This window comes from Aequorivita marisscotiae (assembly GCF_029814825.1).
Classification (GTDB): Bacteria; Bacteroidota; Bacteroidia; order Flavobacteriales; family Flavobacteriaceae; genus Aequorivita; species Aequorivita marisscotiae.
Window position 1 is genome coordinate 2652889 of the sequence record NZ_CP122379.1, and the last position, 115343, is coordinate 2768231.

Annotated in this window: 86 protein-coding genes, 3 tRNA genes and 1 pseudogene (2 of these 90 only partly in view); 52 read left to right on the top strand and 38 right to left on the bottom strand. The window is 37.2% G+C overall.

The window, feature by feature from the left end:
• Together QCQ61_RS11970 and tamL are read left to right on the top strand one after the other, a co-directional pair.
• A protein-coding gene (locus tag QCQ61_RS11970) for a translocation/assembly module TamB domain-containing protein (RefSeq protein ID WP_279447882.1) crosses the window boundary here: on the top strand, positions 1–1237 show its 3' portion. It extends 3854 nt beyond the left edge of the window; only the last 1237 of its 5091 coding nucleotides appear in the window; the start codon falls outside the window, past its left edge; it ends in the stop codon at positions 1235–1237.
• A gap of 32 nt (positions 1238–1269) precedes the next feature.
• Positions 1270–3543 carry a translocation and assembly module lipoprotein TamL gene (gene tamL, locus QCQ61_RS11975; RefSeq protein WP_279447883.1) on the top strand — a complete coding sequence of 758 codons (2274 nt, stop codon included), beginning with the start codon at positions 1270–1272 and terminating at the stop codon, positions 3541–3543.
• 6 nt (positions 3544–3549) lie between these two features.
• On the opposite strand, the gene QCQ61_RS11980 is transcribed toward tamL, so the two are convergent.
• Positions 3550–4161, bottom strand: a complete 612-nt coding sequence (locus tag QCQ61_RS11980) for a hypothetical protein (RefSeq protein WP_279447884.1) — start codon at positions 4159–4161, stop codon at positions 3550–3552.
• Positions 4162–4301: 140 nt separating this feature from the next.
• Between QCQ61_RS11980 and msrA the strand changes: the two genes are divergently transcribed.
• Positions 4302–4847 carry a peptide-methionine (S)-S-oxide reductase MsrA gene (msrA, locus tag QCQ61_RS11985; protein ID WP_279450264.1) on the top strand — a complete coding sequence of 182 codons (546 nt, stop codon included), beginning with the start codon at positions 4302–4304 and terminating at the stop codon, positions 4845–4847.
• Positions 4848–5106: 259 nt separating this feature from the next.
• Positions 5107–5553, top strand: coding sequence for a cold-shock protein (locus tag QCQ61_RS11990; protein ID WP_279447885.1), 447 nt, complete (start codon positions 5107–5109; stop codon positions 5551–5553).
• A 67-nt stretch (positions 5554–5620) separates the two neighbouring features.
• On the opposite strand, the gene QCQ61_RS11995 is transcribed toward QCQ61_RS11990, so the two are convergent.
• Entirely contained in the window at positions 5621–5854 is a 234-nt protein-coding gene (locus QCQ61_RS11995; protein ID WP_279447886.1) for a YtxH domain-containing protein, read from the bottom strand.
• A 490-nt stretch (positions 5855–6344) separates the two neighbouring features.
• Between QCQ61_RS11995 and QCQ61_RS12000 the strand changes: the two genes are divergently transcribed.
• The 5 genes and pseudogenes from QCQ61_RS12000 to QCQ61_RS12020 all read left to right on the top strand — a co-directional run bounded on the left by QCQ61_RS12000 (position 6345) and on the right by QCQ61_RS12020 (position 13317).
• Positions 6345–8447, top strand: coding sequence for an elongation factor G (locus QCQ61_RS12000; RefSeq protein ID WP_279447887.1), 2103 nt, complete (start codon positions 6345–6347; stop codon positions 8445–8447).
• 30 nt (positions 8448–8477) lie between these two features.
• Positions 8478–8707: pseudogene (locus QCQ61_RS12005) on the top strand (VF530 family protein).
• An 84-nt stretch (positions 8708–8791) separates the two neighbouring features.
• Positions 8792–10345 (top strand): DEAD/DEAH box helicase, encoded by a 1554-nt coding sequence (locus QCQ61_RS12010; protein WP_279447888.1) that lies wholly within the window; start codon positions 8792–8794, stop codon positions 10343–10345.
• A gap of 226 nt (positions 10346–10571) precedes the next feature.
• A complete protein-coding gene (locus QCQ61_RS12015; RefSeq protein WP_279447889.1) occupies positions 10572–11813 on the top strand; it encodes a peptidoglycan-binding domain-containing protein in 1242 nt (413 codons plus the stop codon).
• A gap of 157 nt (positions 11814–11970) precedes the next feature.
• A complete protein-coding gene (locus QCQ61_RS12020) occupies positions 11971–13317 on the top strand; it encodes a DEAD/DEAH box helicase (RefSeq protein ID WP_279447890.1) in 1347 nt (448 codons plus the stop codon).
• Between the two features lie 8 nt (positions 13318–13325).
• On the opposite strand, the gene QCQ61_RS12025 is transcribed toward QCQ61_RS12020, so the two are convergent.
• Together QCQ61_RS12025 and QCQ61_RS12030 are read right to left on the bottom strand one after the other, a co-directional pair.
• The gene (locus QCQ61_RS12025) at positions 13326–15581 is read right to left on the bottom strand and encodes an nSTAND1 domain-containing NTPase (protein ID WP_279447891.1); all 2256 of its coding nucleotides are present in this window, start codon (positions 15579–15581) and stop codon (positions 13326–13328) included.
• A complete protein-coding gene (locus QCQ61_RS12030) occupies positions 15578–17089 on the bottom strand; it encodes a toll/interleukin-1 receptor domain-containing protein (protein ID WP_279447892.1) in 1512 nt (503 codons plus the stop codon). Before QCQ61_RS12030 ends, QCQ61_RS12025 begins: the two co-directional genes overlap by 4 nt.
• Before the next feature lie 274 nt (positions 17090–17363).
• Here QCQ61_RS12030 and QCQ61_RS12035 point away from each other — a divergent pair, with 274 nt between their 5' ends.
• The 4 genes from QCQ61_RS12035 to QCQ61_RS12050 all read left to right on the top strand — a co-directional run bounded on the left by QCQ61_RS12035 (position 17364) and on the right by QCQ61_RS12050 (position 22788).
• Positions 17364–18308 carry an EamA family transporter gene (locus QCQ61_RS12035; RefSeq protein ID WP_279447893.1) on the top strand — a complete coding sequence of 315 codons (945 nt, stop codon included), beginning with the start codon at positions 17364–17366 and terminating at the stop codon, positions 18306–18308.
• Between the two features lie 251 nt (positions 18309–18559).
• Positions 18560–19609, top strand: a complete 1050-nt coding sequence (locus QCQ61_RS12040; RefSeq protein ID WP_279447894.1) for an NAD(P)-dependent alcohol dehydrogenase — start codon at positions 18560–18562, stop codon at positions 19607–19609.
• A gap of 250 nt (positions 19610–19859) precedes the next feature.
• Complete coding sequence (locus tag QCQ61_RS12045) at positions 19860–22079, top strand: ATP-binding protein (RefSeq protein ID WP_279447895.1); 2220 nt, start codon at positions 19860–19862, stop codon at positions 22077–22079.
• Between the two features lie 46 nt (positions 22080–22125).
• Positions 22126–22788 (top strand): response regulator, encoded by a 663-nt coding sequence (locus QCQ61_RS12050; RefSeq protein ID WP_279447896.1) that lies wholly within the window; start codon positions 22126–22128, stop codon positions 22786–22788.
• Between the two features lie 3 nt (positions 22789–22791).
• Here QCQ61_RS12050 and QCQ61_RS12055 read toward each other — a convergent pair whose 3' ends face one another.
• The 3 genes from QCQ61_RS12055 to QCQ61_RS12065 all read right to left on the bottom strand — a co-directional run bounded on the left by QCQ61_RS12055 (position 22792) and on the right by QCQ61_RS12065 (position 35286).
• Positions 22792–24027, bottom strand: coding sequence for a T9SS type B sorting domain-containing protein (locus tag QCQ61_RS12055; protein WP_279447897.1), 1236 nt, complete (start codon positions 24025–24027; stop codon positions 22792–22794).
• 1 nt (position 24028) lies between these two features.
• A complete protein-coding gene (locus QCQ61_RS12060; RefSeq protein ID WP_279447898.1) occupies positions 24029–27094 on the bottom strand; it encodes an Ig-like domain-containing protein in 3066 nt (1021 codons plus the stop codon).
• 215 nt (positions 27095–27309) lie between these two features.
• Positions 27310–35286, bottom strand: a complete 7977-nt coding sequence (locus QCQ61_RS12065; RefSeq protein WP_279447899.1) for a beta strand repeat-containing protein — start codon at positions 35284–35286, stop codon at positions 27310–27312.
• Positions 35287–35861: 575 nt separating this feature from the next.
• On the opposite strand from QCQ61_RS12065, the gene QCQ61_RS12070 reads away from it, so the two are divergent.
• The 3 genes from QCQ61_RS12070 to QCQ61_RS12080 all read left to right on the top strand — a co-directional run bounded on the left by QCQ61_RS12070 (position 35862) and on the right by QCQ61_RS12080 (position 39638).
• On the top strand, positions 35862–37736 hold the full coding sequence (locus QCQ61_RS12070) for a PLP-dependent aminotransferase family protein (RefSeq protein WP_279447901.1): 1875 nt from the start codon (positions 35862–35864) through the stop codon (positions 37734–37736).
• Between the two features lie 76 nt (positions 37737–37812).
• Positions 37813–38808 carry a UDP-3-O-(3-hydroxymyristoyl)glucosamine N-acyltransferase gene (gene lpxD, locus QCQ61_RS12075; RefSeq protein WP_279447902.1) on the top strand — a complete coding sequence of 332 codons (996 nt, stop codon included), beginning with the start codon at positions 37813–37815 and terminating at the stop codon, positions 38806–38808.
• Between the two features lie 65 nt (positions 38809–38873).
• Positions 38874–39638, top strand: a complete 765-nt coding sequence (locus tag QCQ61_RS12080) for an SOS response-associated peptidase (protein WP_279447903.1) — start codon at positions 38874–38876, stop codon at positions 39636–39638.
• Between the two features lie 99 nt (positions 39639–39737).
• Here QCQ61_RS12080 and QCQ61_RS12085 read toward each other — a convergent pair whose 3' ends face one another.
• Positions 39738–40172 (bottom strand): hypothetical protein, encoded by a 435-nt coding sequence (locus tag QCQ61_RS12085; RefSeq protein ID WP_279447904.1) that lies wholly within the window; start codon positions 40170–40172, stop codon positions 39738–39740.
• Between the two features lie 127 nt (positions 40173–40299).
• Here QCQ61_RS12085 and QCQ61_RS12090 point away from each other — a divergent pair, with 127 nt between their 5' ends.
• Positions 40300–40980 (top strand): DUF2461 domain-containing protein, encoded by a 681-nt coding sequence (locus QCQ61_RS12090; RefSeq protein ID WP_279447905.1) that lies wholly within the window; start codon positions 40300–40302, stop codon positions 40978–40980.
• Between the two features lie 77 nt (positions 40981–41057).
• On the opposite strand, the gene QCQ61_RS12095 is transcribed toward QCQ61_RS12090, so the two are convergent.
• On the bottom strand, positions 41058–42311 hold the full coding sequence (locus QCQ61_RS12095) for an OmpA family protein (protein WP_279447906.1): 1254 nt from the start codon (positions 42309–42311) through the stop codon (positions 41058–41060).
• 115 nt (positions 42312–42426) lie between these two features.
• Positions 42427–42846 carry a glyoxalase gene (locus QCQ61_RS12100; RefSeq protein ID WP_279447907.1) on the bottom strand — a complete coding sequence of 140 codons (420 nt, stop codon included), beginning with the start codon at positions 42844–42846 and terminating at the stop codon, positions 42427–42429.
• A gap of 169 nt (positions 42847–43015) precedes the next feature.
• Between QCQ61_RS12100 and QCQ61_RS12105 the strand changes: the two genes are divergently transcribed.
• Positions 43016–44551 carry an NAD(P)H-hydrate dehydratase gene (locus tag QCQ61_RS12105; protein WP_279447908.1) on the top strand — a complete coding sequence of 512 codons (1536 nt, stop codon included), beginning with the start codon at positions 43016–43018 and terminating at the stop codon, positions 44549–44551.
• Positions 44552–44631: 80 nt separating this feature from the next.
• On the opposite strand, the gene QCQ61_RS12110 is transcribed toward QCQ61_RS12105, so the two are convergent.
• Positions 44632–45996, bottom strand: a complete 1365-nt coding sequence (locus QCQ61_RS12110) for a TlpA family protein disulfide reductase (protein ID WP_279447909.1) — start codon at positions 45994–45996, stop codon at positions 44632–44634.
• 183 nt (positions 45997–46179) lie between these two features.
• Here QCQ61_RS12110 and hutH point away from each other — a divergent pair, with 183 nt between their 5' ends.
• Together hutH and QCQ61_RS12120 are read left to right on the top strand one after the other, a co-directional pair.
• A complete protein-coding gene (gene hutH / locus QCQ61_RS12115; RefSeq protein WP_279447910.1) occupies positions 46180–47688 on the top strand; it encodes a histidine ammonia-lyase in 1509 nt (502 codons plus the stop codon).
• Positions 47689–47705: 17 nt separating this feature from the next.
• Positions 47706–48611 carry a T9SS type A sorting domain-containing protein gene (locus QCQ61_RS12120; RefSeq protein WP_279447911.1) on the top strand — a complete coding sequence of 302 codons (906 nt, stop codon included), beginning with the start codon at positions 47706–47708 and terminating at the stop codon, positions 48609–48611.
• A gap of 6 nt (positions 48612–48617) precedes the next feature.
• Here the strand turns inward: QCQ61_RS12120 and QCQ61_RS12125 are convergent, their stop codons facing one another.
• Both QCQ61_RS12125 and QCQ61_RS12130 read right to left on the bottom strand, forming a co-directional pair.
• A complete protein-coding gene (locus tag QCQ61_RS12125; RefSeq protein WP_279447912.1) occupies positions 48618–48998 on the bottom strand; it encodes a hypothetical protein in 381 nt (126 codons plus the stop codon).
• Positions 48999–49136: 138 nt separating this feature from the next.
• A complete protein-coding gene (locus QCQ61_RS12130) occupies positions 49137–51689 on the bottom strand; it encodes an ATP-dependent Clp protease ATP-binding subunit (RefSeq protein ID WP_279447913.1) in 2553 nt (850 codons plus the stop codon).
• A gap of 255 nt (positions 51690–51944) precedes the next feature.
• Between QCQ61_RS12130 and gyrA the strand changes: the two genes are divergently transcribed.
• The gene (gene gyrA, locus QCQ61_RS12135) at positions 51945–54470 is read left to right on the top strand and encodes a DNA gyrase subunit A (RefSeq protein ID WP_279447914.1); all 2526 of its coding nucleotides are present in this window, start codon (positions 51945–51947) and stop codon (positions 54468–54470) included.
• A 10-nt stretch (positions 54471–54480) separates the two neighbouring features.
• The gene (locus QCQ61_RS12140; RefSeq protein WP_279447915.1) at positions 54481–55743 is read left to right on the top strand and encodes a tetratricopeptide repeat protein; all 1263 of its coding nucleotides are present in this window, start codon (positions 54481–54483) and stop codon (positions 55741–55743) included.
• A 58-nt stretch (positions 55744–55801) separates the two neighbouring features.
• Here the strand turns inward: QCQ61_RS12140 and QCQ61_RS12145 are convergent, their stop codons facing one another.
• Both QCQ61_RS12145 and QCQ61_RS12150 read right to left on the bottom strand, forming a co-directional pair.
• Positions 55802–56551: a C40 family peptidase gene (locus QCQ61_RS12145; RefSeq protein ID WP_279447916.1), complete on the bottom strand. Its 750-nt coding sequence runs from the start codon at positions 56549–56551 to the stop codon at positions 55802–55804.
• A 32-nt stretch (positions 56552–56583) separates the two neighbouring features.
• The gene (locus QCQ61_RS12150) at positions 56584–57762 is read right to left on the bottom strand and encodes an acetyl-CoA C-acyltransferase (protein ID WP_279447917.1); all 1179 of its coding nucleotides are present in this window, start codon (positions 57760–57762) and stop codon (positions 56584–56586) included.
• Positions 57763–57891: 129 nt separating this feature from the next.
• Between QCQ61_RS12150 and QCQ61_RS12155 the strand changes: the two genes are divergently transcribed.
• On the top strand, positions 57892–59937 hold the full coding sequence (locus tag QCQ61_RS12155; RefSeq protein WP_279447918.1) for an HD family phosphohydrolase: 2046 nt from the start codon (positions 57892–57894) through the stop codon (positions 59935–59937).
• A 135-nt stretch (positions 59938–60072) separates the two neighbouring features.
• On the opposite strand, the gene QCQ61_RS12160 is transcribed toward QCQ61_RS12155, so the two are convergent.
• The 8 genes from QCQ61_RS12160 to tsaD form a co-directional block, all read right to left on the bottom strand.
• A tRNA-Arg gene (locus QCQ61_RS12160) sits at positions 60073–60146 on the bottom strand.
• 46 nt (positions 60147–60192) lie between these two features.
• Positions 60193–60267: transfer RNA gene (locus tag QCQ61_RS12165), tRNA-Pro, on the bottom strand.
• Positions 60268–60321: 54 nt separating this feature from the next.
• Positions 60322–60405: transfer RNA gene (locus tag QCQ61_RS12170), tRNA-Ser, on the bottom strand.
• A 152-nt stretch (positions 60406–60557) separates the two neighbouring features.
• Complete coding sequence (locus QCQ61_RS12175) at positions 60558–61727, bottom strand: THUMP-like domain-containing protein (protein ID WP_279447919.1); 1170 nt, start codon at positions 61725–61727, stop codon at positions 60558–60560.
• Between the two features lie 2 nt (positions 61728–61729).
• On the bottom strand, positions 61730–62824 hold the full coding sequence (locus QCQ61_RS12180) for an AI-2E family transporter (protein ID WP_279447920.1): 1095 nt from the start codon (positions 62822–62824) through the stop codon (positions 61730–61732).
• A gap of 182 nt (positions 62825–63006) precedes the next feature.
• Positions 63007–63651 carry a DUF4159 domain-containing protein gene (locus QCQ61_RS12185; RefSeq protein WP_279447921.1) on the bottom strand — a complete coding sequence of 215 codons (645 nt, stop codon included), beginning with the start codon at positions 63649–63651 and terminating at the stop codon, positions 63007–63009.
• A 61-nt stretch (positions 63652–63712) separates the two neighbouring features.
• Entirely contained in the window at positions 63713–64441 is a 729-nt protein-coding gene (locus QCQ61_RS12190; RefSeq protein WP_279447922.1) for a 16S rRNA (uracil(1498)-N(3))-methyltransferase, read from the bottom strand.
• Between the two features lie 16 nt (positions 64442–64457).
• Positions 64458–65480, bottom strand: a complete 1023-nt coding sequence (tsaD, locus tag QCQ61_RS12195) for a tRNA (adenosine(37)-N6)-threonylcarbamoyltransferase complex transferase subunit TsaD (protein ID WP_279447923.1) — start codon at positions 65478–65480, stop codon at positions 64458–64460.
• A 106-nt stretch (positions 65481–65586) separates the two neighbouring features.
• Between tsaD and QCQ61_RS12200 the strand changes: the two genes are divergently transcribed.
• A complete protein-coding gene (locus QCQ61_RS12200) occupies positions 65587–69966 on the top strand; it encodes a translocation/assembly module TamB domain-containing protein (RefSeq protein ID WP_279447924.1) in 4380 nt (1459 codons plus the stop codon).
• A 47-nt stretch (positions 69967–70013) separates the two neighbouring features.
• Here the strand turns inward: QCQ61_RS12200 and QCQ61_RS12205 are convergent, their stop codons facing one another.
• From QCQ61_RS12205 to QCQ61_RS12220, 4 genes are all read right to left on the bottom strand, one after another.
• Positions 70014–70898, bottom strand: a complete 885-nt coding sequence (locus tag QCQ61_RS12205) for an endonuclease I family protein (protein ID WP_279447925.1) — start codon at positions 70896–70898, stop codon at positions 70014–70016.
• 9 nt (positions 70899–70907) lie between these two features.
• Positions 70908–73379, bottom strand: coding sequence for a phospholipase D-like domain-containing protein (locus QCQ61_RS12210; protein ID WP_279447926.1), 2472 nt, complete (start codon positions 73377–73379; stop codon positions 70908–70910).
• Between the two features lie 401 nt (positions 73380–73780).
• On the bottom strand, positions 73781–74161 hold the full coding sequence (locus QCQ61_RS12215; RefSeq protein ID WP_279447927.1) for a Rid family detoxifying hydrolase: 381 nt from the start codon (positions 74159–74161) through the stop codon (positions 73781–73783).
• 125 nt (positions 74162–74286) lie between these two features.
• Positions 74287–77055, bottom strand: a complete 2769-nt coding sequence (locus QCQ61_RS12220; protein ID WP_279447928.1) for a putative LPS assembly protein LptD — start codon at positions 77053–77055, stop codon at positions 74287–74289.
• Positions 77056–77287: 232 nt separating this feature from the next.
• Here QCQ61_RS12220 and QCQ61_RS12225 point away from each other — a divergent pair, with 232 nt between their 5' ends.
• From QCQ61_RS12225 to QCQ61_RS12265, 9 genes are all read left to right on the top strand, one after another.
• Positions 77288–78409 carry an N-acetylmuramoyl-L-alanine amidase family protein gene (locus tag QCQ61_RS12225; RefSeq protein WP_279447929.1) on the top strand — a complete coding sequence of 374 codons (1122 nt, stop codon included), beginning with the start codon at positions 77288–77290 and terminating at the stop codon, positions 78407–78409.
• Positions 78410–78463: 54 nt separating this feature from the next.
• Entirely contained in the window at positions 78464–79411 is a 948-nt protein-coding gene (locus QCQ61_RS12230; RefSeq protein WP_279447930.1) for an MlaD family protein, read from the top strand.
• Positions 79412–79417: 6 nt separating this feature from the next.
• Positions 79418–80722: a 4Fe-4S dicluster domain-containing protein gene (locus QCQ61_RS12235; RefSeq protein ID WP_279447931.1), complete on the top strand. Its 1305-nt coding sequence runs from the start codon at positions 79418–79420 to the stop codon at positions 80720–80722.
• A gap of 60 nt (positions 80723–80782) precedes the next feature.
• A complete protein-coding gene (locus tag QCQ61_RS12240; protein ID WP_279447932.1) occupies positions 80783–81217 on the top strand; it encodes an LNS2 domain-containing protein in 435 nt (144 codons plus the stop codon).
• 62 nt (positions 81218–81279) lie between these two features.
• Positions 81280–82071 carry a (Fe-S)-binding protein gene (locus QCQ61_RS12245; RefSeq protein WP_279447933.1) on the top strand — a complete coding sequence of 264 codons (792 nt, stop codon included), beginning with the start codon at positions 81280–81282 and terminating at the stop codon, positions 82069–82071.
• Between the two features lie 3 nt (positions 82072–82074).
• Positions 82075–82560 (top strand): ABC transporter ATPase, encoded by a 486-nt coding sequence (locus tag QCQ61_RS12250; protein WP_279447934.1) that lies wholly within the window; start codon positions 82075–82077, stop codon positions 82558–82560.
• Between the two features lie 13 nt (positions 82561–82573).
• Positions 82574–85492: a serine hydrolase domain-containing protein gene (locus tag QCQ61_RS12255; protein WP_279447935.1), complete on the top strand. Its 2919-nt coding sequence runs from the start codon at positions 82574–82576 to the stop codon at positions 85490–85492.
• 25 nt (positions 85493–85517) lie between these two features.
• Entirely contained in the window at positions 85518–86648 is a 1131-nt protein-coding gene (bshA, locus tag QCQ61_RS12260; protein WP_279447936.1) for an N-acetyl-alpha-D-glucosaminyl L-malate synthase BshA, read from the top strand.
• A gap of 16 nt (positions 86649–86664) precedes the next feature.
• The gene (locus QCQ61_RS12265; RefSeq protein ID WP_279447938.1) at positions 86665–87105 is read left to right on the top strand and encodes a protease complex subunit PrcB family protein; all 441 of its coding nucleotides are present in this window, start codon (positions 86665–86667) and stop codon (positions 87103–87105) included.
• A gap of 12 nt (positions 87106–87117) precedes the next feature.
• On the opposite strand, the gene QCQ61_RS12270 is transcribed toward QCQ61_RS12265, so the two are convergent.
• On the bottom strand, positions 87118–88572 hold the full coding sequence (locus QCQ61_RS12270; protein ID WP_279447939.1) for a membrane dipeptidase: 1455 nt from the start codon (positions 88570–88572) through the stop codon (positions 87118–87120).
• Positions 88573–88717: 145 nt separating this feature from the next.
• Positions 88718–89209 (bottom strand): hypothetical protein, encoded by a 492-nt coding sequence (locus QCQ61_RS12275; protein WP_279447940.1) that lies wholly within the window; start codon positions 89207–89209, stop codon positions 88718–88720.
• 132 nt (positions 89210–89341) lie between these two features.
• On the opposite strand from QCQ61_RS12275, the gene QCQ61_RS12280 reads away from it, so the two are divergent.
• From QCQ61_RS12280 to QCQ61_RS12295, 4 genes are all read left to right on the top strand, one after another.
• Positions 89342–92272, top strand: a complete 2931-nt coding sequence (locus QCQ61_RS12280; RefSeq protein WP_279447941.1) for an FAD-binding and (Fe-S)-binding domain-containing protein — start codon at positions 89342–89344, stop codon at positions 92270–92272.
• A 259-nt stretch (positions 92273–92531) separates the two neighbouring features.
• On the top strand, positions 92532–93596 hold the full coding sequence (aroC, locus tag QCQ61_RS12285; RefSeq protein ID WP_279447942.1) for a chorismate synthase: 1065 nt from the start codon (positions 92532–92534) through the stop codon (positions 93594–93596).
• A 22-nt stretch (positions 93597–93618) separates the two neighbouring features.
• Entirely contained in the window at positions 93619–95064 is a 1446-nt protein-coding gene (locus QCQ61_RS12290) for a dicarboxylate/amino acid:cation symporter (RefSeq protein ID WP_279447943.1), read from the top strand.
• A 178-nt stretch (positions 95065–95242) separates the two neighbouring features.
• Complete coding sequence (locus QCQ61_RS12295; RefSeq protein ID WP_279447944.1) at positions 95243–96037, top strand: hypothetical protein; 795 nt, start codon at positions 95243–95245, stop codon at positions 96035–96037.
• Here QCQ61_RS12295 and QCQ61_RS12300 read toward each other — a convergent pair whose 3' ends face one another.
• Positions 96038–96439 (bottom strand): thiol-disulfide oxidoreductase DCC family protein, encoded by a 402-nt coding sequence (locus tag QCQ61_RS12300; protein WP_279450265.1) that lies wholly within the window; start codon positions 96437–96439, stop codon positions 96038–96040.
• A gap of 152 nt (positions 96440–96591) precedes the next feature.
• On the bottom strand, positions 96592–98766 hold the full coding sequence (locus tag QCQ61_RS12305; protein ID WP_279447945.1) for an endonuclease MutS2: 2175 nt from the start codon (positions 98764–98766) through the stop codon (positions 96592–96594).
• 40 nt (positions 98767–98806) lie between these two features.
• Here QCQ61_RS12305 and ung point away from each other — a divergent pair, with 40 nt between their 5' ends.
• Positions 98807–99472: a uracil-DNA glycosylase gene (gene ung / locus QCQ61_RS12310; protein ID WP_279447946.1), complete on the top strand. Its 666-nt coding sequence runs from the start codon at positions 98807–98809 to the stop codon at positions 99470–99472.
• 209 nt (positions 99473–99681) lie between these two features.
• Here the strand turns inward: ung and QCQ61_RS12315 are convergent, their stop codons facing one another.
• From QCQ61_RS12315 to QCQ61_RS12330, 4 genes are all read right to left on the bottom strand, one after another.
• On the bottom strand, positions 99682–100536 hold the full coding sequence (locus QCQ61_RS12315) for a substrate-binding domain-containing protein (RefSeq protein ID WP_279447947.1): 855 nt from the start codon (positions 100534–100536) through the stop codon (positions 99682–99684).
• The gene (locus QCQ61_RS12320) at positions 100533–101432 is read right to left on the bottom strand and encodes a nucleoside phosphorylase (protein ID WP_279447948.1); all 900 of its coding nucleotides are present in this window, start codon (positions 101430–101432) and stop codon (positions 100533–100535) included. The genes QCQ61_RS12315 and QCQ61_RS12320 overlap by 4 nt, the downstream gene beginning before the upstream one ends.
• A 48-nt stretch (positions 101433–101480) precedes the next feature.
• A complete protein-coding gene (locus tag QCQ61_RS12325) occupies positions 101481–101810 on the bottom strand; it encodes a translation initiation factor (RefSeq protein WP_279447949.1) in 330 nt (109 codons plus the stop codon).
• A gap of 69 nt (positions 101811–101879) precedes the next feature.
• A complete protein-coding gene (locus QCQ61_RS12330) occupies positions 101880–102830 on the bottom strand; it encodes an isopenicillin N synthase family dioxygenase (protein ID WP_279447950.1) in 951 nt (316 codons plus the stop codon).
• Positions 102831–102948: 118 nt separating this feature from the next.
• Between QCQ61_RS12330 and QCQ61_RS12335 the strand changes: the two genes are divergently transcribed.
• The 12 genes from QCQ61_RS12335 (at position 102949) to QCQ61_RS12390 (ending at position 112687) form a co-directional block, all read left to right on the top strand.
• Positions 102949–104958 (top strand): alpha-ketoacid dehydrogenase subunit alpha/beta, encoded by a 2010-nt coding sequence (locus QCQ61_RS12335; protein WP_279447951.1) that lies wholly within the window; start codon positions 102949–102951, stop codon positions 104956–104958.
• A 97-nt stretch (positions 104959–105055) separates the two neighbouring features.
• Positions 105056–105217, top strand: a complete 162-nt coding sequence (locus tag QCQ61_RS12340) for a DUF1328 domain-containing protein (protein WP_237602869.1) — start codon at positions 105056–105058, stop codon at positions 105215–105217.
• Between the two features lie 35 nt (positions 105218–105252).
• A complete protein-coding gene (locus QCQ61_RS12345) occupies positions 105253–105732 on the top strand; it encodes a lipocalin family protein (protein ID WP_279447954.1) in 480 nt (159 codons plus the stop codon).
• A gap of 5 nt (positions 105733–105737) precedes the next feature.
• Positions 105738–106442 (top strand): YiaD family glycine zipper/OmpA-like lipoprotein, encoded by a 705-nt coding sequence (locus QCQ61_RS12350; RefSeq protein WP_279447955.1) that lies wholly within the window; start codon positions 105738–105740, stop codon positions 106440–106442.
• Positions 106443–106511: 69 nt separating this feature from the next.
• Complete coding sequence (locus tag QCQ61_RS12355) at positions 106512–107639, top strand: NAD(P)/FAD-dependent oxidoreductase (protein WP_279447956.1); 1128 nt, start codon at positions 106512–106514, stop codon at positions 107637–107639.
• Positions 107636–108355 (top strand): methyltransferase domain-containing protein, encoded by a 720-nt coding sequence (locus tag QCQ61_RS12360; protein ID WP_279447957.1) that lies wholly within the window; start codon positions 107636–107638, stop codon positions 108353–108355. Before QCQ61_RS12355 ends, QCQ61_RS12360 begins: the two co-directional genes overlap by 4 nt.
• Entirely contained in the window at positions 108352–109404 is a 1053-nt protein-coding gene (locus QCQ61_RS12365) for a type III polyketide synthase (protein ID WP_279447958.1), read from the top strand. The genes QCQ61_RS12360 and QCQ61_RS12365 overlap by 4 nt, the downstream gene beginning before the upstream one ends.
• 2 nt (positions 109405–109406) lie before the next feature.
• Positions 109407–110180 (top strand): SDR family oxidoreductase, encoded by a 774-nt coding sequence (locus QCQ61_RS12370; RefSeq protein WP_279447959.1) that lies wholly within the window; start codon positions 109407–109409, stop codon positions 110178–110180.
• 34 nt (positions 110181–110214) lie between these two features.
• Positions 110215–110664: a 3-hydroxyacyl-ACP dehydratase FabZ family protein gene (locus tag QCQ61_RS12375; protein ID WP_279447960.1), complete on the top strand. Its 450-nt coding sequence runs from the start codon at positions 110215–110217 to the stop codon at positions 110662–110664.
• On the top strand, positions 110661–111932 hold the full coding sequence (locus QCQ61_RS12380) for a beta-ketoacyl-[acyl-carrier-protein] synthase family protein (protein WP_279447961.1): 1272 nt from the start codon (positions 110661–110663) through the stop codon (positions 111930–111932). Before QCQ61_RS12375 ends, QCQ61_RS12380 begins: the two co-directional genes overlap by 4 nt.
• Positions 111933–111939: 7 nt before the next feature.
• Positions 111940–112191: an acyl carrier protein gene (locus tag QCQ61_RS12385; protein ID WP_279447962.1), complete on the top strand. Its 252-nt coding sequence runs from the start codon at positions 111940–111942 to the stop codon at positions 112189–112191.
• A 130-nt stretch (positions 112192–112321) separates the two neighbouring features.
• Positions 112322–112687: a hypothetical protein gene (locus QCQ61_RS12390; protein WP_279447963.1), complete on the top strand. Its 366-nt coding sequence runs from the start codon at positions 112322–112324 to the stop codon at positions 112685–112687.
• On the opposite strand, the gene QCQ61_RS12395 is transcribed toward QCQ61_RS12390, so the two are convergent.
• From QCQ61_RS12395 to QCQ61_RS12405, 3 genes are all read right to left on the bottom strand, one after another.
• A complete protein-coding gene (locus QCQ61_RS12395) occupies positions 112688–113161 on the bottom strand; it encodes an arsenate reductase family protein (RefSeq protein ID WP_279447964.1) in 474 nt (157 codons plus the stop codon). It lies immediately after the preceding gene.
• A 4-nt stretch (positions 113162–113165) separates the two neighbouring features.
• Positions 113166–113468, bottom strand: coding sequence for a ribosome hibernation-promoting factor, HPF/YfiA family (gene hpf / locus QCQ61_RS12400; protein WP_279447965.1), 303 nt, complete (start codon positions 113466–113468; stop codon positions 113166–113168).
• Between the two features lie 80 nt (positions 113469–113548).
• Positions 113549–114508 (bottom strand): TerC family protein, encoded by a 960-nt coding sequence (locus QCQ61_RS12405; RefSeq protein WP_279447966.1) that lies wholly within the window; start codon positions 114506–114508, stop codon positions 113549–113551.
• A 138-nt stretch (positions 114509–114646) separates the two neighbouring features.
• Here QCQ61_RS12405 and QCQ61_RS12410 point away from each other — a divergent pair, with 138 nt between their 5' ends.
• Together QCQ61_RS12410 and QCQ61_RS12415 are read left to right on the top strand one after the other, a co-directional pair.
• The gene (locus QCQ61_RS12410) at positions 114647–115258 is read left to right on the top strand and encodes a nitroreductase family protein (protein WP_279447967.1); all 612 of its coding nucleotides are present in this window, start codon (positions 114647–114649) and stop codon (positions 115256–115258) included.
• Positions 115259–115260: 2 nt separating this feature from the next.
• Positions 115261–115343, top strand: partial view of a hypothetical protein gene (locus tag QCQ61_RS12415; RefSeq protein WP_279447968.1) — the start only. It continues 118 nt past the right edge of the window; 83 of the gene's 201 nt are visible here — the first part of the coding sequence; the start codon lies at positions 115261–115263; the stop codon falls past the right edge of the window.

A 115343-nucleotide genomic window follows, 5' to 3' on the forward strand; every position in this document is an offset into this window, starting at 1 on the left:
CGATGGCGTAGTATTATTTGTGAATCGCGAAAATCCTGATGCTATTTTAACCAAAAATGTTGAAAAGACCGCCACATTTACCGGCTTAGATATAAATGCTTTTTTAAACATCGGTAAATCCGCAAAGGTTACCATAATTATAGATCAGGAAACTGGCGATAATTTTGAAGTCTTTGGCGACGGGGAATTTAACTTTAATATGAATCCAAATGGTAGAATGACCTTGAGTGGCGTATATGAAATTGCCGGAGGCCATTATGAAATGAATTTGTACAATCTTGTAAACAGACGGTTTGAACTTTCTCCCAAAAGTAGAGTTACTTGGTCTGGAGATCCCTTTGATGCCAAATTAGACGTAAAAGCAATCTATACTGTAAAGGCATCGGCTTCTCCTTTAATGGCGCCTATAACATCGGGCTCAGACCCTTCAGTAAAAAATAAATACAAGCAGGTTTTACCCTTTAATGTGTATTTAAATATAGACGGGCAGTTAACCCAACCCGAAATAGGTTTCGATTTAGATATGCCCGAGGAAGAGCAGGGTGCTATTGGCGGCCAAGTTTATGGCAGATTGCAACAGGTAAATACCCAACAAGACGAACTAAACCGGCAAGTGTTTTCACTGTTGGTATTAGGTCGTTTTTATCCTGAGCCGGGCAGCGATGGTAGCCGCGGCGGATTTGCAACAGTAGCCCGCGATAACCTGAACGATGCCATCTCAGATCAATTAAATGTGTTTTCTAATAAACTACTCGGAAATACAGGCGTTGAACTGGATTTTGGATTAGACAGTTACACAGATTACCAAGGCGAAACCGCACAAGAACGCACTCAATTGGACATCGCAGCACAAAAAAAGCTATTTAACGATAGGCTTATTGTGCGTGTTGGCAGCGAAGTAGATATTCAGGGAAGCAGCGCTACCAACGAACCCGTACCGATAATTGGTGATGTAAGTTTAGAGTATCTCCTTACGGAAAATGGTAGATATAGATTAAAAGGTTTCAGAAAAAATCAGTTTGAAAACATAGTGGATGGGCAGACCATTGTTAGCGGTATAGCACTTATTTTTACTCAAGAGTTTAATAAGTTTGATGAATTGTGGCAGGCCTTGCTCCGCGGAGAAACAAAAGAAGAAAAAGCAGAAAAGAAGGCTGCCGCACAACAACCCAAAAAAGAGCAGGAGCAAGCCGAAAAAAACAAAACAGACAAGATTGAAAATACAAATAACGAATAGCACACTGCATATAGGTTGAAACAAAATATTACATGCTGAATAAAAAAAATATAATATCCATTTGTTTTTCTGCGATTTTTCTCGTGTTACAATCCTGCGCCGTAAAGAAATTTATTCCGGAAGGAGAACGACTTTACACAGGTGCCAAAGTAGAAATTGAAGCAGATTCAGTAATTGCAAACAAACAAAGTTTAGCAGCGGTATTGGAACAAGCATTGCGACCCAAACCGAATAAAAAGTTTTTGGGAATGCGACCGGGGCTTCATTTTTATTACAAAATGCAACAAGAAAAGCCAGGATTTATAAATCGGTTTTTTTATAAAAAAATAGGAGAGGAGCCGGTTTACCAAAGCGATGTAGAACCTTATGAAGTTGAAGATATATTGCGCAACCGAATGGAGAATAGAGGTTTTTTCTACAGTGAGGTAAGTTCAGAATTTAAGGAACAGGAAAAAGAGGCTGCTGCAATTTATACGGTAAAAGCACCGACCCCATACACCATTGCAAGTTATCAATTAGATTCGTTACCACAACCCATAAATTCACAAATAGAGCAAAGTGTTTCCGAAACAAAACTTACAAAAGGAATGCGTTTTGACCTTTCTAATATGAAACTTGAACGGGAGCGTATAGATCGAGATTTAAAGCAAAATGGCTATTTCAATTTTAACCCTGGCTTTTTAATTTTTGAGGCAGACACCAATCAGTACGATAGAAAACGTTTCGATTTATTTCTACGACTAAAGAAGAATGTACCACAAAAAGCAATTGTTCCCTATAAAATTTCAAAGATAAACGTTTACGCAAATTACGATGTGCAGGACAGTACCGTAACAGATATCACGGAGTTTAACGGTCGTTATTATGTTAACAGCGCAGCGCATTTTAAGCCAAAATATCTGGATCCGTTTATTACTTTGGAAGCGGGAAAGTTATACAGTCCCGAGGATTCAAGAAATACTGCCCGACGGCTTTCAACGATTGGGGCATACAAATTTGTTAACATTCAATATAAAGAAAAAGACTCACTACTTACTGATAGTTTGGGAGTTTTGGAAGCCAATATATTTCTATCTCCACTAAATAAACGCGCGTTGCGGGCGCAATTACAAGCCGTTACAAAATCTAATAATTTTGCTGGTCCTGGATTGGCACTAACCTATAGCAACAGAAATATTTTTAAAGGAGGGGAAACTTTAAATACCACTGCCAGCGTTGGATACGAGGTGCAAGTAGGCAGCGGCAGCAATAGTGGAAATACTAGTGTTGATTTGGGTTTAAAACAAGAATTAATTTTTCCCCGTGTAATATTTCCCATAAAAATTAATACCGACTTTTTTAAATATTCAATCCCTAAAACCAAAGCAAGTTTAAGCGTAGATTATTTAAGTAGAACAAAACTATACGCCCTGCTTTCAGGAACCGCTCAATTTGGATATCTCTGGCAGGCCAATAAGTTTGTAAGTCATGAGATAATTCCTATTTCAGTAAATTATACAAAGCCTTCCAATACCACCCCCGAATTTGAAGCAATTTTAGACGAAAATCCGTTTTTAAAACGAAGTTTTGACCAACAATTTATTTCGGGCCTAAATTATTCATTCACTTATAATGAAATGATTGATGCTTCAAAAACCAATCAAATATTTGTAAATACTACCCTGGATGTGGCGGGAAATAGCGTTAGCCTTTTCGGAAAAGATAATGATACGGGCACAAAGGAGTTTTTAGGACTTGAATATGCCCAATATGCAAAGATAGATTTAGATTTTCGGTATCATTTTAAATTTGGAAAGGATCAGCTAATTGCCGCAAGATTATTTGGAGGTTATGGATATGCCTATGGAAATTCTGAAATTGTGCCCTACGTAAAACAATATTATTCTGGTGGCCCCTACAGTGTTCGTGCGTTTCGGATTCGTTCTTTGGGACCGGGAACGTATAACAACGAAGCCAATCCAAATTCCAATTATTTCGACCAGACTGGTAACATACGCTTGGAGGCCAATATTGAATATCGGTTTCCGTTATTTTCATTCTTTAAGGGCGCCATTTTTGCAGATGCCGGAAATATCTGGAATTCAATAGCGAATCCCACCTACGGCGGAAAAGACAAATTTACTTCCAATTTCATAAACGAATTGGGAATGGGCGCGGGCGTTGGGCTGCGTGTAGATGTGCAGGGTTTTGTACTTCGGTTTGATTTTGCAGCTCCCTTTCACGATCCATCGCTAATGGAGGGTAAACGCTTCAATTTTAATGTAAAGGAAACAGTATTTAATTTTGGAATTGGATATCCATTTTAAAAAATACTATTTGTTTAATTCCTCTAACAACTGATCATAATCTTCAATTTTAACATGCAACGTGCCGTCTAAACTTATAATGGGTGTAGTAACCGAATCTATTTTTACTGTTGAATTGGCAAAGGCGGGCGCTAACTGCTCTTTTAATTCAGGTTTTTCAGAAAAACGATGCACCGTGTACAAATAATGACTTTTGTTGAGACTTGATACAAGCGTATCGCAACTGGTACAGCTTTCGGTAATATAAATAATTACTTTTTTCTTCGGTTCTATTTTTATAGGTTCAAAACTTCTGCGCATTGCTCGTCGCGACAAACTATCATTTACATCCAAGGTGTAGGTGTAATGCGCTATTTTGCCTCTTTCCACAATTAAATTTGCGAGCAACACTTTTGATGCCGCTGGAATACGAACAGGTCTGGGCGCGCTTTTACTTTGTCTAAAATTGCTTCCTTTAACTGTGATTGTAACGTCAAGATCTTTTTCAGTTTTATTTAAACCATATAGAAAAAGGCGGCTTGGTTTTTCTTCTTCAACAATCTCAATTTGTTTGTTCTGTGAAAAGAATGATGGCATGCTCAAGAAATAAAGGAGCGTAAATAGTATTGCTTTATTCATACAAAAGGCTTTAAAATTTATTAAAGATATGATTTTCAGCATTGTTTCTTAATAGAAACTGGTATAAAATATACTATGTGCTTTAACAATACTTTGTAAAATTTAGAAAAGTGCTATAAGTATCTTTGAGAAAAAAGAAAATGGAGGAAAATAATTTACAGACAATGACTGTTGGCGGTGGCTGTTTTTGGTGCACTGAAGCAGTTTTCGATCAAATAAAAGGCGTGGTAAAAGTAGTTTCTGGATATTCTGGGGGTACTGTTCCGGGAACCCCTACCTATCGGGAGGTTTGCAGCGGGCTTACAGGTCATGCCGAAGTAATTCAGGTTACTTTTAATGCCGCAATTGTATCTTTTGAAGATTTGCTAGTTATCTTTATGACGAGCCATGACCCCACAACGCTAAATAGACAGGGAGCCGATAGAGGCACACAATATCGTTCCGTGATTTTTTATCACAACGAAAGCCAAAAGGAAATCGCTCAAGCAGTTTTAAACGAAATGAGACCGTATTATAAAGATGAAATCGTTACGGAAGTGAGTGCATTAAAAACTTTTTATCCAGCCGAATTGGAGCATCAAGACTATTATAAAAATAATAAAACCCAAGGCTATTGCACAGCGGTAATTTCACCTAAACTTGCACGATTGCGGCAAATGCACGCAGATAAACTAAAATTGAATTAAAAGCGCTAAGTAGTGTTTATGCAATAAAAACATCAAATTTTTTGAAAAACTTGTGAGGTAAATGTAATTCGCATTTTATACTTTAACCCTTTTTGTGATTATAATTGCTTAAAAAACTGTATCTTCGCAGTCCTCGGATGAATAGTATTTAAAACCCAGCTAGGTAAAACCAATAAAATTACAAATTACATATAACTAATTAAAAAGTCATCTGCAGCTTGTGGATGGCTTTTTTTATTTTAAAAATTTAAACTCTAAAATGGCAAAATCGCAACAGACGTATAGTAAAAAAGAAAAAGAAAAAGCAAAGCAAAAAAAGCGCGAAGAAAAACAAAAAAAGAAAGAAGCTCGCAAAGCAGAGAAAACTCCGGGTATTGATTTTGTATATGTTGATTACAATGGAAACCTTGTAGATACTCCGCCAGATCCATCTATGAAAGTGGAAATTGAAGCTGAGGATATAGTTCTTGGTATTCCACCAAAAGAAGAGGGCGAGCGCGAGGCATTTGATCCGGTAAGAAAGGGTAAAGTATCATTCTACGACTCTTCCAAGGGCTTCGGATTTATTATCGATAATGAAAATAACGAAAAGTATTTTACGCATGTAAGTGGCATTATAGACGAAATTACCGAAAATGATAATGTGTCCTTCGAGCTGGAAAAAGGCCAGCGCGGAATGAATGCTGTCAAGGTTAAAAAAGTATAAGCTTTTTATTTAAAGTAAAAAAAAATCCCGCTGTTTGCGGGATTTTTCGTTTTCAATAATTACATTTTTAATTTGTAATGTTGTCTACTTCCTTTTTAGCAGAATTCTTAAGTTGGTCATACTTTTCAGAAATGGTGTCCTGAACTTCTCCAGCTCTTTCCTTAATTCTACTTCCAGTTTCAGTGGCTTTATCTTTAAGTCTTTGTTTTTCTTCGGGCGTCATTGTTTTGTATTTCCAAAATGCAAATGCGCCAGCTGCTACTCCTAGCAAAGCTAATATTCCTTTTCCTTTATTGTTCATGTTGTTTATTTTTTTGTTTGTGTGAAGATACTGCTTTGAAGGGTTAGACAATAATTTTAAAATGACTTTAGTAAAAGTTTAATACTAATGCTGCCAATTGCAAAAAATATTCACAATTTTTTCAATTGAAGTTACGATCAATTAAAGTTTTTAAAGGGCTATCTGTTTTTTAATCAATTTGTTGTAACTTTAAAAGCACTTCTTTAGTTTTTCTAATATGAAAAGTATTTACATTAAAAATATAACTACTTTCTTATACTATTTGTACCATTATATTAGCACAACTACCACACTATTTACAGAAGTAATTATGAGGCAAAACTTTCCAAGGAACTATCGCAAAATTCGAGATGGTGGGTGTATTATAATTTTTTGGACTTTGGGAATCTTTTCATTTACGTCTATAATTTCAAACTATTTTCTAACGTATATACAAGTTAACCTGAACTAAATATTCTTAAGCAGATACCTAACCAAAAAATACAGCCAGATGAAAATATACGACGAAAAGCACATAAAAAACGTAGTATTTGTGGGTGCTCACAATAGCGGAAAAACCACCCTCGCAGAAACCATGCTTTTTGAAGCGGGACTGTTAAACAGACGCGGTACAGTTGAAACCAAAAATACCGTTTCGGACTACCACGACATTGAACACGAAAGAGGCAACTCTATTTACGCCACCCCGTTACACACCGAATGGCGCAATTTTAAAATCAATATAATAGACACTCCAGGTTTGGATGATTTTATTGGAGAAATAATTTCCTCCATCCGTGTTTCAGATACAATTGTGACTGTTCTGAATGCTCAATATGGTGTAGAAGTGGGCACGGAAATTATTTGGAATTACATTGATAAATACCATAAATCTACAATTTTTGTAATAAATCAAATAGACCACATTAATGCTGCCTTTGAGGAGAGTTTTAACAGTATAAAAAACTTAGTTGGCAATAATGCGGTGAAAATTCAATACCCCTTAGTTGTAGAGGGAGCACAATGTATTGTAGATGTTTTAAAAATGAAGATGTATAAATTTTCTGCGGAAGGAGGGAAGCCCGAAAAGCTCGAAATTCCAAAAGACCAAAAACTATTGGCTAAACAACTTAACAACGAACTAATAGAAAAAGCTGCAGAAAATGATGAAACATTAATGGAGCTTTTTTTTGAAAAAGGAACTTTGAACGAAGACGAAATGCGGATAGGGATCAAAGCGGGTATGCTAAATCAGGAACTTTTCCCCGTTTTTTGTGTTTCGGCTTTAAACGATATGGGAACGGGAAGGTTAATGGGATTTATAGATAATGTAGCCCCAGCGGCCGCCGATTTAAAGCCCGAGCAAAGCACGGAAGGAAAAGAGATAGTAGCCAATAAAGAAGGCCCTACCGCATTGTTCGTTTTTAAAACAGTGTATCAACCCAATTTAGGACAAATTACCTTCTTTAAAGTCATGCGTGGCGAAGTACGGTTAAATGACAAACTTACAAATTCGAGAAATGATGAAACCGAAGTGATAAACCAACTCTTTATAATGGATGGAAAGGAGCGGCAACCCGTGACCAAATTAACCGTTGGCGATCTTGGTGCAACGCTAAAGTTGAAATATACAGAAACAAACGATACACTTTCTTCGCAAAATGACACCATTGAAATTAAGCCTATTAAATTTCCGCAGCCGCGATTAAAAAAAGCTATTTCGGCAGTGAGTACAAAAGATGAAGAAAAACTCAGCGAAACGTTGAAGAAAATTCACAGTCAGGATCCCACCGTTGTAATTACATATTCCTCTGAAGCAAAGCAGCTATTTATTTCTTGTCAAGGTGATCTTCATTTGGCTACGATAGATTGGACATTAAAAAATATTTACGGCGTGGAAGCGCAGTTTAATAAACCCAAAATTGCTTTTCGCGAAACCATCCAACGATCCTCAACTTCAAATTACCGTCATAAAAAGCAATCTGGAGGTTCCGGACAATTTGCAGAGGTTCATTTAAAAGTTGAACCGTGGTTTGAGGGTATAGACGAACCACAAGGTTTTAATTTAAGAGGAAAAGAGGAAATAGATCTTCCGTGGGGCGGAAAGTTGGTTTTTTACAATTGTATTGTGGGCGGGGTAATAGATCAGCGATATTTGCCTTCAATTATGAAAGGTGTCCTGGAAGTGATGGAATCTGGTCCGTTGGTAAATTCTTACATTCGCGATGTGCGCGTACTCGTTTTTGACGGTAAGATGCACGCTGTAGATTCTAATGATATTTCGTTTAAAATTGCCGGGGCGCATGCTTTTAAAGAAGCGTTTTTAAACGCCAATCCAAAGTTATTGGAACCAGTGCTGGAACTTACGGTAAAAGTTCCGGAAGAAATGGTAGGTAATGTAATGACCGATTTGCAAGCGCGCCGGTCTATGATTCAAGGAATTGAAAGCAACAACAACTATCAAATTTTGAAGTGCTTAACTCCAGAAGCGGAATTATATGGATTTTCAACAGACTTGCGCTCTTTAACACAAGGAAGAGCTACTTTTAAATCTACCTTTGCATCATATCAGCCCGTTCCATCAAATGTTCAAAAGGAAATGGTTAATCGCTAAAAAAGCAGGGTGTAAATTAAATAAACAATTATGAGTAACGAACAACCCAACAATCCATTGCACGGTATAAAACTGGCTGACATAGTAACATTTTTAGTTGAATATTACGGTTGGGAAGCGTTGGGCGAAAAGATTAAAATTAATTCATTTAACAGCAATCCATCCATAAAGTCTAGTTTAAAATTTCTTCGAAAACACCTTGGGCGCGAGAAAAAGTAGAGCAACTTTACTTAAAGACAAAGTTGAAAAAGACGCCCTAATGGGCTTTCAAAATAAAATTCTTGAATATCCTTTTAAAACCTACAAAAGGGTGTATTTTTGCAATCCCGCAAAACTAAAATTCTATGACCGATATTCAAGACGCTGTTCAAGAAAAAAAGACTGATAAAGAACTGTATAGCTACCAAAAAGGAGCAATAGACCAGATTTTTGAGAAGTTTGAAACTGCGCCAGACGATTACCATTTGCTATATCAGCTACCAACGGGTGGCGGAAAAACGGTTATTTTTTCTGAAATAGTACGTCAGTATTTAAAGCATCACAACAAAAAGGTACTGGTTATGACCCACCGGGTTGAACTTTGCAAGCAAACTTCGGAAATGCTAACAAGCTTTGGGGTGGTTAACAAGGTGGTAAATAGCACGGCAAATCTTTCTGATCAGGCTAAGTACAGTTGTTTTGTGGCAATGGTAGAAACCTTGAACAATCGTTTAAACGACGATAAGTTGGATATTTCGGACATTGGATTGGTAATTATTGATGAAGCACATTACAATTCGTTTACCAAACTTTTCAAATTTTTTGAAAAATCCTTTATTTTAGGAGTTACCGCAACGCCTTTAAGCTCTAATAGAAGTCTTCCTATGAAAGACAATTATCAGGAATTGATCGTAGGCGAAAGTATAGAATCGTTAATTGAAAATGAGTTTTTGGCCGAAGTTGAAGTATTTCAATATAACATGGGGCTCACTTCATTAGAAATTGGATCCAATGGCGATTATACCGTTAAATCATCAGACGATTTATATTCGGGCGTGGGAATGTTGGACCAATTGTTACAAGCCTATTTAACGCACTCTAAAGGTAAGAAAACCTTGATTTTTAATAATGGTATTAATACCTCTATACAAGTGTATTACCACTTAAGAGCCGAAGGTTTGCCAGTAATGCATTTAGATAATACAGCTTCAAAAAAGGAACGTAAACAAATTTTGCGTTGGTTTAAAGAAACCCCGGACGCCATTTTAACATCAGTTAGTATTCTAACTACTGGATTTGATGAACCTACGATTGATACTATAATTTTAAACAGAGCAACCCGTTCGTTAACTTTATATTTTCAGATGATTGGTCGCGGTTCGCGAATTTTAAACAATAAGTCGAAGTTTTCTGTTATCGATTTAGGAAACAACTATCAGCGTTTTGGCCCTTGGGAAGCGCCATTGGATTGGCAGGCTATTTTCCGTTCGCCAGATTATTATATGGATAGGCTAATGAGTGATGACGAACTGGAAAGTCATTTTAGATATGAAATGCCAGACGAACTCAGAGCCGAATTCGCAAAAAGTAAAGAAGTTTATTTCGATATTAAAAAAACATATACCGAAGCAACCTTTAAAGGCGAATCGTCTAAAGTAGTGCTAGAACGTTCTATTGCGCAGCACGCGCATATTTGTATAGAAAACAGCGAAGATGTTTATGATGCTTTGGGCCTTGCAAAAATGTTAAACGACGATATTGACCATCGTATTGAAAAATACTCACAGTGCATTAGTAAAAGCACCCATAATTTTATTAGCTGGCTTAAAGACGACTACCGACTAAAACTGCGTAGTTACATTCGCGAAAATTTTGACGCCGTTTTTGAAGAAATTAACGGATTTCCACCTGAAGACTAATAATTTTTTTCCTGAAAAATTCTTTTAAATTGAAAACAATAGGTAGGTATTAGGTCTACTTGTCTTCACAATATTACTTATCTTTAGTGTCGAAGCACAATTGCTTTGATTGATTGTTGATTTTACACCTCACTATTTACTTCGCATAGATAAAAGGCTCAATAGTTTTTAGTATCCGAATTTGTTCGAATTCGGTTTTGATTAATCGTTAATTAAAACAACTATTATGAGCGTATTTTCACTTGGCAGCTGCGATATTGGTAAGATTCCTGCAAACCGTAAACAATTTCTAAAACCATATCATAAAGACGGACTTACTGCTCGGGCGGTTTCCTTTCGCGACGATGATAGAACCACTTGGCGCTCATTTAGAGAAGGACAAGCTAACGATGTGGCTGAGCTTCAAGAATTTTTATTTAAGGCAGGCTTTATGCCCAGAGGGGTTATTGATGGTATATTTGACTATGTAACTCAAGCGGCTGCGCGTTTGTTTCAGGAATATATTCGCACTATAGATCCAGACGGTGACCCAAGTATGGTACCCGATGGTATAGTTGGTACTATAACTATGAAACATGTGGAACGATGGAAGAGTCAAGGTATAGTAGCAGACTGGGATACTTCCAAAGCTCAAAATCCTTCAAAGGAATACGGTGATTGGATAAAACTTTTGAATAAATCAAAGGAGCATTATAAAGCTAATCCGGGCCCAATTATGAAAGCAGTAAATGCTTTCGGAAATACGCATTCAACAATTAAAGCTCCCGATTGGAATTTTGCCACAGACGAAATTCACTTAATTGGAATTCGCCGTAAACAAGACAAATCTGAAGCAAATAGACGTGCAAACGACGATTTGTTCGTGCTATTATTAAATGGATTGGTTTTTAAGTTTTGGGGTTCAACAGACCCGAGTAAAAATATGGTAGGCACTAGGAGAAATGCTCCCTTTCTAGTGGAAGGTCAACATAAATACCGTTTTGGATGGCATAAAATTTCAGTAGAGAAAAAGATTTACCGAGCCTTAAAACCCTACGATCCAGCTGGGGTAATAATTCTTCGTGATTTAAACAGAGATCACGCATTAACACCGCACGACCTTACAGTAGCGGGAAGTAATAGCTTAGAGTTAAACAACAGTATAAATATCCATTGGTCTGGTATGGGGCAATCTAATTGGTCTGCAGGCTGCCAAGTAATTGTTGGTAAAAATTACATAAACAATAAAAATGAGTTGGTGGACTGTTCAAAATTTGCTTCAACAGCTTATAGCCAACTTAATAGCGCCTCTAAAAAAACGAAAGGGGCATATAACGTATTGGCAGATTTAATTGTTTGCTATTCAAAACCTGGGGTAGATTACGTTTTATATACTTTGGGTAGAGAAGAGTCATTAGATTTGGATGCCAATTTTGGATCCAATTACGCTATCAGCGCTTTAAGAAAGATGAATCCCAGTGCTATTTAAATTTATTTTAGTTTTCTAATTTTATAGTTATAAGCCATAAATGCGTTTATGTGTATAGCTTTAATTATAAAAAATGAAGGTTTCAATTTGCTTATAAAGATATAAAAGTGAATTATTCGTGCTCGAAACGCTACTTTTGCAGAAAATAGAATAAAACATGGAGTCATTTAACGAGCTTAATATTTCCAAACAACTGCAATATGCAATTGCCGATTTGGGCTTTGAGAAGCCAACACCTATACAGGCTGAGTCTTTTTCAGTTATTATGTCGGGTACAGATATGGTTGGGATTGCCCAAACTGGAACTGGGAAGACGTTTGCGTATATGCTCCCGATTCTGCAAGATTTAAAATTTTCAAAACAGTTACAGCCAAGGGTTTTAGTTTTAGTACCCACGCGCGAACTGGTGCTCCAGGTAGTAGAAGAAATTGAAAAGTTTGGCAAATATTCATCTGTTCGGGTTTTGGGAATTTATGGCGGTACCAATATCAATAAACAAAAACAAGCCGCCGCAGAAGGTGCCGATATTGTCGTGGCTACTCCAGGGCGTTTATACGATTTAATTATTAGCAGGGCCATACCCTTAAAAATGGTTAAGAAAGTAGTAATTGATGAAGTAGATGTAATGTTGGATTTGGGATTTCGTTTTCAGCTTACGAATATTTTGGAGCTTCTGCCAAACAAAAGGCAGAATATTATGTTTTCTGCAACCATGACCGATGATGTAAATGTTTTTATCCACGATTTTTTTATTTCACCAACAACCGTTTCCGTGGCGGTGAGTGGTACGCCTTTGGAGAATATTTCGCAGTATGCGTATAAGGTCAAAAACTTTTATACCAAAGCAAATTTGTTGAAGCATTTACTTTTAAATGATAGCGATTTCAAAAAAGTGCTCGTTTTTGTGCCGAATAAAAAGAGCGCCGATTTACTTTTCGATTTTTTAGATGAGTACTTTGGAAGTGAAGTTGCTGTAATCCATTCAAATAAAACTCAGAATTACAGAATTCGTTCTATTGAAAATTTCAATTCTGAAAAAACGCGAATTCTGGTAACTACCGATGTAATGGCACGTGGATTGGATTTAGACCAAATTAGCCATGTAATAAATTTTGATACGCCAAATTTTCCTGAAAATTATATGCACCGTATAGGCCGTACTGGTAGGTCAGAGCAGGAGGGAACGGCTATTTTGTTTTATACCGAAAAGGAAGAAGCAGCCAAAGTTGCCATTGAAAAATTAATGGATCTTAAAATTAAGGAGTTGGAATTTCCTAAAGAAGTTGAAATTTCTGAAAAACTTACATACGAAGAGCAGCCTCAAGTTGTAGAAATAAACAACCCCATTAATGTTGAAGAAGTTGGTCCGGCTTTTCATGAAAAAAAGGAGAAAAACAAGAAAGAAAACCAAGGTGGATCGTATAAGCGTACTATAAAACAAAAATATAAAAAACCAAAAACCCGTGGCGATAAAAACTACAACAAGCGTAAAAAGGGACGTTAACTTGGGGGTTAATATATAATTTCTACAAAAACCGCATTTCCTTGCAGGAAAACGCTTTTTACAAAATAGATACTGTCTTGCCGCACTAAATTGCCCGATTCGTTACGAACCGCGGGGTCGTTGTAAATTCTTCTATTTTGTAAGGTGCGCACAATGTCGTTTACACGCAGCATACTATCATCCTTAAACTCACCGCCATTCCTATAAATTAAATCGAATACCGGTTCGTAGATTTGTTCATTGTTTGCTTTACCGGCGTATAAAAAACCGGTTTTTCCAACTTCTTGTAATTTCACCATTGCAATCATATCGTACTCGCCAATCACTTTTTCGTTTTTAATATAGTTTAAATAGGAGCTTACACGGTTTTTAGATTGGGCTATTTTCCAAGCATTGTCATCAAGTAAAGTTGTTGATTCTGAATTTCTAAGCGAATCGATTTTTTTTTGCGCAATGGGCACGTATTTCGCCAATTTGGAAAAGCCGGTAATTTTACCATCGGCGTCGCGAGTAGTGGCTGCGAAATTTAAATAATTCTCGTAACCTTTTACGGCATTCAACGTGGTAGCTTCCAACCAAAAAGCTCTTAAATCCTTTTTAAATTTTAAGGAGGCAATAGAGTCATGAGCAACCGTGGCATATTCCCCTTTTCCATACGAATCTATATAGGTTTCATAACTTCCAACCGTGTTTTCGGAAACCGCCAAATCCCAAGCTTTTTGATCTGTTATGGGACGGGTGAAATAATAGAATGTTCCAAGACTAAGCAATGTTATAACGGTGTAAAGAATACCTTTTTTAAAACGCTTAACTCTTCGTGCGTTTAGCTTTTTTTTGTTATAAACTTTTGCGCTGTTGGACAGATAATTAATGCTTTCATCAAAACGATCTTTGTATTTTTCATCAAAATTGGTGTTAAAACGTTCGGCCCAAATTTTTGAAGGTTCAAAACTTTTGAACCATTCTTGGGTAATTTCAAATTCTTTTCCGCTCAATAAATCTTTTCGGTTTTCGGAATAGGCCAGCTGGGCATCACAAAGACCTAAATATTGAACTGCGGCATTATTTTCCTCTTCAACCCAATGATTGAGAATTTTCCAGTGCCTAATTAAACTCTCGTGCGAAATATCAATCAACTTGTCGCCTGTATCGCCAATGTTGCCAACAACTAAAAAAGAACGATTTTCTTTAATGAAATTATTGATTACCGTTTGCAGTTTATCTTCGCTGGCACCGGTTAATTTCTTTAAATAGCTCAATTGGGCGGGTCGTCTAATTTTCCTGCCATTTTCGTCTATGGTCGTCAGGGTTTGAAACAACGATTTGGCCAGTGAAACTTCCTTTGGCTTTAATTCTTTTAAGGCCTCATCGGCATGAACGGAGAGGGCATTTTCAATGCCGCCAATTTGTTTGTAATCTTCCAGGTCGAGTTCGCCGCTTTTATCAACTCTTACTTCGTAATCCCACATTCGCATTAACGCGTGTTGCACCAAGGGAAGCTCGTCTTTTACCTTTCCTAGGTCGTTTATAAGGCGAGAGGTGAGGGCTGTATTAAACTTACCACCGTATAATTTGGCAGGACCTTCTATTACTTTTTTAAGCTCCAGTCTATTGAGTCTTGGCACCAAGTACTGGCTCTTGTTTAATGCCTCTGGCAATCCGAAAAACTGGGCACAGTCGCCAATAAAATCAGAACGCATAGTAAGTACTACATAAAAAGGAATGTGCTTTTGTTCTGATAATTTTAGAATAATATTTACAAAATCTATTGCCTCGGTTTTATGGGAAGCATCAGTTTGTTTCATAGAAAACCGAAAAAGCTCTTCAAATTGATCTACCAACAAAAAGAAATTTGCGTTTTTATTTATTCGAAGTGGTTGGATAGTATTTAAAAGTGCGGAAACACCTTCTTTTTTAATTCGTTTTACAAGTGCTTGTATTCCTGGGGCTTCAATATTATAATTAATTTGGCGCAAAATGGTTTCTGCCAAATTATACATGGGATTTTGGCCTGGTTTCATAACAGCTACTAACCATTGGCTACTGTTTTCAACTAAAAAACCACCTTTTAAAGCGGGTATTAATCCCGCTCTAATTAATGAAGATTTGCCACTTCCCGAACTGCCAACCACAGCAACAAATCTATTGGAATGTAGCCGTTGCAATAACTCTAAAGTTTGCTCGTCGCGACCAAAAAATAGCAGGTTTTCTTCTTCTGTAAAGGGCCGAAGCCCTACGTATGGATTAAAAGATTTGTCGCTCATAAATTATCAGCTTTTAAATCGTTTAAGAATGCTTCCAATACGGCATCATTTTCCGACATTTCCTGGCTGTGGTCAACCAATTTTACCATAGGATTTTGTGCTACCTTTATAGATCCCGTATCCTTTTCGGGCGGAGTAACATATATAAAAATATCTTGCCCATAGCGGTCGTAATCCATCAGTTTTTTTAAGGTGTTTTTTACACGAATGTCTACCCAATCCTTATGTGTTTCATTGCCGTATAAGAAAATGAATTTTTTAGCTTCGTTTATATTTGCGTATAGCGACTTAATATTTTCCTGTGGATCGCCATCTTCGGGGTTAAAGATTAAATCTACGTTATATTTATTCAGTATTTTTTTAAGGTTAAAGGCTTGTTTAAAATCATCGGTATGCGTGTCTAGCAATACTTTTAACGGGGCTCCTTTTTCGTTACTTTGCGTTGCAGCTTTTTGCGCTTGAACCTCTTGCAATTGCTCGGCAAAATTATTTATTAACAGGGCCAATTCGCCTTCGTTGCCTCGAACATATTCATATTTTTTGGAGGTGTGCGTTGCATCTTCCAAACTTTGAAGAAATTGCTTGTATTCAGTGTTTTCTATTTTTTCAAAATCGGTATCTCTTGAAACCCAAATTAATTGGGGAATTTTTGATTCTAAAGCAATTTCGGTCTGTCTTTGAATATAACGTGCATCGGTTTCATTCGAAATTTTGCGTCCTGGAAAATTTCCTAATATATGAACCGCAAAATCTGAATTGGCGATGGCTTCTTTTGTAAGATCATCGTGGCTTTCAAGAGTAGTTGCAGAATCGTTGCCCGTAATAACATTGTATCCTTTTTCTTTTAAATCGGCAATAATGCCGTCTCTTCGATCTAAAAGAGAATCATTTACTTCAGACAGAAAAATAGTAAAGGGCTTATCTTCCTTGGCTTCCTGCGAACTGGGTTGGATGGCAGCAGTAGTTTCTTTCGATAGATCGTCAAAAATACGAACAAGGGCGTTTCGCAATTGTATCATTGCCGAACCAAATTCGGGGCTGGTGTTTTTTAATGGATCGCCATATTCGTTATTGTCGTGAAAGGGAAATCCGCTAGTACCGCGAAGTTTGTCGTGCCATTCGGTATGGGGAATATTGGACATAAAAACGGGAATTATCCGCGAGCGATTGCCTACTGTAAGTCCAACTTTTTCTTTAGCTACCTTTTTGTAAAAATGTTCTAATTCTTTTATGCAGTATTCCGATTGTGGGTATAACCTGGAGTACAAGCAAATCATAATAGCCGATTTGTCTATTGCTTCTTCAATAGAATTGTCAAAAACCTCGCTGCGATCCAAGTTTCTGCTATCCCACCAAATTTTAATATTTTTGGAGTGTTTGTTTAGTTTTGTATCAAGATATTTATAGAACTGATCTATCCAGCCTTCTTCTTCCAAAGTTTCCGATTCGTTATCGGCATGCACGTAGCTAATAAAAATATCGTAGTCGTATCCTGGAATTAATGCCATAGTTTACCAATTTTTAAAAATATTAATAAATAGGTAGGGGCGAAATATCCTGAGGAGTGTGATATTTGTACTAATTTACAAATTGTAAAGTGTAAAACGTCATTTTTTAATTAAAAAACGTCATTATTACCATTATAACTATAGTTTGACGATTTTCTATGATGTAAGAATTGCTGCTTTTGTGAAATTTCACGTAAGAATTTTTATACGAAAGCGAAATCGCCACAGCCTAAATTCATACCTTCATACCCTTAAAAAAACAAAGCTTCGCTAAATGAAAGTTGTAAAAAATACAAGTTTAATAATCCTCGCTTTTTTCTCCATTTACGTTATTTGGGGATCTACTTATATGCTGAATAAAGTGGCGGTGGCAGAATTACCACCATTTTTTTTAGCTTCAATTCGGTTTACAAGTGCGGGGCTGCTTATTTTTATTATTTCAAAAGCAATGGGTAAAAGTCTTGCCATAACGCGTAAACAGTTTATAAATTCATTCATTGTGGGAGTGTTATTTCTTTCCTTTGGAAATGGTATAATTGTTTGGGCGCTTAAATATGTTGATAGTGGTTTTGCAGCTTTAGAAATTTCTGCTCAGCCGTTGGTGGTGTTATTACTCATGCGTTTGTTGCAAGGTAAACCTATAAAAGTTATGTCGTTAGTGGGAGTAGCTTTAGGGATTGTCGGTATAATTTTACTAGTAGGTCAGCAGCAAATTATTGCTAAAGAAGGAACAGTTTTAGGAATGGTAATGATTTTTGCGTGTATGCTTAGTTGGGCATATGGCAGTTTATTTGTAGGCAAGGCGGATTTGCCAAAGAACTTTTTTGTAAATACAGGTTATCAAATGTTTACTGCGGGTATTACACTTGCGTTGGCTAGTTTAGCTTTTGGGGAACAATGGACTGCTCCGAGCGAATGGAGTGATTCTGTACAGTGGAGTATGGTGTTATTAATAATCTTTGGAAGTATAGTTGCATTTACTTCATTTAATTATTTACTTAAAACTGTTTCGCCAGATAAGGTTGCTACTTCTACTTATGTAAATCCGATAATAGCTTTGTTTTTAGGTTGGTATATTTTAGACGAAGTAATTACCACACAGTCTATAGTTGCCGCCGCTGTATTGTTAACGGGGGTATATTTTATAACTACGTCGCGAACTACTATTGCAATTCCTCGATTTTCGGGTAAGATAAAGCGTGAAAAGCTCGAAAAATAGGTTTTAGCAATGGGTCATATTATTTGTAGGAATAAGTTGTTGTTTTCCTACGTTTTAATACACTATCTATGCTTTATCCTAGGCTTTGCTATACAGCAGCTATGTATTTTATGAGCGTGTTATTTCAATTAACATTGCCTTAACCCGATTTGCAATTGCGTATAAATATCTTTACATAATTCAGGCAAATTGAGTAATGGTATTCTTTTTATTTTGCTTGATTCAATCATTTTAAAACAAACAAATAAATAATGGCTACAAGCACAAAAGCATACGGTGTACAAAGTGAAAAGGACAACTTAAAACCAATGAATATACACCGAAGAGATGTTGGTGATAACGATGTTAAATTAGATATTACCTATTGTGGTGTTTGCCATAGCGATATTCATACTGCCAGAAATGAGTGGGGTGGATCAAAATATCCTGTGGTTCCGGGACACGAAATTATCGGGCACGTTAGTGAGGTGGGTAAAAATGTAAAAAATATAAAGCAAGGAGACGTAGTAGGCGTAGGATGTATGGTAGATTCCTGCCAAGAATGTAACTCCTGCAAAAATAATTTGGAACAATTTTGCGAAAAAGGCGCAACCTTTACATACAACAGTAAGGACAAGTATTTAAGTGGACAACAAACTTATGGTGGTTATTCTAAAAGTGTGGTTGTTGATAAAGAATTTATTTTAAAAATCCCTACTAACTTAGACGAAGCAGGAGCCGCGCCGTTGTTATGTGCTGGCATTACTACTTGGTCGCCTTTACGCCATTGGAATGTAAAAAGTGGCGATAAGGTTGGAGTAATAGGTTTAGGCGGATTGGGCCACATGGGGGTTAAATTTGCACATGCTTTGGGCGCTCATGTAGTAATGATAACTACTTCACCTTCTAAAGCAGAGGATGCGAAAAAACTAGGTGCTCACGAGGTACTCATCAGCAAAGACGAAGCTGAAATGGCAAAGCATAAAAACAGTTTCGACTTTATTCTAAACACCATACCCGTAGGCCATAAAATGGATCCGTACATAAGTCTCTTAAAAATTGATGCAACTATGGTACTCGTAGGGGCCGTAGAGCCATTAGAGCCATTTCATGGTGGCGGTATAATAGGAGGTCGTAAACGTATTGCAGGCTCACTAATTGGCGGTATTCAAGAAACCCAAGAAATGCTGGACTTCTGTGGTAAAAATAATATTGTTTCAGACATAGAACTTATTGATATTGAAAATATAAACCAAGCGTATGATCGTGTTGTTAATGCAGATGTAAAATATAGGTTTGTAATTGATATGAGCTCATTATAATAGTATAATACTTATTACTTCATATAAAAAATGCGATCTACAAAAGATCGCATTTTTTATATGATCCTGAATTTGAATGCAATAGCTTTCCTTTAAAAACATACTCAAAAAGTAAATATAATTCAGGTGTTGGCAATTGATTAATTTTTCTATCTTTATTGTGCTAATACATTAAGATTTATAGCTGTTTTATGATAAAATAATACGAAATCTATTTAAAATAAGTCAAATTAACATCTCCTCACTTTTAATGTTAGATATTTCAACGTGGATAAAGTCGCTACTATTTTTAATTACTGTATTATTTGGATTAAGTGGCATTGGGCAGTCTAAACTAGACAGTCTTTCACAAGAAATTAATAGTGAAATCAATACTTCAAAAAAAGCTAAACTCTTATTAGAAAGAGCACTCCTTTACGATAAAAGTGAAAGCAATAAGGCTTTTAAAGATATAGAAGAAGCATTAGAATTTTATAGAAACACCGGCAATAAAGAAGGAGAAGTTGATAGCTATATTGCCTATGGAAATTTACATTTCTGGAATAGAAACCCACCGAAGGCCGCGCATTTTGACTCGTTAGCGACCGCTTTAGCCGAAAAAATTTCATACAAAAAAGGACGTGCAACCGCTGTGGGAAACTTGGCGCGTGAATTTATAACTACAGGAAATTTTAAAATAGCAGACAGCCTCCTAATAATTGCCATCAATATTGAAGAGAACCTTTCACCCTTAGATCGCGATCGTTTGGCAGAGCTTTATAATCGTACAAGCATATTAAAATCTAAACGTGGCGATAATCTTGAAAGTTTATTGGCCATAGAAAAGGCTGCAGATTTCGCAGAAGGAAGTACAGACAATATTCTACTTTCTAATGTGTATATAAATTACGCCAACACACTCTCCCGTTTAACCCGGTTTGATGAGGCTGTAAAAATGCATTTTAAAGTTATTCGTCTAAACGAAAAGTTGAATAACGAAAACGGCTTAATGAGAGCCTATAACAATTTAGGTATAGCTTTTAAAAATGCGGGAGAATATGAAAAGGCCCTCATGTATTACAACAAAAGTCTTGCCATTGGTAAAAGATTAAACGAATATAAATCTATGGGGTTAACCTTGGTTAATATGGCCACGGTATATAGCGCTTTAGAAGAATTCAGTGGTATTGACACCCTTTACATTCAAGGAATAAAATATTTTGAGGAAATTTCAGATTTAGGCGGTATTGCCTTTGCAAACCACAATTACGGCAATTCATTAGTTGTAAGAAAAAATTACATTAAGGCAGATACGTTTTTGCTCAAGGCGTATAAACTTCGAAAACAAATAGGAGCTGAACTGGCGGCGGCCTCATCGCAATCTATCTTGGGAAAATCGGCATTTGAACAAAATAAACTTAAAGAGGCCGAAACCCATTTATTGGCTGCAGAAACTGCTTTTTATGGTAAAAATCGTGAAGATAGAAACTTAAAGGAATTGTATGGACTATTAAAAGAGTTATATACCAAAAAGGGAAACTTTGAAAAAGCTTTGTATTATCAAACCAATGAATTGGATTTAGAGCGCACGCTTTTCACTGAAAACGAAAAAGTAAACACGCTTAAAACCGAAACCACATACCTGCTTGAAAAACGTGATATGGAAATGGCACTCCAAAACAAAAAGCAACAATTGGTACGAGACAGAATGATTTTTGGCGGAGGTAGTGTGGTGCTAATTTTACTTTTAATTTCTTTATCGTTGTGGCAGCGCAGAAAACAATTAAAGGAACGACACCAATCTCAAATTATAACTTTAGATCAGCAGCATCGCTTAACCTTAACGCGTTCCTTAAAAAATGCCGAACAAGAGGAACGAAAAAAAATAGCCCATAAATTACACGACGAAACAGGCGCAATGCTTTCTATTGCTTTGTTGAATTTAAAACAATTTAAAAATGATTTGGGTGTAATACAAAGTAAGGTTGAAGATAAACTTACAACCACCCAAAAACTACTGGGAGAAATAAGTGAAAACGTTCGTAGCATTAGCCATACCCTTATGCCTGTCGCCCTCGAAAAATATGGACTAAAACCTGCAATTCACGATTTGGTAAGCGCCGTAAACACTTCAGAAAAACTTAAGGTAGAAGAAATTTTTGAAGGACTTGAAAATACAAACGATTGGAGTGAAGAGTTCTGTTTAACCGTTTATAGAATTGTACAGGAAGTGATGAACAATATCATAAAGCACGCACAAGCAAGCCATGTATTGTTACAAATAGTAGAATTGGAAGATTCCGTAACAATTTATATTGAAGACAACGGGACCGGGATAAAGCAAGACATAGAGCAGGAGGGAACCGGTTTAAGAATGCTGAAAAGTAATGTGGCCTACCTTAACGGAACTTTAGAAATTAACGGCAATCAAAACAGTGGAACCTTTATTTTGGCAGAGCTTCCTATAGAAAAAAAAGAAATTACAAATTAATCTGTATTAACAATAAGTAAATTAATTTTCACCAAAAACCTATATTTTGACGCAAAACGGCACCGAATCTACAATACGCGTAATAATTGCAGACGATCATCCGCTTATTATTAAGGGAATTACAGAATTGCTGGAAAAGAACCATCGTTTCGTTATTACAAAAACATTTACAAATGGGAATGCTCTATTGCAATCTACGGCTGTGCCAGATGCCGACGTATTATTATTAGATCTTAATATGCCCGGGAAGGATGGGCTTCAAGTCTTGGAGGAAATTAAATCGATGAAGCTCAAAGCAAAAATACTTGTACTTACATCTTATTTTTCAAAGGAACTTGCAGAACAGTGCCAAGCTGCGGGCGCCAATGGCTATATTTTAAAGTCGGACAATCTGGATAGGCTCGCTGACAATATTTTGGAAGTAATGGAAGGTAAAGGCGTGTTTCCAGATTTTTCAATGAAGACCGAAGAAGACCCAAATGAATTCACTTATATGGATGAATTTTTAAAGAAATACAATCTCACCAAGCGCGAGACCGAAGTAATACAGATGGTCTGTAAAGGATATAACTCTAAAGAAATAGCCGACCAACTTTATCTTTCAAGTTTTACCGTACAAACGCACAGACGCAATATTTTTAGAAAGTTAAATATTGAAGGTAATACCATTGCCCTGTACAAATTTGCTTCTGCTCACGGGCTTCTTTAATTTTTAGTTTAAATATAGAAATCCGGTTTGTTTGTGTCTATTGCCTAATGCAGGATCGCCGTATTCGTAATTTAATATGTAAAAGTATGTTCCTGTGGGTAAACGATCTTTAGATTTTATGGTAACCCTACCCGTTGAAGTGCCGTCAAACACATCGCCGTCGGGACCGTAATTATCTGTTTCAAATACTTTTACCCCCCAACGGTTAAATATTAACACGTGCATATCGCGTGCGCAATTGTCGGTTGCTTCAATTCGGAAATAATCATTCATACCATCGTCATTCGGACTCACGGCATTATAGATGGCAAGGCTACTACAGCCTAAAACTTCACCTTCAACCAACCTGCCAAAGGTAAAAACCCCATAGCCTGTAGCCGCAGCCGTAACAGTTTGATTACCCATATTTATGACGCCACCTTCATTTACCCACATATTGGTAGGTTCGTCCCAACGTACTATTGTTAAGGTTTCTCGTTCGGCGGCCGAAATCATTGTTGCTGGCGTTGTTACGTCGCGCCACGATAAAGTTATTAAGAGATCTTCGCTAGCCGAAGATTCTTTTTCTATAGTCCAATATTCTTGGTTGTCTATTTCTAAAATTATTCCAGCTTTTAAATCATGTGGATATTGATCATTTGAATTTTCAAAATAAAATTTACCATCAAAAACTGCGGAATTACTTGCGGGAGCAGAAATTCCACCGAAACGATAATATCCTCCATCACCAATGGGGTAGGTAAACTCAGTGTTTCCAAATTTATTAACCAAACCATCTACGTGACTGTAGTCTGAGGTATTTATGTGGTTCGCATTGGTGTTAAAAGTAATGGCTCCTCCAAAATTATCATTATCTACAATTCCTTCAAAAAAATCGGCCTCACCAGAAATGTGAATACTTCCCGATAGTAGAAATGGCACGGAATTGCTAGTATTATTAAACAATGTGTTAAAAAGATAACTTACTTTTGAGCCGCTAATCATTTGGTCTGACCTTCCTATAAATCGTGTAATACCCGTATTCTGGTAAAAATCTATAACGCCTTCATTATTAAAGTGACTATAAATAAATGTATTTCCGTCATTATAGAACGAACCTGTATTTAGGTTGTTAAATCGTTCAACTGTTGAAAACTTGGTATCTTCACTTACGTAGAGTATGCCTTCGTTAGAAGTTTGGGCCTTTATACACAAGGTAAAAGACATAAAAAGAGCGATGGAAAATAGAAACTTCTTCATATTAATTATCTTTTACTTTTTGATAAATATGTGGATTCGATATCAATAAATTACGCTTTCCTACCGTAACTGTAACTGTAGCAGTTTTACAATTTGTAGGGAATGCGGTCTGGCAAATAGTATAATCTATAGTATAAATTCCGGGCAATGTTCCCACCGCCACAATAACATCTCCTGTAGCTGAATCTATGGTTAGAGGTCCTGTGGGAGTAGATGAAATATTTACGGTTGAAGGGTTAATTGGTGACGTTCCATTTAGTACGTCATTATCCAATATTCCACTAAATGTGATACCATTAAGACCTTGTAGGTAAGTAGTAGTATAACTGTCGTTTACGGCTATTAGTGGATTTTTATACCCATCTTTTCCTGCGTTCACATTTCCACCTCCTATTACGGTAACGTTTGTAGGTTCCGTTCCTTCAGACAATATAAAACCTGCGGGCACAGTTGAAGTGTTAACAACAATATTTACCGAGCCTGCGGGAACATTCGTGATAGTGTATGTTCCATTAGCAGCGGTTGTTGCACTTGGTTCACCTGCATCGAGGGTGCCATTGTTATTTAAATCGGCAAAAACAGTCACTGGCGAAGTAAATCCGGTTTCCGATCCATTTTGAGTACCGTCACCGTTTTCATCATTATATACAGTTCCGGTTACAACCCCAACCGTTGAATATCCGTCTTTTCCTGCACTTACAGTTCCGCTTGGTGTTACAGTAACATTTGTTGGTTCGGTTCCTTCTGTTAAGGTAGCACCTGAGGGCAGGGTAGAAGTAGCTACTACAATATCTATATTTCCGGCTGGAACATTAGTAATGGTATACGTTCCATTAGCGGCAGTTGTAGCCGAAGGTTCACCTGCATCTAAAGTTCCATTGCTGTTAAGATCTGCAAATACAGTTACTGGCGATGTAAAGCCAGTTTCGGAACCGTTCTGAGTTCCGTCGCCGTTGATATCATGATATACTAATCCGGTTACTGTTCCATTACAAGCGTTAATTCTTCTATTTTTGGCACTAATGTCTGCTTGTCCTCCGTTTACTAAAAGAGGAACTCCGTTTACATCTACGTTCCCAGTAATACTTCCATTTGCATTTAGTTGATTAACTATAATACCGCCATCGCCTTCTAATGAATCATAACACCCATCAGCATCACTATCTAAATCTAGATGATTTGGGGTGCCATCTTCATCTGTATCAAGATTTGCATAAAGGTTTGGTTTATTAACCCAAAATGTTTTCGGCAGGCATGGAGACATAGATATTGAATGGTTAGCACTACTGGATGCTGTGGATCCGAACCTAAAACTTACTGTATTAGTTAGTGAATAAACAGCCGATACTTGAAATTTAGGATCTGTGGTAATTCCATTCGCTGTAAGTCCGTTACTTACATATCCTTGGGAAAATCCATTTAGAATTGCAGGCCCGTAGAATGGTTGGTTATTAGAGGGTGAGTCAATAATTACGCCCGTAGAATGTCCATCTTTAAACGAAACAAATTCGTTTCCATCGTTGTCCATTGCCGTTACTACATAACTATTTAATTCGGCAGGAACATTTGATCCTCCTTTTACAAAATCAATTTTAAATTCAGTGTAACTTTCGGGAGACGCGTGATTTATAAGCGGTTGAAAAGCATCGTCGTCTCCATCCGTAGATCCCGGAACATCTAGCGCAACAATTTTTGTATCTGTAGAAGATACAATTGTTACAAGAGCATGTATGCCGCCCGGACTAACATTATTGTACTTAAAAACATCACCGACTTGAGGATTATTTACATTGGCGCCTGACGAAAAGGGAAGTGGGCCTTGACTGGTGCCAAACTTAGGATTTACAACAGTTGTGCAATTTAGCAGTTCTTGTTCATCAGTGTCTAAAATACCATCGTTATCGTCATCTAAATCGTCTTCGTCATGATAGCCATCACCATCAGTATCTGGTATAACTCGTATAATTACCCTTGCAGTGTCACAAGTTGAAGTATTAGGACTCGGCAAACACAATCTATACTCAAAACTATCAACACCTGTAAAACCATTATTGGGAATGTAGGTAAAGGTTCCATTAGCGTTAAAATTCAAAGTGCCATGATTTGGTCCTGAACCATTAATCAGACTGTACGTAGAACCAGTTGGAGTAGGATCGTTAATTGCAACATTTCCGCTATACGGACTGTTCCATTTAGTTTTATAGTTGTCATTTTTTGCATACGACTGTAATATGAAAAATTTTCCATCACCGTGATCTACAGTAGCAGCGGTTATTTGCACTCTTTTTATTAGCGAACCCTCTTCAGCTATATCGTTTAAATGAAACAAGGCAATACCAATAGTATTATTTCCTTCTAAAACACGGTCAGATAACCAATAATCTGATCCAGGATTTGGTGGATTCATTGCGCCCGGTGTTCCAATATTTCCGGAAGAACCTGTACCTCCAAACCCCCATTGTGTTGCATCTTGATTAACAAAAGTTTGCCCCAAAGATCTGTCGGAACCTCCATTCGCTGGAGTGCCAAATACCTCTATATGAAAACAGTTATTAGCATTTCTTTCAGTTATGGCAACTATTCCACCACTATTAGATGGTATTGCTGGATTGTAAAATAAGGTTTGTTGTTGTGCGGTCGTATTATTGGCCAATTCAGTAAAATTGTCGCATAAATTAGCACCATTTGGATTGGATTCAAAGTAGTGGTTTAAGTTTTTATCTCGAAATGCCGCAAGTGCAGACGATCCCCAATTCGGACTTGTACTATTGTTTACAACTACGGTTCCATTTCGTCTAATATTATTAGAACTCGGACTGGGTCCTTGTCTTGTTAATTGATAACTTGTAGGTACCACAAAAAGTTTATAAACATTTCCGTTTACCGTTATACTTCTAATTGTAGCTGGGTCTGAACCTACTGTTTGGGTATCACTCCATTGAAATCTGACGCCTGACTGAATACTTGGTGCATTGCTTTGGGCAGAAACAGATAGAGCAGAAAATACAATAAACACTAAAGTTATGTATAGCGATTTTATATAAGAGAATCTTTTAATGATTTTCATTTTCTTGTGTAGGTTAATATTTCATACTGTTTAACTATACAAATCCGTGTATGTAATAGTTCAAATTTAAATTTCTAAATACTTATTCTATAAAAATCATATTTAGGATGGGACAGTTTTATTTGCATTTCAGCCAATTAAATAATTATTAAATTTTTTAAAGGAGTTAATTTGTAATGCCAGCTCTTTGCAAACTAGCATTACAAATAATACTATTACTTAACTACAAATACAATAGTCATAAATGAAGCCGCGGTAGCATTATTTATGATATTATATGTTAATACTCCATTTGCATTTATTGATACATTAGAAAATACGTTTGTATCATAGTATGTGATGTAGTAATACAAATCTGTTGGACCTGGTACATTTGGTATTTCACTAGGTGCAGCGGTACTGCGGACTAGAGTAGGGTTGCTTGTTCCTGAAAATTGCCCTAAATATTCTGTATGTAAATTTTTGGTGAAAGTTCCATTTACAGAAGTATCAAAAATAATTGGAGGCATATAGAAGAACTTCGGCATTGCCGCATTTACTTGTCTTAATGTACCATCAGATTCCGCAACTACTAATTTATCTGAGGTAGTACCAGGTTGTAAACCAGCTAAAGCTAATGTGTTTGTGGCATCGGTAGTAACGGTAGTTGGTTTAATAAGGTTACCACCTAATTGTACAGCATCTGCCGTTGAATCTACATTTAAACCGTTATTAGCATTAACGTCAAGTGCATTGGTAGTACTGTTTTTAACTAACCCCACACCAGCAACATCATTGTTTAACTTAACCGCAGTAACGTTTGTATTAGCAAGATCGTCAGTTTTAACTTCACCATCAATTATCTTAGCTGAATTTACCGCGTTGTCTGCAAGTTTTATGGTTGAAATCCCACCATCGGCAACTTTTATATTTGAATCTACCAGGGTAGCACCCGTTCCATCTGTTACAGTTATAGAAGCATCTGCAGCTGTTAGGTCTTTTGCGTCAATAACACTGTTAACTAAATTTCCTAAATCTATTGTTTGTGTTACGCCCAAAGAGTTCACATAAACCAAATTTTGGGTAGTAGTATTGTACGATAAATCAGTTGCGTTTAATGTTAACGTAGTTGCATTGCCGGCAGCATCTGTGTATGTTAATACGTTGGTTACAGCATTGTACGCAACAGCGCCTTCGTTCAAGTTAAGATTATACGGAATACCTGTTTCATCGGTATAGGTAAGTGTGTTAGTAGAATCATTATAGGCAAGCACTGTTAACGACTCAAGATTCTTAACAATATCTGTTAGATCTAATTGAGTAGTTGCTCCATCTTCATCTATATAATCAATATGCGTATTGTCGGTATTTAAAGCGATTGAAGTAAGCGTTTCAAGGTTTGAAACATCGATAGTGGTCGTAACATTGTCCTCATCGGTGTATGTAAATGTTCCGTTACCGTTATCAACGATTGTGGTGAGTGTCTCGAAATTATCGATCACCGTTTCCAAATCAATGCTGGTCAGAATGCCATCTTCATCCGTGTATTCCAACGTTTTTCCGTCCACATTCAATGCCAGAACGGTTAATGTTTCAAGGTTTGAGACATCGATGGTGGTCGTAACATTGTCTTCATCGGTATAGGTGAAAGTGCCGTTTCCGTTATCAACGATTGTGGTAAGTGTCTCGAAATTATCGATTACCGTTTCAAGGTCGATGCTGGTCAGAATGCCGTCTTCATCCGTGTATTCAAATGTTTTTCCGTCAACATTCAGCGCTAAAACAGTCAAAGTTTCTAGGTTTGAGACATCGATAGTGGTCGTAACATTGTCCTCATCGGTGTATGTAAATGTTCCGTTACCGTTATCAACGATTGTGGTGAGTGTCTCGAAATTATCGATCACCGTTTCCAAATCAATGCTGGTCAGAATGCCATCTTCATCCGTGTATTCCAACGTTTTTCCGTCCACATTCAATGCCAGAACGGTTAATGTTTCAAGGTTTGAGACATCGATTGTGGTCGTAACATTGTCCTCATCGGTGTAGGTAAAAGTGCCATTTCCATTATCAACGATTGTGGTCAATGTTTCAAAATTATCGATCACCGTTTCAAGGTCGATGCTTGTAACCACTCCATCTTCATCCGTGTATTCTAAAGTTTTTCCGTCCACATTCAATGCCAAAACAGTCAAAGTTTCTAGGTTTGAAACATCGATGGTTGTTGTAACATTGTCCTCATCGGTGTAGGTAAAGGTGCCGTTTCCATTGTCAACAATCGTGGTCAATGTTTCAAAATTGTCGATCACCGTTTCCAAATCGATGCTGGTCAGAACTCCGTCCTCATCAGTGTATTCCAGTGTTTTTCCGTCAGCATTCAACGCAAGAACGGTTAAAGTTTCAAGGTTTGAAACATCAATGGTGGTCGTAACGTTGTCTTCATCGGTGTATGTAAATGTTCCATTTCCGTTATCGACGATTGTAGTCAATGTTTCAAAATTATCAATTACCGTTTCCAAATCGATGCTGGTCAGAACTCCGTCCTCATCAGTATATTCCAGTGTTTTTCCGTCAACGTTTAATGCCAAAACGGTTAAAGTTTCAAGGTTTGAAACATCGATGGTTGTAGTAACATTGTCTTCATCAGTGTAGGTGAAGGTGCCGTTGCCGTTATCGACGATTGTAGTCAATGTTTCGAAATTATCGATAACCGTTTCCAAATCGATGCTGGTCAGGATTCCGTCTTCATCAGTATATTCCAGTGTTTTTCCGTCAGCATTCAACGCAAGAACGGTTAATGTCTCGAGGTTTGAAACATCGATGGTGGTCGTAACGTTGTCCTCATCGGTGTAGGTGAAGGTGCCGTTTCCGTTATCAACGATTGTAGTAAGTGTTTCGAAATTATCAATTACCGTTTCCAAATCGATGCTGGTCAGAACTCCGTCCTCATCAGTATATTCCAGTGTTTTTCCGTCAACGTTTAATGCCAAAACGGTTAAAGTTTCAAGGTTTGAAACATCGATGGTGGTCGTAACGTTGTCTTCATCGGTGTAGGTAAAGGTGCCGTTTCCATTGTCAACAATCGTGGTCAATGTTTCAAAATTGTCGATCACCGTTTCCAGGTCGATGCTGGTCAGGACTCCGTCTTCATCAGTATATTGTAATGTTTTTCCATCCACATTCAATGCCAAAACGGTTAAAGTTTCAAGGTTAGAAACGTCAATGGTTGTCGTAACATTGTCCTCATCGGTATAGGTAAAGGTGCCGTTTCCGTTATCAACGATCGTGGTAAGTGTTTCAAAATTATCGATCACCGTTTCAAGGTCGATGCTGGTAAGAACGCCATCCTCGTCTGTGTATTCCAATGTTTTTCCGTCAGCGTTTAAGGCTAGGGTAGTGAGTGTTTCAAGGTTAGAAACATCGATGGTTGTAGTAACATTGTCTTCATCAGTGTAGGTGAAGGTGCCGTTTCCATTGTCAACAATCGTGGTCAATGTTTCGAAATTATCGATAACCGTTTCCAAATCGATGCTGGTCAGGATTCCGTCTTCATCCGTGTATTCCAACGTTTTTCCGTCAGCATTCAATGCCAGAATGGTTAAAGTTTCAAGGTTTGAAACATCGATGGTGGTTGTAACATTGTCCTCATCGGTGTAGGTAAAGGTGCCGTTTCCATTGTCAACAATCGTGGTCAATGTTTCGAAATTATCGATAACCGTTTCCAAATCGATGCTGGTCAGAACTCCGTCCTCATCAGTATATTCCAACGTTTTTCCATCAGCGTTTAAGGCTAGGGTAGTGAGTGTTTCAAGGTTAGAAACATCGATGGTGGTCGTAACATTGTCCTCATCAGTGTAGGTAAAAGTGCCGTTTCCGTTATCGACAATCGTGGTAAGTGTTTCGAAATTATCGATAACCGTTTCCAGGTCGATGCTGGTCAGAACTCCGTCCTCATCAGTATATTCCAATGTTTTTCCGTCAGCATTCAATGCCAAAACGGTTAAAGTTTCAAGGTTAGAAACATCGATGGTTGTCGTAACATTGTCCTCATCGGTGTAGGTAAATGTGCCATTTCCATTATCTACGATCGTGGTCAATGTTTCAAAATTATCGATCACCGTTTCAAGGTCGATGCTGGTCAGAACTCCGTCTTCATCCGTGTATTCCAACGTTTTTCCGTCAGCATTCAATGCCAGAATGGTTAAAGTTTCAAGGTTTGAAATATCAATGGTGGTCGTAACATTGTCTTCATCGGTGTAGGTGAAGGTGCCGTTTCCGTTGTCGACGATGGTGGTGAGGGTCTCGAAATTATCAATTACCGTTTCCAAATCGATGCTGGTCAGAACTCCGTCCTCATCAGTATATTCCAATGTTTTTCCGTCCACATTCAATGCCAAAACGGTTAAAGTTTCAAGGTTTGAGACATCGATGGTTGTAGTAACATTGTCTTCATCGGTGTAGGTGAAGGTGCCGTTTCCGTTGTCGACGATGGTGGTGAGGGTCTCGAAATTATCGATCACCGTTTCAAGGTCGATGCTTGTAACCACGCCATCTTCATCTGTGTATTCCAATGTTTTTCCATCCACATTCAATGCCAAAACGGTTAAAGTTTCAAGGTTAGAAACGTCAATGGTTGTAGTAACATTGTCTTCATCGGTATAGGTAAAGGTGCCGTTTCCGTTATCAACGATCGAGGTGAGTGTTTCAAAATTATCGATTACCGTTTCAAGGTCGATGCTGGTCAGAACTCCGTCTTCATCCGTGTATTCCAACGTTTTTCCGTCAGCATTCAATGCCAGAATGGTTAAAGTTTCAAGGTTTGAAACATCGATGGTTGTAGTAACATTGTCTTCATCGGTGTAGGTAAATGTGCCGTTTCCGTTGTCGACGATGGTGGTGAGGGTCTCGAAATTATCGATCACCGTTTCAAGGTCGATGCTTGTAACCACGCCATCTTCATCTGTGTATTCCAATGTTTTTCCGTCAACATTCAGCGCTAAAACAGTCAAAGTTTCTAGGTTTGAGACATCGATAGTGGTCGTAACATTGTCCTCATCGGTGTAGGTAAAGGTGCCGTTTCCATTGTCAACAATCGTGGTGAGTGTTTCAAAATTGTCGATCACCGTTTCCAAATCGATGCTGGTCAGAACTCCGTCTTCATCAGTATATTCCAGTGTTTTTCCGTCAGCATTCAACGCAAGAACGGTTAAAGTTTCAAGGTTTGAAACATCGATGGTGGTCGTAACATTGTCCTCATCGGTGTAGGTAAATGTGCCATTTCCGTTATCGACGATTGTAGTCAATGTTTCAAAATTATCAATCACCGTTTCAAGGTCGATGCTGGTCAGGATTCCGTCCTCATCTGTGTATTCCAATGTTTTTCCGTCAGCATTCAACGCAAGAACGGTTAATGTTTCAAGGTTTGAAACATCGATGGTGGTCGTAACATTGTCCTCATCGGTGTAGGTAAATGTGCCATTTCCATTATCTACGATCGTGGTCAATGTTTCAAAATTATCGATCACCGTTTCAAGGTCGATGCTGGTCAGAACTCCGTCTTCATCCGTGTATTCCAATGTTTTTCCGTCCACATTTAGTGCCAGAACGGTTAAAGTTTCAAGGTTAGAAACATCGATGGTTGTCGTAACATTGTCCTCATCGGTATAGGTAAATGTGCCGTTTCCGTTATCAACGATCGTGGTAAGTGTTTCAAAATTATCGATTACAGTTTCAAGGTCAATGCTTGTAACCACGCCGTCTTCGTCTGTGTATTCTAGAGTTTTTCCGTCAGCATTTAGTGCCAGAACGGTTAAAGTCTCAAGGTTTGAGACATCGATGGTGGTCGTAACATTGTCCTCATCGGTGTAGGTAAATGTGCCGTTTCCGTTATCAACGATCGAGGTGAGTGTTTCAAAATTATCGATTACAGTTTCCAGGTCGATGCTGGTCAGAACTCCGTCCTCATCAGTATATTCCAATGTTTTTCCGTCAGCATTCAATGCCAAAACGGTTAAAGTTTCAAGGTTAGAAACATCGATGGTTGTCGTAACATTGTCCTCATCGGTGTAGGTAAATGTGCCGTTTCCGTTATCAACGATCGTGGTAAGTGTTTCAAAATTATCGATTACAGTTTCAAGGTCAATGCTTGTAACCACGCCGTCTTCGTCTGTGTATTCTAGAGTTTTTCCGTCAGCATTCAACGCAAGAACGGTTAATGTCTCGAGGTTTGAAACATCGATGGTGGTCGTAACATTGTCCTCATCGGTGTATGTAAAAGTGCCATTTCCGTTATCGACGATCGTGGTCAATGTTTCAAAATTATCAATCACCGTTTCAAGGTCGATGCTGGTCAGGATTCCGTCCTCATCTGTGTATTCCAATGTTTTTCCGTCAGCATTCAACGCAAGAACGGTTAAAGTTTCAAGGTTTGAGACATCGATGGTTGTAGTAACATTGTCTTCATCGGTATAGGTAAAGGTGCCGTTGCCGTTATCGACGATCGTGGTCAATGTTTCAAAATTATCGATCACCGTTTCAAGGTCGATGCTGGTCAGAACTCCGTCTTCATCCGTGTATTCCAATGTTTTTCCATCAGCGTTTAAGGCTAGGGTAGTGAGTGTTTCAAGGTTAGAAACATCGATGGTGGTCGTAACATTGTCCTCATCGGTGTAGGTAAAAGTGCCGTTTCCGTTATCGACAATCGTGGTAAGTGTTTCGAAATTATCGATAACCGTTTCCAGGTCGATGCTGGTCAGAACTCCGTCCTCATCAGTATATTCCAATGTTTTTCCGTCAGCATTCAATGCCAAAACGGTTAAAGTTTCAAGGTTAGAAACATCGATGGTTGTCGTAACATTGTCCTCATCGGTATAGGTGAAGGTTCCGTTGCCATTGTCAACAATCGTGGTAAGTGTTTCAAAATTATCAATAACCGTTTCAAGGTCGATGCTGGTCAGAACTCCGTCCTCATCAGTATATTCCAACGTTTTTCCGTCCACATTTAAGGCCAGAACGGTTAATGTTTCAAGGTTTGAAACATCAATGGTGGTCGTAACATTGTCCTCATCGGTGTAGGTGAAGGTGCCGTTTCCGTTATCAACGATTGTGGTGAGTGTCTCGAAATTATCGATCACGGCTCCAAGGTCGATACTTGTTACGATACCGTCCTCATCGGTGTACTCAAGTGTTCTTCCGTCGGCGTTCAGTGCTAAATAGGTAAGGGTTTCAAGGTTTGAAATATCAATGGTCGTAGTACCGCCGTCTTCATCTGTGTAGGTGAACGTGCCATTGTTGTTATCGACGATTGTAGTCAATGTCTCGAAATTATCGATCACGGCTCCAAGGTCGATACTTGTTACGATACCGTCCTCATCGGTGTACTCAAGTGTTCTTCCGTCGGCGTTCAGTGCTAAATAGGTAAGGGTTTCAAGGTTTGAAATATCAATAGTTGTAGTACCGCCATCTTCATCGGTGTAGGTGAACGTGCCATTGTTATTATCGACGATTGTGGTCAATGTTTCAAAAGCTTGGATCACGGCTCCAAGGTCAATACTTGTAACAATTCCGTCCTCATCGGTGTACTCAAGTGTTCTTCCGTCAGGGTTCAGTGCTAAATAGGTAAGGGTTTCAAGGTTTGAAATATCAATAGTTGTAGTACCGCCATCCTCATCTGTGTAGGTGAACGAGCCATTGTTGTTATCGACGATTGTGGTTAAGGTCTCGAAATTATCGATCACGGCTCCAAGGTCAATACTTGTAACGATACCGTCCTCATCGGTGTACTCCAGCGTGTGTCCATCGGCATTGAGACCCAGATAAGTAAGGGTTTCCAAATCTGAGATATCAATAATAATAATATCTCCGTTTTGATCAAAGTAATAAAAGTTATTATTTACAACATCCCAGAAAACTATGTAGTCGGGTAAGTCGTTTTCAGTTAAAAGTCTGTGCCATTTATTCTGATACCAATAATAGTATCCCGGCGAAAGTGTCGCGTTTGTACTAGTATTATAAACCAGTAAGCTTTGCAGATTCCCCGCCGTAATGGTGGTTTGGTCCGTAATGCCGGTTAACGAAATTTGAGGTATAAGTATACCTCTATTAGAAGATTTAATTTCTAACTGCGTGGATGGATTAGGCATATCTGTGCCGATACCAACTTGAGCGAAAAGAAAATTACCACTGATAAATATCAGTAGGAGTAGTAATTTTTTCATATGAATAAGATTTGGGGTGTAAGAACGTGGCAAAATGCATACAAATCTAAAATTTATATTTGCATCTACCAAATAAAATGTTAAAATAGAGAAGATTACCCTCTAATAATTTTGTACTATAACAAATTATTTATATAGGAATTTTCATACACTATGACAAAAATCTAGAATTGTACAAAATTTAATTATTTATAAAAAAACAATAAACTTCCCTGCCAAGCATATTGAAAATCAGACTAATAGAAACAGTAATTGACCTACACGGTCAAAATTTTAACCTTCAAATAGTATATCTTATCTTAGTAACATATATGTTTAGAAAAAAGTCAATTAAAAGAATAAAAAAATTTTATTAAAATATTGATTTGTAGGAATTAACTTATCGGACCCCACTATCTTTTATAGAAATATTAGAAAAAATAAACTGCTAAAATGTTGCTTTTTTATCAAAATCCACGTTTGGGCTTTTAAAATTTCAGCATTTTTGGAAACTCCGGAAGCCTGAAACAAAATCGGTTGATATCTACTGAAAAAATCTATTTAATGTATCTTGCGGCCTATTTAAAAGTGAAATTATGAAAGAGAATAAAATAAAAAATTACATTGGCAACGTTTTAAAAAATATGCCGATGGATTGGATTAATTTAACCACACATCGATTAGATATTTACGAGGAACAATTGGCCAAAAAACAATTTCTTACGGAATTTGAAGCCTTATTTAACAACAATAATTTTGATAACAAAGCACTAAGTAAATTACCCACGGCCTATGATTATATACGGTTGGGACATCCATTGTCTTCGGTTCTTGAATGGGGAATCGCTCACTTAAACAATCTTAATCCGGATAATGTTATCAGTTTTTCGTCCAAAACAATTCCTGTATTTGCAGTTCTAAGAAAAAATTTGCTAACAAATAAAAATACCCAAATTTTATATAAAGAGAGCCTACCCTTGGCCTTTGATGCTGAAATTTTACAGCGTGTTTACGGCTATAAATTCACTTTAAAAAAAATAGATTGCATAGAAGATTTTACCGAAGCGGACAACAATAAATTTGACGGGAGTGTAATTTATATTTCAGAGAATGATCAAGTAGGGAAGGTCAATTTACATTCGAATATTGATTTTTATATTAATCATTATAAGGATCTTGGGAGTTTCTTAATTGTAAATGGGAATCAGAATGAAAGCTACATTTCAGAAATTCAACATGTTCGCAGAAGGGAAACTATTGCTATGACGCCTGCAAATTCGCTTTCCGCTTTAAACTTGCTGGTTGAAAATAATTTAAATGAAAATAGATTAGAGAATAATAATCACGAAGCTCTTGACGCAAACAAAAATAGCGTTATAAATTCTATTAGAGAGATAACTGGTTCGCATACAAAAGTGCAAGTTGCCTCGAGTGGTTTATCTATGCAATACGCTATAATGATGGGTTTAATTCACGATGCGTTGGAAAATCACAAAGGAAAGGAAATCAAATTTATAGTTCCTCCCAATTGCTATGGCGGTACCAACGATCAGGCAAGACGTGTGGCCGCAAGTATTGATAATGTTGAAGTAGTAGATTTGCTTGTTGATGGAGAAAATGAAATGGTTAGTAGTATAGACCAGATTTTAGATAAAATAGCCAGGCAAGATGCCGTACCTTATATAATTGCCGAAATACCCACAAATCCGAGGGTAGAAGTCCCAAATCTTGAGAATTTACTGGCTGTTTTGAGTGCAGATCGAAAGACGAGCGAAGGCAAAAAAGCCGTAGCTCCCGTTTTTATTTTAGACCAAACATTTTGTCCGAATGTTCACTTTTTAGGTGAAGGGGAAATATTATCAACAGTAAAAACCATTGCATACGTTAGTGGATCAAAATTTCCGAGTGGCGGAAGATGTACTGCTGGTTACTGCGTAGGAAATAAGGAAACAGAGGCTCTGATAGATAAAATTGAATTGCATCTACATCTTTGTGACAATGAAGCTACTGAACTTCAATATAAAATATTGGCAAACCAACTGCCTTCAATGAACCAACGTATAGCAGCTGCCTATAAGAACACACGCGAATTTGTAAACTATATTCACAAAACTTTGCCAGAAGCTAAAATCAATTTTGTTTCGGATGCTTTGGCCGCACGAGGGTTTACCCCTTCGGTATTTTCATTAGACCTTCCTACAAAAGGCAGTACAGCCGACGAGAGAGAAGCGTATAAAAGATCGTTAAATCTGAAATTAATAAATTTAATGATTACAGAAATCGCTCACGAATGTAAATTTTGTGTTAGCTACGGACAATTAAAAGGCAGTTATTGGACTATTCCTGCAACCTCAACGCAGGGAACTACCAAAGAAGGCGATAAAGACTATATTGTGCGAGTTTCAATTTCTCCTACCTTAGATCTCGAACTTCATAAAAAGGTTTTTGCAAAATTTGTTGAAAGTATTTAATAGTTGGGAGGTAATAAGAACCTCCCAATTTTTTCTTTAGATTTAAAAAATTTTTAACCATCAGCAATATTAAAATATGAAATCTTATACTATCAATGAAATAAACAATTTTCTTACAGGAGAATTAATAGGAAATACAGACCAACTAATTGTTGGTCCGGAAGAATTAAAAAAGGCAAATAAAAGTCAGATTACATTTATTGGTAGCACCAAATACGCTAAATTTTGGGAAGAATCAAAAGCTTGCGCGGCTCTTGTAAATCAAGATTTAAATATTGAACCCGGTGACGGTCGTGCTATTATAAAAGTTAAAAATGTAGATTTGGCCATGGCGAAAATTTTAGAGCTGTTTAATCCACCAGCGCCTGTGTTCATTACTGAAATACACCCCTCGGCCGTAATTCACGAAACAGCAGAAATTGGAGAGGGTTGTAAAATTGGTGCCAACTGCTATATTGGAAAAGATGTTACATTAGGTAACGATGTAATTTTATATCCAAACGTCTGCGTGTTTGATGAAACCGTAATTGGCGACAAAACAATTGTTTGGTCGGGTACAATAATAAGGGAGCGCTGTATTATTGGTAGTAATTGTATTTTTCATACCAATGTTAGTATTGGCGCCGATGGATTTGGTTTTAGACCGAGTGACGACGGGAGAGGCTTGGTAAAAATTCCACAGATAGGAAATGTTATCATAGGTCATTATGTAGAAATTGGAGCCAATTCATGTGTAGATAGAGCAAAATTTAGCTCCACAATTATTGGCGATGGTTGTAAAATAGATAATCTTGTCCAGATAGCACATAACAGCGTTATGGGCCGTTTTTGTATAATGGCAGGGCACAGCGGTCTTGCGGGTTCTGTAACTTTAGGCGATGGTGTAATGATTGGCGGCAGCGCTTCTATTAAAGATCATACCAGCATTAATTCTGGCGCCACTGTTGGTGCCGGTTCGGGAGTAATGAATGATGTAGCAGCAGGAAAAACCGTTTTGGGATATCCCGCTCAAGATGCTCGAGATATGTTAAGGGAGTGGGCATCAATTAGGAAAATTGTTAAGAACAAATAAATTTTTTAAACATAAGCCGCCAAATTAGTGTGCTGTTTCAGAACTTTTATAAAAATCCTTATATTTTGTGCTACGACATAAAAGCAAGTTTAGAATCACAGTTAAAACGAGCTAAAAGGAAAGGCGACGCACCTGCTATTGAAGAAATTTTAGAAAAGCTAGTGCCGCTCACAGATTTACCGCTTTTTCACGTATCCGGATTTAGTCATCCCGAACTATTTATTTATACTAACGAATCTCCTGAATTTCCTACCGTGGCCACTTGGGGTCTAGTGCCCCATTGGGTTAAAAGTGAGGCGGATATAAAAAAACAATGGAACAACACTCTAAACGCCAGGGGAGAAACTATATTTAAAAAACCGTCATTTCGAACGTCTGCTGTAAATAATCGCTGCTTAATTTATGTAGATGGTTTTTATGAGCACCATCATTTTAAAGGCAATACCTATCCTTTTTATATTTTTAGGAAAGACAAGCAACCCATGGCGCTTGCTGGATTGTGGAGCGAGTGGCGTAACCCAGATACGGGTGGAATTTTAAAATCGTTTTCAATTGTTACAACGAGCGGAAACGCGCTGCTGTCAAAAATTCACAATAACCCAAAATTAAAAGCTTCAAGAATGCCTGTAATTCTTCCCACCGAATTGGAGGATAATTGGTTAAAACCCATAAATGACGAACTTGATATAAAAGAAATTCAAAATTTAATACTGGAATATCCAGATGATGAATTGGACGCACATACTGTTTCGAAATTACGAGGAAAAGAATATCAGGGCAACGTAAAATCAATTTCAGATAAAGTTAACTATAGCGAACTTAAATTCTGAAAAGCTATAATAAACTTAAAAACCAACTCAATTATTGTATAGGTAAGCAGTTGTCTAGAAGCTTCTTCGCTGTGATAAATTAAACGATAGGTTTACAAATTAAGCTATCCATCCATTTCGCGCCGCGCCTTTGCTGTAAAAGTATTCAAATACAGCAAGCGCAATTACAATTAATGGCATCGTTAGCGATTGTGGCCCCAGTACGGATACAATATCCATGGCAAACGTCCAATAAAGCTGAATTATCAATACTGCAAGTAATGAAATACCAAATAATGCAACCGCTATTTTCTTTCGCATTAAGAGAAAAACACTTGCCAATAGGCCTGTAATAACTGCAATTCCATAGATAACAATATTCCATGATGGGGCGGCATTCATTAATTCCACTTGTTCAGGTGGCATTGCCGCTTTCATTTCTTCCGTCATTAAAAAATATTCTGAAGCCCAAAAGTAAACTCCCATTATATTCCATAAAATTGCCAATACGGCAATTATCCAAAAGGCCGTATTCGGTTTAGTTGTTGTATTCATAGTAATTTGGTTTAGGTTGTTGCAATAAATATAATCATTTTTTAATTTGAAACTATTCGCAGTTAAAAAACAGCTTGCTTTTTTCTTTAAGTACATACACATATCTTTACCTCGCTAAAACGTAATTATGAACCCAACTATTCCTAAATCGGCATTTAATTTTTTACTTAAATTAAAAAGTAACAATAATCGCGATTGGATGGCGGCGCATAAAAAGGAATACTTGAGTAATGAAAAGGCTTTAAAAAGTGTTTATGCCGAAATTGAAAACAGATTAAACCGTACAGATGAAATAGCCAAAATTAAAATTTTCCGCATAAACCGCGATATTCGCTTTAGCAACGATAAAACACCATACAATGTACACCGAAGTGTTAGTTTTAGCAGGGCAGGAGCACAACGTCGCGGTGGGTATTACTTACGCTTGGAACCTGGAAACAGTTATTTGGCTGGTGGCTTTTTTGCTCCCAATACCGAAGACTTGTTTCGTATCCGAAAAGAGTTTGAACTGGATAGTTTGGAAATTCGAAAAATTTTAAACCAAAAGGATTTCAAAATTGCTTTTGAAGGATTTAATAAAAATAATGCAGTAAAAACAGCACCACGGGGGTTTAATAAGGATGACGCTAATATAGATTTAATTAAACTTAAAAAGTTTGTCGTAACGCACCACTTTTCAGATTCTGAAGTATTGGCTTCTGACTTTATAGAAAATGTAATTTATCACTATCAACTTCTTCGACAGTTTTTTGATTATATGAGTGATGTTTTAACAACTGATTTAAACGGGGTGTCAGTGCTTAAATAGGGTCCGTACATATTCTTCAAAACAAAAAAAGAGCCCTCACAAGGAAAGCTCTTTTCTATAGAATTATATGGGTAAGATTATTTCAATCTAAAAGTAACTCTACGCACTAATTGTCTAGCAGGTGAAGATGATTTATCTACGGTAGTATCTTCGCCACCGCCTCGATAGCTTAATCTACTTTCTGCAACGCCGGAAGCAATTAATATTTCATATACGCGTTTTGCTCTATTTTCCGAAAGTGCTTGGTTATAATCTGGAGATCCTATTTCATCTGCATAACCTATAAGTTCAGCATTTGCAGAAGGATGATCTTTCATATATTTAATTAAATAGTTAATAGCTTCCAAAGAATAGGTTTCGGGCTTATCGCTATTAAATTTGAAGTAAACATTTACATAACCTTTGTTCAGTAATTCTTCAATGGTTCCGCGATCATCAGAAATGGTGCTACCAATTTTAACGTATCTAGCATCTAACGGACTTTCAAGTTCATCTGGAATACCATTTTCATTTTTGTCCACAGCTACACCTTTGCTATCTACCGTAACACCTGAAATAGTGTTTGGCTCACGGTCTAAATAATCTGGAACACCATCTTGATCTGTATCTATAAGATCGGTTTCTATTTTCGAAATTCTTTCTTCGTGGTCTGCAAGTCTATCTTCAATAATGCTTGCTTCGGTAGCCCAATCTGCGTGTTTGTCATGTTTACCTAAGTAGAAAGTGAGTCCAACAGAAAAATTAACCATCATTCCATCAAATCCTCGAATTCTAGTAGTAGTTGTACCGTCCCAAGTATAATCTTGACGAACGTTACCAATCATAGATACATCGGTTGTTAAAGCAACCCGATCTCCAAGTTTTATTTGTGGTGATAATCCGATAATAGCATGCAACATTTGATCGTTGCCGTCACGGTCTATCGGTTCCTTTGGACTCAATAATGAATACCCTATACCCCCGTGGGCTAAAAGGCCTATTCTGTTTGTCCAATTTTCAAAATTTAATACAGAACCTACATTGGCGACACCCTGTAAGGAAACTCTATAATAATTTGTTTTAAAAGGAAGGCTATTATCACTTTCTTGAAGTGTACTATAGCCAAAATCTAATTTTAGACCCGCGCGATTGTTAAACATATAACGTGCGCCTAAGCTAAATTGCCCAAAACTAGGTGTGTCCGTGCCATAATTTGCTGCAAACGGTTTGCCCGGTTTGTGTAACCCACCTGCTAGTTCAACAGACCATTTGTTATATTCAAATGATTGCTCTTCTTGGGCGTAAAGAAAAAGCGCGGAAAATAGTAATAACGGAAAGATTAATTTTTTCATGATTGTTATTTTATTGGTCAGAATTCAAAACAAATTTAATGAAAAATATACCAGTGTAGCCTTCAATTTTTAAAACATTTAACATAGCTGTTAAATTGAAGTTATTTTTAATCTATTATTCCTGCTCAATTAAAAGGCTGATTTTATCAAAATAAAGTAAGTTATCCTTAAGCCGCTCTTTTACAATATTCATCATGCGCTTATTTAATGCGGACGAATTTTGTATATAGCAATCAAATTCTTCTAACGTAAATTGCCCAATAACGATACCTTTTAGCGAATTTCTAAATTTCATATCCTTATGGATTGCATTTTCAATGTAATCGAGTTTCTTTTCAACGCTTAAGCCATAAAAAACATTTTTGTGTTTAGTTACATAGTTTTTAAATGCAGCCAATAATAAAGGGTGTTGTAGTTTTATAACAGGACGTAATGTTTTGTTCTGAAAACTTTCGTCGGAAGACATATTTGAAGTTATTTTAGCCGAGGCAATATCGCTGCGCATTTTTAAAAGTTGATTATCTCTTGATTCCATAATGTGGTTTTTACTAAAATTATAATTAATCTGGCTTCCTTTTTCACTTATGCCAATTAGTTATAAACGTTCTTTCAACAATGCGTGGAATGTTGCTATCTTTGATACATTAAAGGCCCGCGCTTTACCAGCTCTAACTTTAAGTAACATCTTCAAAATAAATAAATTGATGAAAATATTTTCCGCGGCACAATTAAGCCAAGCAGATAAAATAACTATTGAAAAACAAGATATAACTTCGGAAGCCTTAATGGAGCGTGCTGGAGAACAGGTATTTAACTGGTTACACACACACTTGGATGGTGCGCCTGTTACTATTCGAATTTTTTGTGGAATTGGCAATAATGGTGGGGATGGATTAGTAATTGGCAGGTTATTGATTGAGCACGGTTATAAGGTTGTAGTGTATGTTGTGAATTTTAGCGATAAACGCTCAAAGAACTTCTTGTTGAATTACAACAAAATTAAAAATGTTACAAAAGATTGGCCTATACTAATGACAAGCCAAGCCGATTTTCCAGAGATAAGCGACGAAGATATGATTGTTGATGCAATTTTTGGAATTGGATTGAATCGCAGCCCCGAAGGTTGGGTAAGAAAATTGATTCAATATTTAAATGCAAACCAAGCATTTAAGCTATCAGTAGATATTCCAAGCGGTCTTTATGCTAATTTACCTCTAAAAGATAAGGAAGCCGTATTGAAAGCAGATCACACTCTTACATTTCAAACAGCTAAATTATGTTTCTTTTTGCCGGAAACAGCGCCCTTTGTCTCTAATTTTAATATTTTGGAGATTGGTTTAGATTTAGATTTTATAAAAAACACGGAACCTATAGCACAATTAATATCGAAACCTGAAGCGCAAGCTTTTTATCAGCCACGAAATAAATTTGATCATAAAGGTACATTTGGCCACGTGTTGATAGTAGGTGGAAGCTACGGAAAAATTGGCGCCGCGGTGCTTTCCACTAGTGCAGCATTTAAGATTGGTGCAGGAATGGTTACTGCTTTTGTGCCAGAATGTGGTTATTCCATTTTACAATCCACAATTCCGGAAGCAATGGTAATTACAGATAAGGAAGAAAAATTTATAAGTAATATTGAAACAGACTTTAAACCTTCGGCCATCGCAATTGGAATGGGCCTCGGAAAAAATAAAGCCACAGTTGCAGCCTTAAAAAAAGTATTGCAGCTGAAAGACATACCTTTTGTTATAGATGCCGATGCTTTAAATATTATTTCGGAAAATAAATCGCTGTTAGATTTTCTTCCGTCCAATTCTATATTAACACCGCATCCCGGAGAGCTAAAACGACTGATTGGTACTTGGAAAAATGATTATGACAAACTAAAAAAGGCAAAAAAGTTTTCAGAAAAACATCAAGTGGTCCTAATAATCAAAGGTGCATATACCATAACAGTTTACGAAAACAAACTGTATATAAATACTTCTGGAAACCCAGGTATGGGAACGGCGGGTAGCGGCGATGCATTGAGCGGAGTTATTGCAGGCTTGCTTTCGCAAGGATACGATCCTTTGTTGGCTTCGGTATTTGGAGTATATATGCACGGCAGTGCTGGCGATATTGCCACCGGGCAATTGGGGTTTGAGGCGGTAATGGCTGGCGATATAGTTGAAAATATTTCAGAGGCATACTTGGAGCTATTTTCAAGAGAAGAGGCTCATGAGCAATCACAATAGTAAAAAAATTAGCCACAGTTTTAAAACAAAAAATATTGCTTTGAAAAACTGTGGCTTACATTTTTTCTAAAATGATGATGTTATAACAATAGATCTAACAATACTTTTAAATTTGGATCTGAAGGTCTGGGAGCATCTGCAGAAACTATATTTCCTTCTGGATCTACCAGTATAAAACGAGGGATTCCCATAATTGCGTAGTCATCAACAAATGCGGATTTCCAGTTGTTGTCTGCCATTAGCTGAATTCCGCCCAATTGTTTTTCGGTTACCATAGATTTCCATTTGTCGTAGTCTTTCGCCTCGTCTATGGAAATACTTACAACCTGCACGTTTTTATTTTCGTATTCCTTTTCAAATTCCTTCAATGCAGGAATTTCACGTAAACAAGGTCCGCACCAAGTGGCCCATACATCTATATATACATATTTTCCTTTTAAACTTTCTAAGCTCGTTGTTCCTCCTTTGTGGTTTTCATAATTAAATGTAGGGGAGGGCCTACCCTTGGTAATGGTTTTTAATTTATTATAGCGCTCGGTAAGCTTTGCCAAGTTTTCTGAATTAGGCTCGCTATTTTTGTAAATACTATAAGCTTCGTCCAACGTTTCATCGGGCTTTAGCCCAAATTGTAAGTACGAACTCATAATTTTGTCCTTAGCATAACCATTTGGTAAATCCTCATCTACTTTTTTCAAAAATAATATGTTTTCCGAAGTAGCTGAGCTAATTGTATCTTCACGCACCAATCTATTAAAATGCGCATCGAGTAAACTTTGATACGCTGTAGAATTGCGATAGGCTAAAGTATCTTTATAATTAATGTTTTTTAGCGCGTCGTAAAAGCCATCTGTAACTTTAAAATTGGCTTCCCCAGTGTAAAAGCCGTGTGCTTTTTCATAATTTTCAATTAAAATAGCACGGGAATATATATCCTCTTCCGATAGTTTTTTCTTAAAATTTTCGTTGGAAACTTTTTTAACCTCATAAATGCTATCAATACTTTTTTGATTCGCGCTCAATGCTTTTTTGAAATCGTCTTCGGGCAGAGAGAATATTTCTTTGTAATCTAAATTTTGTTCATTCCAAAGATATTTTGCAGCTAAAAAATTATTGATATTTGCCATATCGCCTGAGTAATTTAGCGTTTCGTCAAATTCGTTGGCATCAAGAGTAACCGAAAGATTTTTCCCTTTTTCCAAATAAATACTAGTGCGTTCTCGGCCTACATACATTTCATAAAAACCATCTTTTAAAATATGCAGTGTATCTAAAAAGGTTCCCTTTTCGCTGATTGGGGTTCTAAATTCGAAATCGTTACCACGTATAAAAACGGTTTCGCCTGTGTTATTTTCAACCGTCCCGCTAATAACGGAATATTGGGGCTTTTCATCCTGCTTGCAAGCAATTGCAACAAGCACCAAAAGAGCCAAGCTTATTTTTTTCATAAAACTATTTTTTAAATTCGAAATGTAAAATTACATATTGAAATTACATTTATAATCATTATAAACCGTTTATTTTACCACAATATAGTGGTGAAAGTTTGCACTTATTAACGGCATTAGAAACTAAGATTGGTGGTATAGCAATAATAAAAACAGTATTTTTGTAAAAAATGCACCTACTTAATGAAAACACATTATATAAGCTCAGAAATTCTTGATCTTTCCCTAATCAAAGATATTATTGAAAACCACAGACCTCTTGGTCTTTCAGAAGAGGCCCAGCTAAATATAAAAAAGTCTCGTGAATATCTTATTCATAAAATGAAAGATAATGCTACCCCCGTGTATGGCATTAATACTGGGTTTGGATCTTTGTGCAATGTAAAGATATCGTCAGAAAACCTTTCGAAATTACAGGAAAATCTAGTGATGTCCCACGCTTGTGGCACTGGCGAATTTGTGCCGAAACCCATCATAAAAATAATGCTTTTGTTAAAAATTCAATCGCTGAGTTATGGTTATAGTGGTGTGCAGATTGAAACCGTTGAACGCCTTATAGAGCTATATAATAACGATATTTTGCCCGTAGTATATTCGCAAGGAAGTTTGGGTGCTTCTGGCGATTTAGCACCATTAGCGCATTTATCGTTGCCGCTGCTTGGAAAAGGTGAAGTGTATTACGGTGGCGAACGTTTGGCTTCAGAAAAAGTTCTTAAAAAATTTAATTGGGAACCCATAAATTTACAGGCAAAAGAAGGCCTTGCGCTTTTAAATGGAACGCAATTTATGAGCGCTTTCGGTATTTATTGTCTTTTAAAGAGTTATAAAATTTCGTACTTGGCAGATTTAATTGGTGCTATATCAGTAGATGCCTTCGATTGCAATATGAGTCCTTTTAATGCTTTGGTACATTTAGTGCGCCCGCATAGGGGGCAGATTAAAACTGCCGAACAGCTATTAACATTTTTAGAGGGCAGTGAATTGGGGCTTTCGGAAAAGAAAAATGTACAAGATCCGTATTCTTTCCGTTGCATTCCGCAAGTTCATGGAGCTACAAAAGACACGATAAGTTTTGTTCATAAAACATTTAAGACCGAAATTAATTCGGTTACAGATAATCCCAATATTTTTGTCAAGGAAGATCTTATTATTTCCGGAGGTAACTTTCATGGGCAGCCACTAGCACTTGCACTAGACTATTTAGCGATTGCAATGGCAGAATTGGGAAATATTTCTGAAAGAAGAACGTATCAATTGGTTTCGGGATTGCGTGATTTGCCAGCTTTTCTAGTTGATAATCCTGGTTTAAACAGCGGTTTTATGATTCCACAATATACGGCAGCGAGCATTGTTAGTCAAAATAAACAATTGGCTACCCCTGCTTCGGTAGATTCCATTGTTTCATCTAACGGACAAGAAGACCACGTAAGTATGGGGGCAAATAGTGCTACAAAATGCTTGCGGGTAATTGAAAATATTGAAACTATACTCGCGATTGAATTGATGAATGCATCGCAAGCCCTAGCGTTTAGAGCGCCCAAAAAATCATCTCCGTTTATTGAATCGTTTTTAAAACCCTACCGATCCATAGTTCCATTTATGGCTAACGACAGAGTATTGGCAGATGATATACACGCTACCGATGCATTTATACAATCTTTAAATGTTGATGCAGAAATTCTTTTTAATTAATATTTAAATTGTGACCCATGAAGATCTACGAAATGAAATCTGTATTTATACTTCTTTTGGTCTTGCTTTTTTCATTTCCAGCCATTGGGCAAGATTATAAACCTATTTTAGACCATAGAAACGAATGGCATTTTACCACCTGCAATTTTGGTTGTTATACGGATAAATACTATACCGATGGCGACACTTTGGTGAATGGAATGATGTATAAAATACTGGACGGATATCATTTTATTTCGCGCACCTTTTTATTGCGGGAAGATTTGGCTGAAAAAAAACTCTACTTTTTAAAAATTCGACCCAGTGGTGGGGTTGAAGAATATCTGTTATACGACTTTACGCTACAGGTGGGCGACAGTATTAATATGCTAAACCCGATAACTCCATTTCCGCAAGACGGAGGCTATTTTAAGCTGGACTCAATTGTTCCGAGACCTTTGGTGGATGGACAAAATTATGATCACTTCTATTTTTCGCCTACACCCTCGAATACGATAAGTTCTGAAAACGCAATTTGGGTTGAAGGTGCTGGCTCGCTTTCATTAATTAATGCACCTGGTGGTTTTCCAGATTTAAATGAAGTTGGCGCATTGAGTTGTTATTTTAAAAACAGAGATGTTTTTTACGCCAATTTAGATTCTATAGACGACTGTACGCCAGTTTTTATGGATATTAAGAAAAATAATCTGGAAGAAGTAGTGTTAACTACCCCAAATAACAGCAAATCCTGCATGCTGCACAATGCTACAAACGTTACGCAAATTGTAATTTACGATATAAACGGCAAGAAACTTAAAACCATAGACCATAATTTTAAGAAGAATATTTTAGTAGATATGGCAAGTTATAGTCCGGGAAGTTATTTTATTTTAGCTCAAGGAATAGGGGGATCTGCTAAAACCTTCAGAATACTTAACAAGTAAAAAAAATTAATTTGATGAGTGTTTTGTTATAATGCTCTCAACCCATTTTTTAGCTAATTCTAATTCGGAAAAATGTTCAAACGGTATCTTCATAAAAATTTTCTCCAGTTCTACATTACTTTTTTTAATATCCGGATTAGACACAATAGCGAAAGCCACTAGGTTTTCAATTTTAGAAGTTTGTAAATACACCAAAGGGTTTACAGCGTAACTATTAATGCGGTTTGTTATATACCCAAAAGGCTTGTCTTTAAAATATTTTTGAGCAATATTAATTAAATGGGTATTATATTCGGGTTTTACAGTAATTCCCTCATTCATATATACCACAAGATAGTTTGGAAAAACATGGGCTTTACCAAAAAATAATCGTATTTCTTCTATCATCGATTAATAGTTTACACTTTCTAAGTTAAGCTTTTTTATTGACTTATAAAAGAAGATTTTAGTTAGAGCTTTTAATAAATAAAAAATTCCCCAATAAATAATTGGAGAATTTTTTATAAAATCTAAGTTGAAATTATATTAAGTCTCTGTAGTTTTCTTCTGTTTCTTAATTTTAATGGTAAGCTCATTGGCTTTTTCATCAAGGTCCATTAAAATCGTGTCGCCTTCGTGCAAACTGCTATTAATTATCTCTTCAGCTAAAGCATCTTCAATATATTTTTGAATAGCTCTATTTAACGGACGTGCGCCATATTGCTTATCAAACCCTTTGTCGGCTATAAAATCTTTGGCTTTTTCGGTAAGCGTAAGATCGTAGCCCAATCCTGAAATGCGGATATATAATTTATCCAATTCAATATCAATAATTTTATGAATATCATCTCTTTCCAAAGCATTAAAGACCATTACATCATCTATACGGTTTAGGAACTCCGGAGCAAATGTTTTCTTTAAAGCATTTTCTATTACGCTCTTTGTATGGGCATCTTCTTGGCTCTTTTTAGCAGAAGTGCCAAAACCTACTCCTTGACCAAAATCCTTTATTTGTCTGGCGCCTATGTTGGATGTCATAATAATGATTGTATTTCTAAAATCAATTTTCCTTCCAAGACTATCGGTTAAATATCCATCGTCCAATACTTGAAGAAGCATATTAAAAACATCTGGATGTGCTTTCTCAATTTCATCTAAAAGTAGTACGGCATATGGTTTTCTTCGTATTTTTTCGGTTAATTGGCCACCTTCTTCATATCCTACGTAACCTGGAGGTGCTCCTACTAATCGTGAGATGGAAAATTTTTCCATATATTCACTCATATCAATTCTTACCAATGCCGAATCTGAATCAAATAGCTCTCGTGCCAATACTTTTGCAAGTTGTGTTTTACCAACTCCCGTTTGTCCTAAGAAAATAAACGATCCAATTGGTTTATTCGGGTCCTTTAATCCGGCTCGGTTACGTTGAATAGCCTTTACAACTTTGGCAACTGCTTCATCTTGCCCAATTACCTTTCCTTTAATTCTGTCGGGTAGGGCAGCGAGTTTGGTACTTTCGGTTTGTGCAATTCTACTTACTGGAACACCGGTCATCATAGAAACTACTTCGGCAACATTTTCTTCCGAAACGGTTTCCTTGTGTAGTTTAGAATCTGCCTCCCATTGTTCTTGCTGTGTAGCTAGTTCTTTTTCAAGATTTTTTTCATCATCCCGAAGCTTAGCTGCTTCTTCGTACTTCTGTTTTTTAACTACCGTATTTTTAAGTTCGCGTACTTCTTCCAATTCTTTTTCAAGTTGAAGAATTTTCTCGGGCACATGAATATTCGTTATATGTACGCGAGACCCCGCTTCGTCTAAAGCATCAATGGCTTTATCGGGAAGAAAACGCTCAGTCATATACCTATTTGTTAAATTAACGCAGGCCTCAATTGCTTCTTCGGTATAGCTAACATTGTGGTGCGACTCGTATTTATCTTTTATATTTTGAAGAATTTCAATTGTTTCTTCAACCGTGGTTGGTTCTACCAAAACCTTTTGAAAACGTCGTTCGAGGGCACCGTCCTTTTCAATATATTGACGGTATTCGTCTAAAGTGGTTGCGCCAATGCATTGAATTTCCCCTCTTGCCAAAGCGGGCTTAAACATATTTGAAGCATCCAACGATCCCGTGGCGCCACCGGCACCAACAATTGTATGAATTTCATCAATAAAAAGAATAATATCGTCATTCTTTTCAAGTTCGTTCATAACTGCTTTCATTCGTTCTTCAAATTGGCCACGATATTTGGTGCCGGCCACAAGGCTGGCCAAATCTAAAGTAACCACTCTTTTATCGTAAAGAATTCTAGAAACTTTTCGTTGAATAATGCGAAGTGCCAAACCTTCGGCAATAGCCGATTTACCAACGCCAGGCTCACCAATTAACAATGGGTTGTTTTTCTTTCTTCGGCTTAAAATCTGTGAAACACGTTGTATTTCGTTTTCACGGCCCACCACCGGATCGAGTTTTCCTTCTTCGGCCATTGCCGTAAGATCTCTTCCAAAGTTGTCTAAAACAGGCGTTTTAGACTTTTTATTGGTTTTTCCGGTAGTGCCAGAAAATAAGTTTTCTTTGCCGGCGTCTTCGGCTGAAGTATCGTCGTCGTTTGGAAAAGCATCTGCGCTTGGACTTTCAATATAGTCGTCATCGTTTGTAATCATAAGCTTAAATTGATCTTTTACAGCATCATAATCTACCTTCATTTTATTCAACAATTTGGTAGTAGGGTCATTTTCATTCCTTAAAATACACAACAAAAGATGTGCAGTGTTAATAGAATTACTCTGAAAAAGCTTAGCTTCTAAAAAAGTGGTTTTTAATGCCCTTTCCGCTTGGCGGGTAAGGTGCAGATTTTTTTTATCGTTTGCGTTTGTAGTTACGCCGGGATTGGCCGGGCTCAGTATTTCTACTTTTCTTCGCAAATGGTTTAGGTCTATTGCCAGTGCATTTAAAATGGTTACCGCTTTGCCGCTGCCATCTCTTAAAAGGCCTAGCATTAAATGCTCAGTGCCAATAAAGTCGTGGCCTAAGCGCAGCGCTTCCTCTTTGCTGTAGGCTATTACATCTTTTACTCTTGGGGAAAAATTATCATCCATATTTTAAATCCTCTCTTCTGTTTGGTACTAAATTAACCAAAATAGGACAAAAACTGTTCCTATTTAAAATGATTTTAGTAAAAGGACAAAATATATCCTGTAACTCAAAGCACATTCAACGATACTTATTAACGATTTAACCCCCTGTTTTTGTTAATAAATTCGTGAATATAGCATACCAAAAACCTCTGTTAAACCCAATGGAATGTGTATCTTGCTCCATTAGTTTAACAACGATAAATAAACCTATTTTTTATGGCTGATGGAGATAAAATAATTCCAATAAACATTGAAGATGAAATGAAATCTGCCTACATCGATTATTCGATGTCGGTCATAGTGTCACGTGCACTGCCAGATGTTCGCGATGGAATGAAACCTGTTCACAGAAGGGTGCTCTTTGGAATGCACGAATTGGGAATTAAAGCTACGGGCGCTCACAAAAAATCTGCGAGAATCGTAGGGGAGGTCCTTGGTAAATACCACCCGCACGGAGATACCTCTGTTTATGATGCTATGGTTCGTATGGCCCAGGAATGGAGCTTGCGATATATGTTAGTAGACGGACAAGGAAACTTTGGTTCTGTAGATGGCGATAGTCCGGCTGCAATGCGTTATACTGAAGCGAGAATGCAGAAAATTTCTGAAGACATGCTCGCAGATATCGATAAAGAAACCGTTGACCACCAACTCAATTTTGACGATACGCTAAAGGAACCAACGGTGCTCCCCACTCGAGTTCCTGGTCTTTTGATCAATGGTGCCAGCGGAATTGCCGTAGGTATGGCTACCAATATGCCACCCCACAACTTAACCGAAGTTGTAAACGGAACCATCGCATATATTGAAGATAACGATATAGATATTGATGGGTTAATGCAACATATTAAAGCGCCGGATTTCCCCACGGGAGGTACTATTTATGGGTACGAGGGCGTGCGCGAAGCATTTCATACCGGTAGAGGGCGTGTGGTGATGCGTGCAAAAGCAACTTTTGAAGAGGTTAACGGTAGAGAATGTATTATAGTTACTGAAATTCCATACCAAGTTAATAAGGCGGACATGATTAAAAAAACCGCCGATATGGTTAACGATAAAAAAATTGAAGGTATTTCAAATATTCGTGACGAAAGCGATAGAAAAGGAATGCGAATCGTTTACATTTTAAAGCGAGATGCCGTACCAAATATTGTTTTAAATACACTTTATAAATACACAGCGCTACAATCTAGTTTTAGCGTAAACAATATTGCGTTAGTAAATGGAAGACCTCAAATGTTAAATTTGAAAGAATTAATCCATTATTTTGTTGAACACCGCCACGAGATTGTTGTTAGACGTACCGAATATTTACTTCGTAAGGCCGAAGAACGCGCCCATATTTTAGAAGGTTTAATAATTGCTTCAGATAATATAGACGAGGTTATTCGCCTAATTCGTGCATCTTCAAATGCTGATGAAGCTCGAGAAAAGTTAATTGAGGCTTTTAAACTCTCCGAAATTCAAGCCAAGGCCATTGTTGAAATGCGATTGCGACAATTAACCGGCCTAGAGCAAGATAAACTGCGCACTGAGTACGACGAGTTGATGAAGACAATTCAAGATTACAAAGATATTCTTGCGAGTAAAGAACGCAGAATGCAAATTATTACCGAAGAGCTTGAAGAAATTAAAGCCAAATACGGTGATGAACGTAGATCTACTATTGAGTATGCAGGGGGCGATGTGAGTATTACCGATTTAATTGCAGACGAACAAGTTGTTATTACTATTTCGCACGCGGGTTATATTAAACGTACATCGCTTACGGAATATAAAACGCAGAATAGAGGTGGCGTTGGGCAAAAAGCTTCAGCTACTCGTAACGAAGATTTCTTAGAGCATCTTTTTGTAGGTACCAATCATCAATATATGATGTTCTTTACACAAAAGGGAAAATGTTTCTGGATGCGTGTTTTCGAAATACCAGAAGGTACTAGAACGTCAAAAGGTAGAGCCATTCAAAATCTAATAAATATAGAGCCAGACGATAAGGTAAAAGCCTTTATTTGTACCCAAGATTTAAAGAATGAAGATTATATAAACAGCCATTTCGTAATTATGGCCACCAAAATGGGCCAAGTTAAGAAAACGCCATTAGAACAATATTCAAGACCGCGAACTAACGGTATAAATGCAATTACCATTAGAGAAGACGATGAGTTGCTCGAAGCAAAGTTAACAACCGGAAATAGCCAAGTAATGCTAGCCGTAAAATCTGGAAAAGCCATTCGTTTTGAAGAGGAAAAAACCAGATCTATGGGTAGAAATGCTTCGGGAGTTCGCGGTATTAGGCTGGGCGATGATAATGACGAGGTTATAGGGATGATTGCCGTAGATGAAAATGACTCAGACATACTTGTGGTTTCAGAAAATGGCTACGGAAAACGCTCATCTATTGAAGATTACCGAATTACCAATCGTGGCGGGAAAGGAGTTAAAACCATTAATATTACAGAAAAAACCGGTAAATTAGTAGCCATAAAAAATGTAACCGATGAAGATGATCTAATGATCATAAATAAATCTGGAATCGCCATTAGAATGGCTGTAGCAGACCTTCGCGTTATGGGGCGTGCCACACAAGGCGTGCGTTTAATTAAAGTTAGGGAAGACGATGCCATTGCAGCAGTTGCTAAAGCTATGAAGGACGATGATGAAGATGAAGCGGTTATAACTGACCAAAACAATGATGGCACTACTCTTGATAATAACGAAACTCAAACCGAAAATAACGAATAAATAGTAACACATGAAAACACGAATATTAATAACAGGACTTGCATTTGCTACTGCTATTTCATTTGGACAAAAAAAAGAAATTAAAAAGGCCGAGAAAGCTATAAAATCTAATGAATACACCGAAGCTTTAAATTATTTGTCCGAAGCTGAACCAATGCTCAGTACCGTTGATAATGATATGAAAGCGCAATTTTACGCAGCTAGAGGCCAAGCGTTACTTGGTTCTGGCGGATCAGACTTTAAAAAATTAAAAGGCGCTGCCGATGCATTTAGCACTGCAATTTCTTTGGATCCGAAAATTGAAGAACAACTAATTGACCCATTGCAGAATCTGAGGGCGGCTTTAATTAATGGTGCAATTAAAGATCAAAATGCGCAACAATATAAAATGGCTACCGATAAACTTTATACAAGTTATATGGTAACAAAAAAAGATACTTCAGACTTGTATTTTGCTGCGGGTAATGCCGTTAATGGCCAAGATTACGATACCGCTCTTAAGTATTATCAAATGCTTTTAGACCTAAACTATAGCGGAGCAACAGTAGAGTATGTAGCTACAAATAAAACAACTGGAGAAGTAGAAGCTTTTGACAGTGAAAAATTGAGAGATTTTGCTATTAAATCTGGCGAATTTATTAAGCCGGAATCTAAAGTTACCAAATCTAGAAAAGGCGAAATACTGCGGAATATGACCCTTATCTATATTGAAAAAGGCGATACCGAAAAAGCTAAAAGTTTAATAGAAACAGCTAGAGCAGAAAATCCCGATGATGTGTTTTTAATGCGGGCCGATGCAGATATGAGCTATAAAATGGGCGACAATAAACGGTACAATGAATTAATGGAAAAGATTGTAGCAACAGACCCTGAAAATCCTGAGCTATATTTTAATTTAGGAATTAGCAACGACCAGCTAAACAACAAAGAAAAAGCATTAGAATATTATAACAAAGCATTAGAGCTTCGTCCCGAATACGAGGGAGCACTTATTAATATTGCAGCTTTAAAACTATCCGGTGAAGACGAAATAGTAGAAGAAATGAACAGCTTAGGAAATTCAGCTGCCGATAATAAAAGATACGATGAACTTAAAAAGATACGCGAAAATTCCTATAAGGATGCGCTACCGTATCTCGAAAAAGCAAATGCTATAAATCCGTCCAATCAAAATGTGCTTAAATATTTAATGAATATTTACAGCCAAATTGGAGAAGACGCTAAATACAAAGCGGTTAAAGCAAAGTTAGAAGCTTTGGAAAGTAAAAATTAATACAGGTTATCATAACCTCGTACTATTTAAAAACCCCTGAATTTCAGGGGTTTTTTTATTATATAATACGTTTAATTACTCGCAGTTTATGGGTGTGACTGCGCGCTTCATAATTAAAAATACCACTGTGGTCTAGCCGATCAATCCGTACCTTTCCGTGGGCATGGATAATATAGTTATCGTTCATAATAATACCTACATGCGTAATCTTGCCTTCTTCATTGTCAAAAAAAGCTAAATCGCCGGGCTCACTTTCTTCAATAAAACTCAAGGCTTCTCCTTGTGTAGCTTGCTGGCTGGCATCGCGCAAAAGACTGTAGCCATTCAATTTATAAACCATTTGGGTAAAGCCACTACAATCTATTCCAAACGGACTTTTTCCTCCCCATAAATATGGGGCATTTAAATAGAGTAAGGCGGTTTCAATTAAATGTTCTTTTGGAAGTTTATTTGAAACCCATTTACCTTCAAAATTATGATTTAAAAAAGCGGTAGCCGAAATAGTACTTCCCAGACAAATTGAAAATAATTGGTTTTCCGGAAGGATAACAAAATCTACCAAATCTGAAGATAACTGCAGGTCCGATTCTTCAATATTCGTATAATCGGCTTCGGTAATTTTAGCAAATTGTTTATTGTCTATCCATCCTTCATAATTATCAAAAGCCAAACGAATTCGGCTCCATTTTTTACGAATTTCAAGAATTTTAAAGTGTTCGCCATAAAGTAACTGCGTTACCATTTCACTAGCATCAGCAGCTTCGCCACGAAGTGGAACAATACTTAAATTACAGATACCGTAATCCATTCAGAAATTATTGATAACAGTTACGGATGCCTTTAAATACTTTCAATTACCATTGCAGAAGCACCGCCTCCACCATTGCAGATCGCTGCGGCACCGTATTTGGCGTCGTTTTGTTTTAGCACATTGAGAAGCGTAATTAAAATTCTTACTCCGCTGCAACCAAGAGGATGACCTAAAGACACGGCACCTCCGTTTACGTTTACGTTGCTATCATCAAGACCTAAAATCTTCATATTTGCCAAGCCTACTACCGAAAAGGCTTCGTTAAATTCAAAATAATCTACTTGGTTTATATCAATGCCAGCTTTTGCAATTGCTTTGGGAAGCGCCTTTGCCGGAGCTGTTGTAAACCATTTTGGCTCCTGGGCCGCATCTGCATATCCTTTAATATATGCCAGTGGCGTTAATCCCAATTCTTTTGCTTTCGCTTCACTCATTAAAACCATAGCACCGGCACCATCGTTTATAGTAGACGAATTTGCGGCGGTAACAGTACCGTCCTTTGTGAAAGCGGGACGCAAAGAGGCAATTCGGTCCATTTTTACATTTTTAAACTCTTCATCTTCCGAAACCACTACCGGTTCCCCACGACGTTGTGGAACTTCTACCGGAACAACTTCATCATTAAATTTTCCATCTGCCCAAGCTTTTGCTGAGCGTTCGTACGATTTTATTGCGAAGGCGTCTTGATCTTCGCGAGAAAATTTATATTCCGTAGCGCAAAGATCTGCACAAGTACCCATTGCGTTGTGATCATAAGCATCTACCAGCCCATCTTTTTGCATGCCATCTATTAAAGTTGCAGGCCCAAATTTGGTTCCAGTGCGCATATGTACATAATGAGGAATATTACTCATGCTCTCCATTCCGCCGGCAATTACAACATCGGCATCGCCAAGAGCAATGGCTTGAGCAGCGTTCATAACGGCTTTCATGCCCGAAGCACACACTTTATTAACAGTTGTAGCAGGAACGGTATCCGGTATACCTGCACCTAAAGCAGCTTGTCTCGCAGGTGCTTGTCCCACACCCGCTTGCACAACATTGCCCATATAAACTTCTTGAACCATTGAAGGGTCCAGATTTATTTTTTCCATTGCACCTTTAATAGCTGCAGATCCTAATTGGGCTGCCGTTAATGATGAAAGACCCCCCATAAAACTTCCTATCGGGGTTCTGATTGCAGATACTATAACTACTTTATTATTCATGCTACTGTTTTTGTGTTTAAAATAAGGACTGCGAAATTACATATTTCTATCTTAAATATCAATCTTTGCAGGTATTGCTTTTGGGATAACTCATTCCTTATTTATACCTTTACTATAAGTTATAATTATATGAAGAACTTTTTTTCTTTGTTCGCAAAAAATCAATCCCTTATTTATAAGGTTTTTCTATTCATATTTTCAACTCTATTAGTTATTTATTTTCTGCCGAAAGGGGGGCAGTTTAAATATAATTTTCAAAAAGGCAAGCCTTGGCAGTACGAAAATCTCTACGCGCCTTTTAGCTTTACCATTAAGAAAAATGAAGATACTCTAAAAAAGGAACGCGAAGAAATAAGAGAGAATGCTGTTCCGTATTTTGAATATAACGACCAAGTAGCAAATGAGGTGCTGGCGAGCTTTAAAGAAGAGCTAGATGAAAAATATGTTGATAGCCTATATCGCACATCTGAAAATACCATTGAGAGGTTAGGCACAAAATTTATTACTGAAACCTATAAAAACGGAGTTACCGACGAAATTCATACCTACGATGGCGATCGTCTTATTTATTTAAAAAATGGCAATGAAATTGAAGAACGCAGTTACGCGCAATTATTTAAAAGAGAAAACCTAAATAAGAAGGTTAGAGAACTAGTTGAAAAAAACAGCACGGAAGACGCGCAAGCTTTGCTGTATAATTTACTAAACGAAGTTTTTGAGCCCAACGTAAAACTTAATAATAAGCTTACGGAAGCGGCAATAGATGCCGAAATAAAAGCTTTAAACCCAAATCGTGGCATTATTGAGAAAGGGGGGCGGATAATTGCCAAGGGCGAAGTCGTGGAAGGCGATAAATTCCAAATACTAAACTCGCTAAAAGCCGAATTCGATAGCCAGATTTGGAGCAAAAATAATTATCTGTGGCTATTGGTTGGATACTCCATGCTGGTTTCTCTCGTGTTTTTAATGCTGTTCCTGTTTCTAAAAAATTACAGACCCTATATTTACAACAACAATACAAAAGTTACATTTATATTTTTCAACATATTTTTAATGGTTTTCTTAACCACAGTAGTGTTGAAGATACACGCAGACTACGTTTATATTGTTCCAATCTGTATTCTGCCTCTTATTTTAAAAGCCTTTTTCGACCCGCGTGTGGGGCTATTTGTGCACGTATTAACCATATTATTGCTCGGATTTATCGTTCCAAATAGTTTTGAATATATGTTCCTACAATTTATTGCCGGAATTGTAACAATTCTTACCGTATCAGAATTATACAAAAGAGCCAACCTCTTTATCTCGGTTGGGCAGATAACGTTAATATATATCCTTGGGTATTTTGCTTTTTTTGTAATTCAGGAAGGGAATATTCAATCTATGGAGTGGCAGAATTTCCAATATTTTATCTTATGTGGTTTGGCAACGCTTTTTGCGCATCCCCTAATTTATTTTTATGAAAAGATATTCGGCTTGGTTTCCGATGTTTCGTTATTAGAACTGAGTGATACCAATGCAAAATTATTAAAAGAACTATCAAATAAGGCGCCGGGCACATTTCACCATTCATTAAATGTTGCAAATTTGGCCGAAGCTTCGGCAAACGAAATTGGCGCCAATAGTATGTTGGTCAGGGTAGGGGCGCTCTACCACGATATTGGCAAAATGCAAAACCCAACCATGTTTACCGAAAATCAGGCTAACTCAATAAATTCACATAACGAATTAGACCCAAAGGAAAGTGCCAAAATAATTATAGATCACGTAATAAAAGGAATAGAAATAGCCCGAAAAAACAACCTTCCCGATAGAGTAATTGATTTTATTCGCACGCATCACGGTACAAGTTTGGTGTACTATTTTTACCGAAAGGAACGAGAAGAACAGGGCGAGGCCAATAAAGAAGATTTTATATATCCGGGACCAATTCCCTTTTCAAAGGAAACCGCTATTTTAATGATGGCAGACAGTGTTGAGGCGGCAAGTAAAAGTTTAAAGGAACCTTCCTCCACAATAATAGACGAGTTTGTTGAAAAGATAATCAACAACCAAATGGCACAAGGTCAATTCTTGAATGCGAACATTACTTTTAAAGAAATTGAAATGATAAAGAAAGTGCTTAAAAAGAAGCTAAACAATATATATCATTTAAGAGTAGAGTACCCAGAATAGAAGTTTGTCGCCTACTATAAGAATTTATAGAATTGGAATTAAAAAACGTGATCCTTAAAAATTTCAGCTTTTTAATTATAGTATAAACCCTTCATTTATAAACACAAAAAATCCCCTTAAGTAGGGGATTGTCTGTGATCGCAGAAGGATTCGAACCTTCGACCGCCTGCTTAGAAGGCAGGTGCTCTATCCAGCTGAGCTATGCGACCATTAAAAATAAAAAAAGCCGAACAATTTTAATTGTCCGGCCTTTTGTCGGGGTGGCAGGATTCGAACCTGCGACCTCCTGCTCCCAAAGCAGGCGCGATAACCGGGCTACGCTACACCCCGTGAACAGCAATAAATATTGTTCACTGTATTTTGGAGTTTTTTTAAACTCTAATGCGGAGAGACAGGGACTCGAACCCTGGCGACGGTTGCCCGTCGACAGATTAGCAATCTGCTCCGTTACCACTCCGGCACCTCTCCAATTTTTTTATGAACTTGTCATCCTAAAATGCGAGTGCAAATGTATGTTTTCAATTGTAATAATGCAAACAAAAATACGCCTTTTTTAAAGATAAATTTTAAAGCGTTTTAAATCAAGTGAGTCGGCGTAAAACAAAACCGCAAAAAGGATACTAAATCTTGCGGCAAACCAACATTTCCTTTCTGTCTTCTATATTGGTTACAAAAAATAGATAAATATCGCCCCCATCAGTAATTTTCCATTTCTTGCGAAGGGTCTCAACAGACTGGGGAAAGTTTCTTGTGGTAATATTCGCCTTATTAAATGTTAATGCTAAACGCATGTCAGATTTTGTGTACGGAACTATCTTTTCAATTAAAAAACTTCGTCCCGGAAAATCAGTAAGGGAGTTGCTAGTGTAAAGGTGGGTATTTTGATGAAGTTTATTCAACTGTAATTTTTCTGAAATTAAATTGAATGCGCCGCTCTTTAAAATAGCTGCGTTCGGTTCAAAAAGATATTTTAGCGGCAAACTGTAGGTAGCTTCAGCAGGCCTATTCCAAATAAAATTGAAATTTTCTGTTTCACATTTCGTAAAATTAATTGTTTTAATAGCTACTGTATTAGAAGCATCTTTATTTAGAAGCCAAAGTAATTCCTTTACTTCGTTTTCAATTGCTACTATGTGTATTTCAGCTACCTTGTGCAATTCGTTTAATCCTACCGAAATATCAAGCATTGGCGAGGTCTTTAAAAGAAAAGTATTACAATGATTTAATATTTCAGAAATATTTGACGGAATATCAGGCAGGCAATCTTTCATAAAAAAAACTTTGCCTTTACTATCGTGCCGACGGGAAGGATCTGCGTAAATTACATCGTACGTACTATTTAACACCGCTTGTAGGCCATCTTCTGCTTTGCAAATAATATTGTCTTTATTAAGAATTTTAAAATTATGTGCAGCAAAGCTCGATAATGCCTTATTTGTTTCAAAATGGTGCACTGTGTTGCAGGTTTCTGAAAAGTAAAAACTATCTACCCCAAAACCTCCCGTAATGTCGGCGAGCGTATTTGCGCCAACCAAAGAAGCCTTGTATTTTGCGGTAATTTCCGAAGATGTTTGCTCCAAATTTAGCTTGGGAGGGTATAAAATATTGTCCGTTTTAAACCAAGTGGGAAGTTTTTTTGCGATTTTCCTTCGGCTTTCAATTTGCTGCATTAATTCCTGTACGGTAATATTTTTAAACGAACTACCTGCAAAAGCTAGTTTTGAAATATCTGAATCAAAATTTTTAATAAAATTCTGAACATTCTTATTTAAAAGGTTTTTATTTAACAAGTTTATAAGTTTCGGGTAAGACGTTTTACAACTTTGTATTCGGAAAGAAATTCCTTGGCAATTACTTTAAGCGCCGTATAGGTTGGCACGGCAAGAATCATTCCCGGTATTCCGAAAACAAATCCTGCAATTAAAATAGCCAAAAATATCTCTAACGGATGGGATCGCACACTATGGCCAAAAATAACCGGTTGCGATATAAAATTATCAAAAACCTGTGCAATTGCGTATCCGCTACTCGCAATTATTAGCAAGGGTAAAAGTCCGGTTGAGAAATCGGCGCCCAAGTTGTTCGAAATTATTACGAATATCATTAAAATCCACCCAATAACGGGGCCTAAATACGGAACAATATTTAAAAAGGCACAAATAAGGGCAACTGCCACAGCATCGCGAACGTCTAAATAAAGCAATAATACGGCATAGAAAAGCGCGAGTATAAAAATTTGCAACAACAGGCCAATAAAATACCTGGAAAGCAATTCCTTGATTTTAATTAATATACGTTTAAATTTAGCTTCGTTGTCGTCTTTGGCAAATACTAAAACCGAGCGGGCAATGAGGCTTTCGTCTTTCAGCAGAAAGAATGAAATAAATAGTACGGAGAAAACGCCAACAATGGTACTGCCAATATTTCCGAAGAAAATATTTACAAAACTTGGAATAATTTCTACATCCATATTTTGAACGTACGTTGTGCGTTTTACCGCCTCAACGAGCTGAAAATGATCTACTCCCAAATAATCACTGGCCTGAATATTTAGTTCGTTTAAATCGCGTTTTACTTGTTCAAAATCTATTTGTGAAATGTTCTTTCCCTGTTCAACAATTATGGGGACAAAAATACTCACCACTAAACTAAAGCTGCAAATTATAAGGAGTAGCGTGATAACAGAGGCGAAGGTGTTTCCAAATTTTAGTTTTGTTTTTAGAAACAAAACTACGGGTCTTCCAATTAGCGACAGTACCAGCGCCAAGCCAATAAAAAGAATTAACGCTTGGATTTCATAGAGAAACCAAAACAATAAAATAATCCCAACAAGCACCGCCAGTGCTCGTAATATACCTAAAGTTATTGCTTTTGCCGTAGTATTCACTTCGTAAATATACTATATTCCAAAGTAGAAAAAAGTAAAGTTTTGTTAAGGTGTATTTATAAAAAAACCAGAATACAAATGCCAATTATTTAATTAAACTACAAATTGTTGTTACCGTATTTTGATTTAGGATTTTGTGTTCTGTTGAATTTTTGCATTGCGAAATTAAAGTAGTTTCGCAATCAATTTTCAAAAACATAATTTATAATATTAGCGCCCATTTGTAGCGCTTTTAACCTGACTTCTGGAGGATCGTTATGAACTTCGGGGTTTTCCCAGCCGTCACCCAGGTCGGTTTCAAAAGTGTAGAGTAAAACCAATCTGTCTTCAACAAAAATTCCGAATGCTTGGGGTGGGGCGCCGTCGTGCTCGTGTATTTTTGGCATTCCCTGTGGAAATTTATATAAATAGCTAAACATTTCGAAATTTGCTGGCAGCTCCTTTAATTCCTTATTCGGAAAAATTTTCACCAATTCTTTTCGGATATACTTATCCATACCGTAGTTGTCGTCTATATGGATAAATCCACCGCTCATTAAATAATTTCTGAGGTTTTGGGCTTCTTCGGAAGAGAAAAATACGTTTCCGTGCCCCGTCATATGTACAAAGGGGTAGTCAAAAATATCTACACTTCCGGGAGTAACGGTTACAGGTTTTTCGTTTAAAGTAGTGTTAACATGCTCGTTGCAGAATTTTGCCAAATTAGGCAGTGCTGTGGGGTTGGCATACCAATCGCCACCACCGCCATATTGAAGCAATCCTATTTCCTGGGCTGATAGGTTACTGATGTAAATTAAAAAGAAAAAAATAAAGATATTTTTTCGCATAGCTTTCAAAAATACTATTTTAAACCTAGGTGTTCTTATAGCTTCGTAAAAATTTTAAGCGTTAAACTTCATTTACAAACGCAACGCTATGGCAAGCCGCAATAGCTGCAGTTTCTGTACGTAACCTACTTTTGCCTAAAGTAACGGGTATAAAACCGTGGCGTTTTGCAAGTACAACTTCTTCGGTCGAAAAATCGCCTTCGGGGCCAATTAAAATTGTTACACGCTGTTTAGGAAGCAGTAGTGATTTTAATGATTTTCTATCGGTTTCTTCGCAATGCGCTATACATTTTAAGCCTTTTGATTTACTTTCTAAAATCATAAAATCTTTAAATGAAACTGCTGGGTTTAATAGCGGCAAGTATGCTTTAAGCGATTGTTTGGCAGCACTTTGAACAATTTTTTCATAGCGTTCTGGTTTAATTACTTTCCGTTCGCTGTGGTCGCAAATAATTGGCGTAATTTCACTAATGCCAATTTCAGTTGCTTTTTCCAGAAACCATTCGTAGCGATCGTTGAGTTTTGTAGGAGCCACTGCCAAATGGAGTTGATAGGGTAAAGGTTGTTGTTTTTCTTCTGACAGAATTTTCACCAGACATCCCTTTGGATTCGCATTTAGGATTTCAGCATTAAAAAAAGATCCCTTACCATTGGTTATTTTAAATGTATGGCCCACTTTCATCCGTAATACTTTAACGATATGGCGACTTTCCTCCTTATCGAAAATTATCTCGTTTGATTTTTGGAAGGTTTCGGAATCTAAAATATCTGGATTATAAAAAAGTTGCATCTACTTTAATTTGCGTTTAAAACTTCATCCGTGCCGATGCCACTACATTATTTTCGGCAAAATTTTGGGCTTGGTATTTTAATTGACCCACTATGGCAATCATTGCTGCATTATCAGTGCAAAACTCAAATTTTGGAATATGGGTTTTCCATCCATATTTTGTTTCAGCTTCTTTTAAAGCATACCTGATACCGCTATTGGCTGAGACTCCACCCCCGATAGCAATTTCGTTAATCCCCGTTTTTTTTACAGCATTTTTTAGTTTATCCATTAAGTAATCTACAATTGTAAACTGAATACTGGCACAGATATCGGCCATGTTTTCGTGTATAAAATTGGGGTTTTTTTCCACTTCCTTTTGCACAAAATAAAGCACCGAAGTTTTCAATCCGCTAAAACTGAAATCCAATGGCGCAACTTTTGGTTTTGGAAATTTAAAGGCTTTTGGATTCCCTTTTTGTGCGTAGGTATCAATCAAGGGGCCACCTGGATAGGGAAGACCAAGAATTTTCGCGCTTTTATCAAAAGCTTCGCCTACGGCATCGTCAATGGTTTGGCCTATTATTTCCATCTCAAAATAATCGGTAACTTTTACTATCTGCGTATGGCCGCCACTTATGGTCATTGCTAAAAACGGAAAGTTTGGAGCTACTTGTCCTTCGGCTTTTATAAAATGTGCTAAAATATGCGCTTGCATGTGGTTTACATCAATTAACGGAATACCCAATCCTAAGGCCAAAGATTTTGAAAATGAGGTGCCTACAAGTAGCGACCCCATAAGCCCAGGTCCACGGGTAAAAGCGATGGCAGATAACTGTTTTTTATCGATATTTGCTCTTTGTAAAGCTTGGTGAACCACCGGCACAATATTTTGTTGGTGGGCGCGCGAGGCAAGCTCTGGCACCACGCCGCCATATTGTTCGTGAATTGCTTGTGTAGCAACAACATTGCTCAATATTTTACCGTTGTTAATTACGGCAGCAGCAGTGTCATCGCAGGAAGATTCAATACCGAGGATGTAGCAGTTTTTTTGGATCAAAGTGAAAGAGGTATATTTATTGGTTGTAAAAATAAAACATTAAAAGCGTATCAAAAAACTTCGCAAAATAATAGTTCGCTCCTTCGTAATCATTGTATTGCTGCTCGTGCTTTTAATAATTATTTTTTCCATTCCGGCAGTTCAAACTAAAGTAGCGAAAAAAGTAACCGATAATCTAAACCAAACATACGGCACCGATATACATATTGAACGTCTTGGCCTTAATTGGAAAGGTGAAGTAGATATCAGAGAGGTTTTTATTGCCGATCACCATAACGATACACTTATTTATAGCAAGGAAGTTCAGACCAATATTGTAAACTTTCAAAATTTAATCAATGGTGATCTCGGTTTTGGGGATATTGCGTTAAATCACGCAAAACTCTACGTTAAAACATATAAAAACGAAGAAACAGACAACCTATCTATTTTCGCAGATAAGTTTGATACCGGAAAGCCCAGCACCACGCCCTTTTCACTTTTTAGCAACGATGTACAATTATCTAATAGCCGCGTAAAAATAACAAATGAGAATCTGGAAAATCCAGAGATTTTTATTTTGGATAACGTAAACATTACTGCCAACAATCTTAAAATTTACGGACCAGAAGTAACCACCGATATTGAAAGTCTGTCTTTAGTTGCGTCACGAGGTTTTGTGATTAAAGACCTGCAAACAGATTTTGCCTATACCCGTACCAATATTATATTAAAGGATTTGTACCTTAAAACAACCGAATCTGAGATTAAAGGTGAAATAGACCTAGATTTTTCAAAAAATGGAATGGCAGATTTTGAAAATGATGTATTAATTACTGCACGCATTCAAGATTCAAAAATTGCCACAAACGATCTAAACGGATTTTATGATGAATTTGGTCCCGATCAAGTAATAGCATTGGATACCGAACTAAAAGGCACGTTGAATAATTTTTCTGCAACGAATGTGAAATTTGAAACTAGCGCTACAAATATTCAAGGAGAATATACTTTTCTGAACGTTTTAGATGCCGAAAAAAACTACGCCATAACCGCCAAAAACCATTATATAGCAACAAATTATTTCGACTTAAGAAGATTTATGCCTCGCGTTTTGGGCGATGTAGTTCCTGTGGAATTGAAGGAACTTAAAAACTTTTCCCTTACTGGAAACACTTCAATTATTGGCGACGAGTTAAATACCAAAAGTAATTTACAAAGTGCAATTGGGCAGGCAAAAGTAGATTTAAAGATGGGAAATATCAATAATATTGATAACGCCTATTACAAAGGAAATGTAGTGTTAACAAATTTTAATTTGGGTAAAATTGCTAAAACTACTTCCCTCGGAAAAATGACAGCCAACCTAAATTTTGACGGTCGAGGCTTCGATAAAAACACGATAAACACTGAAGTTTCGGGAAAAGTGTCTTCTTTTAACTTTGAAGGTTATAACTATAAAAACATCGTTGTTTCCGGTAATCTTAAAAATCCACTTTTCAATGGTGAACTTTCCATAGACGATCCTAACTTAAAACTGGATTTTAAAGGGTTAATAGACGCTTCGGCCGAAACAAACCACTTAGATTTTGAAGCAGACGTAGCGTATTCAGATTTAAACAAATTAAATCTTATTACGCGCGATAGTATTTCTGTTTTTACGGGAAAAGTGGTTGTGGATATGGATGGAAAAACTATTGACGATGTGGTGGGTACCATAAATTTCAGTCAAACGTTTTATCAAAACGAACGAGACTATTACTATTTCGACGATTTTACGGTAACCTCCAGTTTTCGGGATTCTGTTAGGACCATTGAAATTAATTCGCCAGATATAATGAATGGCAAGATTACAGGTGAATTTTTAATTGAAGATATTCCCAATCTTTTTCAAAATGGTATTGCGAGTATTTATGCCAATTACATTCCACAGGAAGTAACTACAAACCAATACATAGATTATGAATTTGTAGTTTACAATAAAATTGTTGATGTTTTTGTGCCGCAATTAAAATTGGGTGATAATACCCGTATTAAAGGTTCTGTATATTCGGATGAATCTAAATTTGAACTCGATTTTCGCTCCCCGGAAATCCTTCTTTTTAATAATTACATAGGTAAACTAAATATTCAAGTAGATAATGATAATCCACTGTACAATACATATATAGCCGCAGATTCTATCTATACTGGGTTTTATAATCTTAAAGATTTAAATGTAATTAATAAAACTTTGAATGATACAATGTACGTACGTTCAGAATTTGCTGGGGGACCAAAGAAACAGGACCTATTTAATCTTTCACTTTATCATACCATAAATAAAGAAGGAAAATCGGTGATTGGGATTAAAAAATCAGACATAACATATAAAGGAAACGTTTGGTATTTAAACGAAAATAACAACAGATTAAACAAAGTTGTTTTCGACGATAACTTTAGGGAAGTACGTATAGATTCGTTGGTGTTAAGCCACAATGACGAATTAATTCAGATGGCGGGCACGCTCCGGGATTCTACATATAAAGATTTAAAAGTTCGTTTTAGGAATGTAAATATCGGTAATATTACACCCGAGATTGACAGCCTACGACTTAAGGGTAATGTAAATGGCAAGTTCGATTTTATTCAGAAAAATGGAGCGTATTATCCCAATAGCTCCGTAACTATAGATGGTGTAGAAATTAACGAAATACCTTTTGGCGATTTAACTTTAAAAATTGATGGCAACGAAGACCTCACAAAATACCGTATTAATTCGTCGCTTGTAAATAACAAGGTAAAATCTATTAATGCCGTGGGCGAGATTGATGTTTCACCCAAAAACCCTCAAATACAGCTTAATGTAGATTTAAATCAGTTTAATTTACAGGCATTTAATCCGTTTGGCGCCGATGTAATTTCAGATATTCGTGGGTTTATTACCGGGAATGCCCGGGTTTCTGGCAGTTACAAATCGCCAGATATTTTGGGGCGGTTTACCTTAGAGAATAGCGGGTTAAAGATCCCATATCTGAACACAGATTTCAATCTAGAAAATAATGCCCAAATTACGGTTACAAAAAATAAAATTGAAATAGAACGAACGAACATTAAAGACACCAAGTTTGAAACCTCTGGTATTCTTTATGGATACGCTTCGCATACTAATTTTGATAAATGGGAACTAAATCTTCATATTGAAGCCCCCGAAAGGTTGGTGGCTTTAAACACACCTCCCGAAGAAGATGCCCTGTATTACGGAACGGCATTTATTAGCGGAAGAGCAGATATCTTGGGCCCTATAGACGAATTGGTAATTAATGTTGATGCTACGACGGAAGAAGGAACTACATTTAAAATTCCCATAAGCGATACAGAATCCATTGGCGACGATTCCTTTGTACATTTTCTTTCTCCAAAAGAAAAGGAGGCAAGAGTGAACGGTGAAACGGTAATTACAAATAATTCGAAAGGATTGTCGCTTAATTTTGAATTAGATATAAATAAGAATGCCGAAGTAGAAGTAGTTGTGGACCAAGAAAACAATTCAACATTAAAGGGTCGCGGTGCCGGAATTCTTCTAATTGAAATAAATACAAACGGTAAATTTCAAATGTATGGCGATTTTCAGGTTTACGAAGGAGAATACGATTTTAGATACGGCGGTATCATCCAGCGAAATATTGGGGTTGTTCCAGGGGGTAACATTACTTGGGATGGCGCTCCCGAACGAGCTAACTTAAGCTTGAGTGCGGTTTATAAAACGCAGGCAAATCCTTCGGTGTTATTAGACAATCCGTCTGTTAACACAAAGATTCCGGTTGAAGTTTACGTAGATTTGGAAGGTGAATTAGCACATCCCGAACTTAGCTTTAACATTGACTTTCCGCGTGTAAGTTCAACCCTAAAGAGTGAATTGCAATACAAATTGCAAAATCAGGAGCAGATGCAGAACCAAGCTCTCTTTTTATTGGCCTCCAATTCGTTTGTCAGTGAAAATTATGCGGGTTCAAATGCTTTTGCAGGCACGGTTGCCGACAGAGTTTCTGGCTTGGTAAATAACTTATTTGCAGATCAAGATGGTAAATTTCGCGTAGGTTTAGATTATTCAATCGGAAATAAAAGTCCCAATCAAGAAACTGCAGATCGTTTTGGAATCACTCTTTCCACACAAATCAATGAGCGTATTTTAATAAACGGAAAGGTTGGAGTGCCGGTAGGTGGCGCAAATGAAACTTCGGTTGCAGGAGACATTGAAGTGCAATGGTTAATAAATGAAGATGGTAGTTTGCGAATGAAATTTTTTAATCGCCAAGCCGATTTGCAATTTATTGGTGAAGATCAAATATTTGAGCAAGGGACCGGGATTTCATATTCTGTAGATTTTAATACATTTCAGGAACTATACAGAAAACTATTTAATAAAAAAGTAACCGTAGAAACCGAGCTGCCTGTAATTCCGGACGATAATAGTTATCCAGTAGATTTTAAACCACAAGGTATAAATACGGAAGATGAAGAATAGCTATTTTATGCACTTCTAACTAGCATTATTTTTTTGAAAAAACAATTTTAAAGAGTGTCCGAAACCTGTAAACCGTAAAGTCTTTCGGCCAACGTTGCATCTAGCACAAACGGATTTGGTTTCCCCGATTGGTAAGATGCAATGCTATGGGTTCGCTCCAGCTCTAAAGCATCTACAGGATCTTGCTTATGCCAAATTAATAGAGTTTCTCGTTGCAATTCAAAAAATGACGCATCGGCTAAATTAGCCTCTTCTCGGTACATTGTATAAAAGTAAAATACAGCTCGTGCCACATTGCCCTTAAAATTGTCCCGTGGTTCAAATTTGCCATTTCCCTCTTTTGCACAAATGGCATCCGTTTTGTCGGGTTTAGATTTGTATTTTTCGTGAGCAGTGTACCAAACATCGCATTCAGTATCTTGTACATTGCCAAACGGATGATTGTACCTAGAAACATTTACGCCCAGCCGCACGGGAAATAAATGGTGCATATCGCTTTTTGCGTTGCCACTACTGGCGCCTTTACTCTTAGGATAGCTGTGCTCAGCAATTATACTATTGAATACATTAAGTTTTAATAACTGTAAAACAGGCTTTTTTTCACTTTTAGAAAGTGGCAATTTGTATCCAGAATACATACAGCTTACAGAATCGTTTATGTTGTAAATTTGAGTGTACATAACCGCTCGGGCTTCGTCATAATTTAAAACCTGCTTTGGTTTATAATTTTCAACTAAGTTTTTTAACGGAATTGTATCCGAGGCAACAGCAACGGTTTTAAATACTGAAATTTTCTTTGTAAAAACTACTGAATCTACATCACACCTAAAACTTACATTATACTTGCAACACGCAGCCAGTGCTACGTTTCCGAAGAATAGGAAAGAAAATAATAGTAAGGGAATTTTATAAAGGGGTTTACTTTTCTTCAATTTGTAATTTTAAAAAACCTTTAAAAGGGCATCTAATTCTGAAGGACCTTTTAATTTTTTCTTTTTTAAACTTTTTTTCATCGCTACGGTAACCTGATCTAAAGTGGCATAAAACTGACGAATAAAAAATTCAAGCTCTGCTTTTCTATTCGCCATAGATTCGCGTTCATTTACCGAATATCTTTCTAGTAATGCTGAAACATCGCGTTCTTCCTGAGCGCGAAGTTGTTTTACATCATTAAAATTTATGTGCTGTTTTGCTTCAACAACAATGTGTTTGGCTTCTAATTCTTCAAAAATCTTTTTATACGCAGCAACTAATTCTGGCGCATCTTCAATAAAAATACCATTGTTGGTATCCATCATATAACTTCTAAATTCTGCATTCGCCGATCCTATGTAAATTGCGTCACCAAAAATTATAACTTTGGTATGAAGTGAAAATGAACTTATTTCTTCTTTAACGCTGCTCTGGTTTAAAAAATTGTCTATAACTTCTTGGGTTAACCTGTCTTTGTTGTATTCATAGTATTGAAACCTATCGGTATTGAACTCATTATTTTTTTGAAGTAAATATTGCATTTGTCTTCTTCCAATAAAATTTATAGGTGTTAAATCTGTAGTGCCAATAGAATTGGTATAAATTTTAAGCGTAACGTTGGGGCAGATGTTGCTGTTCATAAGTTTGTTCATTTCCTGAACTACCCCTTCAGTGGGCGAAAAATAACCTTGATGAATAATAACCTCTACGGGCTTATTTGTAACATTGCTCTTAGCGCATGCGGCTTGAAAGGCGTCTTCCCATAATTTTTGAATCATTTTTCCATGTTCAATTTCTTGGTCATATTCAGAGCCAAATTTTCTATTCTTTAAGTTTCCGCGTTTAAGAATAGTTAAATTATAAGGTACATTTTGAACGTAAAACATGGGCTGATTGGTCAACGGAATTGCGTTTACTGAATGTAATGTGTTGCTTAAGGTGTTGTTTTGAATATAGCCGTTATTCGAGTCGAAAAGCGTCTCCAATTGCGTCCACTGTTTTGCATTTGTGCTTTTATCTAAATAATTATCTTGATATGATTGCAAGTACTTTTCGTATTTAGCTCCCCATTCATTTTGCTTTTCTGCAACAAGTCCTTCGGTTCCGGATTCCATTAACTGCACAAAAATTTGAAGTGCACATCCTTGTTTTTCCAAATCGCTTAAATTTTTGGGGCAGGAAGCTTCCGCCATTTTCGTAGCTTTATTAATTAAATACAAATAACCAATGGGAGCGTGTTTTTCAATGCTCGCAGTAGTGGCGACCATGGTAGTATAGTTCCAAAGTTCATCGTATGTTTTTTGTATAATATTTCCACCTCGGGTGTCTAAATCCATAAAAACATCGGTATCCATAAAAATATACTTCTTTTCCAAATTGTTTGGATGCATATGGTATGCATTTGCACAATTTCGGCCGCCCAATTGCGCTACCTCATTATCCGCCAAAATTAATTTATGGTGCGAATAATCGGTTATATAATCAATTTCGGGGTTGGTCATTAAAGGGCTATTGTCTAAATCCTTAAGTGAAAAAGGCAAAATTGTTTCCAAACCGTTTATAAAAGGTTTTAATTGTTCGCCGTAAAATAAGCCCATAATTGAAAGTTGAATTTGCGCTTTAATGCGTTCAGCGTTATTTCCCGTTTTGGCTGTCCAATACAATTTCATTACTTTCTTTAAGTTTTCCTTTACATCCTCAGTCATAGTAGGCGTTGAAGATGAGTTTTCTGCGAGGTTTTGCAATTCTCTTGCATACCCTAACTGAGTTGCAAACAAAAGCCCATTTGGATCTTTGGAATAAAACCCGGCCAAAAATATTTTAGCTTCCAAACTCATCTCCGCTTCGGCTTCTGGCAATAGTAAACTGTTGTATTTATTGAGATATCTCTGTTTTTCATCGGCGCAGTTTGGCGTTTTTCCGTTAATTCCGATTGTATCTCCGGCACAGCCAATTGTCATAAATTCGGCAAACTTTATTACTGAAACGGCAGGTCTGTTGTAAAACCGAACTTCAATTTGTTGAATTCCGTTCGGTTGTTGGTTTTCCATCCATCTAAAAAAATCGAGATTCTTATAATTCCATTGATAATCTACCAATAGCTTAACTCTGAAATCTGAATTGGTCTTAATTTTTTCCAAGAGTGCATGCGTCATAAAGGCCGTAGTTTCATCTAAATCGTAGATATAATATACCAGGCGCAATTCGTTTTTAGCATTTTTAATTATATCAATTTTTGAAGCAAAGGCCAGGTCGTTATCTTTTAGTACGAATGCTTTTTTAGCTGTAAATGCATTTTGTTTTAAATAATCTGGCGTAACTGCCAAAGGCGAAGTAATCAGTAATTTTTTACTACAACCAATAAAGGTGAGAGCCAATAGAAAAAGAAGTGTGAATCTGTAATTTAAAGCTGGTTGGGAGAACAATATTTTTCTTCGCATAAGAGGGTCTTTTAAAAATTAATAAACCTAGCTTTATTAGAAATTAATTCAATATTTCAGGACGTTACATAAATGCGTACAAACAAACACCTCTCTGTAGAGCGTAACCTTGAAAATTTTGAAATTAAATATATTGGGGAGACTCAAATATAACTAAAATGCGTTGTATATGAGCGAAATAGAATTGAAAATACCGAATGCCAAATAATAAATTACCAAATGCACAAAAATGATAATTTCACTTCACACGCAACCTAAGTATATTTGGCAATAAATAGACAATCTTTACAAGCCGAACGCTATGGTAACTTCACATTTTAAACAAAAAAGTTTTATAACGAAATTTAATTAATAAAGCCCAGACTCACTTAAAATATCGTAGAATAACTTTTATAACCTCTTTAAAGTGAAGCGATCACCGAAATCTCCACATTTACAAATTTTGGAAGGTTTGCCACTTCAACTGTTTCGCGGGCGGGAGCAGTGGCTTCGTTAAAATAGGTAGCGTACACCTCATTGATTTGGCTAAAATTATTCATATCGCTAATGAATATACTGGATTTCAAGACGTTTTCAAAAGTCATTCCCGCTTCGGTTAAAATTGCTTTTAAATTTTCCATCACCAGTTTGGTTTCGGTTTTAATATTGTCTGTTATTAAATTTCCAGTTTTTGGATCTATGGCAATTTGGCCGGAAGTATAAAGCATATTTCCTTTTAAAACGGCTTGGTTATAAGGTCCGATTGGAGCAGGGGCGTGGACAGTAGAAATTATCTTTTTCATAGGTTTTTGTTTTTAATAATTATAAATCGCAAGTAAAATCATTGTTGTTCGGCAGTTTATGGGTTTTAATATTTCCGAATTTTTATGCCTAACTTATTTAAAATATAAATTTACTATTAAATATATTACAACCTCTTATCGCTTTCTCTTCGTTTATCGTATTTAATATCGCTAAGCACCGAAGATTTTATTCCTATAAAGAAATACCACGCGGTGTTTATACTACCAATGGGCGTCCAGTTAAAACTCATCTGCCAGCTTTCGAGGTCGCGCTGAAAACGGAATTGCGTTAAGGTAACGCCTTTGTTCTTAAAATCGTAGCCCGAAGATACCCCAACGGTCCAACGCGGCGCCAATTCCATATTGGTGCTAACCATTAGCGATTGACTGGAAATTTCATTCTGCCGCTGACTATTGCCATAAGTAATGGTGTACGCCAACCGCATATCCCACGGAATAGTGTAATTATACCACTCTACATTTGTTTTATCTAATTCTTGGTCGTCGTCGTCTTCGTTGTAAATTTGCCCGTCGTAAATATCGGTAGCCTCTCCAAAAAGATCGTCGGGACGCCCCCCGTTTCGAAAGGTTTCATTGTCTATTCTATCTAAATCTTTTTTTCCGCTACCGTCAAAATCCTTGCTGGAGAACGAATAATTTATACTCACGTTGGCATTTGTTAATCTGAAGAGACTTCCGCCGTTGTTAATATTAAAAACGTCTATTTTATTATTGTTGTTGTCTAATGCATACGGATCTAAACTTCCGCTGAAGTTAAAATCCAACTTTGGAATTATAGGAATACTGCCCGTAAATTGAAGCGGACTCCATTGTAGGGAATCGCCTGCGAGATTATAAGCTGTTGAAAAGTTTAAATTGTTTAATAAAGTTACTTTTTTTGGCTCCACGGCAGTAGTATCGCGATCGCGCATTTTTGCTTCAAAAGTATTGCTAAGCGACATCCCGATGCTGCTGGAGTAAATCTTGCTCGGAGCGCCATAAAGCGTATTTTCAAACCGCGAATACTCCACTACTTGTGCAGCTTCATCGGCGGTTTGCGGGATTATAAATTCGTCGTAATACCTGTCAAAAGCAGGGTTAATGTTATAACCAATTGATGGGCGAACTACGTGGCGAATGGCTTGAATTTTTTTATCGTTTCCAAAGTTAAAAAGACCGTATAGCGTAGTTCCTAGACTGGTGGAAAAATTATAGGTTCTGTAGCTTTCAAATCCGGCAACAGTATCTTGTACAACGCCTCCCAAACCATTGTTTATGGTTTCATCAAATCGTTTTCGAGTGCTTTTTAATACCCAGGTTTCACGGTAATTAGTTCCCGCGGAAGCACTTAAATACTTAAAAATTTTAAAATTGGTCGTCAACGGAATATTGTGCTGTGCCCCAATTTGCGCACTGTTGAACATTTCGGGTTTAAAGAAAAGTGAATCGGTAGTCTGAATTCTATTTTCGGCCGTTACATCGTACTGAAAATTGATGTTTTCAATAATTCCTTTTTTGGTGCCATCTTTTGGTGCGAAAGGATAAATTCGTGATACATTTACATTTAAATTGGGCAAAGACATTGATATAGCCTGCGTTTTTGTATTCTGCGAATGTGTTGCGGCCAGCGAAAGATTAACCTGTGGCTCGCCTTCAAAGGTTTTGGAATATGAAACAGAAGAACTCAAAGTGTTTACCAAAGCACTGGCATTATTGGTTTGGTTAATAGATTCTGAAAAATATTTACTGCTACCAATATTTACCGAAGCCGAAAAACGAGAGTTAGGGCTACTCTTCGGATCTTGTGAATGCGACCATCTAATGTTGTAAATACTTCGTTCGCCAAAACCGGGAAAACCTCTTTCTTCGTCTATTAGTTTTTCAAATCGCGCACTAACGTTTCCTCTAAATTTATATCGCAGGGAATAAGAAGTTTCTCCCCGCAGCGCGTAACTTCCGTTTGTGTAATAATCTCCCAGCAAGCTAAAGTCTAAATATTCACTTATAGCAAAATAATATCCACCGTTTTGAAGAAAAAAGCCCCTGCTGTTATTATCTCCAAAAGACGGAATGATAAAACCCGAGGTTCGGTCTTCAGTTAGCGGAAAATACGCAAAAGGCAGACCTACAGGCGTAGGAACATCTGCAATAAACATATTGGTAAGACCCGTAACAATTTTCTTTTTAGGAACAAATTTTGCTTTTCGAGTATAGAAATAATATTCGGGATCGTCTATGTTTTTTGAGGTAGTAAACTTCACATTTCGCAAATAAACAACCGAATCATTTACTTTTTTGGTGACTTCGGAAATTACCCTAAAACCATTCTGATCTGTTCGGCTATTAAAAACTAAAGCTTTTTCCGAATCAAAATTATAGCGAATGGAATCTGGTTCTACCTTGTTTGTTGCCTGAACAAAAACGGGACGTTGGCTGTAAACGCCAGCACTGTCTATTCCTTTGGCATAAACTTCGTTTTTGTTGTAATCCAGAATTATTAATCCTGCATCAATGCGCATATCACCGTAGATTATATAAGCATTGTTATACATATATACTTTGTTTTCCTTTCGGTTCAGCAATACGTAATCTTCGCCGTAATAATCTACAATATTCGTTAATGTTTCTTTTGGCGGTTTTATAGAATCGGTCTTTACAGTATCCTGTACCAATTCATTAGCTTCTTCTAAAACAGGTTTTAAATTTACCTTAAGAGTGTCTTCCGGAGTAGTTTTTGGAAGGTTGGCCTCATTCTTTGGCGGAATGTCCTGCGCATGCAAAACTGCACTGCAAAGTAGCAGTATTGTTAAAAAGATTGTTAAGTAATGCCCGTTGGTCTGCAATGCGCTGATGCTATTATTTTGTAGATTTGGCTCAATATTTGAAACGGTCAAAAATAAACATATTTTTTCGGGTACGTTTTTTTAAATGACATTTTTGAGAAAAAGGATATAGCGAAATTAATAATTGGAACTAAACCGAAACTTTAGGACAATAAATTAACAGTATTTGTAGCTGTAATTTTTGTTTAAAAAGAAATTTTCACAAAGTTTCGTATCGCTGAAACATTAGTTTTCAGGGTTCGTTTTAAAATACTATTCACTAACAACAATCGTTAAAACATATATGTACACAAAACTTTTTGCTTCACTTTTAGTAATAGGAACCTTTTTACTTTTTTCCCTGAAAACAACTGCTGCAGAAAATCCTACAAAACCATTTGTAGTTGTATTGGATGCTGGTCACGGTGGGCACGATCACGGAAATAAAGGGAACGGGTATAAAGAATCGGAAATATCGTTAAACATTGTTTTAAAAGTAGGAGCGGAGTTAGAAAAGTTACCAAACGTAAAAGTAATCTATACCCGAAAAACCGATGTTTTTATTGAATTACGCGAACGTGCGGCCATTGCAAATAGGGCTGATGCCGATCTATTTGTATCTGTACATTGCAATGCCCATCACTCGAATGCCTATGGCGCTGAAACTTTTGTTTTGGGGCTTCATAAAAGCCAAGCAAACTTTGAAGTAGCCAAAAAAGAAAACGAGGTAATTTACTTAGAAGATAACTATCAAGAAAAATACGGTGGTTTTGACCCCAATGCACCAGAATCGCTGATAGGAATGGTTTTAATGCAGGAAGAGTATCTAGACCAAAGTATTTTATTGGCTAGCTTGGTTCAGAATAACGTAATTAACAACTTAAAACGAAAAGATAGAAGTGTAAAACAGGCGGGTTTTTGGGTATTACACAATACCTATATGCCCAGCGTTTTGATTGAAACGGGTTTTCTTACCAACAAAACCGAAGGTGCTTATCTAAATTCTGTCAAAGGACAAACCGAAATGGCTCGCGAAATAGGCAATGCTATAAAATCGTACATTAGTAGTCTCTCCATTTCCACCGAAAAAATTAGAGATCCACAAATTGAACAGATTCAAGTAGAAAAAACGATTGAAACTACAAAAGAAGATATTTACGAAAACGTAACCTTTAAGGTTCAATTGGCTGCAAGTGGTAAAAAGCTGGATCCTAAGCCGCAGAACTTTAAAGGGCTTAACGAGGTAACTCGCGAAAAGGAGGACGGACTTTTTAAATATTACTACGGTGAAACATCAGATTATAACAAAATTCAGGTAATGAAAACCTTTGTGCAGCAAAAAGGATATCCTTCGGCATACATTGTAGCTTTTAAAAAAGGAAGAAAAGTTAATCTACCGGAAGTGTTAAAATCGAAAGCCAATTAGCGTGCATTCTTTATATTTATCACTTAAATTTGTTCACAATCTAAAAATATACACTTGAAACTATCGAAAGAAGTTAAAACCGGAATTCTTGCCATTGGCGCTATCTTGCTGCTAATCTTTGGCTACAGCTTTTTAAAAGGCACAAATCTGCTCGAAAAAAATCGCGAATTCTATGTAAAATACGATAATGTAGAAGGTCTTGCCCAAGCTGCTCCGGTAACAATAAACGGACTTACAGTCGGAAAGGTTCAAAATATTTCTTTTGCCAATACCAAAGGTAGCTTGGTTGTAAAGTTTACTGTAGAAAAAGATTTCGATTTTTCAAAAAACAGCATCGTTAGAATTTACAGTACTGGATTAATTGGTGGGAAAGCATTGGGGATTTTTCCACAATACGACGCTAATGTAGCCAAAAGTGGCGATACACTTCGCGGCGATGTTGAAGATGGTATGCTTACAGCGGTTTCAAAAGCATTGGGACCTTTGGAACGGAAAGTGAATAACACATTGGCAACTGTAGATACCTTATTGCTAAGCATAAATGCAATTATAGATGAAGACACACGCCGAAACCTCCAACAATCTATTGCAAATTTAAACACAACGCTAAATTCTTTTGCAGGGGTTTCAGAGAATTTAAATCAAATTTTGTCAAAAAATACTGGCAAACTGGACAATACGTTTACAAATTTAGACAAAACAGCGGGCAACCTTTCAAAACTTACCGATTCGCTTGCGCAACTTGAAACAGGTAAACTGGTTACCGACCTGCAGAGCGTAGTAGATAAAATGGATAAAATTGTCTCAGGTGTTGAAAATGGCGATGGATCTATGGGAAAACTTTTAAAAGACGACAAACTTTATGAAAATTTAGAAGGCGCTTCAAAACAACTGGAGCAGCTACTTCAGGACCTAAAACTAAACCCGAAACGCTACGTACATTTTTCAGTGTTCGGCAAAAAGAACAAAGAGTACGATCCACCAGCCAACCCAGACCAATAAACCATCATGCAGTACATTCCAAACATTTTATTTTTAATAGCACTTATAGCAGGTATTGGTTTTTTTACAATCAATATCCGCAAAGTTATCCGCAATATTAAACTAGGTCAAAAGGTTGATGCCTCAGACCACAAAAGCGAGCGATGGGGCAATGTGTTTCGCATTGCATTAGGCCAATCTAAAATGGTTGTGCGGCCCATTTCTGGATTTTTGCATATAGTTGTGTACCTCGGTTTTATAATTATAAATATTGAAGTACTCGAAATTATAATTGACGGTATTTTCGGAACACACCGGATCTTCTCCTTTCTAGGAGGTTTCTACGGATTTTTAATTGGTTCGTTTGAAATTTTAGCCCTATTGGTTTTTGTATCGGTAACAATTTTTTGGTTGCGAAGAAACGCCCTAAAATTGCAACGTTTCTGGAAACCTGAAATGAAAGGCTGGCCAAAAAATGACGGAAATATCATTCTTTATTTCGAAATGGTTTTAATGGGGCTGTTCCTAATTATGAATGCTACAGACATTCCTTTTCAGGAAATGAATAACGGTAATATCGTTTCGGGATATATAGCTAATTGGTTCAGCAGTACTTCAGAAAGTACGCTTCATATTATTGAGCGAACCGCTTGGTGGCTGCATATTTTGGGAATACTTGTATTTCTTAACTATTTGTATTTTTCAAAACATCTGCATATTATGTTGGCCTTTCCGAATGTATACTTCGGAAAAGTGGTTCCTAAAGGAAAATTTAAAAATCTGGAATCAGTTACCAACGAAGTGAAAATGATGATGGATCCAAACGCAGATCCCTTTGCCGCACCTGCCGAAGGAGCCACAGAAGCCCCTGCCAAGTTTGGAGCCAGTGATGTAATGGATTTGAGCAGAATTCAGCTATTAAACGCATATACTTGTACGGAATGTGGCCGTTGCACAGACGAATGTCCTGCAAATAATACCGGTAAAAAACTCTCGCCACGTAAAATTATGATGGATACTCGCGATCGTTTGGAAGAAATTGGAAAAAACATAGATAAAAATGGCGAGTTTAAACCCGACGGCAAACAATTGTTAGACGATTATATTACGCGGGAAGAGCTTTGGGCGTGCACCACTTGCAACGCCTGTGTAGAAGCCTGCCCGGTAAGTATTGATCCGCTTTCTATTATTATGGATATGCGCCAATATTTGGTAATGGAGCAATCGGCTGCCCCAACAGAACTGAATGTTGCAATGACAAATATTGAAAACAATGGCGCACCATGGCCCTACAATCAAATGGATAGATTAAATTGGAAAGATGAAAACTAAATAACTGAGTCTGGCGTTTTTTAACCCCAGCTGTATTCGTGTTCAAAAAAGTAGCGTATTATGAAAAAAGAAGAAGTAGAAAAAATGTTGCACGATAAAGTAGAAAAAGGCGAGCACGTTAGCCCAATTTTACCCGAAGGAATAAAAAACTACTTAATAGATATAGACGGAACCATAACCGAAGACATACCCAATGAAGAGCCAGAGCGCATGGCAACGTGTAAACCCTTTCCAGATGCACTAAAAACGTTGAATAAATGGTATGACGAAGGGCATATAATTTGCTTTTTTACTTCCCGCACCGAGGCCCACCGCCAAGTAACCGAAACGTGGTTGAGCAAACACGGATTTAAATACCATAGTATGCTTATGGGAAAACCCCGCGGCGGCAATTACCATTGGGTAGATAATCATTTGGTAAAAGCAACGCGCTACAAAGGAAAATTTACCGATTTGGTAGAAAAAGAAGTGACAATTGAAGTGTTTGAAGATTAAACCGAAAAAATAATAAGCACCCTGCGTATTCTATAAGGGGTGAAACCAGAAATAATAGCAAAATGAGTGAACCAATAAAAGTACCAACAATGGCCGAATATGCGGCCCAAGGCAAAATACCCGAAGTTCTTTTTTTCGTGGGTTGTGCAGGAAGCTTTGACGATCGCGCTAAAAAAATAACCAAAGCCTTTGTGAAATTGCTTCACAAAGCAAACATAGATTTTGCCGTGTTAGGAACCGAAGAAAGTTGCAATGGAGATCCAGCTAAAAGAGCCGGAAATGAATTTTTGTTTCAAATGCAAGCCATGACCAATATTGAAATACTAAACGGTTACGGTATAAAAAAAATAGTAACTACTTGTCCGCACTGTTTTAATACCATCGGTAACGAATATCCAGAACTTGGCGGAAAATACGAAATAATGCATCATACCCAATTTTTAAAAGCATTATTAGATGAAGGAAGATTAAAAGTAGAAGGCGGCAAATTCAAGGGTAAAAAAATAACCTTTCACGACCCCTGCTATTTAGGGAGAGCAAATAACGAATACGAAGCGCCAAGAAATTTACTCGAAAAATTAGAGGGCGAACTCGTTGAAATGCGTCGAAATAAAAAACACGGTATGTGTTGCGGTGCGGGTGGTGCGCAAATGTTTAAAGAACCCGAACCAGGTAATAAAGACGTAAACGTAGCACGCACCGAACAAGCTATGGAGGTTTCCGCAGATATAATTGCTACTGGTTGCCCATTTTGTATGGTAATGATGACCGATGGAGTAAAAGCTAAAAATGCTGAAGACAATGTTCAAGTAATGGACGTTGCAGAAATGATTGCAAATGCAGAAGATTTATAAATAATGTTGACAGAATTTAAAAACCTGCCCGATGATTCAAGAGTTTGGGTTTATCAGGCCAATAGAAAACTAAGTAACGACGAAGTTGCCGAAATTACAGAACTAACAAACGATTTTTTAACCAAATGGACCGCCCATGGTGCCGAGCTCGAGGCCGCTGCAGAAATAAAATACAATAGGTTTATTGTTATTGGGTTAAACCAAGCCAATGCCTCTGCATCTGGCTGTAGTATTGATGCTTCGGTACATTTTATTCAGTCACTGCAAGAAAAATTTGACGTGGATTTGCTAGACAAAATGAACGTTACTTTTTATACCGGCGAATATATAGCTTATAAACCTTTGACCGATTTTAGAAAAATGGCCAAGGATAAATCGGTTTCAAAAAACACCATTGTTTTTAATAATCTCGTAAACACCAAAGCAGAATATCTGGAAAATTGGGAAGTACCCGCACATGAAAGTTGGCACAATAGATTTTTATCATAAATAATGAATACTTATGAAAAATTTGTTGCTCACCTTCGTATTAGCGTTATTTTCAATCGCTGCCTTTTCACAAGATAGAAACCCACTAATTGTAAAGAAAGATTTTCAAAACCAAAAAAAATGGGTTGATAGTATTTTTGACTCCATGACTTTGGAAGAAAAAATGGGCCAGCTTTTTATGGTCGATATTTTTTCCAGCGATCCCAAAGCCAAGACAGACAAAATAAAAGACCTAATTGCCAATTATCACATTGGTGGCGTTATCTTTTCAAAAGGAGGTCCCGTGCGCCAAGCAAAATTAAATAACGAATTTCAAGACCTTGCGAAAGTTCCATTAATGATTGGGATGGATGCCGAATGGGGACTGGCCATGCGGCTGGATTCTACCTATGCTTTTCCATGGAATATGACTTTGGGTGCTATTACTGACAATAAAATTGTTGAAAAAGTTGGCCGTAGAATTGGCGAACAATCTAAACGCCTGAGAGTGCATATTAATTTTGCGCCTGTGGTAGATATAAATACCAACCCAAAGAATCCAATAATCGGCAACCGATCTTTTGGGGAAGACAAAGAAAATGTTACCCAAAAAGCCCTCGCTTTTATGAAAGGTATGCAAAGCGCTGGCATTATGGGAAGTGCAAAACATTTTCCAGGCCATGGCGATACCGATATGGATAGCCACAAAACCTTACCAACCATTGATTTTTCTAGGGAGCGCTTAGATTCATTAGAATTGTATCCTTATAAAAAATTAATAAACGAAGGGCTTAATAGTGTTATGGTTGCTCATTTAAATGTTCCCGCTTTGGAAATTCAAATGAATTATCCTTCTTCGCTCTCTTCAAATATTGTAACCGATCTGTTAAAAGATGAACTCGGTTTTAACGGACTTATTTTTACCGATGCCCTAAATATGAAAGGGGCTTCTAATTTTAAAAATCCAGGCGAGATTGAACTAGCTGCATTTTTGGCAGGAAATGATGTTTTGTTAATTCCAGAAAATGTGCCTAAAGCAATGGATTTTCTCATTAATGCGTATAACGACAAAATTATTACCGAAAAACGATTAGCCTATTCCGTAAAGAAAATCCTTTACGCTAAATATAAAGTTGGGCTAAGCAACTATACCCCTGTAAATATTAACTATTTATATGAAGATTTAAATTCGGTTTACGACAATTCGCTATACGAAGAAGCCATGGATAATGCACTAACGGTAATTAAAAACGACCGGGCCATTCTACCTATAAAAGATCTTCAAGAAAAAAAGATAGCCTATATAAATTTTGGTGATGATTCTGGCGAAGTTTTTTTAAACGAATTGAAAAAATATGGTGATGTAGATTGGGTAAAAGCAAACAGCCTTGACGATTATGTGCAAAAGTTGAAAAATTATAACTATGTAATTATTGGCTTCCACAAAAGCAACGAAAACCCTTGGAAAAAGTTTGAATTTTCTCAAAATGAAATTGTATGGCTTTATGAAATTGCACGGACCAATACAGTTATTTTAGACGTTTTTGCTAGGCCCTATGCGATGTTAGATTTAAAGACCACCGCCAATTTTGAAGGGGTAATTATGTCGTACCAAAACAGTGAAATTTCACAAAAACTCTCTGCACAACTTATATTTGGCGCCCGGGAAGCTAAAGGAAAGTTGCCAGTTTCATTAGGCGAAGATTTTCCGTTAAACACAAGTTATAAAACAAAATCGTTGCGAAGACTGCAATATGGCACCCCCGAAAGTGTGGGCGTAAATAGTTATAAATTAAGAAAAATAGACTCACTCGTAAATTTAGGGATGACCCAAGGTATGTTTCCCGGAGCGCAGGTTCTAGTCGCCAGAAAAGGGAAAGTTATTTATCAAAAGAATTTTGGATTCCACGAATACAATAAAAATATTGAAGTTAAAGACAGTACCATGTACGACCTCGCTTCACTGACGAAGATTTTGGCTTCGCTGCCCCTTGTAATGCAACTTGTAGATAACAAGGAATTGAGCTTAAATACCAAACTTTCTGAAATGTTACCCGCGTATAAAAACTCGAACAAAGCGAATATTACTTTAAAGGAAATGCTCTCGCACTACGCACGTCTAAAGGCTTGGATTCCATTTTATCGCTATACATTAAATGAATCAAAAACAAATGTTTCATCAAAATACTATTCTGATGTTGCGGGAAAAGACTTCAACGTACATGTGGCAGAAAACCTGTACATGCGTAGAGATTATATGGACACCATTTATAAAACCATTCGCGAAAGTGAACTCAATTCCAGATTAGAATACAAATACAGCGATTTGCCCTATTATATTCTAAAAAAATATTTTGAACAAAAGTTTGGCAAACCAATGGAAACAGTGGTTCAGGATAAAATTTATGAATCTTTGGGCGCCAATTATACTACCTATTTACCCTTGTCAAAATTTACTAAAGACAATATTACACCAACGGAGCAGGATAATATTTTTAGAAAACAGAAAGTACAAGGGTATGTTCACGACCAAGGGGCTGCAATGCTTGGTGGCGTTAGTGGTCATGCTGGATTGTTCAGTAATGCTAATGATGTAGCTAAAATTATGCAAATGTACCTCTGGAAAGGCTTTTACGGAGGTACACGGTATTTTAATCCCGACGTGCTCGACCTTTTTAACACTTGCTATTATTGCAATAAAAACGTGCGAAGAGGCGTAGGATTCGACAAACCCCAATTAGGCACCTCAGGGCCAACCTGTGGTTGTGTGTCTATGACAAGTTTTGGGCACAGTGGTTTTACCGGAACGCTTGCTTGGGCAGACCCAGACGAAGAAATTGTATATGTTTTTCTGTCTAACAGAACTTTTCCGGAAGCAGAAAACCGCAAGTTAATTAGAAGCGATCTGCGAAGTAAAATACAAGAAGCCATTTACGATGCTATAGATTATTGAAAGCATATTCATAAAAAATAAAAGAATGAAAATAGCAATAGTATGTTATCCAACCTTTGGAGGGAGCGGAGTAGTGGCCACTGAATTAGGTTTAGCCTTGGCAGAAGAAGGACACGAAATTCATTTTATAACCTACAAACAGCCCGTTCGTTTAGAACTGCTGTCAAAAAACATTCACTTCCACGAAGTTTCGGTACCTGTATATCCACTTTTTCACTATCAACCTTATGAACTTGCGCTTTCCAGCAAATTAGTAGATATGGTAAAGCTTCATAAAATTGAAGTGCTGCACGTTCATTATGCAATTCCCCACGCTTATGCGGGTTATATGGCTAAAAAAATGCTTGAGGAAGAAAATATCCATATACCCATGGTAACCACACTTCATGGAACAGATATTACCTTAGTAGGAAATCATCCTTTTTATAAGCCAGCGGTTACTTTTAGTATAAATAATAGCGATGTGGTTACTTCCGTATCAAAGAGTTTAAAGGAAGATACCCTTCACCTATTCGATATAAAAAAGGAAATTCATGTTGTTCCCAACTTTATTGACATTCCAAAAAAAATAAATACATTTACTGAGTGCCAACGCGACTTAATGGCTAAACCCGAAGAACGTATTGTTACCCATGTAAGTAATCTTCGGCCTGTAAAACGCATCAAGGATGTAATTGAAATTTTTGATAACATTCAGAAAAAAATTCCTGCTAAATTAATTATCGTAGGCGAAGGTCCCGAACGCGAAGCTTCTGAACAACTTTGTACCGAAAAAGGAATTGAGGAAAAGGTGTTGTTTGTTGGCAATAGTAACGAAGTTGATAAAATATTGTGCTTTACTGATCTTTTTATTCTTCCTTCTGAAAAAGAAAGCTTTGGGCTCGCGGCTTTGGAAGCTATGGCGTGCGGAGTTCCAGTAATTTCAAGTAATGCGGGTGGATTGCCAGAAGTAAATATTGATGGGGTTAGCGGATTTTTAAGCAATGTTGGAAATGTTACTGAAATGGCTGAAAATGCTTTAAAGATTTTGGAAACCGATGAAACGTTAGCTAAGTTTAAAAAGCAAGCAATTGAAGCTGCAATGGTTTACGACACCAAAAGAATTGTTCCTATTTATGAAAAATTATACCAAGAAGCTATATTGCAAATTCGCTAAAGGATTTTTCTTTTTTATGGCCATCACTTTAGTATTTTCCTGTAAACCCACTGCTTATAAAAATAGTGAGTTGCAGAAAAATATTTCCTTCGATGTGTTACTTAGTAATTCCCAAAGCAATATTGTAAAACAAAAGAATGTAATACTTCAAACTTCAAAAGAATTAAAACAGATATTCAATTCTATTAACACCACACGAACCCCACATATTCCTATTCCGAAAGTAGATTTTAAAACGGAAATAGTTGCTTTTATAAATATAGGCGAAACCTCTACCGGAGGTCATTCTGTTGCCGTAAAAGAAATTATTGAAAAAGAAAATACGCTAGTAGTTTTTTACGAAGGTAATAGTCCGAAACCCGGTGAAAACGCCACGATGGTAATAACTACGCCTTTTACAATGGTTAAATTTAAAAAACAACCAAAATCTATAATCTTTAAAAGGGTTGTAAAATAGTTCTAAAACTTTTTAATAGTTCCTTTTTATAAATTCCATGGCATTTTCATGCATTACCCGTTCAACTATACTTTCGGCGCTAATTCTATTATAGGCTTTTAGCTGGTTTATATTTTTTGATATATAATCGTTGGCGTGATTTAGCATTTCTTCGGCCAAATCTTTCATGTTTTCTGCGGTCCATAAACCGTTTATAGGATTTACGATACCGTCAAAATCACTTCCAATAGATTGTATTCCCCAGCAAAAGAGACCTTTGTTATCAAGCACTTCGGCAATATGCTGCACTTGCCGCCATACTAAAAGTGCCTTTTTTCGCAATTGTTTACGTTTGTTCGGGAAGTATATTTTACTTTTATTAATCGCCCTTTTGCTCCCAATACGGCGTTCATCCAGCTGAATTCCAAAGATTCCGTTGCTCCGCGCAATTCGTATTAATTCGTCGTCATATAGGTTAATATCAATATTGCAAAACCAATCTTCATGTGCACTAATACCGGTTTGTTGCCACTGTTCTATTGCGCGTTTGCCGTTACAGGCACCGTGGCTGGCAATAATTGGAATGTTTTCATTGCCGTACTTTGTTTCGAGTAAGTTGTAATAAGCCTTCCTGGAAGTTGTGCTTAAATGTTTTATATCTATTAAAATACGTTTATTATCGGTATTGTCTAACAGCAAATCTATTGCTTCTACTCCTAAGTCCGTGAGACCCGAATTTAAACCCCGATATTGATTTTTCTTTAATATTCCAATGGAAATGCTACTTGCATGTCCCGCAAGTTCATTGTAAAAATGGTGGGCAAGTGTTATAAAAAGTGGGCGATGTTCCCAATTTTTAATAACGTTAATGTTACCGATAACTTCTGTGCGGCTAGCCATATCCTTATCCATATCTAAGCCTGTATTAAAGCTATGCCCGCCTTCAATAGTTAGAATAATATTTATAATTTTTTTGGAATCTGTTTCCTGCGAAAAGTTGTCATCAATATCCTGAAAATTGCTTACCAAACGGTAGGTGTAGAATTTGCCGTCAATTTTTTCAACTTGATTGTGAAGCTGCTGAAAGTATTTATACTCATCCATTAAATCGGCGAAATAGTCGTAATTGCTACGTATATAATCCATACGCGATTGGCTGATACTCGCTGCTAGATTAACCAAAACATCGGTTACTCCTTTGATGCCAATTACCTCTTTTCCGAAAAAATGCTTTTCAAAAGGATAAAGGGCAACCACTACAACTTTTGCTTTAGATTTTGCCAGTGCGGTTAAATCAGTTTGCGTAAATTTTGTAAGGGTAACAATTCGGTTAACAAGCTTCTCTAAAAAATTTGGAGGACTGTAATGCCAAATAGAATTTTTTCTATTAGGATCTATATCATTGATTTTTCGGGGCTTGTATTTAAAACTTTTACTGAAAGGCTTTAATGAGGGATGGCAATGCAGATCTACATAATGCTTTTCCATTTTCGTGGTTTTTGTGAATTTTTAGTAAATACTATAAAATTGCACAAAATAATTTTCTTAAAAAACAGGGTTTTTCCTGTTTTTTATAAAGGAAAATGCCCCATAAAACTATGAGGCATGTATTACAAAAATTATGTTGTAATAATTAAAATTGATATCGCGCGCTTAATCCAACATCAAAACTTACATCGTCTCTATAGCCTAAATTAAATTGCGGTCGCATATCTAAAGAAAGGATAAGTGGTATGTCAAAATTATATTCAATACCTATATCGCCAGTAATAAACGCAAATACGTCTGTTTCGTTATCTCTAAACGGTGGGACGTCATCGTAGTCATAGCTCACAAATCCAATTCCCGCACCGGGACCTGCATACCAGTTAAAGCCGCCGTCTATGTTCCAAACCCATTGGTAAATACCAGTAAGTTTTACTGCGTTCCAATCGCTCTTACTGTGCCAGGCTAAACCCAATTCCAGCCTGTTGTTGTCGCCCAAATGTCTTTGATAATTAATCTCCGGTCCAAAACCATCACTATCTCCAAAGCGAAGTCCGATGGCATTTTTAGAAATTTCCTGCGAATTTGCCTGCCAAGTAAGGGCAGAAATGATGGTAAATAAAAAAATGACTTTTTTCATGATTTGAGTTTTAGTTAATACGAAGGTAAAAATACTTGTATTAACAGTAGCTTGTAGTTAAAGCAATGCCAATCTATACACCGTATTTTAAAATTTTATGTTAAGAAGTTTTTTACCTTTACACATGCTACTATGAAACACACATTACACAAATTCAAGGAAAATTTTAAAGGCGAATTATTTTCCGATCCCCTACATACAGCAATCTATGCTACAGACGCTTCGGTTTACCGAAAAGTGCCGCTAGCAGTGGCTTATCCTCAAAATAGTGAGGCAATTAAGCAACTTGTTCAATTCGCTGTAAAAAACAACACCTCGCTCATTCCACGAACAGCGGGCACTTCGCTCGCCGGACAATGTGTAGGCGATGGTATTGTAGTTGATGTTTCAAAACACTTTACCGATATAATTTCTTTAGATATTGAAAATAGAACCGTTACAGTACAACCCGGTGTTATTCGGGATGAATTGAACGCCTATTTAAAGCCCTACAGACTTTTTTTCGGACCCAATACTTCTACAAGTAATCGTTGTATGATCGGAGGTATGGTTGGCAATAACAGCAGTGGTACCACTTCAATCCAGTACGGCGTAACCCGCGATAAGGTCTTAAAGCTAAAAACTATCCTCTCTAACGGCGAAGAAGTTGTTTTTGAACCTCTTTCAAAAGAAGTGTTTTTAGAAAAAACCGCGCTGAATTCTCTGGAAGGAAAAATTTATAAAACTCTTTATAATGAATTAATTTCCGATGAAACACAGCAGGAAATTTGGAGGGAATTTCCAAAGCCGGAAATCCATCGTAGAAATACGGGCTACGCCGTTGACAGCCTGTTAAACACAACGGTTTTTGGCGATTTTAATGATGAATTAAATATTTGCAAATTGCTCTGTGGAAGTGAAGGAACCCTGGCATTTACAACCGAAATTACACTACAGTTAGATCCGTTGCCTCCAGCGTTTACTGCAATGGTAGCTACGCATTATCCAACCTTAGAGGCGTGCTTGCAGGATGTTGTAGTGGCTATGCAGCATAATTTACACACCTGTGAAATGATGGACGATCTAATTTTAGATTGCACAAGAAAAAGTAAAACATACGAACCGTACCGTTTTTTTGTACAAGGCAATCCGAAAGCCATTTTACTTCTTGAATTAAAAAGTGAATCTGAAGAAGATCTACAGCTGCAAATTTCATCACTATTAAAATCGATTTCTCTTTCAAAATATAGTTATCACAGTCCAATATTACGTGGAGAAGAAATAGAAATGGCTCTGGAACTGCGTAAAGCGGGACTGGGTTTGCTGGGCAATATGGTGGGCGACCAAAAAGCAGTTGCGTGTATTGAAGACACTGCAGTTGCTTTAGACGATTTGCCTAACTACATTCTAGAGTTTTCGGCACTGATGAAAAAATACAACCAACAAGCGGTGTATTACGCACATGCTGGAGCTGGGGAATTGCATTTACGGCCAATACTAAATTTAAAGGACGGAGAAGGTGTTGCCTACTTTCGAAAAATTACAACAGATGTAGCCAAACTTTGCAAAAAATACAAGGGTTCGTTTAGCGGCGAGCACGGTGATGGTATTGTACGGGCAGAATTTATTGCGCTGATGATAGGCGATAAAAATTATGAATTATTAAAACGAATTAAAACAATTTTCGATCCCCACAATATTTTCAATCCGGGCAAAATTGTGGATGCGTTTAAAATGGACAAATCCCTTCGTTATAAAACCAATAGAACGGAGCCAAAGATTGAAACGCTGATGGATTTTAGCGATTACCAAGGAATACTTCGGCTTGCCGAAAACTGTAATGGCAGCGGCGATTGTAGAAAAACAGCAGATGCCGCCGGAGCAATGTGCCCAAGTTATCACGCTACAAAAAACGAAAAAGATACAACTCGCGCACGTGCAAATGCGCTGCGCGAGGTTTTAACCAATAACGAAGCGGTAAATAAATTTAATTCGAAGGAATTAAAAGAAGTTTTCGACCTCTGTATAAGTTGTAAAGCGTGCGCCAGCGAATGCCCGAGCAATGTAGATATAAGCACCGCAAAAGCCGAATTTTTGTACCAATACAACAAAACTAATGGCGTATCTTTTTCAAATAAATTATTTGGAAAAAGCACTCAATTAAATAAAACGGCATCGGCCTTTCCAAAGGTTTCCAATTGGTTTTTTACCAACGGTTTTACTTCATCAATTATTAAAAAATTTGCTGGAGTTCATCAAAATAGAACGCTGCCAAAGGTTTCAATTAAAAGTTTTAATAATAGCGTTAAACATATTAAAAATGAAACAGATATAAATTATTCACCTAAAGAAAATTACCGTAAAAATGTATTGCTTTTTGTGGATGAATTTAGCAATTATTTAGATGTTGAAATCGCCGTGGATGCATTTGAGCTGCTAACGAAATTAAACTACCAAGTTACCGTAATTAATAATTTAGACAGCGGAAGGGCGCTACTGTCTAAAGGGTTTTTAGAAGAAGCCAAACTAGAGGTTGAAAAAAACATTTCATTTTTAAAAGAAAAGGTGTCTGAAAACAATGTTCTCGTAGGTATTGAACCTTCCGCAATTCTTTCGTTTCGTGACGAATATCTTCGACTGGCAGATGATAAACCTTCAGCAGAAGCCATTGCACAACACACTTTTTTAATTGAAGAATTTTTAGCAGCCGAAATTGAAAATGGAACTATTTCGGCGGCACAGTTTACCTTAGAAGAAAAAGCTATTAAAATTCATTCCCACTGCCATCAAAAATCATTGAGCAATCAAAAAGTAACTTTTACAATATTAAACCTTCCCAAAAACTACAAACCTACCATTATTACAACCGGCTGTTGCGGAATGGCTGGCAGCTTTGGTTATGAAAAGGAACATTATGAAGTGAGCATGAAAATAGGGGAGTTAAAGTTATTTCCGGCTGTTCGCAAAGCGTCGGCAGATACTGTTATTTCTGCTAACGGCACGAGTTGCAGACATCAAATACTCGATGGTACAGGGCGTGATGCACTACATCCGGTTACGATTCTTAAAAATGCACTTCTGTAGTTTTAACAGTTAGAACAGCCAAACGCTTTTAGGAACGATATACAAATGTGGCCTTTTCAGATTTTGCTTATTTTCTAATTATAAGCCAAAAAGTCTTCATTTTATAGCTAAAAAAGTTCGTAGAACATTTTAGTTGTATTTCAAATTTCTTTTAAAAACTTGTTTCCGATTCGTTTTAATAGTTGTTTCGACTAATATTTTTGAAATATAAACTTTGAATATTTAAACCCGAAAGTTTACATTTGTTCAAAACACATGTATGGCGGGCAATTCCTTCGGCAAAATTTTTAAACTTACCACTTTTGGTGAATCTCATGGGATAGCTATCGGTGGAATTATAGACGGCTGTCCTGCAGGACTTTCCCTGGATTTTGATGCGATAAATACCGAAATGCAGCGCCGAAAACCCGGACAATCTGCAATTGTTACCCAACGAAAAGAAGAAGACCAAATAAAATTTCTCTCCGGAATTTTCGAAGGAAAAACTACAGGCACTCCTATTGGTTTTACAATTGAAAATACCGATCAAAAAAGTAAGGATTATAGCCATATAAAAGATATTTACCGTCCGTCTCATGCCGATTTCACCTACGATAAAAAATATGGAATTCGTGATTATCGCGGTGGCGGGCGATCCTCTGCTCGCGAAACAGCCTGCAGGGTTGTGGCAGGCGCTATTGCAAAACAATTACTGCAAAACTTACAAATTACTGCTTATGTTTCTTCCGTTGGTGAAATAAATCTCAATAAATCGTATTCAGAAGTAGATTTTTCCGAAATTGAAAAAAATCCAGTCCGTTGTCCCGATCCACAAATGGCGAAGAAAATGGAGGAATATATAAAATCAATTAAGAAGCAGGGAGATACTGTAGGTGGAATTATTACGTGTGTAATTAAAAATATGCCCGTGGGTTTGGGAGAACCAGTTTTTGATAAACTTCACGCCCAATTAGGCAAAGCTATGTTGTCTATCAACGCTGTAAAAGGTTTTGAATTTGGAAGTGGTTTTGCCGGCACAGCGATGAAAGGTAGCGAACATAACGATACTATCAATCCAGATGAAACCACGAAATCCAATTATAGCGGTGGTATTCAAGGTGGTATAAGTAACGGGGAAGATATCTACTTTAATATTGCTTTTAAACCCGTAGCAACCATTATGCAAAAGCAGAAAACCATAGACAGTAAAGGAAACAAAGCAATAGCCGAAGGAAAGGGCCGTCACGATCCGTGTGTTGTACCCAGAGCCGTACCCATCGTAGAGGCAATGGCCGCCTTGGTCTTGGCTGATTTTTGGCTGTTGAATAAAATAACAAAACTTTAAATCTAATATCTCAAATCTAAGTATGAAAAAACTCGCACTACACTGGAAAATTATAATAGGATTAGTTTTAGGAATAGTTTGGGCTTTACTATCCAGTAAGTTAGGTTGGAGCGAGTTTACTATAGATTGGATTGCGCCCTTTGGAACAATTTTTATCAATTTATTAAAATTAATTGCGGTTCCCCTTGTTTTGGTTTCTATTATTACCGGGGTTGCTAATATTGGAGATCCCTCGAGCTTAGGTAGAATGGGAGGGAAGACGCTTCTCGCATATTTAATTACAACCTTATTTGCGGTTAGTCTTGGTTTAATTTTGGTTAATGTAATCCAACCGGGGAAACTTATTGACGAGCAGAGTAGAATAGACAACCGAATTAGCTACGAAATCTGGGCTTCCAATAATGGACACCCGCCAAAAGACGGAATTAGCTATTTGCAGGATCCTGCTTTTTTTGAACGTGCTAAAAAAATTACCGACCTGTCAAAAAGTGATTTAAAAGACGCCGCTGTTTCGGAAAAAATGCAGACTGCCGAAAAAACAAAGGACGCGACCCCGCTGCAACCTCTAGTAGATATTGTTCCCGAAAACTTTTTCTTTTCCTTGAGCAACAATGGTTTAATGCTTCAGATTATTTTCTTCGGAATATTTTTCGGGGTATGCCTACTTTTAATTCCGAATGAAAAATCGAAACCTGTTACAGACTTTATGGATAGCGCCATGGAGGTTTTTCTAAAAATGGTAGATTTGGTAATGCAGGCGGCTCCCTTCTTTGTATTTGCCTTGTTGGCGGGGGTGGTAAGCAAAATGGCAGGAGATGATATCGGGAAGGTATATGAAATTTTCAAAGGTTTGAGTTGGTATTCACTTACCGTATTTGCTGGATTAATGTTGATGATTTTTATTATCTATCCGCTATTTATGAAGTTGTTCGTAAAAAAAATTCCGTATAAAGGATTTTTTAAAGCTATGGCACCTGCGCAAACATTGGCATTTTCAACTTCCAGTAGTGCGGCTACTTTGCCGGTTACTATGGAATGCGTGGAAGAAAATCTTGGGGTCGATAAAAAAATTACCAGCTTTGTGTTGCCCATCGGAGCCACAGTAAATATGGATGGAACTTGTCTTTACCAAGCGGTAGCGGTGGTTTTTCTGGCACAACTTCATATGATCGATTTAACCTTAGGTCAACAATTAACTATAGTAATAACAGCCACCTTAGCTTCAATTGGCTCTGCTGCAGTTCCAAGTGCGGGATTGGTTATGCTAATTATAGTATTGGAATCGGTTGGATTAAACCCCGCTTGGATTGCCATCATTTTTCCTGTAGATAGAATTTTAGATATGTTCCGAACCATCGTTAATGTTACGGGAGATGCCACTGTATGCTCTATTATTGCAAAAGGCGAAAACATGCTGAATTATGAGCCACATGACAACCCATCACAAACTTTCGATATAGATTCTTAAAAGAATGTCTTTTTTGTTAATATTATAGAACATATTTTAATTGAACGAGATAAAAGTGTGAATTATTTATTTTTTTGGCTAAAAAGATTATTTTTATTAAATTAGAGCCCTCCCCGTTAAAGTATTCATATAAACTATTTTGAATAAGTTACTCCCCAGCTGTGTAAAATACATAGCTATGAGAAATTTATTTTTATATTTTGGAGCTGCGTTTTTTATTACAAGTATGTATGGCCAAGTAGGAATTGGCACCACTAGTCCCTCTTCGGCATCGATGTTGGAAATTAGCAGCACCTCGGACGAAGGCGTCACCTACAAAGGATTGATGCCACCACGCGTGCCAAATATTGCCGCTCGCAATGCAATTGTTCCCAATATTTCGGATGTTGGATTATTGGTTTTTGTAATGAATAAAGGAAATGGCGAAGCCGGTCTTCAAATATGGAATGGCGAAGGCTGGATTGAAATTATCTCCATTACCATTCCCTCTCCTGAAATTTGGATAAATGAATTTCACTATGACAATGCAGGAACTGATATAGGCGAATTTATTGAGATTGCAGGACCAGCCGGACTTAATTTAAATAACTTTTCACTTGAGTTATATAATGGAACTACAGGTACCAATTATAATACCGTACAATTAAGTGGTATTATTCCAAATGATATGAATGGCTTTGGAATCCTATCATTTGATATCTCGGGTATTCAGAACGGACCCAAGGATGGCATCGCTGTTGTAAAGAATGGGGTGGTAATTCAATTTTTAAGCTACGAGGGCACATTTACAGCAACCGGAAGCAATGCTAACGGAATAACCTCAACAGATATTGGTGAGTACGAACCCGAATCTAATCCTGTAGGCTATTCACTCCAACTTACAGGAACGGGAAATTCGTATAACGATTTTTTATGGAATGCTCCGTCCGTAGATACTCCCGGAGCTTTAAACACAGGCCAAATATTCAATTAACTACAAAAACTTCTTCTTTAAATCTGGAGTTGGAATCATACACTCATCCCTTTTACCAAACCATTTATAGCGGTTTTTGGCGATATAATCATAGACTGCATTTCTGATGAATTTTGGCACAACCATAAATCCAAAAAGTAGGGGATAAGCACCTGAAAGGTATTTGGCTATACGAAGTGCCGCCGAAGATTTCTCGTAGTGTTTTTCACCATCTATAAGGATAATCGAATCTACTTTTGAAGTATCTATATTGAATTTTGAAATTAGCTTTTGTCCAATTTCATTTTGAAGCGCAGCGAATTTGAAAACGTTCCTTTTATCACGCTCTATAATAAAAGTAACCGCGCCGTTACAAAGATTGCAAACGCCGTCAAAGAGTATTATTTTGTGATTGTTATTCATATTCTTTAAAAAAGCACCAAAAAACAAATCCCAAATAATACTCAATTTTGAAAAATTTAAAGGATTGAAGTTTATTTTGTTTTTTTCTTTTTTGAAATTTCAATTTTGTTTTTTATTTGGAATTTAGTGTTTGTGATTTGGAATTTTAAAAGCTATACTTTTTCCAGTTCCTCCAAACTTACATTTGTAGTAAACATCCCGTAATTCACGATTGCTTTATTCTTCTCAATAGTATCAATCGTTCCGATAGCTCGACCATCAATCATACGTACTCGGTCGCCAATTTTAAGGATAACTTTCGGTTTTGGTGGGGGTAACTTTTTAGCCTTTTCTTTTTCCTCTTTCTTTCGTTCGCGAATTACTTCCACCTTTTTTTCAACTTCCTGTATTACCTTTTTTTCTTTGGCTTTTACAGCTTTTTTAACCTTAGGTGCCAGCTTTTTGCGTTTGCTGTTCTCAATCATCACTAATCTCATCAATTCATCAATCAGCTGCTTTTTCTGCTTGTTGTTGAAATATTTTTCAGAAAGCACATCTACTTTTTTACCCAAACTGATTAGCTTTTGGTTGGCATCAAACAATTCCTGATAGCTTTCCAGTTTTTCTTGAACACGCGCATTAATTTCCTCCAACTGCTTACTCTCTATTCGTGCCTTTTGTTCTTCCGTTTTTAGCGATTCCGAGGTTTTTCGAAGATTAGATCGCTCTTTTTGAAGATTCGCGATAGTCTTGTCAAAACGTACTTTGCCGCGTTCAATTTTCTTTTTTGCTTTATTGATCAAACTGTACGGGATACCATTTTTCTGTGCAACTTCAAAGGTGTAACTGCTTCCTGCTTCCCCGAGATGCAGCTGGTACAATGGTTCCAACGATTTATTGTCAAACTGCATATTCGCATTTATAGCGTGCGGCAGCTCGTTTGCCAATAATTTTAAATTTGTATAATGGGTCGTGATTATTCCAAACGCTTCGCGCTCATAAAAAACCTCTAAAAATGTTTCGGCCAAGGCACCACCGAGTTCGGGATCGCTACCGGTTCCAAATTCGTCAATTAAAAAAAGTGTTTTTTTGTCGCACTTCTTTAAAAATTGATTCATCTTTTTTAACCGGTAACTGTAAGTACTCAAATGGTTTTCGATAGATTGATTATCACCAATATCTGTTAAAACCCTTTTAAAAAAACACATTTCACTTTGCGGTTCTGCCGAAATCAATAAACCGCTCTGCAACATTACCTGCAACAAACCTACCGTTTTCAAAGTAATACTCTTTCCGCCTGCATTGGGTCCAGAAATCACAATAATTCGCTTCTCAGGCAATAACTCAATATGCTGCGGAAATGTTTTTTCTTTTCGTTTGTTATTTGAAACCAACAATAGCGGATGATACGCCTTTAAGAGCGAAATCTTCTTCTCTGATACCAAAATTGGTAAAACGCCGTTTATTTTTAAAGCATATCTCGCCTTGGCGTAAAGTACATCCATCGTTATCAAATATTCCTGATAGCTTGCTAAAAGTGAAGCGTGCGGACGTACAAATTCGGTCATTGCCTTTAAAATTCGCTTTATTTCTTCATCTTCCTCGTAAATTAGGTTGCTTAATTCGTTTGCATAATCCAGCGTTTCCTGTGGTTCAATATAAACAATGCTTCCTGTTTTTGAACTGCCCAGAACTGCGCCTCTTACTTTTTTTCGATGCATTGCCTTAACTGCCAAAACGCGTCTATTTTCAACAACAGACTCACGAATTTCGTCTAAATAATCGTTTTGGGAATACTGTGAGAGCGCCTTGGTGAACGACGAATTTATCTTGCCTTTAACCACGTTCAACCTTCTGCGAATGGCGCCGAGCTCGGTAGAAGCTTCGTCTTTAATCTCACCGTACTTATCTACGCGTTTGTTTATTTCCTCAGAAAAAATTGAAGTGTAATTTACTTCTTCAGAAAAGGAATTTAAATGGTCATAAAACTCTTCATATTTTTTAAAGAATTTCAATAAAATACGCGTAGTTTCTGAAATTGACAGAATTTTTCGAAATCCGGAAACTTCCAAGGTACTGTTTTCTATATCCAACATTCGAAGTTCACGAAAAATAGGTTCGAAACCGTGATTTGGAATATGATTATCTCCCTCAAACGAAGCTGTAAATTCTTTAACGCGTTGTAATTCTGGCGCAATCTCATCAAAATTCCGAAAAGGTGTAATTGTAAAAACCTTTTCACGTCCAGGTTCGGTTACGCAAAATTCGGCAACCTGTTTTAGCACGGAGGGAAATTCCAGATCTTCTAAAGTTTTATTGTCTATACGGGCTTTCCGCTTTATTTCCATTAATTTTACTTTTTTCAGCAATCATGCAAAAGTAAGGATAATGAAGCTAACAATTGAGCCCGAGTGGCGGGCTATTTTAACAGAGGAATTTGAGAAACCATATTTTAAAAATTTAATTGAATTTGTAACAGCAGAATATGCTGCGGCAACCTGCTTTCCTCCAATCAATCAGATATTTTCAGCCTTTAACTACATGTCTTTTCAGGAAGTAAAAGTTGTGATAATAGGGCAGGACCCATATCACGGTTTCGGGCAGGCTCATGGTTTGTGTTTTTCTGTGGGTGAAAATGTAAAAATTCCGCCGTCCCTAAAAAATATTTTTGAAGAAATAAGAAGCGACATCGGCACACCTGTGCCAGAAAATGGACACTTGGTGCATTGGGCAAAACAAGGTGTTTTAATGCTTAATGCAACTTTAACGGTTCGGGAAGGACATGCCGGAAGCCATCAAAAAAAAGGTTGGGAGAAATTTACAGATGCCGTTATAGAAAAGCTTTCAGAAGAGAGAAGCGGTTTGGTGTTTATGCTTTGGGGTGGCCCGGCCAAAAAGAAAGGCGCTAAAATAGATACCTCAAAACATTTGGTGCTGAGTAGTGGGCACCCGTCGCCATTGGCCGCTAATAGAGGCTATTGGTTTGGGAACAAACACTTCAGCAAAACAAATGAATTTTTAAAAAATAAAGGAGATACTCCAATTGAGTGGTAAATAGTAAGAAAAGAAATGGGGATATTTCTTGTTCTTATTCTTCTTCTGGAATTTCGGACTCTGTAGCATCGTTACAGCTAAACTGCAACAACAAAAAATTTGTGACTAACAACGCCCCCAGAACGATTAAAAAAGTAGTCATAATAGTTGTTTTTATATAAACAAGATGCAATTATACAGCTAGGGTTGCGTAAATATTAAGATATTTTTTAGAATTGATGTAAGATGCTGGTTTCCTGAATATTATTTTCAATTAAATCTAATTCAACGAGTTTTTCTTGAATATTTTCCAGTTCTTCTGAAGTTAATTGGGTGTTGCTCCACGAGGTAAGTGACAACCATTCCCGAACGTCTTCAAGTTTTTGGCCGTATCGTTCTGCAATCATTTCATCTATTTGTGGAATTTGTTTAAAGGTTTTGGTGGTTTTATTTATAATTTCCAAAATAGCCTGTACGCTTTCTTCATTTTCCAGTAAAACCTCATTGTGCACGGCGATAACAAAACTAGGCCAGGGCGTGGGAGATTCGCCAATTAAACGAAAAGTGCCATTATCTACGTGTGGTTTGGTCATAAACTTTTCCCACATAAAATAATCGCCTTTTCCTTTTGGCAGCCCTTCCAAAGCGCCTTCCAAATCCTGAATTACTTCAAACTTTAAATCGGTTTTTAAATTCCAATCGTGGTTTTCGGCATTTACATACGCCATTAAATGCGAGCCAGACCCGTAGCGACTAATGGCTGCGTTTGTACCCTTTAAGTCTAAAACCGCTTCAAAATCTGAATTGGCCGCAACGTGAATTCCCCATAACAAAGGCGATTTTACAAAAACCTGAACTATTTTACTATCGTTGCCATTAATGATGTCGCGTACAATTCCTTCGGTGAGAATTACGGCCATATCAATTTCCCTGTTGCGCAAAGCATGCGCCATTGCACCGGTTCCGCCGGGATAATCCTTCCAACGGAGGTTAATACCTTCTTTTTGAAATTCCTTATTGCGCAACGCGATATACCAAGGAAGGTTAAAATGTTCGGGGACACCACCAATTAAAAAATTCTTCATTCTGAAATTTTTCGAAGTGTGTATTGAATAAGGGCATCAATGGTTCTAGGGGCATTTTCGCTAAAGGTTCCCGATGCCCGATTTGCCACAATGGCATTCATAGAAATTGCTCGATGGCCCAATAGTTTTGCCATTCCGTACATGGTGGCGGTTTCCATTTCTAAATTTGTTATTCTTTTCTTTTTGTATCTAAAGGAGCTAAGTTTTTCGTTTAGATTTTCATCTTTCAATTTTGCGCGAAGCACGCGGCCCTGCGGTCCATAAAACCCCACATTGGTAATAGTTATACCCTGAAGTGTTTTTTGTTCCTCTCCATCCGTTGTTGAGGAACTAAGTTTTTTAAGCAAGCTTTTATCTGCTTCCACTGCGTACGGCACCGAATTATCTGGGTTCCATTGGGTATGATCTATAAAAGACTGGGCAAAATCGCGATTAAAAATTTTGTCTGTTTTATCGTAATAATGCATCACATTATCCAAACCAATTCCCAAAGTACTGATTAAAAAGCGATCAACTTCTACTTCGGGCGTTAAACCACCCGAGGTACCTATTCTGATAATATCAAGCGATGTAAGTTTTTTTTTGATTTGCCGTTTTTCAAAATCTATATTCACCAACGCATCAAGCTCGTTAAAAACAATGTCAATATTGTCGGGACCAATTCCCGTGGAAATAACACTTATTCGCTTTCCCCTATACGTTCCTGTATGTGTTTTAAATTCACGGTGTTGGGCGGTACATTCAATAGTGTCAAAATATTTTGAAACCATTTTTACCCGGTCGGGATCGCCAACGGTTATAATAGTTGGGGCCAATTGCGAAGGTGCAAGATCTAGATGGTATATTTTACCTTCGGGCGTTAATATTAGCTCACTTTGTTTGATTGTATGTCTCAAATTTATCTAATTTTTTAGCAGAAACGAATTGCAACAATTCCCGTCATATTATCCGCCAACCCGTTTCACTTTAAATCCTTTATCCTTTAAAAATTTCATGATTTTATCGCGATAATCGCCTTGAATAATAATTTGTTCATTTTTAAAACTGCCACCAACACTAAGCAACTGTTTTATTTCTTTTGAAAGTATTTTAAAATCGTGGTCCGCACCATTATATCCCTCTATAATTGTTATGGGCTTACCTTTTCTTTTTTCGTATTTACAAAGCAAAGGTTCGTCTTGAAGCCAAATTGAAGGTTCCTTCTTTTCAACAGGAACTTCACTCGGTTCGTGATCGGGAAAAAGATTTTTTAATTGGTCTTCTAAAGAATTCAATGTGTGTTTATTTTGAAGGTTTAATTCGAACGTGCCCTATCAGCAGTGGTTTTAAGGTGAATCTACTGTTTACTTTTTAATTAGTCCTATCTCTACCAATCGCTGGTGCAAAAATTGGCCTGCGGTTATATCTTCATACGCTTTAGGATGTTCATCGTCTATACATTCTGCTAAGCAGTTTAATTTCATATCGCTACGAGGGTGCATAAAAAATGGAATGGAATAGCGCGGGCTGCCCCATTGTTCGCGGGGTGGATTTACCACGCGGTGCACAGTAGATCGGAGTTTATTGTTCGTGAGTCTTTCTAGCATATCGCCAACGTTTATAACCAGTTCATCTTCGTTCGGAATTGCATCTATCCATTCCCCATCCTTTCTCAAAACTTGAAGTCCGCCGGCAGAAGCCCCCATTAATAAGGTAATAAGATTTATATCTCCGTGCGCTCCAGCACGCATGGCACCTTTAGGTTCTTCGGTAATTGGCGGATAGTGAATAGGTCGTAAAATACTGTTGCCATTTGCAGCCCAGTGGTCAAAATAAAACTCGTCTAAACCTATATATAGTGCCAAGGCACGTAGTACATAAACTCCGGTTTTTTCGAGCATTCTATAGGCCTCCATCCCCGTACTGTTAAAGTCCGGGAGTTCCTCTACTATTACATTGTCAGGATATTTTTCAGATAAATTGGTATCATCTGATGCCTCTTGCCCGAAATGCCAAAATTCTTTTAAATCGCCTTCTTTTTTGCCCTTGGCATGTTCCTTTCCAAAAGACACATAACCGCGTTGGCCTCCAAGACCGGGAATTTCATATTTTTCTTTGGTTTCAACCGAGAGCGCAAAAAAAGCTTTTATTTCTTTGTACAACTCTTCTACCAATTGCTCACTGAGAAAATGATTTTTAAGCGACACAAAACCAATATCTTCGTAGGCGGCGCCAATTTCATCAACAAACTTTTGCTTCCTTTTTGGATCATCAGAAATAAAATCGGCTAAATTTACACTGGGTATATTATTCATGGTTTGAATTTTAGTTTACAAATATACCAAATTACCAAAGTTTTTCCGAAGATAAAATTTCCTTTAATAATCCTTGTTACAATGGGTTTTTTTCTACTTTTGATACAGCAAATTTTTTATGATGAAACCAGACACTTCCCCCCAAATTTTCTTCGATTATAATCGAAAAGACCTTGATGACGACACTTTACTAAAACTGTATCGCGGTATGTTGAAGCCTAGGCTAATAGAAGAAAAAATGCTTATACTTCTGCGCCAAGGAAAGGTTTCAAAATGGTTTAGCGGAATTGGGCAAGAGGCCATTTCAGTGGGGATAACAGCTGTTTTAGAAAAAGACGAGTACATTTTACCAATGCATCGAAATCTTGGTGTTTTTACAATGCGCGATATCCCGTTGCACCGACTGTTTTCGCAATGGCAAGGAAAAGCAAACGGTTTTACGAAAGGACGGGACAGAAGTTTTCACTTTGGAACGCAGGAATTTCATATCGTAGGAATGATTTCGCATTTAGGGCCCCAGTTTGGCGTGGCAGATGGAATAGCACTGGGAAACAAATTAAAAGAAAACAATAAAGTATGCGCCGTATTTACGGGGGAAGGAGGAACGAGTGAAGGCGATATTCACGAAGCTTTAAACGTGGCTTCGGTATGGCAATTACCGGTGCTCTTTTGTGTAGAAAACAATGGGTATGGTCTCTCAACGCCTACTAATGAGCAATACAACTGCGAAAATATTGCAGACCGCGGAATAGGCTATGGCATGGAATCCCATATTATTGAAGGAAATAATATCCTGGAAGTTTATACCAGATTAAAAGATTTGGTTGAGAGTATGCGTACCAATCCACGGCCTATTCTTTTGGAGTTTAAAACATTTAGAATGCGTGGCCATGAAGAGGCTAGTGGTACTAAATATGTACCAACTAACTTAATAGATGAATGGGGCTTGCGCGATCCGCTCACAAATTTCGAAAATTATTTGTTAGATGAAGGGGTGCTTTCCGAAGTAAAGATTGAAACTTTTAAAACCGAATTTAAAAACGAAATTGATAAAAACCTCGACATTGCATTTTCTGAACCAGCGATTGAATTTAACAAAACAATCGAATTAAATGATGTTTACAAACCTTTTGAATATCAGGAAATTACAGAAAAACAAAATAAAGAAAACATTCGATTAATCGATGCTATTTCCCAAGGATTAAAACAATCTATGGAGCGCCATGACAACCTTATAATTATGGGGCAGGATGTGGCAGAATACGGCGGGGTATTTAAAATTACAGAAGGTTTCGTGGAGCAATTTGGAAAAGAGCGCGTTCGTAATACACCAATTTGCGAATCGGCCATAATATCCACTGGAATGGGGCTTTCAATAAACGGATTTAAAGCCGTTGTAGAAATGCAGTTTGCAGATTTTGTTACTTCTGGTTTTAATCCTATAATTAATTATTTGGCAAAAAGTCATTACCGTTGGAACGAAAATGCCGATGTGGTAGTTCGTATGCCTTGCGGCGCTGGAGTAGGAGCGGGGCCATTTCACAGCCAAACCAACGAAGCTTGGTTTACGCATACTCCAGGCTTAAAAGTGGTTTACCCAGCCTTTCCGTATGACGCCAAAGGATTATTGGCTACAAGTATTGAGGATCCTAACCCGGTTCTGTTTTTTGAGCACAAAGCCTTGTATAGAAGTATTCGGCAGGATGTACCTACAGATTATTTTACCTTACCCCTCGGAAAAGCTTCACTTTTAAAACAAGGGGAAGCTTTAACTATAATATCATACGGAGCTGGGGTACATTGGGCTTTGGAAACGTTGGAGCAACAACCAGAAATTAAAGCAGACCTCATAGATTTACGTACACTAATGCCGCTAGATACAGAAGCTATATACAAATCTGTTAAAAAAACAGGGAAGGTAATTATACTTCAGGAAGACTCGATGTTTGGTAGTATGGCTTCAGATATATCGGCCTTAATTATGGAAAATTGCTTCGAGTATTTAGACGCTCCTGTTAAGCGAGTAGGCAGCTTGGAAACGCCTATTCCTTTTGCAGCAAATTTAGAAGCAGGCTATCTTCCTAAGGAAAAATTCAAAGAAATTCTACTGGATTTATTGTCTTACTAATAATTTAACATTCCTTGTTAAACTTTAGATAAAGGCTAATGCTAGCATAGAATAGTTATTTAATTTAGTGCCATACTAATCATTAAAACCATTAACTATGTTACGTTGGATCGTTATTTTTCTAGTCATTGCAATTATTGCAGCAGTTTTTGGATTTGGAGGCATCGCAGAAGGTGCAGCCGATATCGCAAAAATCATTTTTTACATTTTTATAGTGCTATTGGTACTTTCACTTCTATCTAGACTTTTTAGAAGATAGGCACTACTTAACCAATTTTAAAAAAATCAAAACTTATGAAAAAACTCCTCATTTTGGCTGTTATTGCAACCACAATATTCGCTTGCGGTACACCGAAAACCGTACAGGAATCTCGAAAAGTAATTAAAGGATATTGGTCCTTAGACAATATTTCGTACGACTCATCGGGTACGTTTAATGTAACCCTATTTAACGATACCTCTGTGGAGTGTATGGAAGGTAGCTCTTGGAGATTTATTCCAAATAACAATACCGGTAATTACACTATTAATAATTCTAACTGTCCTACAGGGGAACGTAATTTTATATTTACAATTCAAGAAATTGACCCTGCTTCCGGACTGTATGATTTTCTTTTAAAACCTACAAATGCCAAAGGAAAATCCGAAACCAATGCCGGGTATAGATTGCGTTTAGCTCAGCTAGGCGAATCCTCAATGCGTTGGGAACAAACGGTAAGTTTAGACGGCAAGCCTTTTAAAATTAATATGAACTTCTCTAAAATACAGGAATAATAATTATGAAAACATTTAAAAATATTATAACAGTAGCCTTAGCTTTTACCTTTGTAGTAAGCTTAACAAGTTGCGAAGCCACTAGAAATGCTAATAACAAGCAAAAGGGCGCCGTGATTGGAGCCGCAGGTGGTGCCGTTTTGGGAGCCATACTTGGTAACAACGTTGGTAAAGGTGGTAATGGCGAAATTGGTGCCGTTATTGGCGGTGTAGTTGGAGGTACGGCTGGAGTACTTATCGGAGCCAAAATGGATAAGCAAGCGCAGCAAATTGAGCAAGAAATTCCAGGTGCTCAAGTAGAACGTGTTGACGATGGTATTGTAGTAACTTTTGACGAAAATAGTGGTGTTTATTTTGATACCGCGAAATACAATATTAATGCCAATTCACAAGCCACATTAGATAAATTGGCCAATGTTCTTAAAGAGTACAAAGACACCAATGTATTGGTGGTTGGGCATACTGATAGCGTAGGTGCAGATGAAATGAATATGACGCTTTCTAAAAACAGAGCCCAATCTGTTACTAATTACTTTGTTCAAACCAAAGGATTAAGCGCAAGTAGATTTACAACAAACTGGTATGGAGAAACCGCACCGGTAGCCGATAATTCTACTGCCGTAGGACGTGCCAAAAACCGTCGCGTAAACCTTGCTATTGTACCCAATGAAAAAATGAAGCAAGAAGCTCAACAGGAAGCTGGCGAGTAATAATAAATTTAATTTAAAAAGATCCCGTACCATTTTTGGACGGGATTTTTTATTTAGCTTTAAACCTAGATGGCTAAAATGAATAAATGGGACGTAATTATAATCGGTGGAGGACTTGCAGGCCTAACTACAGCACTTCACCTTGCCAATAATAATTGCGCTGTTTGCTTGATTGAAAAAAACGAATACCCAAATCATAAGGTTTGTGGCGAATATGTGAGCAACGAAATTTTGCCGTATTTAAAAACATTAGGCGTGAATCCGTTTTCCGTTGGCGCGAAAAAAATTTCACAGTTTAAAATTACGGAGGTTGATGGAAATTCCATTGCAGCTTCTTTACCTCTCGGTGGGTTTGGCATTAGCAGATATACGTTTGACGATCTGCTTTATTCGGCTATAAAAAGTAAAGTTCAAGTGCTGCTTGATACAGTTGAAACAGTTAATTTTAAAGAAAACCATTTCAAAATTACCACAAAAACAAAACAAATCTTAACAGCAGATTTCGTTGTAGGTGCCTATGGAAAACGTTCTAATCTCGATTCATTTTTAAATAGAAAATTTATGCGGCAAAGTTCGCCATGGCTGGCGGTGAAAGCGCATTACAATTATGATTTTCCGGAAGATACCGTGGCACTGCACAATTTTAACGGCGGCTATTGCGGCTTAAGCAAAACTGAAAGCAATGCTGTAAACGCCTGTTATTTAACAACTTTTAAATCGTTTAAAAAATATAAGAACATAGATGATTTTCAAAAATTGGAAATGTCGAAAAATCCGTGTTTACATAATTTTTTTACCCGTGCAACCCCACTGTTTAAAAAGCCTTTGACTATTAGCCAAATAGCATTTCACAAAAAGAATCCGGTTGAAAACCATATTTTTATGGTTGGCGATAGCGCTGGGCTTATCCATCCACTTTGCGGTAACGGAATGGCGATGGCAATAAAAAGTGCAAAAATTTTTTCTGAAATCTTTTTGAAATATTATCGAAAAAATAATTTCAATCGCCGTGATATTGAAATTGCATACGCCAAATGTTGGAAGCGCGAATTTGAAAGCAGACTTACCGCCGGAAGAACCATTCAACGAATTTTAATGAATCCAGTTGCTTCAAAAATAGGGTTTGCAGCAGCCAAGGCACTTCCGCAATTGCTGCCATTAATTATTAAAAAAACGCACGGAAAAACAATTACATGATAACTTTCAGCAATAAATATAGATCGCAGCAACCAGAGGTAATGGATAGTCTCGATTTTAGAGGTCCCGAAATGAAGGATCTCTTAAACGATTTAAAAATGGTAAACAAGTGGTTGGGAGGCAACAAAATCACCATAGACGCCCTACATATATTATTGCGAAATCGTGACAAAACGGCAAAAATTACCATAGTAGATTTGGGTTGCGGCGATGGTACAATACTTCGAAAATGCTCCGATTTTGGCAAAAAGTACAACTTCAACTTTGACTGTATAGGTTTAGACTTTAACGAAAACATCCTCCAGTTTGCCAAACAGCACAGTAAAAATTATACAAATATAAAATATCTAAAAGTTGATGTTTTTTCAGAAGAAAATTTAATTCCAAATTGCGATATTGCAATGTGCACACTATTTCTGCACCATTTCAGCAACAATAAAATTGAATACCTCTTAAAAACCCTATTAAATAAAGCGCAAATTGGTTTAATAGTGAACGATTTGCACAGAAGTAAGCAGGCCTTTACACTGTTTAAAATAGCGAGTAAAGTGTTTTTAAAAACGAAAACAGCCCGACACGACGGCTTAGTTTCGGTTGCAAGAGGCTTTAAAAAGGAAGAATTAAAACGGATTTCAAAAAATATTCCAAACCAGCAAAGTAGTATTCACTGGCGATGGGCTTACCGCTATCAATGGATACTCAAAAAAGAACTATGAGCGTAAAAATAGTAAAAGTTGCAAAACAACTACCTAAATACAGTCGGGAAACCGCAGAGATAATTCCGTTTGTAGAACAATGGATGCAGCATAAAGACAGGCGATTTCAAAGAAAAGTGATAAAAATTTTTGAAGGTGCAAACGTAGATAAACGCTATTCTATCATGGATCCGCTGGAAGTTTTTACCAACCCGAGTTTTGAAGCCCGAAACGATATTTATATTCGTGAAATTACGAAACTGGGAAAAGGCTGTTTAGAAAAAGCGTTACAAAAATCGGACTGGCAACCAACAGACATTGATTTTATAGTTACCGTAAGTTGCACGGGCATTATGATTCCTTCGGTAGATGCATATTTGATAAACGAACTTAAAATGAAACAAGATATAGTTCGTTTACCGGTTACAGAAATGGGGTGCGCGGCTGGAATATCCGGAATAATTTACGCAAAGAATTTTTTAAAGGCCAACCCCGGAAAACGGGCAGCCGTAATTGCTTTGGAAGCACCCACTGCCACCTTTCAACTCACAGATTTTTCAATGGCCAACATTGTAAGTGCCGCAATTTTTGGCGATGGCGCGGCCTGCGTGTTATTGTCCTCAAAAACAGAAGATAGCGGTCCAGAAATTCTTGCCGAAGAAATGTATCATTTTTACGACGCCACAACTTTAATGGGTTTTAAGCTGGTAAATACAGGCCTACAAATGATTTTAGACAAAGAAGTTCCCGAAAAAATAGCAGCGCATTTTCCTGCTATTATACATCCATTTTTGGAAAAGCACAATTTAAATATTGAAGCTATCAATCACCTAATTTTTCATCCCGGCGGACGGAAAATCGTAGAAACGGTGGCAGATTTATTTGGCAAATTGGGTAAAGACATAAACGATACCAAAGAGGTACTTCGTCTGTATGGCAATATGAGCAGTGCCACTGTACTCTATGTTTTAGAACGATTTATGGATAAAAACCTACCCGCGGAAGATTTGGGATTAATGCTCAGTTTTGGTCCAGGATTTTCGGCGCAACGCGTGTTGTTAAAATTTTAATTATGAGTGATTTTAAAGGCTATTGGGCAATAATTTTGGGCGGAAGTAGCGGTCTAGGTCTTGCCAGCGCCAAAAAATTAGCGGCAGAGGGAATGAATATTTGTATTGTACATCGCGATCGGAAAAGCAATTTACCCGCTTTTGAAAAGGAAGTCGATACCATAAAGGCGCACGGCGTTTTAGTAAAAACTTTTAACAAGGATGCCTTAAACAAGCAGGTGAGAGAAGAAATTTGTAATGAATTTCCAAAGCATAGCGTAAAAGTTCTATTGCACAGCATAGCCAAAGGCACTTTAAAAACAATGCATAGCCAGGACGACAATATACTCACAAAACAGGATTTTGAAATTACAATTCACGCTATGGCAATTAGCTGGTACGAGTGGGTACAAACATTATTGGCAAACAACGCCTTTACACCCAAAGCGCGAAACCTCGCTTTTACAAGTGAAGGAAATATACGCGTGTGGCCAGGATATGCGGCAGTTTCAGCAGCAAAATCGGTTTTGGAATCTTTAATGCGAAATATGGCCGTAGAATTGGCTCCTTTGCACATTACCAGCAATTGTATTCAAGCAGGAACTACCGATACACCTTCATTTTTGGCCATTCCAAATAGTAAAAAACTTGCCGAAATGGCAAAATATCGTAATCCATTTAACAGGCTTACGAACCCGAACGATGTAGCAAATGCGGTGCTTTTAATGTGTAAGCCAGAGGCAGATTGGATTAATGGCACCGTAATAAAAGTTGATGGTGGTGAAAGTTTAAGATAACATAACCCAAGTTAAAACCATAAATATTTCGAATTTGAAATCTGAAGAAATAATAGCAAAACTACCGTATTCCGAGCCTTTTTTGTTTGTAAACAACATACAATCTGTTTCGGCCGAGGGTATATGCGGCACCTATTTTTTTGGTGGAAATTCCTACTTTTATAAAGGTCATTTTAAAAATAAGCCCGTTACCCCTGGGGTTATTTTAACCGAATGTATGGCGCAGATTGGCTTGGTTTGCTTTGGAATATTTCTTTTTAACGAAAATCAAATTTCGGGGCATTCTAATTTTGCACTCAGCAATACCCAAATAGATTTTTTCGCACCGGTATTTCCCGAAGAAACAGTAAAAGTAATTTCTGAAAAAATATATTTTAGGTTTAATAAATTAAAATGCAATGTAAAAATGCTGAATAGCAAAAATGAAATTGTGGCAAAAGGTACTATTAGCGGTATGCTTTTAAATGAAACAAACCTTATATGAAAAATCGTGTGGTAATAACTGGTTTAGGGGTAGTAGCACCAAATGGAGTAGGGCTTACTTCTTTTTCCGAAGCCATCAAATCTGGGGCATCAGGCATTACTTTTTTTCCTGAGTTGCGCGATTTAAACTTTTCGTGTCAGCTGGGCGCTAAACCTTCTATTTCCGAAGAAAAAAAGAGAGAATACTTTTCAGAATTACAACTTCGTAACTTTAATAGCAGCGGTATTTTATATGGTGTAATTGCGGGTATGGACGCATTAAAAGATGCCAAAATTACACCCGCAAATCCTGAGGAAGATCCCCTATGGGATTTAGGGATAATCTTCGGAAGTGGCACCAGTGGAGTTGAAAAATTCCGGGAAGCCATTAATAAGATTGATGCTAAAAATGTTCGCCGTTTGGGAAGCACCTCGGTAGCGCAAACCATGACGAGCGGCGTGAGTGCGTATTTGGGTGGCCTCATTGGCGCGGGAAATATGGTAACCGCAAACTCATCGGCCTGCGCAACAGGTACCGAAGCGCTTTTAATGGGCTATGAACACATTGCAAATGGTAAGGCCAAATATATGCTTTGCGGTAGTACAAGCGATTCCGGCCCCTATCTTTGGGGTGGGTTTGACGCTATGCGTGTTACAACCTATAAACACAATCAGGAGCCAAATAAGGTCGCTGGTCCAATGAGCAGTGAGGCAAGCGGGTTTATTCCGAGCAGTGGCGCCGGTGCTTATTTACTAGAATCCTTAACAAGCGCGCAAGAAAGAGGAGCTACTATTTATGCCGAAATTTTAGGTGGAGCGGTAAATAACGGCGGACAAAGAATCGGGGGAAGTATGACGGCTCCTAACAGTGTAGCCGTTCAGAAATGTATTAAAGATGCCTTACAGAACGCAGGCGTAGCTACCGATGATATTGATTATATAAACGGGCATTTAACGGCGACTATTAAAGATCCCGACGAAATTAAAAATTGGAGTCTAGCCTTAAATAGGAGGGGAGCGAAGTTTCCGTATATAAATTCACTTAAAGGAATGATAGGCCATTGTTTGGCTGCCAGTGGAAGTATTGAGATTGTTTCGGCTATACTTCAGTTGCACGAAGGGTTTGTGTTTCCAAATGTGAATTGTAAAAGAATACATCCGGAGATTGACGCGTTAATTGCTTCCGAAAAAATTCCGAAGCAATTGCAAAGAGTGCCCCTAAAAATAGTTGCAAAAGCCAGTTTTGGGTTTGGTGATGTAAACGCTTGTGCTATCTTTAAGAAAATTTAAATTACCTATGACTTCCAACGAAATATACGAAAAGCTCGAACCAATAATTATTACGTATTTGCCGGAGGATGTGGCGCCAAAGGCAGTAAATAAAGCCAGCGATTTAACCCGTGAATTGAATATAAATTCTGCGCATTTGGTTGATATTGTTTTGGATATAGAGGACGCTTTTAATATTGAATTCAAAAACGAGGATATGGAGCAACTTCGCAGTATTAATGATGCAATCTCCTTGATACAACAAAAAATTTCAGGTTAATAAAATGTTTTCATTTTCACAGAAAATTCAATTTTTGTTAAACCCGTATTTATAAGCCGTTAAATTGCGTTAAACCTATTGGCGACCCATTTCAAATTTATTAAATTAAAAAGTAAAAAATTTGAAAATCATGAAAAACGTAGTAGCAGTATTATTTCTATTTATAAGTATTTCGGCCTTTTCACAGGATCCATTTCTTCAAAAGTCTAGTCCTGAGGTGGAAAAAGAAGCTAAGGTAATTACAAACAAATATCTTCCCGAACTCGGAATGACGGGACAACAGGTATTATTGTTTCAACAAAAAGTAGCCGAGTTTTTAATTCGAAAAAATAAAATTGAAACCGAATTAAACGGAAAAGAAAAGCTTAACGCTCTTTATAAACTTCAAGTAGAGGAAACCGCAGAAATGAATGATATTTTAACGCAGCCCCAAATGGAAGTTTACAAAAAAGTTAAGCCTAAATTTCAACCTTTGGAAAAAATAGAAACTGAGTAATTACTTATTTTTTTCAATAAATTTTTCGTTCTCAGTATTACTTTCAATATCGGGCTCAGTGCCACTTGGCGTACTCTGCTTTAAACCTGCAGACTCTACTCCAAAGAACTCCATAATTTCTGGTGGATTGTCAATTTGCTTCGTCCGCTTACCCATAATAGCAATTGGTCTAGAAATAACCGAATCGTTATTTTGAATAATTTTTAGCCAATCATTCGAGTTAAAATTAGTAGTGCTTTCAGTGTCTATATCTAATTGGCGCTTGTCTACCAAATCGCCAATTTTAACCCCTAATGAATCTGCAATTTCTGCCCATTGGGTATCGGCTACTTTGGTTTTTGCCAAATCTATTGCCAAATAACGAGCATCTATTCCGGTTAAATAACTTAAGGTATGTATTCCCACACGGGTGTTGCTGCTGTAAATTAAGGTAAGTTGGTTTTCATCTCGTGCTATTACTCCCATATTTTTCATACTATTAGTGTGCTTTCAGTTTTTCTTTTCTTTTTTGAAGTTGTGATCTAAGTTCAGTTATTACTTTAGCAACCGAAGCTTCAAAAGAGGCGCTAGATGTTTCTGCGAAAATAGTAGCGCCCGGCATACTTAAGCGTACGCTACAGATTTTTCCCTTTTCAGGGTTAGAAGAGTTTTCCTTTTTAAAATATACGTCTCCACTAATTATAGAGTCGTATTTAGTTTCAATTTTATTCAGTCTTTCGGTAACAAAATCTTCCAATCTTTGGCTAGCCGCTACCTCGTGATACTCGAAATTTATCTTCATAATCTATTGGTTTTTATTATCAAATTTAAAGATACAATAGCATAAAAACCACACCAAACTTTTAATATGATTTTGTGAAATTAATCTTCATTAACCACCGGCGGATTGGGGTCTGAAATTACCATTGAGGCTACAATACCTGCGGCTAAAGATAATCCGATTACACCCAACGAGAGCCATTCGGGTATTTCAACATTGTGGGAGAGTATCATTTTTACGCCAACAAAGGCCAAAATTACCACCAGACTATAATTTATAAACCTAAATTTGGTAAGCATTCTTGAAATTAAAAAATACATAGAACGCAGCCCTAAAATTGCCAAAATATTTGAGCTAAAAACAATAAATGGATCTGCGGTAATTGCCAGAATTGCAGGAATACTATCCAAGGCAAAAAGTATATCGGTAAGTTCAATAATTATTAAAGCAACAAATAGCGGGGTTGCCGCGCGAATTCCCATTCGTTTTATAAAAAATTTATCGCCGTCCATTCTATAACTTACGGGGAATAGTTTTTTCATAAAACGGAACATTTTAGATTTTTTGGGGTTAAACTCCGTTTCCTTATGCGTTAGCATTCTAAATGCTGTAAATAGTAGAAAGGCACCGAACACGTATATTATCCAGTCGAATTTGTTGATTAAGGCAACGCCAAAAAATATCATTAACGCCCTAAAAACAATAGCCCCCAAGATTCCATAAAACAACACTTCGTGTTGGTATTTCTGTGGAATTGCAAACGATGAAAATATTACTGCAATTACAAATACGTTGTCTATACTCAGCGAAAGCTCAATTAAATAGCCGGTAATATATTTAAGCGTTGCTACATCCGGAGTTAAATTTGTTGGGTTTTCTACGAGCCCTTCTTTAAAAAGCCAATAAATTACTCCTGAAAATCCAAGGGCTAAGGTTACCCAAACAGTAGTCCAAATTGCGGCTTCCTTTGTTTTAATAACGTGGGGAGTACGGTTAAAAACCCCTAAATCTAACGCCAAGAATAAAATAATAAACCCAATAAAAATTCCCCAAACAACCATAAATTAAAATTTTGCACAAAATTAGGAGGAAAGTACCTTTAAATATGATATGGAAATGTTAATAATTAGCAGCTGCGTTAAATCTTCATTAAATTTTTTTTCCGCTAAACGAAAGCCATTACATTTAAAACAAAAAATATGAAAAATAGTACTACCGTAAACAAACAAACCCCTACAGAGCATCCTATTTTAGATAGCATTAAAAATAGATGGAGCCCGCGAACCTTTGCAGATACGCCAATTAGTGAATCGGATGTTCAGGTGTTGTTAGAAGCGGGGAGATGGGCGCCAAGTTCTTCCAATATTCAGCCTTGGCGTATAATCTGGGGTATAAAAGGTACCGAAATGTACGATAGAATTTTTGATTGCTTAGACGAATTTAATCAGAGCTGGGCAGGAAATTCACAGGTTTTATGGATAAACGCCTTTAAAAAAACAATGAAAGACGGTACTAAAGAAAACTTTCACGCGCTTCACGATTTGGGACTCTTTATGGGCAATGTAATTCACCAAGCAAACAGTATGGGGATTGCCTCACACCAAATGGCCGGATTGCAATTTAAAAAGGCGCAAAGTGAATTTAACTTTACTGAGGATTACCACGTGGCAACTGCCGTGGCTTTTGGCTATTACGGCGGTAGCTTAGATAATTTACCCGAAGATCTACAACGGCAAGAAGAGCAAAAAATGCGTAAAAGAAAAAATATTACTGAATTTGCGTTTAACGGAAATTTTAAAAATAACAGCTAATTATGGAAAAGAAGAAAAAGCACGCCGATTTTCAAGACGAATATAGAAAATCTTCAAATTTTGGGAAACTTCAACAGGAGGAAGA

Bases quoted from the DNA above. Each gene is read 5' to 3' on its own strand.
- tamL (WP_279447883.1), top strand. From the start codon at position 1,270: ATGCTGAATAAAAAAAATATAATATCCATTTGTTTTTCTGCGATTTTT.
- QCQ61_RS11980 (WP_279447884.1), bottom strand. From the start codon at position 4,161: ATGAATAAAGCAATACTATTTACGCTCCTTTATTTCTTGAGCATGCCA.
- msrA (WP_279450264.1), top strand. From the start codon at position 4,302: ATGGAGGAAAATAATTTACAGACAATGACTGTTGGCGGTGGCTGTTTT.
- QCQ61_RS11990 (WP_279447885.1), top strand. From the start codon at position 5,107: ATGGCAAAATCGCAACAGACGTATAGTAAAAAAGAAAAAGAAAAAGCA.
- QCQ61_RS11995 (WP_279447886.1), bottom strand. From the start codon at position 5,854: ATGAACAATAAAGGAAAAGGAATATTAGCTTTGCTAGGAGTAGCAGCT.
- QCQ61_RS12000 (WP_279447887.1), top strand. From the start codon at position 6,345: ATGAAAATATACGACGAAAAGCACATAAAAAACGTAGTATTTGTGGGT.
- QCQ61_RS12010 (WP_279447888.1), top strand. From the start codon at position 8,792: ATGACCGATATTCAAGACGCTGTTCAAGAAAAAAAGACTGATAAAGAA.
- QCQ61_RS12015 (WP_279447889.1), top strand. From the start codon at position 10,572: ATGAGCGTATTTTCACTTGGCAGCTGCGATATTGGTAAGATTCCTGCA.
- QCQ61_RS12020 (WP_279447890.1), top strand. From the start codon at position 11,971: ATGGAGTCATTTAACGAGCTTAATATTTCCAAACAACTGCAATATGCA.
- QCQ61_RS12025 (WP_279447891.1), bottom strand. From the start codon at position 15,581: ATGAGCGACAAATCTTTTAATCCATACGTAGGGCTTCGGCCCTTTACA.
- QCQ61_RS12030 (WP_279447892.1), bottom strand. From the start codon at position 17,089: ATGGCATTAATTCCAGGATACGACTACGATATTTTTATTAGCTACGTG.
- QCQ61_RS12035 (WP_279447893.1), top strand. From the start codon at position 17,364: ATGAAAGTTGTAAAAAATACAAGTTTAATAATCCTCGCTTTTTTCTCC.
- QCQ61_RS12040 (WP_279447894.1), top strand. From the start codon at position 18,560: ATGGCTACAAGCACAAAAGCATACGGTGTACAAAGTGAAAAGGACAAC.
- QCQ61_RS12045 (WP_279447895.1), top strand. From the start codon at position 19,860: ATGTTAGATATTTCAACGTGGATAAAGTCGCTACTATTTTTAATTACT.
- QCQ61_RS12055 (WP_279447897.1), bottom strand. From the start codon at position 24,027: ATGAAGAAGTTTCTATTTTCCATCGCTCTTTTTATGTCTTTTACCTTG.
- QCQ61_RS12060 (WP_279447898.1), bottom strand. From the start codon at position 27,094: ATGAAAATCATTAAAAGATTCTCTTATATAAAATCGCTATACATAACT.
- QCQ61_RS12065 (WP_279447899.1), bottom strand. From the start codon at position 35,286: ATGAAAAAATTACTACTCCTACTGATATTTATCAGTGGTAATTTTCTT.
- QCQ61_RS12070 (WP_279447901.1), top strand. From the start codon at position 35,862: ATGAAAGAGAATAAAATAAAAAATTACATTGGCAACGTTTTAAAAAAT.
- lpxD (WP_279447902.1), top strand. From the start codon at position 37,813: ATGAAATCTTATACTATCAATGAAATAAACAATTTTCTTACAGGAGAA.
- QCQ61_RS12085 (WP_279447904.1), bottom strand. From the start codon at position 40,172: ATGAATACAACAACTAAACCGAATACGGCCTTTTGGATAATTGCCGTA.
- QCQ61_RS12090 (WP_279447905.1), top strand. From the start codon at position 40,300: ATGAACCCAACTATTCCTAAATCGGCATTTAATTTTTTACTTAAATTA.
- QCQ61_RS12095 (WP_279447906.1), bottom strand. From the start codon at position 42,311: ATGAAAAAATTAATCTTTCCGTTATTACTATTTTCCGCGCTTTTTCTT.
- QCQ61_RS12100 (WP_279447907.1), bottom strand. From the start codon at position 42,846: ATGGAATCAAGAGATAATCAACTTTTAAAAATGCGCAGCGATATTGCC.
- QCQ61_RS12105 (WP_279447908.1), top strand. From the start codon at position 43,016: ATGAAAATATTTTCCGCGGCACAATTAAGCCAAGCAGATAAAATAACT.
- QCQ61_RS12110 (WP_279447909.1), bottom strand. From the start codon at position 45,996: ATGAAAAAAATAAGCTTGGCTCTTTTGGTGCTTGTTGCAATTGCTTGC.
- hutH (WP_279447910.1), top strand. From the start codon at position 46,180: ATGAAAACACATTATATAAGCTCAGAAATTCTTGATCTTTCCCTAATC.
- QCQ61_RS12120 (WP_279447911.1), top strand. From the start codon at position 47,706: ATGAAGATCTACGAAATGAAATCTGTATTTATACTTCTTTTGGTCTTG.
- QCQ61_RS12125 (WP_279447912.1), bottom strand. From the start codon at position 48,998: ATGATAGAAGAAATACGATTATTTTTTGGTAAAGCCCATGTTTTTCCA.
- QCQ61_RS12130 (WP_279447913.1), bottom strand. From the start codon at position 51,689: ATGGATGATAATTTTTCCCCAAGAGTAAAAGATGTAATAGCCTACAGC.
- gyrA (WP_279447914.1), top strand. From the start codon at position 51,945: ATGGCTGATGGAGATAAAATAATTCCAATAAACATTGAAGATGAAATG.
- QCQ61_RS12140 (WP_279447915.1), top strand. From the start codon at position 54,481: ATGAAAACACGAATATTAATAACAGGACTTGCATTTGCTACTGCTATT.
- QCQ61_RS12145 (WP_279447916.1), bottom strand. From the start codon at position 56,551: ATGGATTACGGTATCTGTAATTTAAGTATTGTTCCACTTCGTGGCGAA.
- QCQ61_RS12150 (WP_279447917.1), bottom strand. From the start codon at position 57,762: ATGAATAATAAAGTAGTTATAGTATCTGCAATCAGAACCCCGATAGGA.
- QCQ61_RS12155 (WP_279447918.1), top strand. From the start codon at position 57,892: ATGAAGAACTTTTTTTCTTTGTTCGCAAAAAATCAATCCCTTATTTAT.
- QCQ61_RS12185 (WP_279447921.1), bottom strand. From the start codon at position 63,651: ATGCGAAAAAATATCTTTATTTTTTTCTTTTTAATTTACATCAGTAAC.
- QCQ61_RS12190 (WP_279447922.1), bottom strand. From the start codon at position 64,441: ATGCAACTTTTTTATAATCCAGATATTTTAGATTCCGAAACCTTCCAA.
- QCQ61_RS12210 (WP_279447926.1), bottom strand. From the start codon at position 73,379: ATGCGAAGAAAAATATTGTTCTCCCAACCAGCTTTAAATTACAGATTC.
- QCQ61_RS12215 (WP_279447927.1), bottom strand. From the start codon at position 74,161: ATGAAAAAGATAATTTCTACTGTCCACGCCCCTGCTCCAATCGGACCT.
- QCQ61_RS12225 (WP_279447929.1), top strand. From the start codon at position 77,288: ATGTACACAAAACTTTTTGCTTCACTTTTAGTAATAGGAACCTTTTTA.
- QCQ61_RS12235 (WP_279447931.1), top strand. From the start codon at position 79,418: ATGCAGTACATTCCAAACATTTTATTTTTAATAGCACTTATAGCAGGT.
- QCQ61_RS12240 (WP_279447932.1), top strand. From the start codon at position 80,783: ATGAAAAAAGAAGAAGTAGAAAAAATGTTGCACGATAAAGTAGAAAAA.
- QCQ61_RS12245 (WP_279447933.1), top strand. From the start codon at position 81,280: ATGAGTGAACCAATAAAAGTACCAACAATGGCCGAATATGCGGCCCAA.
- QCQ61_RS12250 (WP_279447934.1), top strand. From the start codon at position 82,075: ATGTTGACAGAATTTAAAAACCTGCCCGATGATTCAAGAGTTTGGGTT.
- QCQ61_RS12255 (WP_279447935.1), top strand. From the start codon at position 82,574: ATGAAAAATTTGTTGCTCACCTTCGTATTAGCGTTATTTTCAATCGCT.
- bshA (WP_279447936.1), top strand. From the start codon at position 85,518: ATGAAAATAGCAATAGTATGTTATCCAACCTTTGGAGGGAGCGGAGTA.
- QCQ61_RS12265 (WP_279447938.1), top strand. From the start codon at position 86,665: ATGGCCATCACTTTAGTATTTTCCTGTAAACCCACTGCTTATAAAAAT.
- QCQ61_RS12270 (WP_279447939.1), bottom strand. From the start codon at position 88,572: ATGGAAAAGCATTATGTAGATCTGCATTGCCATCCCTCATTAAAGCCT.
- QCQ61_RS12275 (WP_279447940.1), bottom strand. From the start codon at position 89,209: ATGAAAAAAGTCATTTTTTTATTTACCATCATTTCTGCCCTTACTTGG.
- QCQ61_RS12280 (WP_279447941.1), top strand. From the start codon at position 89,342: ATGAAACACACATTACACAAATTCAAGGAAAATTTTAAAGGCGAATTA.
- aroC (WP_279447942.1), top strand. From the start codon at position 92,532: ATGGCGGGCAATTCCTTCGGCAAAATTTTTAAACTTACCACTTTTGGT.
- QCQ61_RS12290 (WP_279447943.1), top strand. From the start codon at position 93,619: ATGAAAAAACTCGCACTACACTGGAAAATTATAATAGGATTAGTTTTA.
- QCQ61_RS12295 (WP_279447944.1), top strand. From the start codon at position 95,243: ATGAGAAATTTATTTTTATATTTTGGAGCTGCGTTTTTTATTACAAGT.
- QCQ61_RS12300 (WP_279450265.1), bottom strand. From the start codon at position 96,439: ATGAATAACAATCACAAAATAATACTCTTTGACGGCGTTTGCAATCTT.
- QCQ61_RS12305 (WP_279447945.1), bottom strand. From the start codon at position 98,766: ATGGAAATAAAGCGGAAAGCCCGTATAGACAATAAAACTTTAGAAGAT.
- ung (WP_279447946.1), top strand. From the start codon at position 98,807: ATGAAGCTAACAATTGAGCCCGAGTGGCGGGCTATTTTAACAGAGGAA.
- QCQ61_RS12315 (WP_279447947.1), bottom strand. From the start codon at position 100,536: ATGAAGAATTTTTTAATTGGTGGTGTCCCCGAACATTTTAACCTTCCT.
- QCQ61_RS12330 (WP_279447950.1), bottom strand. From the start codon at position 102,830: ATGAATAATATACCCAGTGTAAATTTAGCCGATTTTATTTCTGATGAT.
- QCQ61_RS12335 (WP_279447951.1), top strand. From the start codon at position 102,949: ATGATGAAACCAGACACTTCCCCCCAAATTTTCTTCGATTATAATCGA.
- QCQ61_RS12340 (WP_237602869.1), top strand. From the start codon at position 105,056: ATGTTACGTTGGATCGTTATTTTTCTAGTCATTGCAATTATTGCAGCA.
- QCQ61_RS12345 (WP_279447954.1), top strand. From the start codon at position 105,253: ATGAAAAAACTCCTCATTTTGGCTGTTATTGCAACCACAATATTCGCT.
- QCQ61_RS12350 (WP_279447955.1), top strand. From the start codon at position 105,738: ATGAAAACATTTAAAAATATTATAACAGTAGCCTTAGCTTTTACCTTT.
- QCQ61_RS12355 (WP_279447956.1), top strand. From the start codon at position 106,512: ATGGCTAAAATGAATAAATGGGACGTAATTATAATCGGTGGAGGACTT.
- QCQ61_RS12360 (WP_279447957.1), top strand. From the start codon at position 107,636: ATGATAACTTTCAGCAATAAATATAGATCGCAGCAACCAGAGGTAATG.
- QCQ61_RS12365 (WP_279447958.1), top strand. From the start codon at position 108,352: ATGAGCGTAAAAATAGTAAAAGTTGCAAAACAACTACCTAAATACAGT.
- QCQ61_RS12370 (WP_279447959.1), top strand. From the start codon at position 109,407: ATGAGTGATTTTAAAGGCTATTGGGCAATAATTTTGGGCGGAAGTAGC.
- QCQ61_RS12380 (WP_279447961.1), top strand. From the start codon at position 110,661: ATGAAAAATCGTGTGGTAATAACTGGTTTAGGGGTAGTAGCACCAAAT.
- QCQ61_RS12385 (WP_279447962.1), top strand. From the start codon at position 111,940: ATGACTTCCAACGAAATATACGAAAAGCTCGAACCAATAATTATTACG.
- QCQ61_RS12390 (WP_279447963.1), top strand. From the start codon at position 112,322: ATGAAAAACGTAGTAGCAGTATTATTTCTATTTATAAGTATTTCGGCC.
- QCQ61_RS12395 (WP_279447964.1), bottom strand. From the start codon at position 113,161: ATGAAAAATATGGGAGTAATAGCACGAGATGAAAACCAACTTACCTTA.
- hpf (WP_279447965.1), bottom strand. From the start codon at position 113,468: ATGAAGATAAATTTCGAGTATCACGAGGTAGCGGCTAGCCAAAGATTG.
- QCQ61_RS12405 (WP_279447966.1), bottom strand. From the start codon at position 114,508: ATGGTTGTTTGGGGAATTTTTATTGGGTTTATTATTTTATTCTTGGCG.
- QCQ61_RS12410 (WP_279447967.1), top strand. From the start codon at position 114,647: ATGAAAAATAGTACTACCGTAAACAAACAAACCCCTACAGAGCATCCT.